Here is a 115,343-nt window from a genome sequence, read left to right as displayed (position 1 = left end):
AAATCAGCGGTAATCAGGGAACCGGACCTCTCGGCTGCTTCGATGACCAAAGTTCCATGGGACAAGCCGCTGATGATTCGATTCCGCTGCGGAAAAACCCAGGGGAAAGGCTGTGTGCCAGGAGGCATTTCGGATATGACTGCGCCTTCTCTTACGATTTTTTCATAGAGGCAGCGGTGATGTTTTGGATAAATCACGTCAACCCCCGTTCCCAGTACGGCAATTGTTTGACCTTTGGCCTCCAGTGCCGAGCGATGTGCTTCCCCGTCAATGCCGCTTGCCATGCCGCTTATGATTGTCCAGTCAAATTCAACCAATCCTGCAGCCAATTCCCTGGCAACCCGCAATCCATACGGGGTCGGTCTTCTCGTGCCAACCACTGCAAGTGACTTTGCAGACAATAAAGAAGCATCCCCTCGAATATATAATACCCATGGTGGTTGAGCAATCTCTTTTAACAATACAGGATACTCTTCGTTGAAAAATGTTATCGTCTGGATTTGCCGTTTTTTCAAGTCACGATCCACTTCAGCTATAAAGGAAGTGGTCAATTCCTGCCTGATCTTTTGTATTTCAGTGCTTTTCACACCATACAGCAACAATTGGTCAAGCAGTTTGTCCGAAACGGGTTCCTGGGGTTCCCATCCCAATTCAATCAAATATTTGATGGTAAGCCATCGAACGGAAGAAATCTGATTCAACGCGACCAGAACCGGATATCGATTCAACGAAAACACCTCATTTTTTACCTGGAATATCTAAACCTTACCAAATATCATTTCCATTTTTTACATGACACCCGGCTTACTTTTCGCCAAAAAATCCCGATATCCTCTAACAATCGTTTTGCCTCTTCAAGTCTGCAAGCCTTTATAAAGATCTGTCCCTTTCCACTTGTATTTGTTAAAATACCAAATATTTCATATAATATTGGCTATCACAAACATATTAATACCCTTCCTTTCGTTCAAAATACAAATAACCCTGCCTAAACAAATACAGACAGGGTTATTGCATCTTTTCGCAAAATATTTTTTTGAGACCAATTTTTAACCGCTCAATAACGTTTGGCATACAACCAGTCGACATAGCTGTAATCATCCGAATTTCTATTTTTCAGCAGTTCATTTCTTAAAAGAATACTGATATTGTCATTGGCATGGATAATTTCCCCCCACAACCTGGCGGTAAGCTGTACCCTTGATGATCTTGGAAAACGTTCCTGTTTGTAGGACAAAAATGCCTGTTCAATGTTATTGCCGTGCTTGTGAAGCATATTTGTCAGATAAGCTGCGTCTTCGATAGCTTGACAACCACCCTGGGCCAAATATTGCAGCATGGGGTGAGCGGCATCGCCAAGCAGGGTAACTCTGCCGGAAGACCAGTTTTCCATTGGATTGCGGTCATACATGGGCCAGCGGCGTTGACCTGAAATATAGCTGAAAACGGCATGGCGTACAGCTTCACAGCATTCGCCAAAATGTTCTTCAATCTCATCCGGTGTTCCCCAATCGTCAGATCCTTCTTTATAGCGAAAACTCTTGAAAACGATCACCTGGTTATACAGTTTCCCGCTACGAACCGGATACTGTACCAAATGAAGATAAGGACCAATCCACATGAGGACGTCATCCACGTCAGTCCCGCCCCTTTCAACTATTTCATCCATCGGAACCGTCCCGCGGTAAGCCACATACCGGGAACAAACAGGTTGGTCATTGCTAAACATTTCTCGTGTCTTTGACCACAATCCGTCTGCTCCAATCACCGCCTCAGCCAGATACCCTGTCCCGTCCTCCAGGGTAACACGGGCTTTTTCGCCCAAATCCTCAACCTTTTTAACTTTCTGATTGCTGAGCAATGTAATATTTGGATTAACCTCACAGGCATCAAACAACACTTTGTGCAAATCAGCACGATGCATAACGATATATGGATGTTTGTATTTTTCCAGGAAAGCGCTGCCCAGATCAAGATCACTAAGCTCTTCGCCAGTTATGGCATCCTTCAGAACCAGTCGTTTGGGAAAAACAGCATATTTTGATATTTCGTCCATCAACCCGAACCGGTCCAATATTGCAGTGGTGTTGGGTCCCAACTGGAGACCTGCGCCCACTTCCCCAAATTGCCGTGCTTTTTCCAACACATGAACAGATCTGCCCGTTTCCGCAATCCCCAAAGCAGCTGTAAGCCCTCCAATCCCCCCACCAACTACCAGAAATGACACCTCTTTTTGTTTTGCCATCTTCTGTCGACCTCCCCGGTTGTTTGTTATTTTTTTATGACCTGTCAGGTAAAAGCGGTTTAAATTCACTGATGATCTTCTGGTAACCTTCATAGCTTTCTTCATGTTGAAGCCCCAGTTTTTCCATAATAGGATAGTCACTCACTGAAAACAGATAAGTATCTTCTGAAGCAGCATGCTCATGCCAGGCCCAATTTGGCACGATAAAGAAATCCCCCTCTTCCCAAGCAAATCGAACACCGCCTATGACAGAATATCCGGAGCCTTTGAATACATGAAAAATGGTAGAACTGGTATGGCGATGTGCTTTGGAATGATAGCCTGCGGGAAGCTTATGCATCCAGGCTGCAATGTTTGGATTGGCTGTTTTTCCTGTGGAAGGATTAATATACTCTACAGCATAGCCATCATAAGGATCCGGTTCAAAGTTGCTCAATCCTTCAAGCGCAGCCTGTGTCCGGGACCATCGGAACGAACTGAGCGGAGCAATTTGCGGAGTGCGATCAGAAACCGGACGTACCATTCCGCCCGGATAACGCCGGGATTTGTAATTGTCCGGTATCTCAGGCTTTTGAATCGTCTCCGGATAAGACTCAAAAAACGTTCCGCCGATAGCGTAGACGAACGGAATATCAAGCACATCCATCCAAATAATCGGTTTATCGCCCGGGTGGGCATGTCCATGCCAAAGCCCTTGCGGAGTAATCAGGAAATCTCCCTCTTGCATAAAAATCCGTTCACCCTCGACAATCGTATATGAGCCTTGCCCCTTGGAAATGAAACGGAGCGCATTTTGTGAGTGACGGTGTGAAGGAGCCGTTTCTCCGGGCAATATCAATTGAACAGCCGCATAAAGGGTCTGGGTAGCGGAAGCCCAACCCCAGGGTTTCCGTTCTTTTAAGCCGGGATTCTGCAAGTAAATTGCTCTTCGTTCCCCGCCGCGCTCTGGAGTAAAGATTTCGCGTGCTTTCATCAATTTCGTATAGAGGGTTTCCCATTTCCAAAGATATGGGACGGCTTGCGGCTCAGGTTCTTTATTCATCAAATCAGGAAGGGCGTTCCATAGCGGCCCCAAATGGAATTTTTCAATCTCGTCATTAAATTTCTTTACCATTTGGCTCTTGATAAACTCATTTTTTTCTGCCACCCGATTCACCCCTTGAATTGGATTTAATTGGACACTTCCAACTTATTTTTAAGCCTTTGGATTTGCTTCAAATGTGTATCCAGATGTTCCACCAAAAAATGCTCAATCAAAAAATGGAGAGGCTTTGTACCAAACTTGGGATTACGGCTTGGAGCCGTTTTTTTCAGGTCTTCTTCCGTGAGCGAGGCGAGAAGACTGCTGGCTTTTTCTCTGGAACTTTCGATTTCCTGCAAAACTTCAACAATGTTTTTTCTGTCAGCCTGGGTTACAGCCTCCAGACGTTCCGGATCCTGCATGGTACGCCCCCACTCCGTCCCCGGGGAATGGTTCAGCCTTTCAATTTCATTCAACCAATAGAAATTTGCCTCTGCGATATGGCAAAGAACCTCCATAACAGACCACTCATCAGCTGAATATTTAAAATAAATTGATTCTTCAGTCAATTCTTTTGAAATGTGGATTATGCTATCTATGCTTTTTCTTATTTTATTAACGGCTTCTTCGATCACTTGCCATTCCTCCAGTCCTGTTTTTTTACCCGGTTCTCCAACACACCAATGCCCTCAATCTCGATTCTGACCACATCACCATCTTTCAGAAAAGCTTGCGGATTGCGGGCTACACCTACTCCGCCCGGTGTTCCGGTTAAAATCACATCGCCTGGTTCAAGGGTCATCAAACCGGAAAGAAATTCAACCAGAAAAGGAACGGTAAACACAAGGTTGCGGGTATTGGAACGCTGACGCTCTTTGCCATTTACGGTTAAAACCAATTCCAAACTGCCCGGGTCTCCCAGTTCGTCACCAGTCACAATCCAGGGGCCCATCGGCGCACTCCCGTCAACCGATTTCCCCTGCAGCCACTGGAGCGTCCTTTTTTGCAGATCGCGATAACTTACATCATTGGCAATCGTATATCCGGCAACATAATCCAACGCCTGCTCCTTTGCAACATTTCTGGCCTGCTTTCCGATCACAAATGCCAATTCGGCTTCATAATCCAATTGCTCGGAAATCGGGTATAACGGGATATCTTCTTCCGGGCCGATGATCGTGTTTGCAAATTTGGCAAACAGCACCGGATAATCGGGAAGTTCCCTTCCCATTTCCAGAATGTGCTCCCGGTAATTATGTCCGACGCAAATTATTTTTCCCTGATGCTGAATCGGAGCCTGAAGTTTCACTTCAGAAAGAAGATGGATTGTTTTATATGGGGAATTTCCCGATTTTAACAAAACAAACTTCATGGCTTTTTTGGCCATACTGAGACTCTCTTCTCCACCTTGTAAAAATTCACGCATATTTGCCGGAACATAAGCCTCCGCAATTTGCCTTGCTCGCAATTTGCCTTCTGCTTCAAGCATGGACTGGCAAGCAAGATTCAAATCAATGACCTGGTTTTCGACCACACAGCCGATACGATGATGTCCTTCATAAGTAAAACTGACTAGTTTCATTCTTTACCCCTTTCTTGTTTTGTTGTGATGGTTAAATCCGCTTGAGAAAGAATCAATCCAATTCATATTGACATCTTTCTTTTTTCAGTTCATAATGTGAATTGACAGAATTATATAGTGAATTATGAATTTATTATAATATTGAATTAATTTTTTGTCAACAAAAATGGAGGAACATCAATGCGAAGAATTAATATCGAACCAAATAAATCATTGCTAAAAGCGATTCAAATTCTTGAATGTTTTTCAGAAAACAAGCAGTTTCTTACAGCAGAAACCATTTCCAGGCTTACGGGCTTTCCCAAAACAACTGTTTATCGAACCTTATACACTTTGGAAATGGCCGGACTCATTCATTTTCGCGAGGAAAACAATACTTACTGTTTAGGTGTAAAATTATTGGAGTTTGGCGGAATTGTTCTGTCACGTTTTCATATCCGTTACTATGCCAGTCCTTACCTGACTCCCTTGCACCACCAGACCGGATTTACCGTTTTGCTTGGCATTCTGGAAGGGGATCGCCTGATGTATATTGACAAACGCGAAAGCTATGAACATCACAAATATACATCTCCTATCGGAAAGGCAAGAAGCCCTCATTACGGGATACTGGGGAAAACCCTGATGGCATCATTGGACGATGAGAAGATCCAGGAAATCCTGGACAATATTCCGCTAAAAAGTTACACCGATCAGTCCATCACAGATCCGGCCAGTTTTCGGATGGAGTTAAAGAAAATCCGGGAGAAAGGCTATGCCATTGATCAGGAAGAAGTTGTTCCCCATGTTTTTGGAGTAGGTGCTCCCATCAAAAACAAGTGGGGGAAAACGGTAGCTGCCATCGCTGTTGTCGGCCCCAAAAAAGCTTTTCTGGAGTTCCCTCTTACCGAAATCGTGCTCAAGGTTCAACACTGTGTCAAACAAATCGCCAGCGAAATAAACACCTGAACCGGAACAAAGTCAGGGAACCATAATTGGCCAGTGTTTCTATTTTTATAAGCGGAACATTCCGGTTCAGTAACCCTATTTATTGAACAAAGGCCGTCATATTATCTTGGTAAAAAAGCAGCAGAAATGTGTATATTACTTCGGGTAAATGTTACGGGGCAGATCAGGTTCCGTACAGGGCCTGGCTTTGCAGCATGTTAACAATTTCAAAGAGCATTTTAGAAGCCGTCAATTTTTTCTTTACCAGGTACAAACAGAATGAATCCCGAATCTTTCTTTCACAGATAAAAAAAGGGAACCCTGGTGGTTCCCTTAATTGAAAAATCTCCTTTATTTGCTGGTGCAGGCTTCCAGTAAACCTTTTTCCTTTAATGTCTCCACGAGGGTTTCGCCAATCACAGCCGGGGTTGGAGCCACTTTCACACCGCAGCCTTCCAGGGTTGCGATTTTTTCAGCAGCTGTACCTTTTCCTCCGGAAATAATGGCACCGGCATGTCCCATCCGTTTTCCGAGAGGTGCCGTTTGACCGCCGATGAAGCCAACAACCGGCTTTGTCATATTGGCCCTGATCCACTCTGCGGCTTCCTCTTCCGCAGTACCGCCAATTTCCCCAATCATGATCACTGCCTTTGTGTCCGGATCTTCTTCGAAAGCTTTCAAACAATCAATAAAATTGGTTCCGTTGACAGGGTCTCCCCCGATTCCAACTGCTGTCGTTTGGCCGATCCCGCGTGTGGTCAACTGATGAACCGCTTCATAGGTAAGGGTTCCGCTCCGTGATACGATCCCCACATGTCCAGGGGTATGGATATATCCGGGCATGATTCCGATTTTGCATTTGCCAGGGCTGATGACTCCCGGACAGTTTGGGCCGATCAGGCGAGTCTTTTTCCCTTCCATATAACGTTTCACTTTTACCATGTCAAGAACCGGAATTCCTTCAGTAATGCAGACAACCAATTCCAGTTCCGCTTCAACGGCTTCCATAATGGCATCGGCGGCAAATGCCGGCGGCACATATATTACAGATGCATTGGCTCCTGTTGCTTCAACTGCTTCGGCAACCGTATTGAAAATCGGCACGCCTTCGATTTCCGTTCCCCCTTTACCCGGGGTCACTCCTCCCACTACCTTTGTGCCGTATTCCAAAGCCTGTTTGGTATGAAACAATCCTGTTGCTCCTGTAATGCCTTGTGTAATCACTTTCGTATTTTCATTTACAAAAATACTCACATAAACCCCACCTTTCCCGGGCGATTAATCATTCGTATAATTACTTGACAAGTTGAACAATTTTTTTCGCGCCATCTTCCATGGAATCGGCGGCAACAATTTCCAGACCGGATTCTCTCAATATTTTCTTACCCAGATCAACATTGGTTCCTTCAAGGCGGACCACTAACGGACGATCCAGGCTGATCTGTTTTGCCGCTTCCACAACTCCGCTGGCAATAATGTCACATTTCATAATTCCACCGAAAATATTGATAAAAATGCCCTTCACATTCTTATCAGATAAAATAATTTTAAATGCTTCACGAACTTTATCTGCCGTAGCACCGCCGCCAACGTCAAGGAAGTTGGCAGGTTCGCCATCGAAATGTTTAATGATGTCCATGGTAGCCATGGCCAGTCCTGCTCCGTTAACCATACATCCGATATTTCCATCAAGCGCAATATAGTTCAGGTCATATTTGGAAGCTTCAATTTCTTTTTCATCCTCTTCATCCAAGTCGCGCATTTCTAAAATATCCGGATGGCGGAACAGTGCATTTGAATCAAAGTTCAATTTGGAATCCAATGCCACAACACGGCCATCCCTGGTTGTAATGAGCGGATTGATTTCCGCCAGGGAACAGTCATTGTCCACAAATGCCTGATACAGTCCCAGCATAAATTTAACCGCTTTATTTACCTTATCTTTGGGAATATGGATATTGTAAGCCAGACGGCGTGCCTGGAATGGCAGCATCCCCACTGCCGGATCAATCACTTCCTTGAAAATTTTCTCCGGAGTTTTGGCAGCCACTTCCTCAATCTCCGTGCCTCCTTCTTCAGAAGCCATCATAACAACGCGGCTGCTGGAACGATCGATTACAACTCCCACATAGTATTCTTTTTCAATCGGAAGGCCTTCTTCAATTAACAACCGTTTAACTTCCTTGCCTTCCGGCCCGGTCTGATGGGTTACCAATGTTTTGCCAAGCAGTTCATCAGCGTATTGGCGAACCTCGTCCAGACTTTTCGCCAGTTTTACGCCACCGGCTTTTCCCCGGCCTCCGGCATGAATCTGGGCTTTTACTACCCAGAGATCTCCTTCCAGTTTTTTGGCCGCTTCTACGGCTTCATCCGGCGAAAACGCGACAAATCCGTTTGGAACGACTACACCATATTTTTTCAGGATTTGTTTTCCTTGATACTCATGAACGTTCATTCCGCGATCCCCCAATCCTTGGTCATAACCATAAAAAACAACCAGACTTTACCAATCCGGTTATGTATCCTTCCTTTTCCCGTACCCCTCATATATAACAGGCTACAGGTCAAGTGGAACACAACTTGACATTTTGTTCACATATTGAAGTATAGCTTACGCTCAATCATTTGCCAACCGGGCACTCAAACCGCCAGCCCATACAAAAACGAGAGGATTTATCACCGATCCTCCCGTTTTAACGATTTATTGCATAAAATCGATAACGGTGGCAACAACAAAAATCACTAAAAAAATACTTCCGGATACGAGTGTTCCTTTGACAACGTCGATAAAATCGTTTTCCTGATTGTTGTATTTTTCATTTTTTAATGTGTCTGCTTTCACAACTCTCCCTCCTCGTCACCTGCTTTCCTCATTTATTATAATGTTGGTTTCATATTTCTTTCAATAAAAAATCAAAATTTCGCCAATTGACACAAGATTAAAAGTGTAAAAAACTTATAATAAAAGGTTATTCAAGGGGAATTCAGACTGTTCTACCAGCAGTCAATCGATCGTAACATAACATTATGGTAAACCCGGATCAATTGACAGCTATGACTGCTAAAAAACCAATATTAAACCAGGGGAGGAAAATATGAATATTCGTTTTCAGACACCCTATCAGTATGTTTTTATTCACGAAGACATTAAGCACCTGTTGTTGTTATGGAGAAAGAAACATAAATGGGATCTGTACATTATCGAAGAAGAAAAGGACGGGGAAATGACACTCAGATTTCCCGGGGAAACCTATATTGAAATGGTCCTGAAAGATATTGAACCGATTTTTTTTCAACGGTTGGAAACCCCGGAAAAAACGTTTCTCGCCATATTGGGCGCCACTTTTACTTATGAGGACCGCACCATGCTGATGTATTATGATCCGGAGTATCCTGAAGAAGCCATTTATTTTTTTGAACGTTCTGATGAAGGAATTGCTGAAATCGATGAAGCTGAATATGAACAGGTGGTCCAGACGTTTATCAATGAATTTCCCGAGTACTTTAAGGATTATGCCAATGTATAATTTTTTCCGGCGAACACCACGGTGAATACGGCCGGAAGACCAGGTGTCTGATCAACAGGCATTATTCGGAAACAAAAAATGCAACCGGATGCTGATCCGGCTGCCAGATGAGAATCGTTTCCCTTATTCCAGTGTTAACACGATTCGCCCGTTGATTTGCCCTTTTTTCATCCTTTCAAAAACTTCATTGATATTTTCAAGAGGCTGTGTTTCAATAATTGTCTTCACTTTGCCACGGGCTGCAAAATCCAAAGCTTCCTGCAAATCTTTTCTCGTACCGACAATGGACCCTTTCACCGCAACACCATTTAACACTGTGTCAAAAATGGGAATCGGCAACTCCCCGGCCGGAAGACCGACGATCACCACTGTGCCGCCGCGCCTTACTGATTGATAGGCCTGTTCAAATGCCTTGGGGTTTACTGCCACACTCAATGCAGCATGTGCACCGCCAACTTTCTCTTCAATCTCTTTGACCGGATCAACCGTCTTGCTGTTGACCGTCAGATCTGCTCCCAGTCTTTTGGCGAGTTCCAGTTTGTCATCCTGGATATCTACCGCAATCACGTTAAATCCCATTGCTTTTGCGTATTGCAGGGCAACATGCCCCAAACCGCCGATCCCGTAGACGGCAACCCACTCACCCGGTTTGGCATCGATCACTCTCAAGGCTTTGTATGTTGTAACACCGGCACAAAAGATAGGAGCAGCTTCCTCAAAACTGAGATTGTCCGGAATCCTGGCAACGTAGGCAGCCGGTGCCTTGCAATATTCTGCATAGCTGCCATCCACCGAATAACCGGTATTCAACTGCTTTTTGCACAATGTTTCCCAGCCGGACAAACAATATTCGCATTCACCGCAGGCAGAATAAAGCCAGGGAATTCCGACTCGATCTCCCACTTTGACAGAAGTTACGCCCTCGCCTGCCTTTACAACCACACCTACCCCTTCATGTCCGGGAATCAAGGGGAGTTTCGGTTTTACCGGCCAATCACCGTGTGCGGCATGCAAGTCAGTGTGACAAACACCACAAGCCTTGATTTTTACCAAAATCTCACCATAACCAGGCTGCGGAACCGGAACTTCCTTTATTTCCAGTTTTCCGTAAAACTGATTCACTACTGCCGCTTTCATGTCCAATTCCTCCTCTTGATATCATTTGATCAAACCACTGATTAAATTCGCAAAATTCATGCCAATAGTAAATGCAACAATATTCAGTAATCAGCTTGATTTGTGGTAAAAATTCGTCTCTTCGGGACGAAAAAATGGCTGACATTTACTTTTTTTCGTCCCTTTTATTTTTTTAATCAATTCATTAGAGTTGAAACAGAGGGGGGTATTTGCAAAATGGGAATAACCAAATTTATGACACCGGAAATCATTTTTGGCTTCCATTCCCTGGGACAGGTCGGGGAAAGTATGCTCCGGCTGGGAGCAAAAAAAATTTTTGTGGTTTCTGATCCCGGAGTTGTCGATGCTGCCTGGGTAGAAAAAGCAATCGGTTATCTGAAGCAGTCCAACCTTGATTATCACTTGTGGACAAACATCACCCCAAACCCAAAAGATGTTGAAATAGACGCCGGTGTCCGGGAATATGCCGAAAACGGCTGTGACGCAGTTCTTGGTATCGGCGGAGGAAGTGCAATGGATGCGGCAAAAGCAATTGCCCTGCTTGGAACCAACGAAGGAACCATTCATCAGTATGAAGGAATCGATCGAGTGATTCATCCCCTTCCGCCTATGGTCATGGTTCCCACCACGGCTGGATCGGGCGCAGAAGTTTCTCAGTTTTCGATCATTGTGGATTCAAAGAGAAAGGTCAAAATGGCAATCACATCAAAGTCGCTGATTCCCGATATCGCCATCATCGACCCCCACACCCTGATGACCAAAGACACCCGTTTAACTGCAAATACCGGTATGGATGCCCTTACACACGCTATTGAATCGTGTATTTCCCTGGCAGCCACTTCTCTGACCGAAGTCCATTCACTGGAGGCGATTCGCCTGATTGCAAAATATTTGCGGCCATCCGCAGCCAGCCGGTACAATCGGAAAGCCAAAGAAGCGATGGCCATGGCAAGCCTCCATGCCGGTATCGCCTTTTCCAATGCGATTTTGGGTGCCGTTCACGCGATTTCCCATCAATTGGGCGGATATCTGGATCTTCCGCACGGGGAAGTAAATGCCATCCTGTTGCCTCATGTACTGGAATTCAATATGATCGCCGCCCCTGAAAAATACAGAAAGATTGCCGCCACTTTTGGCGAAAACACAAGCGGGCTCAGCCTTACTGATGCCGCTTTCCTTGCTGTCAAAGCAGTAAAAGACCTTGTCCGCGACCTGGATATTCCCGACTCTTTTCCGGATCTCGTTCTACAGAAGAAACAGATTGATTTTTTAAGCAACAATGCCGTTCAGGATGCCTGCATGGTTACCAATCCGCGGGACATGTCCGCCAAGGATGTGAACATGCTGTTGCAAAAAGTACTCAGGTGTGAGCACTGATGGACAGAAAGCAGGAGTTGATCGATAAATTAACAGGAATCCGATCTTCGCGAAAAAGCTATTACAGAAAACTGAACTCCACTATTGAGGAATTGAAAAACAAGAATAAACAGCTGGAAGTGATCAACCAGTTGACCCAGCTTCATGTGAATAATTCATGGGAAGAAGTAAGCAGTTATATCGCCTCCCGGGTCTCCCGTGTACTTGATTTTGACAGGTTTGTACTGACCCTGATTGACCGTTCCGAATTCTGTTTTTATATTTCCGAACAGACCGACGCAAACTGGCATTGCCATTTGATCAAACGGCAGTATCAGACAGACGCGGCACTGTCGATCACAGAATTTAAAAAATTGCTGCAAAAAGACATATCCAGTCATTACGGGGAAACTGTCTGCCTGGAAAATCAGACCGGAAAAATCTACGGTTTTCTTACCCTGCTGAACGACAAAAAAACGGAATATTCTGCAGAAAACCTGGAATTCTTTAAAAGATTCGGCGAACATACGCGGGTTTTCATCGAAAACAATATCCTGTTCAAGGATGTCAGTGAAAAAGTGAACATCGAAGCCCAGCTGATCCAGTCTGCAAAACTGGCCTCGCTGGGAGAAATGGCTGCCGGGATCGCCCATGAACTGAACAGCCCGTTAACGGCAATCCTGGGAAATTCCCAGCTTCTGATGCGGAGAATCACAGACGAACAGTCGAACAAGATGCTGACAGATATTTATCAATGCGGATTTCGCAGTAAAAAAATCATCCAAAACTTGTTGGTTTTCTCCAGGCAGGAAGAATATCAATTTGCAGATGTCAATCCCAATGATGCGGTGGAAGATGCTTTGGGCCTGATCGGTTATCAATTGTCCGTTTCTGAAATTTCCATCAAAAAAAAGTTGGACCGGACCGTTCCTCATGTCAGGGGCAGCCGACAACAAATTGAGCAGGTAATCATCAACCTTCTGCTAAATGCCAAAGATGCTGTCCAGGAAAGAAAAGAGCCACTCATTATTATCGGAACTACATTAAAGCACATTGAAAAACGGCCATATGTTTCGATTTATGTTTGGGATAACGGAATCGGCATCGAACAGGAGAATATTTCTAAAATCTTCAATCCTTTTTTTACCACAAAAGCGAAAAAGAAAGGAACCGGGCTCGGGCTCTCCATAAGTCTTGGCATTGCTGAATCCCATGGCGGAAAGCTTATGGCAGACAGCAAAGTAAATGAATACTGCCAGTTTTCTCTGCTGCTGCCGGTTCAAAACGGAGAAGGAGGAGAGGAAAATGAAGAGGGCGCTCGTAGTTGATGACGAAGTGGAAGTCAGCTCATTTTTCAAATATTTTCTGGAAAGCAAAAATTGTGATGTCGTGGTTGCCAATTCCGGCCGGGAAGTGGAAAAGCTTCTGTTCCAGCAGGTGCCCGCTTTTCACCTGGCATTGATCGATCTGAAGATGCCCGATGCGGACGGGTTGGATCTGTTGGCTAAAATCAAGGCCAAATACCCTGTCTGTGAAGTTTTTATCATGACCGGTTACAGTACAGTCAAATCAGCGGTTTCAGCCATTCAACTGGGAGCCAGGGACTATCTGGAAAAACCGTTTGATGATTTGGACCACCTCGAAAAAATGATTGATTCGGTTCTGGTCAACACCTTTCTCAAGGAAGAAAAACTGAATAAGACCGCAAAAAAATACGGAATCATCTTTTCTCCCGAAAGCCCTATGCAAAAGTTGCTTGCCCTGGCGGACAAATTGGCCAGAAAAGCGATTAACATCCTGATTGAAGGGGAAACCGGAACCGGCAAGGAATTGATCGCCCGCTTTATTCACGGTTCCAGTCTTCGAAGCGAATATCCGTTTGTAGGGATCAATTGCGGCGCAATCCCGGAATCCTTGTTGGAAAGTGAGCTGTTTGGCCATGAAAAGGGAGCATTTTCCGGTGCTGTCAAAAACAGGAAGGGTTTTTTTGAACTGGCTGACAACGGAACCCTTTTCCTCGACGAAATCGGAGAGGCCTCCGCTTCCATCCAGGTAAAATTGTTACGTGTGTTGGAAACCGGAGAATTTATGCGAATTGGCAGCGAAGAAATACGGAAAAGTAATGTCCGGTTCATTTCAGCCACAAATCGAAATCTGGAAAGGGAAGTAAACAACAACCGGTTTCGGTCTGACCTTTTGTATCGGTTAGAAGGAGTTAAACTGTTCATTCCATCCCTGCGGGAAAGGCCCGAAGATATTCCCCTGATTGCACAACATTACCTCGACAAAAAATATGGCGGACATTGCCGGCTTGATCCGGATACAGCCCACATTCTGAAAACGTATCATTGGCCCGGCAACGTAAGGCAGCTTCACAACATCCTCAACCAAACCCATGCCATCCATGATTGCAAACGGTTAACACCAGACCATCTGCCAAAATATCTGCTAAAGGAATCACAATATCCGGTCAGAGAAACATCCTTTGAAATGAGAACAGCAGAGTTTATAGAAAAAGAAGCGCAGCAATTTGTACAACGGATCATAAGCGGCCTGGGCACAGTCGAAAATCTTGATTTGAAAAAAGTGTTGAAACGGATCCGGAAGATGGAAGGAGAAATTGGAAGAAAGATTATTGAAAAAGGGCTGTCTGAAACAAAAGGTAACCGAAAATTATTAAGTGAGAAATTGAATATTACATCCAGAACACTTCGATACATTCTGAATGAAAAATAGGAATATTCTTTCTGAAGACCAAGTTACATAGAAACAAGTCGGACAACTCGATTGTGCTGATCTGACAGAATCCTGAGATATATGTTTTCTCCAGTCTGCTTCCTCTCTGAATTAGAGGGGAAATTTTTTTACCGGAATGAAGTTTACCAATGATACAAAACTATTTATCAGATTATTAATCACCTTTTTATTCACAAAGAATATATTGTAGTAACTCAACAGAATGATAGAGGAGGTGTCATGATTTGAAGTTAAAAAGAGAACACCTCGATCAGCTCTCCAATCAAATGGAAAAGAAAATTAAATTACAAATCTATCATTTAATCATGAAAAGCCTGGATCATGAACATGCTCCAGGAAAACTTCAGAATTTAATAAATTTGGCGGAGATGTTTCAGCCAGGAACCAAAAACATGATAAAAAACATGTTGCATCGAGACCTCATGCAACAGAACAAATACACGACATCCCGAGGGAAAGGGAACTCCGGCAATGGGATACTGTAAACGGAAGAAACGGCAAAAAAGAAGAAGTCCAACACTGTGCAGGCATTGCCGCTTGCTTCTGAAAAAATACAGATCTCTCTCCTGCCCTTCCTCCAAACAAAAAAAACATTTTGCTCCGCGCCGTTCCTCTGCCAAAAGCTCCGTAAACAACTCAGCATCCATTGATGGTCCGATCAGCGGCCTCATTAATATTATTGTGCAAATCCCCATTAATGCAGGTGATGCAACATCCCTGAATGAAAGTAACCAAAACTCTGCTTCCAATACACTGTAATTTGCCATGGCCCCATTGAAAGGAGGTGAAACAGGATGAGCAAAAACTCCTTTACTCCTGAAGAATTGGAACAAATCCGGGCAATGTTGGAAGAAGCAATCCGGGAAAATGTTCCCAAATCCCAACAGGTGCAGGCTCAACAATTGATTCCCGATTTACTTGCCCTGATTACCCAATTGCCAGCTACTCTGATCACTGTTGCTGGCGGAATTGTTGGCGGAGCGACCGGGATTCTGTCCACTTTGATTAGTTCACTCATCAACATTTTAAGCCAGCTGTTGGGATTTCTCACCGGACCTGGTGGAGCAGGTGCTTCAATCATGCAATCCCTGGCACCAAGCCTGGTTAACGTGATCACGAAACATGTTCCCGTTTCAGAAGCGCAAAAACAACATATCCAACAGCAAATTGAACAACAACTGGCTCCTAAAAACCCGAACCTGGCACCACAAAACAACCAGTAACCCGCAAATTTCAACAATTTGAGAAAGGAGGTGCCTGACTATGGATTGCCGTTGCAAAAAGAAAATTGTTTGCGTTGTGGCCAGACGCCGCAGACGCCGTCGTTCCTGCAGCGCCCGTGCAAGAGTGGATAATGGACCAAAAACAGGAGCACAAAGTGCGGGGTTGCTCAACCTGAATGTCCAAGTGCCAATCAATTTGGGTGATGCAACAGCCATCTGCGGTGGCAGAGGTAACTCTGTAAGCAACCTCCTCTAATGTTTAACGGAATGGGGGACTTTCCCCCCTCTTCCGATCCAATCCCTGTTAACATAGCCTTCTTCCTGACTTCCAGTTAAAAGATCGGTGCAAATTTATGAAAGGGGGTGAAGCAACATGGATTGCTGCCCAAGAAGAAGAAAAAAAGTTGTTTGCGTTGTGGTCAAACGCCGCAGACGCCGCATTTGCTCGGCTCGGGTAGACAACGCACCCGAAACAGGGGCTCAAAGCGCAGGCTTGATCAACCTGAATCTCCAAATCCCAATCAATCTGGGTGATGCAACAACATTCTGCAACAGCTCCAAAAATTCCGTATCCAACTTGTTATAATCCCCGAACAAAAGAGGGCACCTACGCCCTCTTCTTTTGATTTTATAACCAAATTCGGACAAAATCACTGAATTTTTACAGAATGGTTTATTTCCCGGGCAATGCCTGATCAATCCAAAAAACGTTTCATTATTTTTATCCTTCCGGGTCTGCATCGCAAAATCGTACATACCATTCTCCATCGATCTTTTCCAATGCCTTTCCCCTGTATCCTGATTCAAGCAGATGCTGTTGTTTCGGTATGTCATCCATCTTTATGAAAATCTCGCTCCGGCAGGACTGACTACCGGTCAGACCAGACAAATCTTGTATAAATATGTATCTCCATTTTTTATCGTACTTTTTCTTCAATGCGCCAATTTCCATTCCCAACCGGAATTTGTCTTTCATACTGGCAATATTAAACGGTGCAACAGTAGCCAGAACATAACGAAACCGGTTTCGGTCCACTCCCTTCATCAAAATTCCCCCCATTATGTTTTGCAATCCGTTTCCACGGTAGGCCGATCAACAATGGAAATCTCTGAATATATGATTCCGGACCGTTCTCCACGGCCAATTCCTGCATCTTCTCCCAGATATTCTTCATTCTGTCCGGGAATAAGAAAGGCCCGGCATCCCACTAACCGGTTCCGGACGAATACCCCAATCATCCTGCCGTGTCCGGATAAAATCCAGGCATACTCTCCGGCAGATAAACATTGCAAAAGTTGTGGCGAAGGCAATTGGCTTGCTGCCTTCTTTTGCAATTGCAGAATCATGTCCAAATCAGACGGGTACAGATCAACGATTTGAAATTCTTCTCCATTTTTCAACTGTCCTCTTGCATATCTTTTTCCCATTGGACCATCCTTTCCGGTCAACTGTCCACAGATTTTCGAAAAATTTACCGAAATGTCCCTTTTATAAATTTATAGTAAATATATTTATTTTGAACGAATTTTATTATAAACTAATGCAAATTATAAGTTTATGTGCTTGCTGTTTTTTATTACATTTATAATAAAGGGAATCATTAAAATATAGTTTTTTTATTGCTATTTCCAGTCACATTGTTTTACCTCCATTCCCTTTTCCTGCAGGCTGTACCCGTGCAAAATACCATCCATGATCATGTTGCCTGACGGATTCAACCACTTACATACAAAAGAGGAAATCTGATGGAGGCTCACGAGAAAGCGATCCCGTTTTTTTGGGCACTTGTGCCACTGGTTGTTATGATCAGTACTATGGCAGTTACCATTATCAAATTTGATGGGAGTCCCCATGTTCCCCTGATTGTCGGCACTATTGCAGCCGGACTGATTTTGGCCCATGCATGGAAGGACATGGAAGAAGGAATATATAACGGGCTCTGCCGGCCGTATTGATCATTAATCTGGTCGGACTGATCATCGCTTCCTGGATTGGTGGAGGGATTATTGCCTCAGGGATTATTGCCACATTAATTTATTATGGTATGAAAATTATTACTCCTTCCCTGTTTTTGGTCAGTATCTGTCTGATTTGTTGTATTGTAGCCCTGGCAATCGGCAGTTCCTGATCCACCATGGAAACGATTGGCGTTAAAGACATGGGCGTTGGAATCGGCATGGGGGTCCCGGTCCCGATCGTTGCCGGAGCAATTATTTCCGGAGCCTATTTTGGCGACAAAATGTCACCATTGTCGGATACAACAAATATGGCTTCGGAAATTACGGGGACTAACTTGTTTGAACATATCAAATATATGGTTTATACAACCATTCCCGGACTGGTTATCGCACTGGCTGTTTATCTTTTTATCGGAAGGCAATTCAGCACAGCAAACCTCAATGCGGAAAGCATTCGAGAGATTATTTCCGTTTTAGAAAATCATTTTGTGATTTCACCATGGTTACCATGGTTAATGCTGGTACCTGCAATTGTTATTTTAATGGTTGCAAAAAAAATACCGGCACTGCCAGCATTGGCTGTCGGAATTTTTTTAGGCTGGCTGTGTCAAATTTTGTACAGGGCGGTTAATCAAATTCTTAAATTGGCCCCGGGGGATTCTTCGTATATCAAGGCTGGAAAACTTACCATCAAGAGCTTTAATGATCTGTATTCATCTGATAACACCCTCAAAGGCTGGTGGCAAGAAAATGGCTGGAATATTCAGTTTCGTAATTCCTGACCATTGATCCGGACGGAGAGCGAACCGCAGGAATTGACGGATTCTCGTTTCAGCTCATTTGACTTTGATGTCATTGTCAGAATTCGTTATGAAATCAATGTAACCCAGTTGAGAAGGTACAATTTGGAAAGAGGGATTCCGGAAAATCACCCAATCTGGAGGAGGTACCTTAATCTTTCAGTCCTCCCCTGATGCCTTAAAATATCTGAACCAAACTCCAATCATCAAAAACCGGGACCACCGCAGATCATTGACGGCTTCAATGGATCATAAAACCGGGCTGACGAGAATTGCAATTCTTCTTCATGCCATATGCACTCAATAGGCGGACCTATTTCCACATTGGTAAACCTCATTCAATCTCCTGATCTTTTCTTCAATATGATGTCGTAAAGTCTCATTATAAACCTTTGGTTCTTTCGGATTGGGAAAACGGAAAATTCTTCCGGTATGTGGAGATACCATTTTGCTTACTGCACCGCATCCCAGTCCAATGATGGTCTGTTTTTCTTCCATGATGAGGATATTGTACAAGCTTTCTTTTCCCGGAAATGCATAACCGACATTTTCCTGATTCCCTAAAATATTTTTCTGTCTGTACAGATAGTATGGCCTATACCCCAATTCCTTCGCCCAGTCCCGGGCCATCTTCACCATCTCTCTGACTTCGTCGCGCCCTGCAACCCGATACCTGTCCCTGTTTTGGGTCATGACCGATCCGCTTTTAAATGATAACGTGTGCACGGTAAGGGAATCCGGCTTTAATTCACGCATCGTATCCAGTGTTTTTGCAAAGATGGTCGCATCTTCATTTGGCAATCCGATAATCAGGTCCATATTGATGTTATCCAGTCCCATTTTTCGGGCCAGACGGAATTTGTCCAGGGTTTCTTTAACAGAATGATGCCGTCCGATCACCTTCAACGTTTCTTCCTGAAAACTTTGCGGATTAATGCTGATCCGGTCCACCGCCCATGCTTTCAACAATTCCAGCTTCTCTTCATTTAAAGTATCCGGGCGGCCCGCTTCGACGGTAAGCTCACGAATCATTTCATAATCTGGAATATGCTTCTTCAGCACCTGGAAAATCCCGTCCAGCTGCTCCATACTGACAGACGTTGGGGTACCGCCGCCAAAATAAATATTTGTCACCGGTACCTTATTCTCTCTCAGCCACTTTCCAACCGCTTCGATTTCTTCATGAAGTCCAGCCAGAAATGATTCTACCAAACCGTTTCGACCCCGGATTGCATAAGCGGGAAAAGTGCAGTACGCACATTTTGTCGGGCAAAACGGGATGCCGATGTACAGGCTTACTTCCTGATCCAATGTATATAAATCCGGCAAAACCTCTTTCTGGCGTTCCACGATCTCTGTCAGAATGTCTGTTTTTGCCGGATGCAGTAAATAGTCTTTCTGTAAACGTTGTACGGTTTCACTTGCAGAAAACCCTTTTAACAAAAAAGAGTGAAACAGCTTCACCGGACGGACTCCTGTCAAAATGCCCCAGGGCTGTTCGACTCCGGTCGCTTTTTGCAGCGCCTGCAAAAGAACATAGCTGATCGCCTGTTTCACTTGCTTGCGAATTTCCTTTTCGTTCAGACCCGCTTCCACTTCACGCCGGTGGGCAGTCTTAACCGTTTGATCACGCAAAATATCTTTCAATGTTAAATTGGCAAAAACAGGGCCTGTCCCCTGAACCGCAAAATGCAGATGAAAGTCGCCGTTTTGTTCCTGTTTTCCTCCGACCACGCGTACTTCTTCAAAAAACAATTTGCCAATCAGTTCAATCTCACGATAAAAAACAGGCTCCAGGCCAGACACAACAAATATTTTCATTCTTTTTCCGCATCACACTCCGATGCGTTCCTCCCTTTTCTATCCAACTGTCTCTTCACAGTCTAGCGAATGCCCTTCAGAAAATCAATCGGGGAATTTACAAAAAAATGGCATAAATTGACATTGAAAATGACTATTTACAAATGCCCGAATCGGGCAGGAAAAATTATATTTGTAAATTTTGCAACAAACAACCGCAAATTCCGTGAAATCATTTATAATTATTGTGACTGCACCAATAAGAAAGGAGAGGTCCAATGAAGAAAGTTTCCAGGAAAGTGACGGGTGTGGTAGGTGCACTTATTCTCGCTACTTCTCTTTCTTTGCCCGTCTATGCAAAAGATGAAGCAAAATCTATCCTTTTTAGCGGCGGTTTGGACAAACCAGGCATTTATGTATTTGATCCGGATACTCTCAAGACCAAACAAATCACCTCAGGGAGTTCTGTTGACCTGTCTCCGGACGGTGATTTGATTACTTATATAAACAATGACAGCGTCTATATGGCCAACAGCAACGGGAGTGAACCAGTCCGTCTCACCAATGGAAAGTTTCCCGAATTTGATTCTTCACCACGCTGGTCGCCGGATGGCAAAAAAATTGTATTTGCCCGCAGCGACGGCAACATTTACACAGTGGATGCAGCAAACAGGAAAGTGACCCGGTTGACCAACGCGGAAGATGGCGTCTATCATTCCAGCCCTGACTGGTCACCGGACGGGGAAAAAATCGTTTTCCATTCCAGTGACAAAAACGGATATGCCGATCTGTACATGATGAATTCGGATGGAAGCAACATCACACAGATCACGGGCAAAAATGAAAAAAATTCCTCTGAATATGCCCCGCACTTCTCATCAGACGGGAAATACCTCCTGTTTGAAAAAAGCAAGGAAGGCGAAACAGATATCTACGTGATGAATTTGGCTACCAAACAGGCGCAAAACATCACCAAAAATTTTGATCAGCCAGTTTCCGGATCCATCTGGTCAGAAGATGGCAACAAAGTCCTGTATACGGTCAATGAAGAAAAAGGAAAAGAAGAAGAGTCAAGCCGGTTCTATATCATGAACAAAGACGGTTCCAACAAAACCCTGCTCAAATTGCAAGTGGATTTCGCCACCCCTTCCGAATGGCAAAGTCTCAATCCGGAGAAAGAAGATAATTTCCTGAATAAGGTTAAAAATTTCCTGTTTGAATAGACCAAAAAAGAACTCTGTACGAAACAGGGTTCTTTTTCATTTTGTCTCCACCTTTTGATAACCTGATAAAAAGATACCCTTCTTTAAAATAAGATATTCTAAATTGACTAAAATAAAATTGCTCCAATTGATTTTGCCCCCCTTTCCGTCTTTTTCCTTCAAACCATCAATAAACCAATTCTGTTCCAAAAAAATATTTTTCTTTAATGGGGGGAAAATATTGGGGCAATGATCTTTTTACCAAATAATAAAGGTGATACTGATGATGCAACAATTAATGATCCGGCTGTGGAACGGATGGGACATGATCTATTACAAATGTACACGTTTAACTTATGTGGATAAAGGTAAGAACATATTCCGGGTGGCTGTAAAACCATACCGGGGCGAACCACTCAAGACAACAGATGGATATCAATTGCAACCCGGTGATTTGTATGCACAACTTCATCTGCACAATGTATTGCTTGCCAAACAGCTTCACCGGACAGCACGGCAGGAATTCGCGTGGGCAGTCACTTTGAAAAAGTGCATTCGTTCATCTCTGCCGCAACTGGCTCAATTTATCGAACAGCACCCACATTCCAAACAGATCAAAGTGATCCTGGGTACAACCTTTCTGCATCGCGGAGCAACCAGACTGGGCTTTGAAGTAACAGATATTCCCTATACCCGCTACAAGTTGTGGAAATCATTTGGAATCCGGATTATTTTTCTGTTATGTCACCCGCGAGGCTGGAAAGAAATTTTAAAACGGAAACAGGATTTCATCCCCAAGCGGGTATTTATATCCAAAGAAAAATTAAAACATTATTTGGGGAGTGAAAACTGACAAATGGATAAAATACTAATTCTGACTGAAACAGTAGCCGGTTATGGACACTACAGTGCTGCCTACTCCTTGAAAAAAGGACTGCAATTGACATATCCCAAAGGCAAAGTCCAAATTATCTGTGTGCTCCCTTTAATCAGCAAGCCCCTGGAATCATTCATCAATAAATGTTATATACAAACTTTGCGTTACGCTCCCAACCTCTGGGGTGCCGCTTATCAGCGCGATTCCCAGTTCAGCAAACTGTTCCGCGACCCGATGGGGAAATTTGTCGCCAATAAATTGCGGACCATCATTGAAGAAACAAATCCCGGTGTCATTGTGTGCACACATGCTTTTTGCCTGAGTGCCTGCGCTTACCTGAAAAGCCATTCTTCATCCAGCAACTTCCGCTTGGGAGCTGTTGTCACTGACTTTGATGTCCACAGTTTCTGGGTTCACCCTGCAGTAGACTTTTATATCACAGCCCATGATGAAATTGGCATGAAGATCAGCCAAAAAAGCAACCAGGCCGATATATATTCTACCGGCATTCCCATCAATCCTGATTTTTCCATCCGGCAGAAAGAGAAAAAAGAAGCCCGGAGATGGATCCGTATTGATCCGGAACGTTTTACCGTATTGCTTATGGGTGGCGGTAGCGGAATCGGTCCCTTGCAATCATGCATATCCTCCCTGAAACAGTCAATCGCCGATCACCATGCCCAATTGGTGATCATAACGGGAAAAAACAGGGCTTTATACGGTGAATTGTCCAGGCAAATCAGCAATCAGCGGCATGTCTATCTTTTTTCCTTTGTCCATAATATGGTTGACTTTATGTGCGCAGCTGATTTTATCATTACAAAACCAGGTGGCATGACCAGTTCAGAGGCTTTGGCAACCGGTCTGCCCATGGTCATATGCAAACCGATTCCCGGACAGGAAGAAAACAACAGCCGTTTCCTGTTAAACAAAAATGTGGCCATCCGGCAGGACGAACCGAAAAACCTCCCCAGGGAGTTCTCTTTTTTTATGGAACACCCTGAACCGCTCCATAAAATGCAGTCCAATGCATCACAGGTTGGAAAGCCGCAATCAGCGATTCATGCGGCCGAAATCGTCACAAATTACTTGTAAACCTGCTTAATAAAAAACTCCCACAAGCCAAGCGGGAGCCATGCTGAAAAAATTCTGGAGGCGATTTTAGAGGACTCCGAACCGCCTCCGCCTTTCAAGAAAAAAGTGGCTCTCCAGCTTTCACTTCCAGGCTGGCTTTCCACTCGCTAAAGCTCAAACCGTTTCGCCCGTTTCTCCTGAAGTATCTGCTTTCGCTTTGCAGTCGTTAACATCACTTCACACCAGAAAACGCCCCTTTAACCTTGTCATTATGCACACTCTAGCAAGCAAGCGGGAGCTTTATGATTTTGGACGGTATAAACCGCAGGCATCCCAACTGGGATAATGCCGTCCATCATGGTGAACACAGCGATAACTTTTTCGATAAGGAACTAAATATTTACAGGTTTCACAATGATACATGGTCCAGGTAACACCGTATTTCTTAACCATGGGATTTTTGCTCTTCTCTTCCACCTTGTCCAGATTGATCTGTTCACCTTTCTGTCTAATTTTACTCACACTTTCTAATTTCAAGTATCTATGAAAATAAAGCATCCCTTATAAAATACTAACACATTTTTGCGGAAGGCACCGAATCCCGGACAAAAATCACCCTTTCCTCAATCTCCAATCCTCTGACTGGATCATGAGATATGTACCCAATGTTTTCCGTCCTGCCAGACCAATAATGCCAAACGTTGTTTTGGAGACAGGGTGATCCCGTTTTCCCCGTCACGATACAAAATGTTTTTAGAATAGATCGTAAACGTTGACATTGATTTTGAAATGAACAGCAAGCGCTGACCATCAACAATACCATCCGGAATTCCCGAGGCACAGGAATTTTTCATATTACCCGTAAACCAGACCGTCTCTCCGTCTCCCCTTAACATGCAGTCATCCCATGTAAGAGACCAGCCTGCTTCGAGCGAATCCAGGGGCCCGCATTGATCGGATTCAATCCGGCAAATCCTGCCCTGAAGCAAGGAACGGTTTGCCGCCTGCGGACATTTTTGCATAAATCCTGCCTGATTGCAATGAGTTACTGTTAACCCGTCCAATACAAACCTTTCATAAGTTCCGTGTCGATTTCCTCCAAATAACCATTCCGAAATCCCGTCCATTTGAATGTCGTATAAAAACAGCCGTTTTCGTTCTCCGTCATTGACAAAAAAACCGGTTCGGCATTTTCGCAAATAAATGTGCCGAAACTCCAGCTTGTTCCGGGGTTCCGTCTCCATGCGGGCAGCAGGATGGACAATGGCCACCCCCCGTCTTAATCCTTCTCCAACGACATGTTCGATCAAAAGATGATTACAGGTGGGCAACAGGCGAATTGCTCCATTATCCTGAAACATGGATGGCTTCTCACCATTTCCGTATTTGGCCGTAAAATGCGCGATTTTCCCGGAAACCGGCGCTTTCAGCAAGACACCAAACCCATATCCGACGGGGTCGTCGGGGTGGATTGCCCGGTGCCATACGCAATGATTAATGTGAATATTGTGATGTTTCAAATCATATGGATCTTTAACACCTTGTGCCTCTGCCACAAATCCCGACGAATGCGACTGGAGTGACTTGCAGCGGGAAAAAGTAATGTCTGAACACCATCCGTTATGTGAAATCATGAAAGAAGCACCTTTTCCTTTTTCATCAACGACATTTTCCACCAGCGCATCAAAAGTCCCTTCAAAATCCACGCTATGCCGCATCCGCCTGGTGTAACCGTTTCTGACCACAACGCCCTGATTGCCTCCATAAAACTGGATCCCGTATCCTTGTCCTGATCCGACAACTTGTGGATTTTTTATATCAAAATCTTCCACTATCACATCTTTGCTCCGCTGAATCTGAATGGCAGATTCTGCCCCTCGCTCCCCCCTGAATCCGGACACCCGAAATCTGCGCATATTAAAGGCCAGGATGCCAAATCCTTTTCTTGATCCTTCTTTTAAACGGTAATGGAAATTTTCTATTGACACATCCTGCAACGGCTTTACTTTATACACATTCTGTCTGGAAGAAACCCGTTTTGGAAGGCGCACTTCATCCTTCAATACAATTTTGGTCACAGCACTTTTCAATGACACTTCCCTGATCCTGAGGCAACCGCCGTATCCTGGCTCACCGGCATGAATGGCAACGGCAACCCGGGCACTGGCTGCTCCGGCGGGGGCAAGCAAATTCCCGTTTGTAATCCGTTTCCAACAGGAATGGTCAAACTCCATGATGTTCGAGTAGGCCAGCAATCGACCGTATTCATCAAGCCAGGAAACATAACAGCTGCCCACTACCGATCCCCTGGTTTCCAGGCGGCCGTAAACCTGCAGATTATACCGCATCCCCCCCCTGATCCCGAACGCCTGCCGCTCAATCAGCGCAAATCCCGGCTTCGATAAATGGTCCAGTTCCATCTTGAAAGCAGATTCATGTGGATCCCATGAAAAAGAAACACACTCACCCAAATTGCTTTGCCGGTTCCACTCATGTTGGCTGCTGCTAAAGCCGGAATCGGGCAGCAATTCACGGGCTGATGAATAAATACTATCAATTTCGTGTACTTCTGCATTAACGTTAGCTTGCCCGTCAGAATATCTTTTGGAATCATCTGTAAGTACAATCATGTCTCCCGCTTCCAGATCCCATGGTGTCTGCAGGATCCTGAAACTGCGATCCCCCCGTTTCAAATCCTTCGCCAGACAGTATGAATGGTAACCCAGGCCTCCTTCCCACTTGAAGATGTAAGACGCATTTATATGAATGGCCTCGACAACTGTCTCTTTTGCAAACCGGATCGAGATGGGTTTGCGAATGCAAATTTCATCTGCGTAATAATGACCTTCCGGCACGATCAACAGCGAACCTGGCGGCATGGCGGCAATCACCCGGCGAAACCTTCCCGAATCGTCGGTCTCTTCAGGCAAGCGGGGATAATCCTCCAAATAGTAACGGTTGGATACCACCGGTTTCAAGGCCGAAAACCGATTTTCTTTTTTATCATGATTTGGAAAAATTCCTGTCATTTTCTCACCCCTGATTTTCACTCTCTTTCCTTTTATTTCTTTCTGCATGGTTCCTTTCGTTTCCTATAAGCCACTTGAAAAAGGAATCCGTCCCCTGCTGTCATTAAAATCCATGAAACCTTCACATATGATAAATTTAACAAATTTTAAATCTTATATAATTAACTATGAAACAATCTTAACAATTAACCGTTTTCACCAAATAATTTTCATCACAAACATAAAACAACTCTCAAAAAAATAATAAAGATGCTATGATATTCAGCAAATAATTGAAATACTTGCTAAAACAATTGTTATTTAAAAGAAATTTCAAATTTATATATTGTAATTTTCGAAACAGACATTAAGATATAATTAGAAACTATTTTTCTTAAACAGAATGCAGCGTTTTGCACAGACCAGGACGGGAGAAAGAACGGAACACAGATCGGAAGAGTTACAAATAGTCTGCCTGTATTGAAAACATAAACTTTCGATACAGAATAATCAAAATTAAAGAGGGTTTTTTATAACACTTCAGAAACAGGCGGATCTGCCATACAAACTGTTAAAAAAACTCTCCGCCCAAATTATTTTTTTGATGTCCTGCTGGAGTTGCATTACAATGTTCATGTTTGGTTCTCCGGATTTTGATCCCGTCAAAGAGGTGGTGTCATATAACAAGCCATCAACAGGTTTTGATGTCCAGAAGGGAGAGACATCAAAGAGAACGTTTGCATCCGTTGGTCAAATTTCTTCTTTTCGGAACTGTTTTTACCAGGACCGCCGCTTTTATGAGCCTGCCATTTCTGGTTTTTTACTTGACCCATTTTATCCATTTAACTCCCATGCAAGTGGGAACGGTAATGGCAATGATGGGCCTGGGTGCAGCATTGGGGGGATTTTTCGGAGGATACCTGTCCGACCTGTTCGGGCGCGGGTTTATCATGACTATTTCATTATTTGCCTGGACATTCTGTTTTTTCGGTTTTCTGATTGCACAGGATTATATGTTTTTTCTTATATTAAGCCTGGCACACGGTTTATGCCGTGCATTTTTTGAACCGACATCCCAGGCATTGATGGCTGATCTGACCATTCCCAAAAAGCGTCTGAAAGTGTTCAGTTATCGTTATACCGCCATCAATATCGGTATGGTGATCGGCCCCTTTTTGGGAACATACCTGTTCCAAACCATCGGAGCCTATACTTTTGTGATTACCGGCTTGTTATTTATTGTTTTCTCCTTTATGCTGATCGGATATCTGGCAAAATACAAGAGAGACATCAAACACACCAGACCTGCAGCAAACGTCCAGTTATCCAAATGTATCCATGTCATAAGAAAAGACCACACGTTGGGATACTACATTTTAGGCGGCATGATCTTTTACGGTGTTTACTCCCAATTGGAATCCAGCCTGCCCATGTTTTTGACGAATGAAATCGAACAGGGAGAAGAAACCTATTCCCTGTTACTGATGATGAATGCGTTAATGGTAATTTTATTTCAACCTTTGATCACCAATTGGGCTGAGAAAAAAAATTCGTTAAGCAACATTATCCTCGGCTGCCTGCTGTTTTCCGTCGGCTATGCTATATTTTCACTAGGGAATCAAAATCTGATCTTTATCAGTGGAACCATTCTGTTCACCCTGGGGGAAATTCTCATATTCCCGGTGAGCAACCAGCTTGTTGACCAACTGGCAAAAGACCAGTACCGCGGCGCCTATTACGGTGCAGCCAACTTTGCCCAAATCGGATTAAGCTGGGGACCATTGGCAGGGTCCTGGTTATATAACCAAATTGGCGCCCCCATGATGTGGGTAGTCATTTCTTTGATTGCCTTACATATTATCTGGTTCTATGCCTATGGATACCAGCTGTACATGAAAAAACAGGGAATCGGAGCCTTGTCGATCTTGTATCAGATATTCAATGATTTGAAACTGATCCCGATCTTCAAGTTCACATTTAAGATGATTCCGCTGATTTCCATCCTGATTGGCCTTTTGTTTTGGGCAAACCAGCAGTTTGGAGAAAAAATCAGCTTTCTCCATCATTGGATGCTTTCCAGTATGTAAAAAACAAATTGGATGACAGAAAGATTCCTGTCATCCAATTTTTCTGTTTATAACACTGCGCAGGTTTCTGCTGCTTCCATCCTGCCAGGAAGCAGCCAAGACGTTCCGGCACAAAAAACACATCAAGGGTTGGAAAACCTCCTCCCCTGAATCCCGTTTTTCTCCGGTCAGTCTTTTATTACTCCCGCACCTGGCCATTTCCCCGGATCACATATTTATAGCTTGTCAATTCCCTGAGTCCCATCGGACCGCGTGCATGCATTTTCTGGGTAGAAATTCCCATCTCGGCCCCAAACCCAAACTCGGCGCCATCTGTGAAGCGGGTTGATGCATTGTGATAAACAGCAGCTGCATCTACCCGGTTCAAGAAGGCATCAGCGGCGGAGGCATCTTCAGCAATGATCGCTTCCGAATGCAGCGTACCATACTTCCTGATGTGATTCACCGCTTCTTCCAATCCCTTAACTACTTTTACCGCCAGGATCAAATCCAGAAACTCGGTCGCATAATCTTCTTCGCTTGCCGGTTCGATCTCAAGGCTGCCTTGATCCTGAAGAATCCGGCAAGTCTGCTCACAGCCTCTTACCTGTACGCCTTTAGCCACCAAATCTTTCCCCAACCGGGGCAGATACTCGTCTGCAATCTCCTGATCGACCAGAAGCGTCTCTATCGCATTGCAGACGGAAGGCCGCTGTGTCTTCGCATTGACGACCACAGACCGGGCCATGTCCAGATCAGCTGAAGCATGTACATAGATATGACAATTTCCCACTCCGGTCTCAATGACGGGAACATGGGCCTGCTTCACAACCCGACGGATCAGCCCGGCTCCTCCGCGCGGAATGACCAAATCGACGGTATTTTTTTCCCGAATCAGAATATCTATGGAATCCCGTTCTGTCCGTTCGATAAATTGAATGGCTTCAACCGGAATGGCAGTTTTGGCCAATCCGTCAGTCATTGCCCGGACCAGGGCCTGATTGGAATGAATCGCCTCTTTTCCTCCGCGTAGTACAACCGCATTCCCCGCCTTGATCGCCAGTCCGGCGGCATCTGCCGTTACATTGGGCCGTGATTCGTAAATAATTGCAATCACTCCAAAGGGAACTCGCACTTTTTCAATTTTCAGGCCATTGGGCCTCTGGAATGAAGAGATGACTTCTCCTACAGGATCATTATATTCGGCCAATGAATTTAAACCCTGAATCATATCTTCCAGCCGCCTGTCCGTAATCAGCAGCCGATCCTGTTTGGCTGACGACAAGCCATTGTTGAGGGCATTTTCCAAATCTGCTTTGTTCGCCTGAAAAATTTGCCGGCGCTGATCCCAAATGGCCTCGCCCATCCGCTTCAAGGCCTGTTTTTTTTCTTCAGCAGATAGAATCGAGCATTTTCGCGAAGCCTGTTTCGCCGCCCGCGTCTTGCTTGTTACATACTCTTTCAGATCATTATTCATCATAATACATTCTCCTCCTCTTCCATTATTACCATCATATCCCGATGGACCACTTCGTGGATTTTTTCATGTCCGGAGTCCCAGGCTCTCCTTTCCAGCAACAAGTGCAAATCGGAACTGGAGAAACTGGTCATTCCTTTCCCGATCATATAGCCGAACGGGTCGCTGATTTCAACGATGGCCCCTTCCAGAAAGGTGCCGCTCACATCGATGATCCCGCCCAGCAGCAGGCTTCCATGTCTTCGCACAAGTGCTTCTTTTGCACCCTGATCGATGATGATCTTGCCTTCCGCCCGCGTACTGAATGCCAGCCATGATTTTTTGCTTGGCAAACGGCTTTGCGGAAAAAAGTGGGTACCGGCTTTCTTACCCTGCAAAATCTTTCTCAAGATCTCCGGTTCGTTGCTGGAGGCAATCACAACCTCCATTCCGGAACGAACGGCAATTTTGGCAGCAATCAATTTCGTCCGCATGCCGCCTGTTCCAACGATACTTCCGCGATCTCCGGCGATTTTTTCCAATTCCGGCGTAATGGCATGCACTTCATCGATTTTTTTGGCCCGGGGGTCTTTTCGCGGATCTTCGGTGTACAAACCATCAATATCTGTCAGCATGATGAGCAGATTTGCTTCCGCCACGATAGCCACCAAACTGCTTAAGGTGTCATTGTCACCCACGCGAATTTCGTCTACAGCCACAGTGTCATTCTCATTTACGATTGGAATAACCTCTTTTTTGATCAATGTTTCCAAAGTGTTCCGAATATGAATAAACCGTTTTCGATCTTCCAGATCCAGCCGGGTGAGCAATAGCTGTCCAACCGACATTCCCTGTTGCTGAAAATATTTTTGATACGTGTCGATTAAAGCCCCCTGCCCCACCGCGGCCGCCGCCTGTTTCTCAGGAATGGTGACACAACCCGGCGTCAACCCCAATCGCTCCATCCCGGCCGCGACGGCTCCGGACGAAACCAGGATCACTTCAATTCCCAGCTGTCTCAGCTGTGAAATTTGCCTTACGATCGCTTCCGTCTTTTTCTCGGATAAAGTTCCATTTTGTTCGGTTAAACTGCTGGATCCAACTTTGACAACAATGCGTTTGTTTCTCATTCCTTCACCTCTTCAAACAAAAAAAGCCTTCATCCCAGAAGGACGAAAGGCCTTTTCGCGGTACCACCTTCATTGATACACCCCGCCAACAACCGACAGGATGTACCCACTCAATCTGAATAACGGTCAGTTGCCGTATCCGCTTTTCACGGAAAGCTCAAGAGGCGGGACAACCCGGTTACATGACGGGTTTTTCCAGCCGCGAAACCCGCTCTCTGAATCATTGCCCCGGATCAGTTCACTCTTTCATTGCTTTTTGATATGCAAGTTTTATAAATGGTTATACATGAAATAGTATAAATTGTCAATCATCCGGACAATAATATTTATTCCAATTCAATTAACAAATCGCCTGTTTCAATAGCATCTCCAGATTTTACATGAATTTCTTTAACAGTGGCATCAAAAGGAGCCTGAATAGTCGTTTCCATTTTCATGGCCTCTGTAACAAGGAGATGTTCGCCTTTCATCACTTTATCTCCTGTCTCAACCAATATTTTGAGCACATGCCCCGGCATGGTTGCCCCGATCTGTCCCGGTTCATCGGAATCTGCCTTGCGGCGTGTGTTCACTGCCGTTTCTGCCGACAGGTCACGAATTGTCACTTCCCGGGGCTGTCCGTTCAGTTCATAATATACTCTTCTTGTTCCCTCAGGTGTCAGCGGGCCGACCGTCATCAACTTGACAATCAACGTTTTTCCTTTTTCAATTTCGACGTTGATCTCTTCTCCAAACCGGAGTCCGTAGAAAAATGTGGGAGTATCCAAAACCGAGACATCGCCGAATTCTTCTGCTTTCTTTTCCTTGTCCAGGAATACTTTCGGATACATGATATAGCTGATGAGATCGCACTTGCTGATCTTTCGGCCTGTTTTTTTCTCCAGTTCTGCCCGTGCCTTATCAAAATCAACCGGCTCCAGCAGTTCCCCCGGACGGCAAGTAATATAATCACGGCCTTTTAAAATGATATCCCGCAATTTTTCAGGAAATCCGCCAGGAGGCTGTCCCAGAAAGCCCTGGAAGAACTGAACCACGGATTCCGGAAAATCAAGCCGCTCCCCTTTTTCATAAATATCCTGTTCGGTCAGGTTGTTTTGCACCATAAACAATGCCATGTCCCCAACTACTTTGGAGGACGGAGTGACTTTGACAATATCCCCAAACATGCGGTTTACGGTTGCGTAGGCCTTTTTCACTTCTTCCCACCGTTCGCCAAGACCCACGGCAATCGCCTGTTGCTGCAGATTGGAATACTGTCCGCCAGGCATTTCATGGATATATACTTCCGCCGTTGGTGACTTGATTCCACTTTCAAAATCTTTGTAATAAGAACGCACATCCTCCCAGTAATCAGAGAGCTTTTGCAAATGATCCAGATTGAGTCCCGTTTCCCGTTTCTGTCCTTTAATCGCCGCGGCAAGTCCGTTCAAACTGGGCTGGGAAGTAAAGCCGGACATCGAACTGAGCGCAGTGTCAACAATATCAACACCGGCTTCATAGGCCTTGATCAGTGTGGACATTTGGACACCGCTCATATCATGCGTATGCAAATGGATGGGCAAACCGATTTCTTCTTTCAGCGCTTTAATCAGTGTATACGCTGCGTACGGCTTCAGCAATCCGGCCATATCCTTGATCGCCAGGATTTGGGCCCCCGCTTTTTCCAGTTCTCTTGCCAGATCCACATAATATTTTAACGAGTATTTATCCCTTTTCGGATCCAGGATATCTCCCGTATAACAGATGGTGGCTTCGGCAATTTTTCCGGTTTCCCGTACTGCGTCAATGGCGGTCCTCATTCCTTCGATCCAGTTCAGGCTGTCAAAAATGCGGAAAATGTCAATCCCGCTTTTTGCAGCCAGATGCACAAACTTGCGAATGACGTTATCCGGATAATTGCTGTATCCAACGGCATTGGCACCCCGGAACAGCATTTGGAAAAGGATATTGGGAATCTGTTCACGAAGCAGACGCAACCTTTCCCATGGATCTTCGTTTAAAAAGCGCATGCTGGTATCAAAGGTGGCCCCTCCCCACATTTCCAGGGAAAAAAGATTGGGAACCAGTTTGGCCGTCGCTTCGGAAACTTTCAACAAATCATAGGTGCGAAGCCTGGTGGCAAACAGGGATTGATGCGCATCACGAAATGTCGTATCCGTTACGAGCAGGCTGTCGCTTGCCTTGATCCAGTCGATGAGGCCTTCTGCCCCCCGTTCATCCAGAATCTGCTTTGTTCCCGGCGGGATTTCCTGGTCATAGGCCACAGCCGGAATGCGCGGTTTTGGGAAAGCCGGTTTTCGGCAATCCGGCAATCCGGGATACCCGTTAACCACAATTTGTCCGATATAGTTCAAAAGCTTGGTGCCGCGATCTTTTCGTTTCGGGAACTCAAACAGTTCCGGGGTGTTGTCAATGAACGAGGTATCATAGCGTCCGCTTAAAAATACCGGATGTTGAACTACATTCTCCAGGAACTGAATGTTGGTTTTGACACCGCGGATCCGAAACTCTTTTAAAGTGCGCAGCATTTTTCTGGCTGCCTGTTCGTACGTCATCGCCCATGAAGAAACTTTGACCAGGAGTGAATCATAATGGGGGGTAATGACTGCCCCGGTATAAGCACTGCCGGAATCGAGCCGGATTCCAAACCCGCCGCCTGACCGGTAGGCAACCAGCTTCCCTGCTTCCGGCATGAAATTTCTGGCCGGATCTTCCGTGGTAACACGGCACTGAATTGCATAACCATGAGTAAACAGATCCTCCTGAGCGGGCACCCCCATTTCCGGATCGGTCAGCGCATACCCTTCGGAAATTCTTATCTGGGACTGGACAATATCAACTCCTGTAATCATTTCGGTGATAGTGTGTTCCAGCTGTACACGCGGATTAACTTCAATGAAATAAAACTTTTCATCAGGAGTTACAAGAAATTCGACTGTTCCCGCGTTAGAGTATTTTGCCTTTTTCATGAGATTCAAGGCTGCATCACACATTTTGGAGCGCAATGATTCCGTCAGGGAAAGACTTGGAGCCACTTCCACCACTTTTTGATGCCGGCGTTGAATGGAACAATCCCGTTCAAACAGATGAACCACATTCCCGTGATAATCGGCCAAAATTTGCACTTCGATATGTTTTGGATTTTCCAAATACTTTTCAATATAAACTTCCGGATTGCCAAACGCCGACTTGGCTTCTGACCGTGCGCGCTCAATCGCATCCTTCAGTTCACCTTGACTGGGGACAATGCGCATTCCGCGCCCGCCGCCGCCTGAAGCTGCCTTTATAATAATCGGATAACCGTATTTCTCCGCAAACTCTTCTGCCTCTTCCACGGACCGAATCGGATCAGGCGAACCAGGAACTACGGGAATTCCAGCTTTTAGAGCCATTTCTCGCGCATCCACTTTATTGCCAAACATCTGAATGTGTTCAGGGGAAGGTCCGATAAAAACGATCCCTTCTTGTTGGCATCGTTTGGCGAACTCGGCATTCTCCGCAAGAAAACCGTAACCAGGATGAATCGCATCAACCTCATGGCGCTTGGCCACTTCGATAATATCATCCATATCCAGATACGCTTCGATTGGGCCTTTTCCTTCACCGATCAGGTAAGCTTCATCCGCTTTGAACCGATGGAGGGACAAATTGTCCTGCTCAGTATAAACTGCAACCGTGCGAATACCTAATTCCGCGCAGGCACGAAAGATCCTGGTCGCAATTTCCCCACGGTTGGCAACCAATACTTTTGAAAAATGCATCATACCTTCCCGTACTCCTTTCGCAATTACAATCGATCATATCTTTTTATTTACAAATATTATAATCCAAGTTGTTCAATTCCTAAATATCACATAAATTTACAGCTTTTCCTGCTAAAAAATTTAAATCATATTTTAATCACCCCCACCAATCCAGGAATGTTAAAATAAATAAAATAAATGTATAATTAAGAAGAGAATTCTATTTCTAAAAATTATACTATATTTCTGTTACCCTGTTCACCTCTCTTTTTTTGAATGGCGAAGAAAAACTTTTGCGAAAAACAAACCGTGTTGTGACCAACGCGGAATGAAGGAGTGGTTATCATACGCAGGCAGTTTGTGGCAACGTGTGCGGACGGGCTGGACTTGCAATCCTTTCCCTACAAGCTCTTCCAAAAAGCCAAGCGAATGGGGTCATGGAATCCTGAAGATATTGACTATCGTCAGGATCAGAAAGACTGGCAGCAAATGACTTCCGCACAGCAAGCAGAACTTCGCGGCCGGCTGGCAGCGTTTGTGGCCGGAGAAGAAGCAGTTACGACCGATTTGCTTCCGCTGATCATGACGATTGCCAAACAGGGCCGTTTGGAAGAAGAACTTTATTTAACCACCTTTTTGTTGGACGAAGCCAAACATACCGAATTTTTCCGTCTACTCCTGAATGCATTGGGCGAAACCGAAGATGTATCCAGGTACCATCACCCTGCAATCCAAAAAATATTTCATGAAATGCTTCCTGAAACCATGAATCGACTCCTCTGCGATTCATCTCCGGCGGCACTGGCTGATGCCTCAACCCTTTATAACATGTTTGTCGAAGGTGTGTTGGCGGAAACAGGTTACTTTATTTTTTATGAAAGCCTGAAAAAATCAGGCCGGATGCCCGGCCTTACGGAAGGAATCGGGTATTTGAAAAGCGACGAATCACGCCATATCAGTTACGGGACATATCTGCTGCAACGATTGATCGCAGAAGATCCCTCTCTGTTTGATCGTATTGTAAAAAAAATGGACGACCTGATGCCGCTTGCCATGGAAATTTTCACGAACAACGGTTACGAGCGAAGCCCTTTGGGAATCAGCGCGGCAAAAATCAAGGCTTATGCCGTGAAACAGCACAAAGTACGAATCGATATCCTGGCCCGGGCCAAAACGGACCCGCTTGAGGAGATTGTCAAAAAGCTGATGGATGAAAAGTAGAAAAGAGTCGCCCAATAACGTCTGCCAAATAAAAAACGGGGGCATAATTCGTACCGATCTGCCGATCAGGTTCCCGGCTATATAAAAAACAAACTGAACAGATTTGCCACCCGCCAAAGTTTATATAAACATCATTATAACGTTTATTCTCAAAATAACGTAGACACTCACTGGTTCAAAGTGAGTGTGTTTTATTTTTGTTTTATTCGGCAATCTGCTGACCGGCTCAAACACTTTCCGTTTGGAAGCACCCGGGAAATCCCGTTCCGGATGGTATTCCTTCTCGCTTTTTGCGGCCACAGCCGTAGCAATTCCGTTTACGATCATGTTAACGATGGCACGGGCTTCAGACATAAACCGGTCTACACCAAGCAACAGTGCCGGCCCTTCCATTGGAAGGCACGATGTTCCACCAAATCCATCTTTTTGCCTTCACTGGCATATTTATTCACCTTTGTTTGATGCCTTGCGAGGCAATCATTTGAACCCCTTCGCCCGGCTCCACAAGATTGGCTACCACAAGTCCGATCAGCAGGAAAATGTCGTGATGATTTCAAAGTAGATCAGGATTTTCCACCACTCACCCTACCTTTTTCATATCCCTATCCTGGCAATGCCAGGAACAATGGTGAAAAAAATCAGAGGGGCGGTCACCCTTTTAAGCTTGTTGATAAAAACATCGCCGTGTTTTTTTGCGACATCCCGGTACAAACCGAATAAAAATTGCCGTTAAAACTTGAAGGCCATATTCATTAATAATTTTTCATTTCTGACTCCCCGATAAGTAATTTTAATAAATTATGCGAATTGAAAGAAATTGTTTCTTTCTTTTGTGTATACTTCAATATATTACAATATTATCAATAAGAATAATATATCTTAAAAATAAACTAATATTTTTGTACGATTCTTATTAATAAATCATTTACAAAAACGGAGCAACTCGATCCTTGTTCTTCTGATTGAGGGAATAACGGGAAAGAGGCCGGCCCACTGTACCGTAAGATAATTGTACGGAAACAAACCCGATTTCAGAGAGAAACTTCAGGTATTTGCTTACGGATACCCTGGTCAGTCCGATTTCCCTGGCCAATTCTTCTGCGGTAAACTCCATATTGCCCAAAGCAAGAATTCCATCCACCACCGACTGTAACGTCTTGACCGCCAATCCTTTGGGAAGTTCCGCCCGGGCTTTTATCTCTTTTTGCTGAAACAGGAAGCGATCCAGTTCATCCTGACTCAACACCCTGTGCCTCCCCAGCAATTCTTTTTCCTTTTTGTATTGGTTCAACGAAAATTTCAGGCGTTTGAATTCAAATGGTTTGATCAAATAATCCACAACTCCCAAACGCAGCGCTTTTTTAATATTTTCAATATCATTGGCCGCTGAGATCACAATGGCATCCACCTGTCTTTCCTGCTGGCGGATCTCCTTTAAAAAGGAAAAGCCATTTTCCCCAGGCATATGAATATCCAAAAGAACAAGGTCGATCTTCTCCTTTTCCAGAAGTGCCATCGCCTCTGCCCTGTTCCGGGCTATCCCGGTACAGGAAAATCCTGACATGGACATTAAATAACGGTGGTTGATTTCAGCAACCATTGGATCATCATCAACAATCAACACACGGATCATATTGCTCATTCCCCTTTTAACATTTCAGTCCGGTATTTGTTCTCCATTCTCCGTCTGTTGATAAACCCTTTAGCTCCCATGAAACCTTCGATAAAAATACGATTTTTTATTTGAAGTGAAGTACTGTCTTTATGAATTTTGCTCGGGAAGTGCCAATTATCATGCAAACCACTTTTCGGTAACCATTGGTTGATGTAATGCCATTTGATTCCTGCTTCTTCAAATATTCGCTTTGTTTCTCTGACTAATAAACAGGTTCTTTGCTTGATCATTCCATTTCGCTCCTGAATAAAACTGGCAACTTTAAAAGATGCCAATCCAGTTAAGATTTTTGTGTTAAAAGAAACCAGCCCGACTGTCCAACTGATATATCCATTCCAGTCTTGCAAGCAACAGGCTTTCCGGCCTGGAATTTCGGATATTTTCTGAAATATGAAATATCTTTCGCCCGCTTTATCACCCCGGCAAAATGTTTCCCAATTTTCCCTGAATTTGAATGACATAGGTTGAATCCCCTGCTCAATTTTTACCATTTATGTTATTTCGCACACCCAAAATGCAACTTTTTTTATAATAATACATTATCATGTTTTATTCATAAATAACAATATATTACTTTTATTCACATAAAGAAACCAGCAAAAGCAGAATATTAATCTGCCTTTACCGGTATAAAAAGGGATTATTTTATTTTCTTCAATGAAATTTCCCTGGCACCTTTGCGGACTGCCTCCAGTATCGCATCTGTGATCTTTGATTCATAGGCTGTATCGTAAACCGTTTTTCCGTCAACCGTAATCCGGTACATCGGTTTTGGCTGTTTTTTCTTTAACCCGAATATCTTTGCAACTCCCTCGACAACTGCTTCCGCCAGTCCATCCAGAAATTTTGGATCTCTCAACAATTGATTCTCTTTCTGATTGGTAATAAACAGATTTTCAATCAGCACCGCCGGCATCGTTGTCTCCCGCAGTACAGCAAAATTGGCCCGTTTTTTTCCACGATCCTTTATATTATACTGTTTCAGGTAATTCATAACGGCAGAGTGCAGAATATTTTGATATTGGGCGGTTCGGGAAGCTGCATTCGGATGGATAAAAGTTTCAAAACCGGAAGCCGATTCACTTGCTGCATTATTATGAATGGATAAAAACAGATCGCATTTCCGCGCATTTGCAAAGTCAGCTCTTTCGCTCAACTCCAAAAAGCGGTCATCCCAACGGGTCAAGGAAACGGAAACACCTTCATACTGACCAAAAAAATGATTGATCCTTTGGGAAATGGATAATACCACGTTTTTTTCTGCCAGTCCAAATCCGGAAGCTCCTTGATCTTTTCCGCCATGACCCGGGTCAATCACGACATAGGCGCCCATTCGTCGACACTCCTTTTCTTGTTTTTCATCCCGGCAGAAAAATATGAAATTAAAACCTCTTGTATTTAGTAATTTCTACATTTATTATATAAATCCCTTTTATTAAATATAATTTTTTCTATAATATGGTTTAACTCCCTTTAAAATCATCATATTCACAGCTTACTAATTTTTACAGGGTATGCGAAGGATAACCAAAAAAAACGAATAACCCTGACGGGTTATTCATCTCATCCTGATAGAATTATATATTTAAAGAAATGTATTTCTTGTCCCATAAAAGGATCAATCAATCATCTTCAAAAAAATCTTCCAATTCATCTTCGTCATCATCCTCAAACAATTCGTCAACCACTTCATCCACGACCATTGCCCCGATCACTCCGGCTGCAAATCCTCCGACAGCCCCGCTCAAACCGGAAGAACTGTGTCCATGATGATAGGAATGGCCATGTGCATCACGATAATAACCAGTCACTCCATATTCGGCCATTTCTTCCAAAATTCTTTTTAGCTCGCTGACCAGTTCATCTTCTGATTCAAGCACCTGTTGAGAAATAAATACTTCCCGCTTCAATTCTTTTTCATGGCCAAACGAGTAGAGATCCAGTTCCAGCAGCAAACGGACACCATCTGGCTGAACTGCCGCAATAAATTCCAATTCTTCGGCCCTGCCCTGCAAAAAATCGGTTGGAAATAATTCAAATTCCTGTACACGCCCGTTAAACTTGCGGGAGTCATGTTTTTCCCGGAAACCAAGTCGGCTTAAGGCATCAAGTACCTGTTGAAGGGGATTGGGACAAAGAATTTCTATGTAATCGCGGTCTTTCTGATCCACGCCGCCGGCAATATCCAGATTCGTACTGAAAAAGTAGGTAACATGATTCCCGGAAATCAACAGATCATACGGCAATAAATATTGAAAGGGAAATTCCTTTCTTTCCCCGGGATGGATGGTGAAGGATTCATACGTCGGGATCGTTGCCACGGTATGAAGATGTTCTGTATCATCATGGCGAATCGCCACCATCAGCAGAATATCAATCTTGTTGATCTCCTGTTCTACCTCTCCACCCTGGATCATCAGTCTTCCTGCAACAGTTTCCCCTAGTTGGAACTGATTTTTATCCAGCACCAGATCTACCTTTGCAGCTCCTTTGCCAAACCGGGCCATCAAGTTTTTGAACAACTCTTTTCACCTTCCCTTTTATTGATATGCTTCCCAGCACTCTTTCACCTGGCTGCGATGCCGGTTATCTTTGATTGCTTCCTGCTCCGAATAGTAGTAGATCAAGTTTTCAGGCTTGATGTCGTTGGCAACATGACATCCAATCGGATGGTAAACATCGCTGTTTTTGCTGGCGACGAAGATATTCCTTTCTTTTTTCAGCGACTCCGTTTTAAAGCCATCTCTCTTGCTGTAGTCATCCCATTGCCATATTCCGACTTTCTTTTGCTGCGCTTTCTGTTCCGCTTCTTTCATCTTATCGAGGTATTTGGCATCAGCATCTTCCACATAAGCAATCCGGGCAAACCCGCTTTTTACCAGCTCTTCCTGCAAGAGTTTTCCATCCACCACCACATAAGCCAGGAAGCGGCCATATTTGTCCCTTTTCGTCTCTTCTTTTTCCAACTCAATCTTTTTCGCTTCATGGATCAGTTTTTGTGTAAATTCTTTTGCTTCCTCTCCCAACGGCTGTTTCCCGATTTCCGGGTGATTGGTTTCCGGCGTATCCACCAGCAGCAACCGGACGGTCTCCTCTTTTCCCTTCAACCTCACCCTGATCGTATCCCCATCGACTACTGTGATCGCCTGTTTTGGAACCTCGGTTATTTCTTCATTGCCACAGCCGGCGACAGCCAAAAGCGCCAACAGCAAGCCCCATACTGCAAACTTTCTCACCTGTCCCCCTCTTTCTTATTTACTGCATGTCAATGCAAAAATGTTACCAATTTTCCTTCCTTTGCTAATTTATCACATTCACGCACAAAAATCAAATTCGGTAAAGAAAGTCAGACCCATCTTCTGATAACCGGATAATTAAACGGGCGTTCCAGCAGCGCCCGTGCAATTCCCAACACCGGCGTAACAAAAGCAATTACCCCAAAAACAATCACAAACGGAATCCCGATCAGTACCCAGGCAAAAACAGAAGAAATCCAAATCAGGGAGGCCATTACAATATGAAATATCATTGCTTGCAAAGAGAGCCGTTTCAATTCACGATCGCTGGCCAAGAGATACACTAGAACCGGAACCAGGATCGGAGCAAACCAGATGCTGGCATGGGTCAATATTTTGATCCATTTTGTATCCATTCCTTTCACCTCCTAATTCGTCGAATCCAGTTTTTGACCGGTTTTTTCTTCTGAACACCTTCCAATATATGAACCAGCCACCGAATATTATTAGCAGTGTTCCCATGTGATTTGGCCTGGTTTTTGCATTCCTTCCCCTGATGGAACGGATGACGCAACTTGATACTTTGTGAGCCAATCTGCAAATTTCGCAACGTATTAATCATACCATTATTTGGCATGACAATGTTGGTTTCCCGTTAAGAAATTTCCACCTTTCCATTAATATCAACCACGTTTCCCCTTGATTCATGAAATCGTCACCGTTTTCTGCCGTTGGGAATAAAATGGCTCACAAATAACATTATGGGAGGAATGAAAATGAACCGCCGCCATCTAGCCTGGCATGAAACACTGGATATGCATGAACTGGTGGCTTTTCAGGCCAACGGTCTGTTTATGCTCAAGAAAACAATCCGGCAAATCCGGGACCCAAAACTGAGAGAATTGTACGCCTTTTCCATCCGATCCCTCGAAGAAAACCTGAAGGAACTGCTCCGGTTTTATCCGAGTACCCCCAAGGTTAAGGAATACAACCGTCCCGACGAAACGGCGTTTTATGCCGGCAATTTGCTGGGGATGGCCAAAACAGCCGTCCGCAGTTATGCAATAGCCATTACCGAAACCGCAACTCCATCCTTGAGGGAAGTGCTGACAAAACAATTGGTAAAAGCCATCAAATGGCACGGGATGATTTATTATTACATGTATGAAAGAAGTTACTATCCATCCTATGACTTGACCCGGCTTCTTGCCAATGATTACAGAAACGCCACGAATGCCATCCAAATGCCTTACTAGAGGATAAAAAAAAGCTATGCTATTTTATAATAGCATAGCAATATGAGCTTGCTGGCATTAGTTGGTGGAAGCGATTATTAGAATCAAGATAAAGCGGGCAGAACCGCAAGGCAAACGTTGCCGATGCGCCCTGCCCGTTTATTATACACGGCAGAGCAAATAATCACTTTCCGTTATATGATTTTCTGCTGTAATTGATTTTACCTGGAGCGATCAGGAACAAGTTCGTCAATCTCAACAACAGGTTTCATCACATCATTGACTTTTTCAACAATGATTTCCTTGTCCACTGTAAAGTTGAGGGTATGTTTTATATCCTTGGAAGATGCTCCGATATAAACGGTATATTTACCCGGTTCCACAACCCATGCCGAACGGTTTTCATCAAAAGAAGCAAGGGATTTTGCGTCAAGAGTAAATGTTAACGTTTGTTTTTCATTCTTGCCAAGTTCCCTGGTTTTACCAAAGGCTCTCAATTCCTTGACCGGTTTGTGCATGGTTTTGCCAGGTGCCCCTACATAAACCTGAACAACTTCCTTACCCGCCACTTTACTGGTATTTTTAATATCTATGCTTACCTTTATGGAATCATCGAATTTTTTTGCGCTCAGTTTGGGATGGCTGTAATGGAAATCCGAATAGTTCATCCCATAACCAAATTCATAGGATACCGGGACGTTGAAGGTATCAAAATACCGATAACCTACATAGATACCTTCGTTATAAGTTACGCGGCTTTCTCCAAACGTTGTTGAGGGAACATAGGAATAACCATTTTTTGCAACACCTTTTACATCGATCGGGAACGTTGTCGATAACTTGCCTGATGGATTTTCTTTTCCGGTCAATACCGCTGCAATCGGTTTACCCAGAACCGTACCATTTTCCCAGGAAAGCAGAATGGCATCGGCTTTATCCTTCCAGCTTTCCATTTCAATGGGTCCCCCTGTGCTGAGTACTACGATAAAGGGTTTTTTTGCTTTGCGACACAACGCGGAAGCAGTCTCAATCAGGTATTGTTCGGCATCGCTAAGATAATAAGCACCCTTTTCGGCCGCAACATCAACACCTTCCGATGAGCCTCTGCGAATCGTCATGATGACGCTGTCTGATTTATTTACAATATCTTTGGCCAACTGTTCTTTTGTCGGCTTCATTTCCTTATATGCAGGATCGCCGCCAAATCCGCCGACTGGAAGGATGCTGTCTACCTGCGGATAATTGTTTTCTGTCGCATCAATAACCGTTGCCCCTGTATCCCGAAGAGCCCGGGCCAGATGTACCAGTTTTGAGGTATCTACATTTACATTGCCGCTGCCAGCACCACCACGTACCAGATTGTTGGTGGCATTGCCAATGGTTCCAATGGTTCCGCCGGTTAATGGAAGGACTTCTTTGCCCTTAACTTTTTCATTTTTGAGAAGCACCATTCCCTCAATGGCTGTATTAAAGGCAGCCTGTTCGCTTTCTTCAGCATATTTGTTGTGATCCGTGCTCGGTTTAACTCCATCAAAGGCGGGTGTCTTCAGGATGTATTGAAGAACTCTGGTCACTGCGGCATCAATTTCTTCCATGGTCAAAAAGCCTGCCTGATAACCGGCTATAATCTGATCCGCATTGCCAGCGGGCATACTGAGATCCATCCCGGCCTTTACCATGGAGGAATAGGTATTATTTCCAGGCTGTTCTTTCCAGTAAGAAGCATTTCCCTGACCGCCCCAGTCCGTCATAAAGATACCGTCAAACCCCCACTCTTCGCGGGCAATCTTTTGTAAAAGCTCGGGGTTTTGTGAAGGGCTTGTACCATTTATCTGATTGTAAGCTGTCATGATCGCCCAGGGACTGGCTTCTTTTACGGCAATCTCAAAACCTTTCAGATAAATTTCGCGAAGGGCTCTCTGGCTTACGTTGGTAGGCAAATTGTGACGCGATTTTTCCTGGTTATTGGCTGCAAAGTGCTTGATGGTTGTACCTACACCCTTGGATTGGATCCCTTTTATTTCAGCTGCAGATGATTTCCCCGACAGCAATGGATCTTCGGAATAGTATTCGAAGTTCCGTCCGTTAAGCGGATGTCTGTGAATATTCATGCCGGGTGCGAGTAAAAGATCAGCTCCAAAATAATACAACTCTTTTCCAAAAGCCTCACCCATTTTGCTTAACAAATCCAGATTCCAGGTTGATGCCCTGGCTGAAGCATTTGGAAACTGGGTCGCGTATCTGGTCAGCGGAGTCCCGTCTGGAGCTGTCCCTCCCGGAAGCGGATCAATCCGAACCCCAGCCGGTCCATCTGGGAGGGATGTCGCGGGTATGCCATATTTCTCATATAGATCACCCAATGTACTGCCAGCTGCACCCTTTAATTTTTGCGAATCCCGGTCCCCTGCAAGGAGAGCAGCCTTTTCCTCCAATGTCATCACTTCAAGCAGTTTGGGGATAGATGATTCATCTTCCAAATAGACATCTTTGTCATCGGCAAAACTGAAAGGAACACGAGGAAACAACATGATAACCATCGCCATCGTCATCATCAGGGACAAGACCCGTATGTGTTTGCGGAGCATGGCTTATCCTTCCTTTTCGTATTTTTTCTCACGCTGGATTCTCACTGGATTCTGGCAAATCATGCCGATAAACTGCGCCTTTTCCCAGGAGCGAAAATAGTTTCCTCATTTTAGACTCATTTATTGAACCATAAATTTCAAACTCATAGATTCTTGCAGGAATGTCACTGATATTGGTTGCCTTGTATTGAGCATGACATAGGGGCAGTAACCAATCCATGATTCTGAGGTGATATTGTCGGTATTGCCGGTGCAGTTGATTTTTATTTAAAGCCGGGAAAGCGCTTGCATTTATATTATAAATCTAATATATTAAAAATGCAATAAAATATACAAAAATAAAATGAAAAATCGTGTACGATTTCACTTTCAAAACCGGCCTGAAAGCTGTTATTATAATTATCTCCTTGTACTGTTTCTTTTCATATCTTATATATAATCTTATATAAAATAAAATAAAAAACTAACAATTTTTTGTTGTGCATGTCACGGATCAGTTTAAATGAAGTTAATCAAATCTGAATGTAAAATTAAACTTTCTTTCTAAAAACTATTTTTTGATTCTTTATACACTATAGCGTCTATCAATTTGACTTTTTGGCAATATGGCTGACCCGAATCCGATCTTTCCGGTGAGACTGGCAATGGTACAGGTCCCCTTCTTTTTAAGCAAACTGACGTTCGGCATCCGATTAAAAAAACGTTAAGCCACTTTCTGGTGAACAACAAGAAATGTTAGAAAGTATGCAGAAAAAATTGAGAAATGACTTGAATCCAAAGTGAACTCAAGTCATTTCCTGATTTACCGGACAAATGACACCAGAACCAGACGAACCTTTCATATCCCGATGCATGAAATGGTAAGCTAACTTTTCGAATCGGAGTCCCGCATAACTTCCTCAGCTATTTTAAAACTGTCCAACGCAGCCGGAATACCACAATAAACTGCCGTCTGCAATAATACTTCCCGTATTTCTTCTGCTTTTACTCCATTTCGTAAAGCCCCTTCCATATGGAGCCTGAGTTCGTTTGGCCGGTTGAGAGACGTCATGATTGCCAAATTGATCATGCTTCGCACTCGATGTTCCAAACCGGGTCTGCTCCAGATTTCCCCCCAGACAAAGCGGGTGATAAACTCTTGCAAAGGCCGGCTAAAATCATCGGTTGCTGTTTCAAAGGAAGAAGATACATACTGGTCTCCCAGAACTTTCCGACGGATGGAAAGTCCAGTTTCAAATGTACGGTCGCTCATTATAACCCTCCACGATCAGAAAATTTTCCAATTAGTTGATCAACTTGCTCAATTGTTTTTTTCATCAAATCCTCAGCAGATTCCAAACGGCTGAGAGAGGAAGCTTGCCCTCCCCACAAGGACATGTACTCTGGATTTCCTTGTATGGCAGCATATTTTCGCATATTTTTGGTTATTTCATTTTGGACGGGATACGGAGGGATCGAACCGGGATAATGTTCCATCTCCCGAATAAAGGTATTTTTAATCCCACGGGCCGGCCGTCCGGAAAAAGCAGCAGTGATCACCGTGCTCTCATCATTGCTCTCAATCAACGCCTTTTTGTGTTGTTCATGAGCATTACTTTCCAAGGTTGTCAGGAAAGCTGAACCCATTTGTACCCCTGCGGCTCCGAGTGACAAACTTGCCAGTATGCCTCTTCCGTCCATGATCCCTCCGGAAGCAATCACCGGAATGTTTATGTGATCTACCATTTGTGGCACGAGGGCAATCAATCCGATATATGGAAAATCGGAAGAGGATTGAAACGTTCCCCGATGGCCACCGGCTTCACATCCCTGGGCAACAACAGCATCTACTCCGCTTTTCTCCAGTTCGATGGCTTCTTTTACGGTGGTGGCTGTCCCAATTACAATTGTCTGATTGGAATGCATTTCCTCTATGACAGATGAATCAGGAATCCCGAAGGTAAAACTGAAAATGGGAACTTTTTCTTCCAAAACGACATTTACTTGATCGTCAAAGCTAAAGGAAGGATCAACCGAAGAGGAAATGGTGGGTGCTTTGACTACCTTTTCAAATTTTCTCAAGTATTCCTTCATCTGCTGTTTAGCCGAAAAATCATACTCGCAGGGCTGGGGAACCATTAAATTGACCGCAAATGGCCGATCGGTCAGTTTTCGAATATCACGGATCGCCTGACGCATGGCAACCGGAGAGAGGTAGCCAGCCCCCAGTGTTCCTAACCCACCACTATTCGAGACAGCCGCCACCAGCTCCGGGCTGGTTACTCCTCCCGCCATACCGGCTTGAATGACAGGATAAGATATTTTTAACATTTCAGTTAATTTTGTCCGATACCAAGTCATGAGAATACCTCCTTTTTCGTTCCATATACTGCAAGAGACCAATGATAAAAATAAAGGTGACTCCCAACAACAAAATCCCGGTAGCTCCTACCAACGACAAAGCATAACTATGCGTTTTTTCAGCCAAAATTCCTGCTCCGATGGGGCCCAGTATTTGTCCGATTCCGTACACCGCCGTTAAATAACCGATAACCTGGCTGCTTTGTTTGGGATACATATTTCGACCCATAGAGGTCACAAGCGTGGTAATCCCCATAAATGTACCTCCGAAAAGAAAAGCTCCTGCATAAATCCCCGCTTCATTCGTTTCAATTACGGGAAGCAAAACACCAACAGCTTGTAATATATAGGCAAGAATTAAGGTGATGGAATATCCCCAATACTTGACGATCCACGCCCAGATAATGCAAGATGGGATGGCTGCAAGGCCCGCCACAATCCAGCTTATTGTGGGATGATGCGCCAACGTCGGAATATCGGCAGCAATGGCCACAAGAAACGTTCCGGTTACGATATAACCCAACCCTTCGCACCCATAGGCTGCCATTAACCAACACAGTTGCTTTTTATCAGTATGAGTTATTTTTCGGGGAGAGGTCTCTGCTGTTGAGGACTGATTTGGCAAATCCGTTTCTCTCAGACCAAAAAACGAAGGCAGCCCGATCAACAGGCTGAAAATCATTAAACCGAACCAAGCCCCATCCCAATCCAGCCATTGAACCAGATAAGGGACAAACAATCCGCTAAAAAATATCCCCCATCCAACTCCACCATAGAAAAAACCTGCCCAGCTCATCCGCCGGTATTTAGCCAATTGATCCAGCACAATGCCGGAAGCGAGTACCAATACCATGGCGCTGGAGATTCCCGACAAAAAACGCCATAACCACCAAAGCCATTCATCAGCAGTGCTTCCCATCAATCCGGTGGTCAAAATATTGGCAAAAAGACCGATCTGGCAGAAAAGGGTTCGTTTATTTCCCCAACGTATGGCTCCGGTAAATACAGCTCCCAGCAAATATCCCAAATAGTTACTGGATGCCAGGTAACCCGCCATGGTTTCTGAGAATTGCTGACTCTGTTGCATATAGGGGAGAAGAGGAGTATAAGCAAAACGTCCGATCCCCATGGCGATTAACAGGGCAACCATTCCCGAAAACACAGTGAATATCAGTTTTTTTTTTGCACGTTTTAGCACCTCAACAGGAAAAATTACAATAAAAAATCTTCGCCCTATATCGAATTATGAGATATGTCTGTCAAAGGATATGCCTATCCGACAAGGCAGAGAAAGAAAACCAGAATCTATATCCGACTCAAGTCTTTGATTTGCTTGCTTCCCGTATCAGAAGTAATTCCGAGCACGGCCCTTGCGATTGCATCTGAATCAGTGAGCAAAACCGAATTGACACCTGGCCGGATGCCTATTCCGGTGACCCAATGGACTCCTTCGGTCGGAACACCAAACGCAAAGCGGCGGGGATGTACGGTACCGTTTCGGTTTATTAACCGGTTTGGTGGCGTGGTAACAGCTAAACCACCAGTTTCGTAGCCAGAACCGTCCGGATTGGTGATAACGTAAGGACGGCATTGTTCTGTTTGCATCAAGTGAGTCAGTAGCGGATTGGCAGAACGATTCAGATTGATGTCAGGCATACGTGCCTCAATAAGAACAGCAGCTTCAACCTCGCTGTCATTGATTCGCGGAGAATAGGCACGAAAACGGGCGGAACTGATGAGTGGTTCTACCTTCAGGTCTGGTCCGAGCACATCCAGAATTCCAGCCTCAATCAGGGCGATCATCTGCTCAATTCGAGAAGCTGGTGGACCAATGGAAAGGAAAGCGTTGAGGGGCGTGAACCAGTTTTGCAGGTCATCCCGGTACGATTCACCACTTAATCTCCCATGGTCTACAATAATACGCATCTCGTTACGCAAGTCTCGCAAGGCATCAAGTGCTGCTTTCAATGGACCCGAAATATTGCCTTTTTGAGCCTCGGACAGATCCCGGTACAGATATTCAATCAGCCAAACGCGGAATTCCTCCTGACTATTGAAGGACATATTCCCATATGGCAGGGTCAATCGTTCCCAACTCCATCGATCGGCACGACTTATTCCAAACTCGTCCAGCAGTTGCTTTTCTTTTTCGCTTCCCCAAGGCTCTTTGAGATAACGTTCCTGAAACAACAACGCCCGATACTTGCATGATGTTGTATGGATCAGTGTAGAGTAATATAATGTTTCGACCTCTTTTGCCAGCAACGGCCATACCTCTGAGCGAAAATGGATTTTCTCGCCACGAGTTGCCCGATCAAGAAATTTACTGATTACTTCAGGGGTCAGTATAAGTGGCTGATGTCGTCCAAATGGCCCTTTCTCGTTTTCAGCACGAGCATGATAGGGGATTCCGCGTCGGGAACCGGCAACCATTCTTGGCTCTTGCCCGGATGCCTCATACACCAGGCGCCCTTGTTGACGGACAAACCGACCTCCACGACCTATCGTTAATAATGCCATATAATCAAAAAAATTCAACCCTAACCCCCGCAGGATAACCGCTTCGTCTGCTTTTACCTGATTTAAGTCGGCATCTGCCGGATTGGCTGGTGGGACATAACACAGGCCGTTCTCATTCGCAAAATCGAACAGGCGCTTTTCCTCCCCGGAAAGAGTTGCAGAAGTGTGTCCCAACGCCAGCACGACAGCATCCACGAGCAAAGGTTCTGATTCATTCTCAAGTGAGATCACCTGTTGTCCATCGTTCCCGTCATCCAAAGCGACAGCCTGAGACTGATGGTATTGGACGTTGACATTGCCTGGAAGATTGCGGAGCACTTGCCGATATACCCATTCCAGATAATAACCATAAAGAACACGGGAGGGATAGGAATTCGGTTGTATTTTGCGCGCTTCTTCCAGTATTGCATCACTGTAATTTTCAAAATCAACAAGCGTAATAAACCGTGCCCATTCGTAAAGGCTTGGACCGGGAACATGAGGTCCCGCACAGTCGACACTGGCATCTGTAAACATGGTAATCTGTGACGCGATCGTATTTGCCAGCAGACACCGGGATTGGCCGGTTCTCCATACACTGCCTGAACCAGGCAGGTGAGGATCCACAAGATGAATTTCAATGTCCTGACCTTGAAACTCGGCAACGTTGGCACACAGACGTTCCAAAACCGAAAGTCCACGAGGGCCCATTCCAATGATGGCAATCCTTAAGCAATGGCCTGGCATCTGAATCGCTCCTTTTTGATTACAATCGGTATATTTTCATACCGTACTGACAAGTTACTTCCCTGGAGATTGTTGGTGACGTCGTCCAATTTTTCTCACAACAGGTAAAGCAGATTTGCAAGTATTCATACCAATTCAACTAACCGGAGCGGTTCGGAACCCCATACATCCTCCCCCTTCCTTTGCCAAATTTGTTTAGTATAATTATATTTTCAAATCGCTTTGTTCGCAATTATACTATAATAAATTATTATTTTTTTATTATAATTTTTTTGTAAATAATAATGCATTATTCAATCAATTATAAAACAACTTTATAATCAGCCTTCTAAAGGTTAGTAAAAAATCTTTGTAATAAAGCGTAAAACCGGTTCAGGTACCGATGCAAACCACGTTTTGATATTCATCATGGTCGAGCCTGGAAAAGAAGGTTTTTTTCACACATCCAGAAAAAAGGGTAACCCCTTCATCATTGAACCAAAAAAACCAGAGCAATCCCCTGGTTTTTTAACCATCTTTTATTGGTATTGGCCATTATATTTTTCATAACAAATTCCACCGAATATTAATAATCCCTTCGAGATCTAGAAAATTTTTGCTTAAAGTAATTTTCCCCTGTTATATGCCAGACATGATAAATTTTCTGATTTACCTGTCAAAATAAAGAGTCCAAACCCTGATCTGCAACAACAATCCACTCCTCTTTATTTCCCAACCATTAATTTGGAATGATGTAATAATTCAATGAAAAACACCGGGGTTTTCAATACGGATTGGAATTTCCTTTCATCGCATCTGCCTTCGTGTTATGAACAGTACCGAAAGGATGCTCAGGCGGTGCATAAATTGTATAAAGCTTTAACGGCTTATTGCCTGTATTGATTAAATTGTGCCATTTGCCGGCAGGTACCATGATCGCATAATTATCATAAACTTCAGCTTTAAAGTCCAATTGATCTTTCCTGTCACCCATTTGTACCAATCCTTGCCCTTCTTCAATACGCAGGAATTGATCAACGTCAGGATGAATTTCCAAACCGATATCATCTCCAACATCGATCTTCATCAACGTCACTTGCAAATGTTCTCCTGTCCATATAGCAGTACGAAATGTATGATTCTGTTTAGCAGCCTGTTTTATATTTACAACAAATGGTTTTTTACCATAATCTTTTAATGGAATCCTGCGACGTCTTCTTGTCATCTCGTCCGGGTAATGCATCGGGAAGTAATAAGGATATGGATACATATTGAACATATAGTACATTCGGCTCATTCCCTTCCTGGTAAAAAATTGCCCTAACCCCCGGGATCAGCTGAATTCCCCAAATCTCCAGGGCCCAATCGGCTGATTTATCATATGATAAGAGCTGAATAAATGTACCAATTAAATGAAACTTTGTTTTTCTCATTTAAAAAACTCCGTCCATATAGATACAGAGTTTCTTACAGATCTGTTAAACTGTAGCAAAAATATTAAGCATCCTTTCCCCAAAACTTCCGGTTCAGACTGCGGTACTGAATCGCTTCGGCGATATGACCGTCCACCCCGGGCACCTCGATATGGATGATTTGCTTCGGCAAGGGTGTGAGTTCCTTCCTGGAGCGGTATATTACACCTGATGCGGTGCAGGTACAGCTGCGGACTTCCTCATAACAATGTTTTCATACTCAGTATGGGGACCGAAAGCCGCCTGCACACGTATGCAGATGATGTTCCCTGTTGCTTTCCAATTTCCTGTATATCTGCCAAATCACTATAAAACCGGACAGAAGTCGCTTTCATAACGAGGCGACTTCTGTATTGTGTAAAGAAACACTGATTGACAGCGCATTAATCAGAATATCAGATGCAAGATTGGCATTGCAATAAGTATGGACAGTATCACACGTTCAATCCAAATGATGATATAGTCTTTTATCGTAAGAGGAATAGCCGTTCCCATTATACAAGGTATCGATGCGGAGAAGAACAAAATCTCCGAAACACTGACGATCCCCACCATGAAACGGGTGATAACCGGCGTGTCAACAACAAACGCTGCTGGAAGCATCATTTCAGCAATACTGGTCGACACGGCTTTCGCCGAAAGCAAAGCATCCGGTGTTTGTGTCAGCACTGTGAAAGGGTAGAAAATATATCCAATAACTGAGAATACTGGCGTATATTCTGCTATGATTAGTCCCAGCATGCCGATTGCCAGGATGGACGGTGCAATATTGAGCGACATCCTGAATCCATTAATAAAGTTGTCGAAAACCACCTTCCCGACACCCGGTGCAGCATGGAAAGCTTCCATTCCCTCAGACAGTGCACGGCTTAGTGTTATCGGTTTCTGCTTTTCTACGCATCTTGGAGTTCCATCAACATACTTGTCCGGCATCTTGCTGAGTGGATATATTCTTGCGGTGATTGCCGTAACAATGAATGTGATCACTGCTGTTAAAGTGAAATACAAAAGCCAATGATTCATTATTCCCAAAGCATTTGCAACAATCACCATAAAAGTTGCTGAAACTGTTGAAAAACCGGTAGCAATAATAGTTGCCTCTTTTGCAGTATATTTCTTCCCCAGATAAACACGGTTCGTGATCAGAAGTGCCAATGAATAGCTGCCGACAAACGATGCAACTGCATCTACAGCCGAACGTCCCGGCGTTTTCCAGATTGGACGCATTACCTTTTCCAACAACACTCCAAAAAACTCCATCAGACCAAAGTTTGTTATAAATGCAAGGAAAATAGAACCAACCGGTACAATCGTCGCAACAGGAACCATAATCTTATCCCATATAAATGGAAGCATGTCATCTTCCATGAAGCGATCAGGGCCATTTCCAGTAAGATACATCGTCATGAAGATGATGCCTGTTAATTTCAATATAAAAAATACTTTAGAAGACGTCGTTTTTTTCCATGTGCCTGAGAAAAAGGAGTATGCAATTCCCCCCAGGAAAATGGATACACCAAAAACTGTGAAGTAGTTTGGAATTTTCTTGATAACATTGACCATGTGATCCAGTGGTATACTATTCACCCCATTCATTGTAACGGGCACAAAAAACATGAAAATACCAAGCGCCGCAAACATGATAAACTTTACCAGGACCGCAGCGGTATAATTTTTTGTATTCATATGAAGTCCTTTCCTGTAATCGACGCTTGAAAATTCTCAAGGGCCAATTTTTCTGGTATATTCGAGATTTCCTTTGATAAACACACTCTCGACAAGATTCATGGCGAAATGATACGCCAGATGTTTATAGGACGGTGCATCAAGAATAATGACATCGGCGTCTTTTCCTGTATCCAGGCTTCCTGTCACATCCGCCAGGTCAAGAGCAGCAGCACCATTTAAAGTTAACGCCGTAATCGTCTCTTCAATCGTCATTTTCATCTCAATGGTGGCCAATGCGATGATCAGAGGAATGCTTTGGCTGTAACAGCTGCCCGGATTCATATCCGATGCCAAAGCCACAGGAAGTCCTGCGTCAATCATCCGACGTGCCGGTGCATATTTCTCCCTCAAGCTGAACGCTGTATTTGGTAAAAGTGTCGCTACCGTCCCTGACTCTTTCAGTTTTTGAATTCCATTATCCGATATATTTAACAAATGATCGACGCTGACAGTCTTTAATTCAGCAGCCAGTTCGGCTCCACCATAGGGCACCATTTCATCAGCATGCATCTTGAGCTGAAATCCCATTTCTACAGCTTTGTGCAACAAACGTCTGGTTTGCTTGTGGTCAAAGACCCCCACTTCTGTGAAAATATCGCAAAACTTCGCCTTTCCCCTGACCGATGGCAAACCCTCTTTAATTAAAAAGTCAATATATTGATCTGGAGATCCCGCAAATTCAGGAGCCAATTCGTGTGCACCCATATATGTTCTGACGATGTGAATCGGGTGTGTCTGGTTTAACTTCTCCATGACATCGAGTTGCTTTAATTCGGTTTCCAAATCCAGACCATAGCCGCTTTTTCCTTCGACCGTTGTGATGCCCATCATCAGCATTTGCTGAAGACGTTTGTAGCCTGAATCGTACAGTTCCTCGAAACTTGCTTTGCGGGTTGAAGATACAGTCCGCCGAATCCCGCCTTCCTCCATCAATTCCGAGTATTTCACGCCCTGAAGCCGTAACACATATTCATCATCCCGATAACCACCGAAGACAAAATGCGTGTGAGAATCGATGAATCCTGGCATCACAACCTTGTTGCCAGCATCGACAAGAAGATAGCACTCCGATGTAATTCCCTGATCCAGTAACCAGTTTTGAACTTCTTCAGTGGTACCTACGTCCATTATTTTTCCATCCGCAAGATAGAGGGCGCCATTTGAAATAACGCCAACATCCTGCATTTCTTCGCCACACTTTCCGGCAAAACCTGATACTGTGACGAGTTCCTTCGCGTTGACAATTAAATAGTTTGACATATGCTCCAGCTCCCAATGGTTAATTGTTTTTCTCTTTGCAAACTGCATCAATAAGGGAATCATCCACGACATATGGCAAAGTGATATGATCCTGTCCCTTCATTACATCGTTATATTCCGCGGCAGTCTTCATGGCTGGTTCATTGGTCGCCCAGGAACGGCGAGCCACACCACACATCACGTCCCAAGGCATTGCGCTCCTGATGATCTCATCCACACGTTCCGAGCCATCCAGCACCAAGCCGTAGCCGCCGTTAATCGACTTGCCGACGCCGACGCCGCCACCGTTGTGCAACGCTACATAACTCATGCCACGTGCTGCATTGCCGGCGTAGACTGCCGTCGCCATGTCGGCCGTGATATTCGAGCCATCGTAGATGTTCGATGTTTCGCGGAAGGGAGAATCCGTGCCGCCGCAATCATGATGATCTCTTCCCAGCATAACTGGTCCAATTTCACCATTTTTAACCATCTCATTGAACTTCAGTGCGATATTCATGCGACCGAAGGCATCCTGGTACAGAATACGCGCCTTCGTTCCGATAACCAGCCTGTTCTTTTCCGCATCGCGAATCCAGTTATAGTTGTCGCGATCCTGATAGCGGCGGTTCGGATCAATGCAGCTCATCGCCGCCTCATCCGTCTTTCGGAGGTCCTCGTCCTTGCCGCTCAGACAGACCCAACGGAACGGCCCGTAGCCATAGTCAAACAACAGTGGTCCCATGATGTCCTCGACGTAGGAAGGCCAAATGAATCCATCCTTGTCATCGACGCCATTGCGGCAGATTTCCTTGACGCCGGCATCGTAAACGGCCTTCATGAAGCTGTTTCCGTAATCAAAGAAGTAGGTGCCGCGCTCGACCAGCGTCTTGATCGCTTTGAAGTGAACTTTCAGCGACTCGTCCACGCGACGGCGGAACTCCTCCGGATTCTTTCCGAGCATCTCCGTACGCTCCTCGAAGCTCAACCCCTGCGGGCAGTATCCGCCGGTATAAGGTTCGTGGCAGGAGGTCTGATCGCTCAGAAGATCGATGTGGATATTGTTTTTGACGGCATACTGAAGCAGATCAACTACATTTCCATGGTATGCAATCGCAGATGCTCGTCCTTCTTCTTTATTTTCAGAGGCCAGATCAAATGCTTCGGCCGGACTCTTTACAACATCAGTAATCCATCCCTGTTCCCAACGTGTATTGATTCTTGACGCATCTACTTCGGCAATGATACTTGTACCGCCAGCTATCACACAAGCTTTCCCTTGTGCTCCGCTCATTCCACCGAGTCCGGAACTTACAAACAGATATCCCTTTAAATTGCCCTCATTTGGAATACCCAGTTTCAGACGACCGGCGTTCAACAATGTATTGTATGTCCCGTGCACGATGCCCTGTGGTCCAATGTACATCCAACCGCCAGCCGTCATCTGACCATAGCTTGTAACACCAATCGCGCGCGCACGGTTGAAATCTTCCATGCTGTCAAATTCGCCGATCATGAGACCATTGGTAATTATCACACGGGGTGCATCCGGCTTGCTGTGGAACAAGCCCAACGGGTGCCCTGACAGAACGACGAGCGTCTGATCCTGGGTAATCACTTCCAGGTACTTTTTAATAAGCCGATACTGCATCCAATTCTGACAGACCGAACCAGTCTCTCCATAGGTAACCAGCTCATATGGATACAGCGCAACATCAAAATTCAGATTATTATCAATCATAACCTGAATAGCTTTACCCTCAACACAGTTTCCCTTGTATTCTTCAATCGGTTTTCCGCAGATATTGCCTTCCGGACGGAAACGATAACCATAGATTTTTCCATACGTCATCAATTCTTCATAAAATTCTTTTGCCATTTCCTCATGGAATTGCTCAGGAATATACCGTAGTGCATTCCTGATCGCCAGGCGAATGTCCGATTGATTTAAATTCGCCTGGCGTTTTGGTGCTCTGCGAATTCCCTTGACAAATTCCGGATACTTTGGAAGCACGGGATCCAGTTTGACCGTCATGGCCTTTTCTGCAATTCGATTATTCATTGAATAAATACCTCCAATAATCTATTCAGAAGCTGTACACACTTCTGTACGCAATTCATCGCCATCCTTCGATGAGCTTTCAATACCTTTAAGCAGGTTACAAATCTATTTTGCAGCCTTCTATCAAGCCAGTCTCCCAAAAAACACGTATCCGCAAAAAAGACTTCTTTACTCTGTAGTACGGCCATATAAAACCGTCAAATCTTGTTGTAAATTTGTCAAAACGCAGACTAAAACCACTCTTTTCAAATGGTACAAAGTTGAGATGGGGCAGGATTCCACCAGGAGGTTTAGTACTGAAGTCCGTGATCGCTGTCTTCGCGGCATTTACTGCTCTTCAAGTCCTTCTGTCATGATCTTTGCAGATTCTTAAGAGATATCCATTATTAGTGCATAGCCTTATTGAATGACATGTGACCCCTGCTCATCTGTGAACTTCCACCTGATATGATGTAAGCGCTGACACAAAAACTCTTGTGATCGCAAGCCGGATGCTGGCCCCCCGGCCATTCGTTTACGACTGAATCCTTTGGAGTATAGAGCTTGTAAATCACTCCGTTTCAGTTTAGTTTTTCAGCAACCTGGTGGTTCAGTTCCGCTTCGATATCCAAGTATACTTTTGTTACTGTTCCGCTGACCTTTTCAAGTATCGAACTTCCCTTGTCATAGTACTCCTTCAACAACCGGCGATCCTTCAAACTGCCAAGGTTAATCAGAACATTAAGCCAGGCACCCTTGACAGCCGCATTCAACATAAGCGCTGCTACACCCAGATCGCTGGCACAGTTTGAATTTGTGTGCCCAACGGACTGCTCCACAAGAGAACAAACCTTGACACAGAGTTCCATCATCTCCATCGGTGTCTCAATACAAGTGACCAGACCTTCCTGAATCGCTGCACTGCGTGCCTTCTTTTCTTCGTCTGTCTCCTTCGGGAACGAAAACGCTGATGACAGCTTGTTGTAGGCTTTGGTATCGCGATCCATCACATCGACAAACTGTTCGCGAATTTCATTGGCCTCTTTGCAGAGTTTTTCCACAAGTTCCTGATCCTTGGCATACTTTTTTTTCCCCTTCGTCAGCTCATTGACCATCGCTGTCAAAGCAGAGGACAGTGCACCTGACAGGGCGGCGATTGAACCACCGCCTGGTGCTGGTTCTTTGGATGCTGTAATATCGACAAAGTCCGTTATGGTATGTTCCTTCAAAAGCATACAATCACCCCTTTTTTACGATGCACATTCTGAATTTTAAATAAGATGGTTTTCGAGAACTTGCTTGCTGTAGTCAAAATTCTCGATCCTGAGATAGTATTCTGCTGCATCTATGAGAGCCTTTGCCGGTGTCAGGCCAATGATTTCAGATCCGACAATGGGAACACCATAACGCTTTGCCTCGAAACGAATTGTTTCAAATGCGCGATACAGCGGAGTATCCTCGTAGTCTACCATGTTCATGGAAACCTGAACGACGCCTCTTTCCTCCATCTTGACACCAATTCCCTTACAAGAGCGAAATCCGCCGTTGGATGCACGTACAATCCGAGCAATCTTGTTGGCAATTTCAAGATTGTCCGTCCCCAGAATCACATTAAAAGCAACAAGTGGTTTCCGTGCGCCGATTGCGACGATCCCTGCGGTCGGATGGATCTTTCTCCCCCCGTAATCGGGTGCCCACTCATCCTGCAGGAGTTTCTCCGGCATTCCTTCAAACTGCCCCTTACGCACTTTGGCAAGATTTCGGCGTTTCGGGCTTGTAGCAGAGTCTCCATAAAGGAAGGAAGGAATCTTCAACTCATCCCATATTCGCCGCGCAACACGCTTCGACAGTTCGACACACTCGTCAATCGTCATATTTTTCACTGGAACAAATGGCATGACGTCTGTCGCTCCCATGCGCGGATGCGAACCCTGATGCTTGGTCATGTCAATGTTTTCCATCGCACACCTGCAAAGCTGAACCGCGGCTTCTTCTGCTCCTTCCGGAGAACCAACCATCGTAAAGACAGAGCGATTGTGATCTCGATCCCACTCGGCATCCAACAACTTAATTCCAGGAATATTCTTTGCTGTGTCAACAAGCTTCTGAATTACCTCCTGATCTCTTCCTTCACTGAAATTCGGAACAAATTCCACCAACTTGCTTTCCATTTTTCTACACCTCCTGAAAATTTCCAGCGCTGTCTGATGCACATCAAACAATGGTTACATTCCAGCAGAATCAATCGATTTCCCAGGATTTGACCTTTTACACTTCTTTTTTCTGCTAACTGTTGAAAATTCAAGAACAACTTTTCATTTTGTTTCCTCTTTGATAATTTTTGCTTGCTGATACTATGTCAAAAATCTGGAAAAAGAAATCGGGCTGCTGATGATCCGCTCAAATTGATCAGGAAGAAATCTCCTGATGCTGGATGAAACCGTTTTCTTAAATAGAACTGATTCGCCTGCTTTGCGTGTGGAAAAAGGGAAAAGACGGACCGGATTCTGCATGAGAATTCCGCGAAATGATTCAATGACTGACTAACTCCTGCCAACTGATTATTTAAACAAGGATGTAATAACTTCACTGATCTGAATTTACTTTTCACACCTGAAATCTTCATTTCAGATCAAATCACCTTTACCTTGATGTTGATAATGCAAAAATCGTTGTAGACGTCACACAACCATCTTATGGAAAACACATAAGCCTGAACGAAGCGGAAAATAGCAAAAGCAATCAGCACTATTAAAACAGGACCTGCAATCGCTTTCAGTATTATATATGGCTTATTCCCAGACCCATCACTTCGTGTTCGTGCCCCTTCTTCGGGGCACCGATGGTACCGTACAAGCCGACGGCGATCCAGTTTTCTTCGCTTACAGACCTTTCGTCCTTAAGACCTATCACTATGGAAAAGGTCAGGCCCACAGTCCGGTTGTAGTCTCCCAGTCCGATATCTCCGCGGCAGATCCCCCTGAGGGCTTCCAGAACAGCATGATAGAGAGCGTGTTCCTGCCTGTAGCTTCCATCCAGCATCCCTTCGCGAATGCCCGCGGTTTCAATGGACGATATTACCTTTTCAGCTTTCATGGAGCCAACCCGTCCCTTGCATAACAAATACCCGTTTTTCCTGGCTCTGGAAAAAAGCGCCTCTTCCTCTTCATCATTTGAAATAGCCAGCATTATCGCAGTCTTTCCTATTTTACACAAAAGCACCCCTCCCGGTGGTAAACTCGTTTCAGTAAAACTGAAACATCGGGTAATCAGCCAGAAGCTCTGCTTCACCTGATTGGCAAGTTCCACCTTCGCCAACGCTTTGAGGTGGAAGTTGGAATAAAATCCCTCCATACTCATTGTAATATAAAATATTATTCTTTATAAATTACCTATAACTTTTTCCACAGTTTCTGCCAGAGTTCCATCCTTAATCATGTCATATATATTTTTGATGTCTCTATACAAGATCCTGTCGTCATTCAGTGTTTTCACCCTGGAGCGGATCAAGTCGTAAGCAATACGCGTACCCTTGCCAAGTTTCTTTCCTTCTCTCATGTCAAGGCTCTGGGCAGCACACATCAGTTCAATAGCAAGTACGTTGCGTACGTTGTCTACTATTTCCATGGCCTGCCTGGATGCAATGGTACCCATACTTACATGGTCTTCCTGATTGGCGGAAGACGGGATGGAGTCCACACTGGCCGGGTGGCTGATACTCTTGTTTTCAGAAACCAGCGCAGCAGCAACATACTGCGTAATCATCATTCCCGAGTTAAGGCCGCCCTTTTTGATCAAAAAAGCGGGAAGACCGTTGCTAAGCTGGGGATTAACCATTCTTTCTATACGTCTTTCAGAAATGCTTGCCAACTCGGATACTGCAATTTTCAGGTAATCCAGATTAATTGCAATAGGCTGACCGTGGAAATTTCCACCGGAAATTATTTCTTCCTCTTCCGGGAAAATCAGCGGATTATCTGTTACGGAGTTAACCTCCGTTTTCACAATCGCCTTGACATGCTTTACCGCATCCCTGGAAGCACCGTGAACCTGAGGAACGCAGCGAAGTGAATAAGCATCCTGAACCCTTGCTTCACCCTGTCTGGTTAAATACTCACTTCCTTGTATGAGCCTCAGTATATTTTTGGCAACGGCAATTTGTCCCTTATGGGGTCTTGCCTCATGGATCTTGTGATTATAAGCAGAGGTAATCCCTTTTAAAGCTTCCAGAGTCAGCGCTGCGGAAATATCTCCCGTTTTGACAAGTATTTCGGCATCATGAACCGCAAGAGCGGCAATAGCGGTCATTACCGGGGTGCCGTTGATGAGTGCCAGACCTTCCTTTTCCTGAAGTTGTACGGGTTCTATTTTCGCTTTTTCAAGTGCCTTTTCGCCTGCCATCCTCGTTCCCTTATAGACTGCTTCCCCCTTTCCGATCAATACCAGGGCCATATGCGCAAGGGGAACCAGATCTCCGCTGGCCCCGAGGGATCCCTTGCAGGGGATTACAGGGTGAACTTCTTTGTTTAAAAGTTCCAGGAGCTTTTCGACTATTAAGACACGTACTCCCGAATAACCCCTGGAAAGGGTATTCGCCCTCAGGAGAATTACGGCCCTGACAATTTCTTCGGGCAAAGCTTCTCCGACTCCGGTGGAATGGCTCATGATCAGGTTTTCCTGGAGCACCCTGGTTTCCTCACTGGAAACAAGCACATTGCTGAATTTGCCAAACCCGGTGGTAACTCCGTAAACCACCTTACTCTCTTTTATGGCACGGTCAACAAGTTCCCGCGACTTCCTGATTCTTTCCACCACTCCGGGGGCGAGGCGCACTTTCTTGTGTCCCCTGGCTACCTTAATTATATCTTCAATTTCCAGAGAACCATTGATTATCACTTCAGACATTGACACCATCTCCCTTTCGAAAAAATAAAAGGGACATATATATTCCAAAGAAAGAATATATTGCCCCTGACACCTGGCATCTGATGGCAAAAATCTATATTATTTTTTGAAATTGATTATTCTTCATTCATTTTTGCTACTGCTATTCCAGCAAATCCAAAGAAAATAGAGATAATCGGCACCAAATAATTCAGGAATGCAAATTTGGCATATGCCAGCGTTGGAACACCAAGTGTTACTGCCATATATGCGCCACAGGCAGTCCAGGGGATCAACGCTGCGGTCAATGTTCCCGCATCCTCGAGGATCCTGGAACGGGTCTTGGGATGGATTCCCTTCTTCTCATATGCGCTTTTGTACATCCTGCCGGGAATGATTATTCCCAGAAACTGGTCCCCGAGAAGTGCGTTTGAAAGGATACACGCTACTACATTGCTTGCAATAAGGCTTCCCACTCTCTGCACAACGCTCAATACTTTTTGAATAATTACCTCAAGGGCATTGATCTTTTCCAGTATTCCTCCGTAGGAAAGTGCAATGATAATCAGGGAAATCGTCCACATCATACTGTCAAGCCCGCCCCGGGCAAGAAGGTTGTCAACTATTTCCAAACCCGTATCTGCTTTATATCCATAATGCATTGCATCCAGTATTTCCGCTATGGAAGCTCCCTGAAAGATCAGAGCAAAAAGTGCTCCCAGCAAAGCTCCACCAAATAACGTAGGCAGTGGAGGCTTTTTCATTGCTGCCATGATAATAATATAAAGTGCGGGGATCAGTAAGATAACATTAATTTCAAAGTTACTGTTCAATGCATTCAGAATTCCATTAATTTGAGTGGAATCGAGTGTACCTGAGCCGTACCTGAATCCCAGAAACAGGTACAACACCAGTGCTATAATAAAGCCCGGAATTGTGGTCCATAACATATGCCTTATATGGTCGAAAAGATCACTGCCGGTCATGGCAGGAGCCAGAGTTGTTGTATCGGATAAGGGAGACATCTTGTCTCCAAAATATGCTCCGGAAATAATCGCACCTGCTACCATGGGCAGGGGAAGTCCCAATCCATGCCCGATACCGATCAAGGCAATACCTATAGTACCTGCAGTGGTCCAGGAACTGCCGGTAGCCAGGGATACGATACTGCAAATAATACATGCCGTAAAGAGAAAATAAACAGGTGACAATATCTGCAGTCCATAATAGATCAGCGCGGGAACGGTTCCTGCCAGAATCCAGCTTCCTATGATAATACCTACGAGTGAAAGAATGAGAATCGGAACGATGGCATGGTTAATCCCTTTTACGATTCCATCCTGCATTTCCTTCCAGCTGTATCCACATTTCATGCCAACCACGGCAGCGATAACGGTTCCCAGAAGCAGTGGTATATGTGCGTCCAGATCTGCAAAAATAATTCCCCAGAACAACAGTAAAGCAGTACCCAAAACCGGAATCAATGCCAATCCAAAAGTCATTTTGCCTCGTTTTTCCCTCATTTTTTTCCTCCTTATCCCTGGCTACATTTATTCCGGTACTCTTCCCGACTGATTAACATCAAGAGCTTTGGTACTCCCTTTCCTTTTAGACAAAAAGACCTGCAATTGCTGCCTTGCCAGGGTACGGCTGCTTTACCGTACCGATCCGGTATTCTGAATCCGGACTACGGGCACCATATCCCTTTCTGACTCATGAAGAATATCACTTCCAGAGCAGGAACTGCCTGCTGAAATTCTCTGCAATTTTCTCTAATCATGAGAAAATATTCTTATCTTTCCAACGTCTCTCCATAACGGTTTCCTTTAGAAGAAACATGGGTACTTCCCTTGAAACAAAATGTTTTCTTTAACTTCCTAATATGGGCAGTCAGGAGTTTTCATTCGGCTGCCTCGTATGTCCCTTTTCTTCCTCTGTTATCCTATGACACTCATTTCGTACCTGTCATCGGGCTAAGGCGCAAAGAGCATTTCCACAGAATTCACCCCCTTTTATCTTTAGTCGAAAATGCATTCCGTTGAAATGGTGGTTGCACACAACCTGTTCTGCAGATGACTTTCGTTATGCGAAACAGCCCTTGGCTCCAAAGGCAAATCAAGCACAATAACTGCTTTAATTGCCCACAAAATCAGCTTGACAACCACTTCCTGTATTTTCAAAAAATAACCGGTTAAAAAATATAAAAGGGGTCCCTTCAATAAGGTAACCCCTTAACATCTAATACCTTTTTGGGTATCAATATGAAATTTATTAAAGTGGTAATGTAACAAGAATACGATTACAATCCTCTTACTATTTACTAATGACAGTATACTATATAGTTTTGAAAGGTACAATGTTTTTTCCAAAGCAGGCTTAGGAAAACTGATATGATCTCCAGCCAAAGTTGATGAAAATGACCTCTCCGCCCCCCCGGCGCAGCCAGAATCCATTATCACAAAGATGAAGCCTTTAATTTACACTTTAGAAAACGCTTTTTTCCAACCAAGCACTCTGGTCATTTCACCTGATTTCAAATTTGCCTTTTATTTCCGAACGCTGCAAACAGTCACTCCAAAACATTCGATCCGATCCAGACTACGGTACCGGGATAGGATCGCTTCCTCGATATGGCTGGCATAAATCCGGTCATCTGTGGTGATACATTTTTAAAGCATTACTGTAGCAAAAAATTAAAGTAGATAACAGCAACGAATAAAAAATTAGCAACCCTTTTCCTTCAAAATGATTTAGAATAAAATAAAAAACCAAAAAGGAGAAAGTTTATGCCCCCAATAAAGATCAAAATCATTCGAAAAATAAATTTTATCAAGGCTGTAGGTCACTACATTCGAATTTGGCGAAAAGAAAAGAAAATGCCCGACTGGCAGTTAGCCAAGGTAACTGATAAAAATTTTTATATTGAAAAAAAGCTGTACCTGGCTTTGAAGAATGCCGGATATAAGGTGAAAACCCATGTGATTTTTGGTTCATATGAGGTTGATTTGTATTTACCAAAGCATAAACTTGTAATTGAAGCCGATGGTTATACATTTCATAATTCACCAGAACAAAAAGAAAGAGATCGAATGAAAGAACAGATTCTTAAAAAAAAATATAAACTAAAGGTTAAACGATTTACCAGTAAACAAATCACTAAACGAACAGATTGGTGTGTTGAAAAAGTCGCAGAGTTGACAGGAAGACCTCGCCAAAGTATTTGGAAAAAGTTTGGTCAGCTTATAATAGATGTCGGAGATTTGGCTCTGACGGTTATAAAGGATCTTTTCCAAAAAGAAAGCCAGCACAAGAGATAATCTTCTTTCCTGGCTTTTTTCGATATATCTATCATAAAGGTGGAAAATAAAAAACCCCCAGCACTTTATAGATGTATATTGTTTATTTTAATCCCTGACCCAGGCATTGCTGGGGGCAATTAGTTGCCATTGTCGTCTCCGGTTACTGCCAGACTTATGCTGATCCGGCGGGCGGCACCTTTGATGTCCCGCAAATTAGTGAAGATTTTGCGAATTCCATCGTGTATGACCGGGAGGCAGCGATCGTGGAGGAGATTGTGCCAACTTTGTCTCCCAACAGCTTCACGCGGGCGGACTCAAAATGAATGACGACTGGTATTATGAAAAAGGCAAATTTATCCGCCATATCCCCTTCTCAACAGGCTCATCAAGTATTTCTCCCCAAAGTGGGCCGTTGCTAATGAAACAGTACCGCTACTTTTCTAATAAATGACTATCCTTTCATTAATCTTATTAATTGGTGCTTTTACTGTCTTTTATCAGTCTTCAATAAGCGGTGCTATGGAAGTTGAATTAACAAATGTTAAAGTACACCCTTTAAAAGAATTTGCCGAAACTAAAGACTCCCTTAATTTTTATACTCTAAGTGAAACAGAGAAAGAAGAGATTATGAATCATCTCGACAATTACAAAAGGGTTCGCTATACCTTTGAAATCAGGAATAATTCCCGACTTGCTTACAGTGTCCACCACCGGGTTCAACCGTAATACAAACGAATTATAATCTACATGTTTAAAAGCCTCACCAAGTCTGTTCACTTTACCCACTCCCTGCGACAACAAAATATAGCGAAATTTAAAACAAATTTTGCGATTTATTATCCATATTCGTAAAAGATTAGAGCTTTACTTTACTTAAACCGGATTCTCATCATTGAAAAGGTGTGCCCGATCATCTGACTTTGGATAGCCTTGCAATTATCCGATGTTAAGCTATATTCTTTCAGAAACTGAATCATTGTTTGCGGTAAGTAATTTCTGATCAACTATTTTTGATTCCAGTATACCAAGAAAGTCGTCGACCTCCAGTAGAGGAGTAAACCCGGGGGATCGACGACACTGAATATTCCGGCAAATGGTTTGAAAAGCCGCGTCATTACTGGATTTTTTATTTTTTAGTTCAAAAATTGGTTAGTCAAGAGGAAAATAGGATCATTTGTAGAATGGCTTAATAGCAATACTTTTTGGGGTTTTGATCGTACCTGTGAGGAATTGAAACATTTTTGACATACCGGCAGGCTACGAGCTACAAGTTAGAGTTTTGATCGTACCTGTGAGGAATTGAAACTATCGTCATCAATAACGACATATTCGTCTGCGATTTTTTCGAAGGTTTTGATCGTACCTGTGAGGAATTGAAACAAAGGATTGGTCAGCGAGCGTACACGATTGGCTCAACTGTTTTGATCGTACCTGTGAGGAATTGAAACTGGCCGGATCACGGACGCAATCAACGGGTGCAAAGAGTTTTGATCGTACCTGTGAGGAATTGAAACAATCCGGAGGAAATACCGCGAAATGCGCACCTTTGAATTTTGATCGTACCTGTGAGCATTCCTGTAATGAAATAAAAGAGGATTTGAAAAAGAAAAGTACCTCCTGCTAACATACAGGCGTCCCACTGGCCAGTGAACCCTTAAATAGCAAGGAGGTACTTTTTAAGATGAAGTACGGAGCAAAATCGTAAAATTGAGGCAAATTAATTGCAGGTGCAGATATTGCAAAATACAATCATATTGCAAGAGCAGTAGATTTACGGGCAATAAATTAGGGAAGGCAATTACATTTAGTCAATCTCAATCAGGATTTTTACATGAACAACAAAACTCCGCTCATAAAGACACGGAGCTTTTTACATACCTATTAAACTATGTAGAAAATATTGTGTGTCCCCCTATTCCCAAAACTTCCGGTCCAGACTGCGATACTGGATCGCTTCGGCGATATGGCCGGCCTGAATCCGGTCTTCCCCGGCGAGGTCGGCAATGGTGCGGGCCACCTTTAGAATGCGGTCATGGGCACGGGCGCTCAAGCCAAGCAGTTCGAAAGCCTGCTTCATCATCTGGCGCGATTCCTTGTCCAGGATGCAATATTTGCGAATATCGGCTGTGCTCATCATGCTGTTGGTCAGGTTTTCTTTCCCTTCGTAACGCTCGCGCTGCCTCTTTCGTGCCTGGTTGACGCGCTGGCGAATGGTTGCAGACGATTCACCGGTTTTTCCTTCACTCAAGGTCTTGAAATCTACTTTCGGCACCTCGATATGGATATCGATCCGATCCAGCAAGGGACCAGAGATCCTGGATCGGTACCGCTGCACCTGATGTGGTGTACAGGTACAACTGCGGTCCTCTTCATAACCAAAAAAACCGCACGGGCACGGATTCATTGAAGTGACCAGCATAAACTCGGCCGGATAGGTATAGACCGCCCTGGCCCGTCCCAATGTTACTTTTCCATCTTCCAACGGCTGCCGGAGCACCTCCAGCACGATCTTTGAAAATTCCGGCAGTTCATCCAGGAAAAGAACTCCCCGATGAGATAGGCTGATCTCACTTAGTATTATGAAACGACACAAAGAACAACAGCCGTCTAAAAAGCCGAACCACTTTTGCTGCAAGTCCGACTCTTTCCTATACCTTTTTCCAAAATCAATTCTCAATCCCACCTCGATGAAACGACTTATTTGATTAAGTAAAATACTTCTGGCTTTAAGTGAAACCGACTAGCAAGAATATGGACACTTTGAATCGATACTTGAACATATTAAAAAGCAGCCCAAAAACCTAATGGGCTGCTTTCTTTTTATGTGAATTGCACTAATTTGAATCCCTCGGAGAGATTCGCTGATTAATTCTCGGGGTGATTATGAAGCTCTAATTTAGATACGTGTCTGTGTACGGGGTTTCGATTCAATTCGAACAATCTGATTTTTATCAAATTCTATCTCATAATCACAATAGCGGGATTGTACTAAATGTGTACAATTTCCCGTTTCGTGATCTGTAATTGCTCCCCTATAACAATAAACTAGCTTTGGATTCCTCTCTAAAGTGATCTACAACAATATTTAGAATAGCTTCGGGATTAATAGTTCCTGCAAAATATTTTGTAGGATGATCTTCTTTTAACTTATCATATATTGTGTTACTCAATAAATTCAACGATATGTTGCTGATCGCTTCGGATGCTGGCTTAACTAAAAAGTTATGAATTCCATAAAGTTACCAGCACAATGTTCAAATGATACGCTTTCTTTATAGATTATATTCAACTCGTATCCATTAGCTTGTGCAATTTCTTGTATTTTCTCTACTAGAACTGGCCCATTGAATTCCAGTGAAAGATAAAAGCCCTCGATGTTTGAGTACGTTTGTTCTTCTTCATTGAAATATTGCAATCCCTGGTCACGTTCTTCAACCAATCAACAATATAGTTAAATGGCTCCTTATTTTCAGAGTTGGTATGTAGATATATATTCAAGTTCGATCGATTTCCGGAGTTACGAAACTCCAAAGTCATTCCATCTCCTTTCGTTTTTAAAATAAGTTCCTTTAACGAGGAAACGTCATCTTCCGATAGATCAAAAAATAATCACCAGAAAAAATATGCTTATCTTGGGTCATATCTTCTGGTAATTCTGCGAACCAATTAAAAATCGTATAGTAAACATCTAAATGGACGAATTTCATATTTTTCCTCCTTATGTTTCCCTCTTAATGAACCCCAAAAGTCCAGACATTTTAAGCCGCATTTGAGGTAAAACTTTGACGGAACTCCTTTGGAGACAGATACCCCAACGCAGAGTGTGGCCGTTCTGCATTGTAGAACCGGATGTAGCGGTCGATGTCTTTTTTGGCTTCTAGGAAGGTGGTGTATTCCTGGAGCCATACGGTTTCCTCTTTCAGAGTCCGGAACCAGCGCTCGATGTACGCATCGGCATCGGGGTTGTTGTAGCCTGTACGCTCTTGCTTGATTCCGGCGTCTTGTAAAGCTTTGACATAACGGCGGCTGGTCATTTGGCATCCATTGTCACTGCGGATCGTCAGGCCACAGCCTTTGACCCCATGAGGAAAACGGTTTTCCAACGCCTAGTTTAGCTCATTGGTTCTGCAGAACCGTGAGAAGGAATAGCCTACGATTTCTTTGTCATAAGCGTCGATGGCGGCAAACAGGTAACCCCAGCCATCACTCCCACACCAAATCTTCGTCATGTCGACTTGAAAATGCTGATTAGAGCCGGTGACCGGGATCCGACCCGATTGCTTTTTTCTACTCGCCGTTCCTCCTTTGGAACGGGTTAACAACCCCAACTCTTTCATGATGCGGTACACGCGCTTGTGGTTGACACGAAGCTGATGCCGCTTGTACCGCCAAACCCGGATTCGGCGGTACCCCATTGGTCGGAAACTCTCCGCAAAGCTCTTGGATCTTTTGACGATGCGCCGCTTCGTCCGAACGTTCACGCTTTTTAGGTTCATACTCTTTGAACAAAGCGTATCCATACGTCCGGTTGATACAAAGGTCAGTCGTAATTTATGGAACCGAATACCCTTCGCTGTGCAGGATCCGTACTAAATCCCTCATTTTTACCTTCGGCCCCAATTTGTCTTTTTCCGGAGAATCTCAATTTGAATCATATTGGCCCCCGGTACCATTCCAGCTAATACAATCTCCATTTTTTGTTCAGCAGTCCATTTTCTCCGTCCCATAAAAAACGACCCCTTTCTTGCTTCCTTCATTAAACTCTATTTTTCGTCTGGAAGCGTAAGGGGTCATTATAGTAGCAGCTTTTTCAACCATTACAGTTATGCCTTTACAATCTCAAGCAATTTGTCGTAGCTGTTTACAACATCATATTTCAACTTCCCGGTATTCAATTTAGCAAAATGTTTACGGGCACATTCGATTTTTGCCTTCTCTACTTCGCGCAATTCCAGCGATTCCATAGAACCTTTCGTTTCGGCGATAAAGTAGATATGTTTTACATCACCTTCCTTAAATACAATCGCCCAGTCGGGATTATAATTGCCGAGTGGAGTAGGAATAAAGAATCCTCGCGGCAGCTTTGCATAGACCCTTACTTCCTGACTGGTATCCAACTCTTCCGCAAAGGTGCGCTCGATTTTCGAGTCGGTCACGACATAATCGAAAATGTGCTTTTCCACCGGAACGGCGTTTTGTCCGAGTTGCCCTTTCAACGTATTTTGTGTGAATACTTCCGCTTCAAACTTTTCGTTGATTACATTGTAGGTGATGGACTCGATGATCGTCGTTGCCTTCTGCTCATTGATCAGCCGGGCTGCCCGGATAATGAACTCCTCCGGACTTTTTCTGAACAGCAGAAATGTGGATGGTTGGATTCCGGTTAAAATCTTTACAATCGTTTTCCGCGTCAGCCGCGTCTCGTCCATTAGCTTGCCAACCAGATCGTACTTGATCTTCGATGTTACAGTATGGTGAACAGATTCTGTATGCGTATCTCGGGTAACAAAAGCTTCACCCTGTTTCAACTGCTCCTTGGATTCGATTTTTTGCATTTCACCGTGTTTGATTGCGTATCGTACAGCCAGTACCTGCAAGTTATGATCCAGGGCATATATGCATTTCCGAACCAGCTCGTCTGAATCAAACTGAACTGTATACACGGTCTTTTTGTTGATCTGGTTCCACAGTTCCTGAAACTCTTTTTTGTAAAAGTTGTGATTCGGCTGCAATCGTTCGATGTTTTTGCTTCGTTCGTCCTCGGTCAAATCGGCCTTGCCGGCGACATAAATCGTCTTCACCAGCTCGATCAATGCTTCCTGATGATTTGCCAGTTCCTCGGGAACAACGACTTGTTGATTGTCAACAGCGGCAAAATAATCGTCCGTCAGCTCATCCTTGTCATCGACATATCCTTGTCGGATAAACGTTCGATGCAGCTTGTTGGCCAACGTCTCGTCAATGTGCAGCTTTTCGCCGCGAGCATTTGTAAGCAATTTGTCCAAAAAGAAACTGGTGTCAGCTTTCTTCGGTCGTTCGGACAACGTTTCGGCGATTTCGCTCTGCAGCTGCTTGGCAAACTGTTCGTATGATTCGCTGGCAATGACCGTAAGCACATTGATGTCATGGACATCAATACCAGGCACGCTCGAATCGATCCTGTCACCATTTTGTTTGACGCACAACCGCAGTCCCCGTCCGACTTCTTGCCGTTTCTTGATCGTCGAATCGCTGTGTTTCAATGTGCAAATCTGAAATACGTTCGGATTGTCCCAACCCTCTTTCAAGGCGGAGTGGGAGAAAATGAACCGCGTCGGTTCAGAAAAGCTGAGCAGCCGCTCCTTATCTCTCATGATAAGATCATACGCATCTACATCATCTGAATCGGTTTCTCTGCGGGACACTTTCGGATCAACAAGCCGGTTGCTTTTCTTGTCGATGGAGAAATACCCTTTATGCGTATCCTGCACCCGGATGCTGTTCAAGTACCGGACATACGGATCATCCGTAAACAGCGAAAGGTGTTCGTTCAACTGAGCGATGTATTCTTCCTCGAAAATGTCGGCATAGAAGCCGTTCTGCTCGTTACCATCTAAATCATATTGCCGGTACTTTGCTACTTCGTCGATGAAAAACAGCGACAGCACTTTGATGCCTTGATGGAACAGTGCCCTCTCTTTCTTGAAGTGGGACTTGATCGTTTCCCGAATTTGAATTCGCCGGAAATGCAGTTCGTTAACATCCCCCTGAACATCCCCGGCCTGCAGCGTCACCCCATTGGCGAATTCGATCCAGTTTTTCTGGCCGTTGATCTCGGATACCTTGTATCCTCTATACTGCTCCAGTTGGCCGGACAGTTGGTACAGATCGTCTCCTGTGCGGATCTTCTGTGTTTTCTTGGTCAATCCGGTTTTCGTCCGCACTTCAAACTCCAACCAGGCGACAGGAGCATGTTTGTTGCTTACATCGATGCCTTCCAGATACAAATAACTCTCCGTGCCGCTCGTCCCTTTGGCGGAAATGCCTTTCACGCTGATTTTTTTCACCAGCTTCATGTTATAGGCATCGAGCGCATCCAAACGATACACTTTATTGTAATCTTCCCGGTGGGTCGCCGAATACCGAAGGGTGAACAGCGGGTTGAACAGTTCCAAAGCTTTTTTCGTTTTCGGGCCTTCCACGGACTGCGGTTCATCAATGATTAAAATCGGATTCGTACTGGCGATCACATCAATCGGCTTGCGGGATTGAAAATCGTCCAGCTCCATATAGATTCGTCGGGCGTCTTTTCCCCTTGCAGCAAACGCCTGGGAGTTGATGATCATTACATTGATTCCGGCATCACTCGCAAACGTTTCGATCTGGTTCAGCTGTTTGGAGTTGTATACGAAATAACGGGCTTTTGTTCCGTATTCCGCCATGAAGTGATCCTCAGTCATCTGAAACGACTTGAAGACGCCTTCCCGGATGGCGATGGAAGGGACGACGACAATAAATTTACTCCAGCCATATGTATTGTACAGTTCAAACATTGTCCGGATGTACGTGTACGTCTTGCCTGTACCAGTTTCCATTTCCACTGTCAGATTGTATCTGCCTTCCAGTCGTTCGGATTGCTTTAACCCATTCCTTCGCTGTACGGCTTGGATGTTAGCCAAGATTTCATCATCAGTCAGTTTGATCGGGTTGTTCCTAAAGCTCACATCTGAAAACTTATTATATGATTCCAAATCCAATTGCTCATGCTTTAGTCTTCTTCCTTTATCAAAGGTAAATCGTGACTGTTCATTAGCTTGTCCTACAAAGCAGTTGACAATGCTTTTGACGGCATCCAACTGGAACTGCTGGTGCTTGAATTTAATCTTCATCTGTCCCACCTGCCTTACAATACCTGAATCTCCGTAGCCGGAGATAGCATTTTAAACAGTTCCTCGACATTGATCCGTGCGGAATCATCCTTAAAGGAGCTATCCCTGAACACCACGCGAAGCGGCTTGTCTTCCGCTATTTTTTTGATCACGGACTCGGGTATATCCTCGTCAAAACATGCGATCAGGGAATTGCCGGCAACATAATGGACGGTTTTCCCTTCGATTTGTTTCGTTTCCATGGGCAAGGAAACCAGCCCCAACTCAAGCATCACTTGGATGAGCAAATCTTCGTCGGTTCGGTCTTCTTTGATGTTGGAAGCGAGATCAAAAAGTTCTTCCTGGCCGAGCTTGTCTGGTGTATAGTAGACATCCTTCATGTTGGACGAATCGACACGGAATACGCGGAATCCGTAATCGATATCGGCACCGGTTTCCTCTTTAATTTTCTTCGCAGCACGGCGGATGCGTTCCTTACCAATCTCACAGATGTTTTTGTATCCTGCCTTGTATGCTTCCGATTTTTCATCCGTCGGTTCGGGAAGCTGGACCATGATGTATTGTCGATTTCCACCGTCTTCAGCATTGAGTTGCATGACTGCGTGAGCGGTCGTTGCGGAACCGGAAAAAAAGTCAAGGATAATATCGTCAGTTTTGGGTGACGAACTTAATACCAGAATTTTTTTCAGGAGCTTGGTTGATTTTGGGATATCAAAATATGATATTCCATCAAATAGTTTTTGTTGTTCCTTGGTTCCTTGTGTAGCTGTACCGCATTTTTCTCCATCGAACCATGTATTTTCAACTGACCCAAATCTACGTTTTTCATTATAAAATACTTTTAATTGAGGTCTACCTTCTCCAGTTTTTCCAAACACAATTCTATTATCTTTTAATAACTTCTTGAAATTCTCCTCATCAGTTCTCCAACACCTTCCTTTTGGCGGCCAGAATTCCTCGCCCGTATTCGGATTGACAATTTTATATGTTAAATTTGGTCTAACGTTCGGTGATTATCTGGATTATCAAATTTACTTTCATCTAATGGAAGTGGATAAAAAGCAAATGTTTTTTCTTTAAACCAAACATCAATGTTTGATTCTTTTAGTCTCCTATTTTCCTGCCTCCTCACTTTCGCATATACAACTATATACTCATGACTAATACTTAAATCAGTATCATTCTGAATTGATTGTCTTGATTGCCATGGAATCGCTGTAATAAAATTGCTCGATCCAAAAATTTCATCGCATATTTTTTTTATATTATCAAATTCATTATCATCAATACTAATAAAAATAACTCCATCATCCCTTAGCAAATTCCTCGCGATTTTGAGTCTAGAATACATCATCGTTAGCCAATCGCTGTGGAAACGACCGTTGGACTCGGTGTTTTGGAACAACCGATTGCCTTCTTCATCCGTTTGTCCCGATTCTTCAAGATATTCATCAGTAGGTGAACGGAAATCGTCCTTGTAAATAAAATCCTTCCCAGTATTATAAGGGGGATCGATATAAATACATTTGATTTTGTTCAAATACGATTCCTGCAAAAATTTTAGCACCTCGAGGTTGTCGCCTTCAATGTACAGGTTTTGCGTGGTGTCCCAATTCACACTATCTTCTTTGACCGGACGTAACGTCTTGTCGATGGGGGTATTGGCATTGAGAATGGCCTGTTTTTTCCCCGGCCACGTGAGCTGATACCGCTCTTTGTCACCCTCAACGAGAATATCGGACAATTCCTGTTTCAACAGGTCAAAATCGACAGCGCGTTTCAGTTTTCCGTTCTCATCTCTTGTTTCAGTGATTACATTCGAAAACAGTTCAGCAATTTTTTCGATGTTTTTTTTGGATTTGATCCACCGATTTCATCGTCAGTTTTTTCATGGTCTTCACTTAACCTCCAATCATTTTTCGAGCAATTGGTTCAGTTCTTTCTGCTTCCGCTGCAGTTCCATATTCATCTGGACTTTCCGGTTGAACTGCTTTTCGCTACGGATTTTCGATTCAAGGCGCTGACATTCTTTTGTCAGCTTGTCAATATGGGCTTTACGTTCGAGAGCTACCGCCAGTTCGGTATCGGGCTTTGCTTTTATCGCAAGTAAGTTTCGGATGATGTTTTCGTATACGGCTTTCAAATCGAGACCTTGGATACAATTGAACTGGATTTGATCCACCGGCTGCCACTCCGATTCATAATAGGAATGAACAACGAACCGGTTTTCATCGTTCTGGTTCCTCTCTTTATAGGCAATGGCGAATTTCGCCCAACCATTATGTATAAGAACATGCAAAATCGGTAAGGAATCGCTTTGTCCATGCTCCGCAAGATCTCTTGGTAATAGAACTTCTGCTTCAAATAAATCTCGAACATTTGGATTTCTTCGATATCGTCTTTCGGCTCCAACCGGATGGTCTCTTTGGACAACTTATGCTTCCAGACGATCGACTCAACTTGTTGCGTAAACAGTTCTTTCAGTCGATGATTGGTTTGTAGTTTCTCATAAAATTTACTTTTCGGGATCTTCCGGTTCACCAAAGTACAAAGTGCTGGATGGCAATTGCAACATTACGATTCCACCTTCCGAATCACAACAAAAGAGATGAGTTCAAAATCTTCCAGCCCCTTGATGGTATCGATTAAGGCAGTCGTTCCACCCGAAGAGAACAAGCTGTCGAGATCGCTTTCTTCCTTCACCTGCACAATAGAGCGGATCGTTTCTTCCAACAGCATCGAGTATTTGTCCATCTTTTTGCCGTCTTTCGTTTCCTCATTAAAGCTGCGGCATGCTTCCATGATCGGTTCGGAATGCCCGCAAACAGTCCAGCGTCTTCTTGACGACCAGATGGTTGGCGATGACTTCTCCGTCTTCCCCCATATATACGAGGTAGAACGGATGAAGCCGGTTTTGCTGATCCGGATTCAACTCGTCATTGACGTTACGGAGTACAAAAATGACGCCCGGGTGAATTCCTTTTTCTTCATCCGCTGGTACAACGGTATGCAGGCCGCTCGGCACCGTATCCAGTTCGCCGTTTTCTTTGACGTATTGAACCAGATCCATTCGGAAATCATTGAGACCGAGATCGGTAATGGAGACGCCGGTATTCAAATCGTCCAGATCGACGACTTCTTTTTGCAATCGTTGCAGTTGCAGCTTTCGGTATTCCAAGTCGCTTGATTCATTATACAATACGTTGTCATCGCCAGTAGCGGTCATATCCATGATCACCATTCGATTTTCTACCCGATCCTTCAGCCGAATATATTCGTCTAATGTCATGTTGGGCCAGAAGTTGACCATTTGTATTTGCGAGTTTTTCGATCCAATCCGATCAATTCGCCCAAACCGTTGAATCACCCGCACAGGATTCCAATGAATGTCATAATTGATTAAAAAATTGCAATCCTGCAAGTTTTGTCCCTCGGAGATGCAGTCGGAGGCGATGAGCAAATCGATTTCACCTTTTACATCAGGAATCGTCAGATGCTTTTCTTTGGATCGTGGTGAAAAACAAGTGAGTAAGGTATGAATGTCGTTCCGCATTCCTGTGGTGTTTTTGTTTTCGTCGCTTCCCACAATTTTGGCCGTGTCCATATTGTACTTTGATTTCACATACTCAGACAAATGCTTGTACAAATACTCCACGGTGTCCGTAAAGGCACTGAAGATGATGATTTTCCGGTTTCCAGGATTGATCGGATTTTGAATCTTTTGGTCGATCACTTGTGTTAACGTATTTAACTTCTTATCGTGCTCCGGCGTCACTTTTTGCATTTCTTCCAACAATCCATTTAGAATCATTTGATCATGCGTCAAATCTTCTTTCCACCGGATAACGTCCATGTCAGCAAGATTGATCTTGATTGTATCACCGATACTGAATTCGTCATCTAGATTGGCTTTTTCGATTTCGGTATAGCCCACTTTTTCCAGCTTTCCATTTTGGATGAATCGGTCAATCTGCTGAAGTGTCTGATCAGTCTTCAATAAAATCTTGGATAAGGTCAACCGGAACGATTCCACCGAGCTTTCCATCCGTTTTAACAGATTGATTCGCATGAGAATTTGCAAATTCCCTTCCCGATCGACCTGCTTGAAACTGCCGCCGCCAGTTCTGACAACCGTGTCGTACAGCTTTTCATAAAACGATAAACGGCTGGGAAGTATGTATTTGAATGGAGCGTAAATACCCAGGTTTAAACGAGATAATTCACGGAAAATCTCATTGTACCCAATCACATCGGTTCGATCCGTCAAATCACAAAATTTCGAGATCGGCGGCAAACGCTTCGGAAACTCACCGATTTCCTCCGCCTTGTAGTATTTCTGAATATGTTTGCGGGAACGGGCGATGGTTAGGCTGTCCAACAGCTCAAAGAAATCAAAGTCAAGCATGTTTAATAGTCTTTCAGTCGTCCGTTCGGCTGCGTCGAGCTTCGACCACTGATTGAAAGCGTATTGAGCGCGTTTGAAAATGTCGTTAATGCCCCGCTCTGTACCTAACTTCTTATTGATCTCGTCCGGATTGCCTTCATACGCCAGCGCCAGTTGGTTGCGAAGATCCAAAAATTTGTTGTTAACCGGTGTCGCCGATAGCATGAGTACTTTGGTTTTAACACCGCTTTTGACCACTTTCCTCATCAGCTTTTGATATCGATTTTCCTTATCTTTCTTCGGATCGTTATTCCGGAAGTTGTGGGATTCGTCAATCACTAATAGGTCGTAATTACCCCAGTTGAGCCGATCCAACGGAATCCCATTGGAAAGCCCTTTTTCTCGTGAAATATCCGTGTGGTACAGGACATCATATCGAAATCGGTCGGAATGTGTTCCGCCACTTCCTGAGTGACGTCTTCCAGCTTGCTCTTGTCGTTCCACACCTGATCGAACAAGTCAAAGTACATTTTCGTAATCGGAAATTCGGAAAACTTGTTGACCATATTCGACAAGGCGTTGCCTTTTTCGTAACCGAGATCGACCGTCGTAAAGCCGTCGACGGGCATGTAGGTGATAGTCTCGTCATCCGTTTGCAGGTTGATCATGCCCTGCATCGTTCCGGCAGTACGGTTGGACTTGAATGTGACTTTCCGTTTGATCCATTCACTGCATTCCTTGGCGATGGCTTTGAGAGTCAATTCGTTTTTCAGTCGGATTTCGAACTCGGTGCCGTACAAGCTTTTTTCTCGAGTTCGTTTCGGTATGTAAAATTCCCGTTTTTCTTTATTAAAGCTGTCCGCGATAAACGCCGGTGAAGTAAAGGTAAACCGAACTTCGTTCACCTGTTCCAATTCCTTTTTCAATGCCTCATAGGCATAGATGGAAAAACAGGATGCAGCGATCGACACTTTCGTTCCTTTGCGAAGAGTATGTTTTAAATCATCACCGAGAAATCGGTCGATGTTATTTATGACTTCCATGACAACACCTCTTATTGTTACTGATGTATACCGTACCCATACTTTTCAGTTTTTTCTACAACGCTTATAACTGTATGATGACACAACTACCTAAAATTTGCGTTTTCGTGTCATTACTTTGTCCATAAGATACAAAACCAAACGTGGAAATCCGTTTAGTATCGTGTCAATAAAAGAAATAATCAATAACACCCTTTATGCCGGAAAATTCATTTAAATAAGCAAGAAAATTAGGATGGCAGAAGAAGAGAAGAGACAAATCCCGCACCCATTGTTGTCAGCAGTCTATTTTCGCCGTTCCATAAAAAACGTCCCTTTCTTGCTTCTTCATTATACTCTATTTTTCGTTTGGAAGCGTATGGTGCCATTATAAACCAGTGTATTTTCTATTCGTTGAATAAATGATACCAAAATAGAGGGATGCTCTCACTCTGGGCCTAAAAGAAAAGCCGCCTGATTGTAGTGTCTTTTTTGCTTTCTATAAAGCCTCGTTCTTCTTTCGAATTAGCGTATAGCGCAATCTTCCATAAACTGCTCACTCTTCATCTTAATTACAAACCTATCCACAAAGAATAGTCTTTGTTTCTTTTTGTTTAGCTAATTTAATTTCCGCTCTCTCAATCATCTTCTGAACGGAACCCTTAGCTACTGATAATAATATTGCAATCTCACTATACAATAAACCTTGACCACGACTCATTACATAAACCTCACACTGAAAAAATAAGGATACCTTGAATAAATATTTGAAAATGCTAAAAAGCAGCCCAAAAACGTGATGGGCTGCTTCTATTTATGTGATGGTGCCTCAATACTTTATTTAGATTTCACGAGTTTAATTTTAAATGGGCACAAATTTTTTATAGCTAATTTATGCTATTATATTGAAATATAAAATTGAATTCGCCTATAATTCCAAAAGATGCTGCAGAAAAGAGTCGAGATGTTATGGGACAGTATTGGCTTCGGCCATTCCTGTCTTTTTTTCTTAAAATAACATAATAAGGAGGAAAATGAGCTTAGGGAGGCGAAACAAACATCGCATGTTCCCAAGCGTAACTTATGCGTCAATTCCAACGAATTTTCTTCATTGTGTTAATCGCTTGTGTGGGATTGGGCATTTTTGGACCTGGAACAGTTCATGCCACAGGTGGCTTTGACGTGCCGGATATAAATGACCAATTCAACCAGTTCGAGCAAAGCCCGCCTCCGAAGCAGGATCTGCCAGCCCCGCCACCGGTTGGGGAAGAGAAAGGATTCTTGGATCAGGTCACCCAGCTGTTCAAAGGCGCATGGGAGTGGACAACGGACAAGGTCTCCGGTGCATGGGAATGGACCAAAGAAAAAGCATCCGCCCTGTGGGATTGGTTTATTGGCGTATTGTCCAAAATCACCGAAATAGTCGTTGATGCCCTCGCCGCCGCTTGGGATTGGATCAAAGCGAATTACAAAAAAATCATTGTGCTGCTATTAATTATCGTATTGGCTGTTTTTGCCGTTTGGTTAATTACAACAGCAGCTGCCTTAATTGCAGCCGGATCAACACTCACCATTTTGTCTTCTACGATCTCCCCCCAAATTCTATCCTTCGTTGGTTATGGAATATTACTTGGTGGCGGTTTTGGCGGATTCATATCATTGCTTTCAGGCAATGAATTTATGAGCATGGAGATGCTGACCGATACATTGTTTGGAGGCATTGCCGGAGGAATCGGGGGACTTTTTGGAGAGCTGATCGGCGGTGCCCGTTTCATAACTTGGCTCGGCAGCAAAATCCGGTGGCTGCCTAATGCAGTTAAAGGAGCAGCAGGCGCGGGAGTTGAGCAAAGCGTATTTGATTTTTTTAAAACAGGGAAAATCAACGTCAAAAATACGTTAATCGCAATTGGTGTCGGCGGGCTGCTTTCATACGGAGGATGGCTCTTCACCAATAACCTTGATACGATTGTGACCAGCATTAACAAAATCAGTTTTCCGACCGTCAAGGTGTATGTCTTGGCATCCGCAGATAGTAATCTACGGATCCCTTCACTAGAAATTGGCCATACCAAAATAGAAGATACCCAGTTTGGCTCTTGGTTGCAGAAGTTTGCCTCAAATCATACGACAAACTCAACTGATACATTTCTTCAAAAAGTAGAAAAGCGTATTAATGAATTATCTGCTAAACTTAAACGAGGTAAAGATGTTAAAATTATAGAACTGGTTGATTGTGATATAGCTCCAAAGTGCCTAAAAACAAGTGATGGCCGTATAATAAAAATACAAAACTATAAATATGCTAATAGAACTGAAACTAGTATCAGCAAGTGGGGAAAAGAATATACGGTAAAATTTGACCAATATGCTCAACCTGATTTTAATCCATATATAATAAAAGGAAAAAACGGTGAACTAGCAGAAATTGAATTACCACAAGATACATGGGTGGCAGAAAACCAAACTGCATATCAGGCTCAACTAAAATTATCAACTTATTTGTTCATTAAAAAATACCCAGATTGGAAAACTCGCTTTGATTTTACTCCTGAACAAATTAAGAGTATTGAAAATGGCAATAGTAATATTGGGAATAAAAGAACAAAAACAGGATTAACGTGGCATCATGATACAAAATCCGGAAAAATGATTCTTGTACCGTGGGATCTACATGATCTTTTTAGGCATACTGGTGGAAACGCTATTTGGGCAAAACAAATAATTGAGTGAGGTTAAGGGAATGATTAATTGGAATTTCTATCGTGTAATAAAAAGTAATGAAATCTCTCAGTTAGAGAAGGACATACAATTTAAGTTACCCGAAGATTATAAGTCATTTGTTTCAACTCAAGGTCTTTGTGAACCGGAATCTGATATGGAAGATTATGAGATTGGCATAGAAGTTAACAATGATTTTTTCCAATTAAGCTATTTTTATGATCCAGACGATATAAAACAGCAATTGAAACTGATTTCAGAGGAAGAAGCGAAGTTAAAAGGAAAGCTTGTGCCTTTTGCGATAGATTCTGGAGACAATTGGTATGCATTTTTTAAAAAAGATATCCAAACGAAGATTATCTTCATTCCATATGGGACACATTTATCATACATTATAGAAGGGAAAAATTTCTATCCTATTGCATCTTCATTCACTGAGTTTATTAATAATCTAAAGGAGTTCAGAATATAATCTCAGATGTACCATTTTTTTTACTCAAAAGCAGATAACACCAATAATTACGGATTATTAGATCTCAAACAGAAATTTTATGATTGTAAGACCGGGGCTATGCTGATGGGACGAAGTATAAAAAAACAAGCAAGTTTCCACAGCCGGATGTTAGTAAGAAATTGTCGTCGACCTCCAGTAGAGGAGTAAACCCGGGGGATCGACGACACTGAATATTCCGGCAAATGGTTTGAAAAGCCGCGTCATTACTGGATTTTTTATTTTTTAGTTCAAAAATTGGTTAGTCAAGAGGAAAATAGGATCATTTGTAGAATGGCTTAATAGCAATACTTTTTGGGTTTTGATCGTACCTGTGAGGAATTGAAACAATTGATCGATCCTTTTTCAATCCGACAATAAGTAGTTTTGATCGTACCTGTGAGGAATTGAAACCCTTGATAGCTTCTCGACTGCTGCTGATGGTTCTCGTTTTGATCGTACCTGTGAGGAATTGAAACCAGTCAAAGCAGGTGTGAATTCGTTGGTTTCAGTCCGTTTTGATCGTACCTGTGAGGAATTGAAACAATCCGGAGGAAATACCGCGAAATGCGCACCTTTGAATTTTGATCGTACCTGTGAGCATTCCTGTAATGAAATAAAAGAGGATTTGAAAAAGAAAAGTACCTCCTGCTAACATACAGGCGTCCCACTGGCCAGTGAACCCTTAAATAGCAAGGAGGTACTTTTTAAGATGAAGTACGGAGCAAAATCGTAAAATTGAGGCAAATTAATTGCAGGTGCAGATATTGCAAAATACAATCATGTTGCAAGAGCAGTAGATTTACGGAGAATGGAATTAGGGAAGGCAATGTCATTTAGTCAATCTCAATCAGGATTTTTACATGAACAACAAAACTCCGCCCATAAAGACACGGAGCTTTTTACATACCTATTAAACTATGTAGAAAATATTGTGTGCCCCTTCACTCCCAAAACTTCCGGTCCAGACTGCGATACTGGATCGCTTCGGCGATATGGCTGGCCTGAATCCGGTCTTCTCCGGCGAGGTCGGCAATGGTGCGGGCCACTTTCAGGATGCGGTCATGCGCGCGGGCACTCAAGCCAAGCAGTTCGAAAGCCTGCTTCATCATCTGGCGCGATTCCTTGTCCAGGATGCAATATTTGCGAATATCGGCTGTGCTCATCGTGCTGTTGGTCAGGTTTTCTTTCCCTTCGTAACGCTCGCGCTGCCTCTTTCGTGCCTGGTTGACGCGCTGGCGAATTACCGCCGAGGATTCGCCGGCTTTCCCTTCGCTCAAGGTTTTGAAATCCACCTTCGGCACCTCGATATGGATATCAATCCGGTCCAGCAAGGGACCAGAGATCCTGGAGCGGTAACGCTGCACCTGGCGCGGCGTACAGGTACAACTTCGGTCTTCCTCATAACCGAAAAAACCGCACGGGCAAGGGTTCATTGAAGTGACCAGCATAAACTCGGCCGGATAGGTATAGACCGCCCTGGCCCGTCCCAATGTTACTTTTCCATCTTCCAACGGCTGCCGGAGCACCTCCAGCACGATCTTTGAAAATTCCGGCAGTTCATCCAGGAAAAGAACTCCCCGATGAGATAGGCTGATCTCTCCCGGCTTGGGAATGGAGCCTCCCCCGATCAGGCCAGCGGAGGAAATGGTATGATGGGGAGAACGGAAAGGACGCAGGCGGATCAGCCGTCCTTTTTCCTTGATCAGTCCCGCAATGCTGCAAATTTTGGTTACCTCCAGGGATTCTTTCATGGTCATGGTTGGCAGGATCGTAGGAATTCGTTTGGCCAGCATCGTTTTTCCCGAACCGGGCGGACCGATCAGCATCAGATTATGCCCTCCCGCCGCAGCCACTTCCATCGCTCTTTTTACATGCGCCTGGCCCTGCACATCGGAAAAGTCAATCGGGAATGTATCCGGTTCCGGTTCGGTTTCACCCGTAACCTCTTCCGGAATCCATTCTTTGCGAAAATAGGAAATGGTTTGTCTCAATGATTCCACAGGAACGATATGCATTCCATCCACCAGCGCCCCTTCGCCGGCATTTTCCCGGGGAAGAATCACTTCCGTAAAACCCGCCTCTCTGGCCGCCATCACCATCGGCAATACCCCTCTTAATGGCCGCAAACTTCCATCCAGCGACAATTCCCCGATGAATAAAATGCGATTGATTTCTTCGGACTCCAGCTGGCCACTTGCAACCAACAGTCCCATCGCAATCGCTAGGTCAAAGCCGGCCCCTTCCTTCTTCACATCCGCCGGAGCCAGGTTGGTAGTTATTCGCTGCAAAGGAAAGGAAACACCGCTGTTCTTGAGAGCCGCCCGCACCCGGTCTTTCGCTTCGCGGACCGAAGAATCCGGCAAGCCGACGATATCAAAAACGGGCAGCCCGTTGCTGATATCCACTTCCACTTCTACGATAAACCCGTCAATCCCCATGACACTGGCACTGTATAATTTGCTGTACATTCTTTTCTCCTCCGCCCATTCAACTTCTATATCTATCTATTTTTCCATATTTTGATGGATTTTGACAATATCATAATTCTTTTGGCCCCGTAACTTCCCACTTTCAACAAATCGTTTAAACTCATGACCGGCAGAATGAAAACTTACGTTTTACTCTTTTTAGGTTTTGAAACCAACTTTAGAATTTCAATATGAATATCAATCCGATCAAGTGAGAAACCCAGGATCTTAGCATAACGAAGATAAAATTTTTATTTTTACCCGTAACAATAGCGGATATTGTATCATAAATATATTTTGTCAAGGGATGATATCAGAGTATTCCGTGTATTTTATGAATTTACCCGTGCCAGTTGATTATCCTTGTTTTGTTCTTCATGCCCGTTCCTGAAAACGGAACTGACGCAACCGATTCATTTTATTAACGGAGGTCTTAAAAATGGATGATTTCAAAAAATATAAAAAAGAACTCCAAAAGCTGAGTGTTGATGAATTTACACAGGGCGAGGTGACGCCTTGGGAAAATCAAGGCCAGTACGATCCTGCTCTGGCTCAACAATGCGCTGGTCGACAATTCTTTAATTGTTTCCGGTGCTTCAATTGCTTCCAATGCTTCATTTGTTTCCAATGTTTTAATTGTTTCCAGTGCTTTAATTGTTTCCGGTGCGCTCGTTGTGGTAATTGCCGACGCGGTTAAATTCATGAATCGTTTGCTGGTGAAGACCATAGCTGTCTGAGAAAAAGGTCACCCTTGCACAGATATATTGATTGGCAAGGGTGCTTCTCTTTTATAAAAACAGCCATAAAGGACAAATCTCAATACATAAAATACCATCGTGATGGTGCAAATTTGAAAACAGCTCACGGTAAGGAGGAGCATAATGGCAAATTTGAATCCTTCGATGCGTCTGAAAGTGAAAAGAGACACGTTTTTTCTACCTGATCCCGACGGCGGTGTGTATTTTCGGAACAACTCCATCTCGTTCCGCATGGAAGGCAGAACGATCGATCAGTGGATTGAAAAACTGATACCTCTGTTCAACGGGGAATACACATTGGAGGATTTGACAGACGGATTACCAGATCAACACCGGAACCAGGTCTATCAGATTGCGGAAATATTGTACCAAAACGGATTTGTCCGCGACATAAGCCTGGACTGTCCGCATCAATTGCCGGATGAGATTCTCAAAAAGTATGCTTCCCAAATTGAATTCCTGGACAGTTTTGACGGCTCAGGCGCATACCGCTTTCAGTCCTATCGTCAGACCAGAGTGTTGGCGGTCGGCTCTGGTCCTTTTTTTGTCTCGTTGGTTGCAGCCTTGCTTGAATCCGGATTGCCCCGGTTCCACATGCTGATCACGGATTCGATGCAGACCAACCGGCAGCGACTGGCGGAACTGGCGTCCCATGCCCGCCGAACAGACCCCGAGGTGGCGCTGGAAGAAGTCACTCCGCACGAAGAGGGGGTGAATTTCTGGCGGGAGGCTGTACAGCCATTCGATGCGGTTTTGTATGTGTCCCAGGAGGGCAACGTCGAGGAACTGCGGGTACTTCATGCGGTTTGCAGGGAAGAAAAGAAGATATTGCTTCCCGCCATGTGCCTGCAACAAGTGGGGCTGGCGGGTCCACTGGTACATCCGGATTCTGAAGGATGTTGGGAGTCGGCGTGGCGCCGTATACACAAATCCGCGCTTTGCAAAGACCCGCAGTTGCACACCTTCTCTTCTCCAGCAGGAGCGATGTTGGCCAATGTGATCACATTTGAATTGTTTAAAACGGTTACAGGGATGACCGAATCAGAAGAAAAAAATAAATTCTTCCTGCTGGATCTGGAGACGTTGGAAGGAAACTGGCATTCGTTTCTGCCCCATCCGTTGGTGACCGGGCATGCAACAACCAAATGGGTTCAGGATCTTGATTCTCTGCTCGAACAGAATGCGGACAGGAAAGAGTCGAACGAATTGTTTCGTTACTTCAGTCTATTGACATCGCCAGTATCAGGGATTTTTCATTTTTGGGAGGAAGGGAATCTGAAGCAACTTCCGTTGGCTCAGTGCCGCGTTCAGGCGGCCAACCCGTTGTCGGAGGGACCGGCCAAGCTGTTGCCGGACATTGTCTGTACAGGTCTGACGCATATGGAAGTGCGGCGGGAAGCGGGACTGGCAGGGATTGAAGCATATGTATCGAGAACGGTCGGACTTCTCATCGAAGATGGAATGGCAGAACCGCAGGAATTTGTCGGTGTCGGAGCGGGACAAACGGTTGCAGAAGGCGTTTGCCGCGGATTGCAAAAATGTCTGGCAGAGGAACTGGGCAAGCGTCAGGATCGGAAGCCCCCTGTCTTTCGTGTACAGCTGAGTGCGGTAGAAGATGACCGCTGCCAGTATTATTTGCAGGTATTGACCACGATGCAAGGAGCATTAATGATCGGCCTGGGGGAAGAAGTATCCGGATTTCCGGTGGTGTGGGTTGGTACGAGCGGCCACTGGTATGGCAGTGTAGGCTTGAATGTGACACTCGCCTTGCGGAAAGCGTTGCAACAGGCGCTGACAAAGGCACAAAACCAGGCGACATTCCTCACAACACAAGCGTTAGAGACATCAACCGTGATTCTGGAAGAAAAGGTGCCGCAAAGCCTTGTGATCCCCGCATGTGAAGAAACAGCACAATGGGAAGTCTTGCAGTCCGCCTTGCAGGTCTTGAAACGGAACCACAAGCAGCTCCTGGTCTTGGATCTGGCACTGGAACCGTTTTTGCAGGAGGAACTGGCAGGAGTGTTTGGTGTGTTGTTACGAGAGGAGGAATCTCGGTGAGCTCTGTCGTGGTAGTAGTCGGAGAAGGGTTGTTGGCAGACTTCGTATCTGAAAAACTGTCCACCAAATGCCACGTCGTTCGTCAGACGGATTTACAGGCAGGCGTACCGGAAGTGGCGGATTTGGCTCTGGTGTTGCACGATGCCTGGCAACCCTCCGTTCATCATAAGGTGGAAGAAGTGTTTCAGCCGGTCAACATCCCTTGGCTGCGCGGCTTTGTTGCATTTGGCGAGGGCGTGATCGGACCGCTGGTTCGTTCAGGCACACCGGGGTGCTCCCTGTGCGCGGACAGGCGACGCCTGATGGCGGGAATTGACCGCAAGGAGATGTGGGAGCTGCAACAGAGGCTGGCGGCGAACGGGGGAATTTCGCATGACGCGTGGGCATCTCGTACAGGACTATTGCAGATGGCTCACCTGCTCACAGCGGAGGCACAGAGGGTGTTGCAAGGAAGACGAGCCCACCTGGAAGGGAGGGTGTTTTTGATCAACCTGAAAACGCTGAAAAGCTCACGTCATTTCTTTCTGCCCGATCCTGAGTGTCCGGTTTGCGGCCAATTGCCCGATGATTCACCGATAGCAGCCCGAATAACGCTTTCCCCAAGTCTGAAGATCAGCGCTGACAGTTACCGCTGCCGTTCGATGCATGACCTGAAAGAAGTTCTGGTTAAAGACTATCTGGATTGCCGGACTGGTCTTCTGAACGGGAAAATGCATGACCTCATGTCCCCGTTTGCCGATGCGAGTGTAAATCTTCCGTTGCTCACGGCGGATGAGGGAACAGCAGGCCGGACTCATTCCTATAGAGAGAGCGAGTTAACTGCCATTTTGGAGGGTCTGGAGCGGTATTGCGGTCTGACACCCCGTGACAAACGGACCGTGATCCGCGACAGTTACCGCAATCTCGCAGATCAAGCCCTTGACCCTGTCAAGGTCGGGGTGCACGCAAAGGAACAGTATGCCCGGCCTGGTTTTCCGTTCAAACCGTTTGATCCTGACCGCCCAATCGATTGGGTATGGGGATATTCGTTTCAAAAGGAGCGTCCGATCCTGGTTCCGAAGTTGCTCGCCTATTACTGCCTGGGCTGTGGTGAGGATGGCTTTGTGTATGAAACCTCCAACGGATGCGCGTTAGGCGGAAGTCTGGTGGAGGCCATTTTTTACGGCATTTTGGAAGTGGTGGAACGCGATTCATTCCTGATGACCTGGTACGCGCAACTGCCGATCCCCCGCCTTGACCCAAGTTCTGCCAACAACCAGGAATTGCACTTGATGATCAACCGTTTAAAAGCGGTGACGGGATATGATCTGTATTTGTTTAACGCGACAATGGAGAACGGGATTCCCAGCGTTTGGGCGGTTGCGAAAAACAGACGGTCAAAGGGAGCAAATATCATCTGTGCGGCCGGATCTCATCTGAACCCGGTACGGGCCGTGAAAAGTGCGATTCATGAGTTGGCTGGCATGATGCCAATGCTTGAAGAGAAATTTGAAGCAAACCGGGATAAATATGAGCAAATGCTTCACGATCCGTTCCTGGTGCAGCAGATGGAGGACCATTCCATGCTGTACAGTTTGCCGCAATCGGAGGAGCGCCTTCAATTTCTGCTTGATGAAAATCGTCCGTTGCGAACGTTTGACGAGGAATTTAAATGGATGGCAAGGCATGCGGACCTGACCAATGATTTAAAGGATATTCTCCAGGTGTTTCGCCGATTGAACCTTGATGTGATCGTGGTCGATCAAACGACGCCGGAAATCAGGCGAAACGGACTGCACTGCGTGAAAGTGCTGATTCCTGGAATGTTGCCAATGACGTTCGGATATCACTTTACCCGTGTGACAGGTCTGGAGAGGGTGCTCAGGGTACCCGTGGAACTCGGGTATGCGAAAGAGCCGCTGACGATTGAACAACTCAATCCACATCCGCATCCGTTTCCATAAGTGTGCCTGGGAGGGAAAAAGATGAACCTGGAGGCATTTCTTCACAATTTGCATTTTGAAATCGACAAGATCCAGCCGCCGGGCTGGGAGGTAGATTGGGAAGACGCACCACTTGCGTATAAGCTTTACCGTGGCTTGCCTGTGATTCCGCTTTCTCCGGAAGTACCGCTGACACTCGAAGGTCGGGAAACGCCCGTGAAACCTGACCTTCGCGGAATCGGTCATTTTCTCTGGTATGTATACGGAATCACTCAATTCTGCCAGTCAGTCTATACCTCGGATTCGGAACAAGCGATGGGCCTGACACAGTTGAAACGGCGGTATGCTCCCTCTGGCGGGTCGCTGTATCCAAACGAATTATATATGTTTCTGAAAATAGAGGATTTACCTGCCGGGGTGTACCATTATGATGTGGCACACCATCGCCTGGTGTTGTTGCGCGAAGGCAATTTTGATTCATATCTTGCCCGGGCTCTTGGCAATCGCTGTGACATGTCGGCTTGTTTTGGTACTGTTTTTGTGTCGACCATGTTTTGGAAAAACTTCTTTAAATACAATAACTTTGCCTACCGTCTGCAAGGGCTGGATGCCGGTGTGTTGATCGGGCAGTTGTTGGAAGTGGCGAAAAGGTTTGGCTTCGAATCGGGGGTGTACTTCCAGTTTCTTGATCAGGCTGTTAACCATCTGCTCGGGCTATCCGAAAAAGAAGAGAGCGTGTATGCAGTTATTCCGCTGTCGGTGGAGCCGGCAACCAATTGGTTTAATTACAGGAATGACGTTGACGGGGATGTCAATGCCGCCGAATTGTGCTGTGAGCTGACAGAAGTTCAGCATGATCACTATGTCCGGTCGCTCAGGGTCAAGGAGTATCCGATGCTGATCAAGATGAACGAAGCATCCATGCTGGAATCAGTTCAATCGTTCCGGCAGTTCGCGGGGAAGATGAACATTAACTGTGGGAGTCAGTCAATACCTCTGCCACACGTGGACCGGTTATCGTATGATCTGGCGTCGGTCTGCCGAAAACGGCATTCACCAGGGACGGATTTTGTTTTGGGCAAGGTAAGCCAGCAGCAACTGGCCACTCTGCTCAAAGAGGCTGCCACTTCCTTCCCGTATCGAAACGATTTGGGCGGAGTCCGGAAAAAGCCCGAGTCCCGTGTCTCACTGTATGGCTGTTTGTATGGCGTGGAAGGCATTCCGGATGGTGCTTACCATTATGACAGCGCCAATCATGCATTGCAGAGGATCCGTCCCGGAGATCATCGGCTCTGCCTGCAACAGGGAATGTTTTTGCACAATGTAAATCTGTTTCAAGTGCCGCTCTGCCTGCATGTGGCAGGGGACAAGGATCACCTGAAAACGGCACTGGGGTACAGAGGATATCGCATCCAACAGATGGAAGCGGGCATGCTCGTACAGCGTCTGCTGCTGGCGGCGTCCGCCATCGGGATAGGAGGGCATCCGCTCCTCGGATTTGATGTGAGCTCGTGTGATGAGATCTATAAGCTGAATGCGCTAGGAAAAACCAGCCTGATCCAAATCCCGGTCGGTCCCTGTCGCCCTCGCCCCCTGTTGGAAGGAAGTTTGCACGGCTAGAGGGGCAAGCATGAAAGCCCCCGGTTTATCGTGCAAAGTATTAACCCGGGTCACTGGAGGGAACTTCTTCAGAAGTTGCCAGATTGGAGAAATATAAGGGCGACCTCTCGATTCATATTGAGTAAATTCATGAAACACGATTCGGATAAAGAAGTTTTTTTGCAATAAAATCTTATAAGCGGGAAATTCCGATATTTAACATTTCTCAATTAAAATACAAAAAAATCAGCCACACTGAAATGATATGCATCCCCCAATCAGCAAGCCTTTATCGGCTTCTTCTTTTGCCGCCATTACCATCGGTGATACCTCTCTTAAGGACGTAAGCTTCTTTCTTCCGGATTCACTATTTGACAAAAAAAGCCAGGCAAAAGACATTTGCCTGGCTTTTTCAAGAAAATCCACTTTTAAGCGTTTTCGATCAAAAATCCAGGTCCAACCCTTCCAGCACATCTTTTTCCTTGGCTTTGGCCGCCGCTTCTTCCTGGTCTTTCTTCAGGACGGATTTTTCATAGATTTTGAAGAACGGATAATACATCAGGACGGCAAGGCCAAGAATAAGCGGAACAAGCAAGACTGCTTTCCAATCCAGGGTCACCAGATATTGGGCAGCAGGTGTCGGCATGCCGCCTACGCTGGCAATCGGTGCTCTGACCCAGCCCATATCAAATATGAAGTAAGTGAACAGGCCCAAAATGGGGGTACCAAATACAAACGGAATAAACAGATACGGATTGTACACAACCGGCAACCCGTAGACAACCGGTTCAGAAATATTGAAAAATGCGGGAATAATGGTTGCTTTTCCGGTCGCTTTCAAGGTTTTCGACTTGCTGAACAAGGCCAGGATCGCAATGGCGCCGGTCAATCCGGAGCCTGTGCAGGCCAGAAAGTAGCCCCACCAGTTTTCCGTAAAAATGAATTGCGGCACGCCGCCAGCCATAAATGTGGCTGCGTTTTCTGCCAGGTAATGGGTCATAAACGGCAGCGTGAAACCGACAATAATGGCATAACCGTTTAATCCCAGAAACCAGAACAGCATTTCAAACAGGGAAATCAGGAATACGCCCAGATAGCTGTCAATTCCGTCTACCGCGGGGGCAAACATGGTCGTAAACACTTCCGGCAAAATTTGCCCGCCTGATAAGGAAATGACCGTTTGGTTGACAGCCACGCTTGCAATGATAATGATCAACAACGGGAGGATGGCCTCAAACGTTTTCCCGATCATATCAGGCAATCCTTTAATCCGGATGGTTACTTTTTTTTCAACGAGCCATTTCATCGCTTCGACGGTCAACATGGAAGCAAAAATCGACACAAATAATCCTCTCGAATCAAGAAATGCAAAATCAAACTGTCCATCCACATATCTTCCACATAGAATGACAGTGGCCAAAACGCCGCCGATGATGGCATGAAGCGGAGGAATGTCCAATCTTCTTGCATGGGTGTATGAGATGGATATGGCGCTGTAAATGGCCAACAGGCCAAAGGTAAAATTGAACGGCAAATTAAACAGCGCAGAATGATCCATAAAAAAATTGCGAACGGTGCTGCCTGCGGGAAAAAAATTGCCCAATCCGGCGATAATCAATGAAATGGACCCAACCATCAGGATCGCCATCAGGCTGATCATGCCGTCTTTGATGGTGGCAATATGGCGCTGGTTTTCAATTTTTGTGGCGACCGGCATCAAATGTTTCTCCAGAAACTGAACAAATCCATCGGCTCTTTCACTCATCTGATCCTCCCCCATTCATAGCAGAATGAATTAGTCGAAGTTTGACAAACCCTTCAAAAGCATGAAATTCATTTAATTCCAGCGCATAAAAAAATTTACAGAAACGAAAACGGCTGTCCCGCAAGCTGAAAACCCAACCTGCAACGGCAATTTCATTTATCGGCGCATAAAATCCAAACTGATCAGGAACGATTGCCCAGTACCAGACGGAGAGCCTGTTTAAGGATATTTCCTCCATTAACCATCCCGTAATCCTCGGTGCTGATAATGGCGATGGGCTTTTCATACTGATCGCAAATCTTTTTCAGGTTATCATACAAATGTTTGATTTGCGGCCCAATCAATACCACATCATACTCCGTCACATAATCCCGCAATTCCCCGGCCGGCCTTGCATCAATTTTTACATCGGTATTTGCAAGGGCTTTGCTGTTTTGCGCAATTTCACGCATTTTTGCAACCATGATGCCGGTAGAAGCACCCAAATTGCAGACCAGTAACACATGCAGTCTTGGCAAATCCAATTTTTACTCCTCCTTTGAAAGCCCTGATTTATGTTGGCTGTTAACTTGCCCGTTTCAACCCTTCAATGCTTTATACATTTCAATCATCTCCACCGTAAATGTTTTGGCCAAAAGGGTGTTCATCATATTATCCTGGGCATGGGTCAACAGGACGGAATACCCGATTTTTTCCCCGCCCGCTTCTTTTGCCAGCAATTGGGTATGCGCATGATGGGCCTGGTTTAACAACTCCGAAGCTTTATCAATGCTTTTCTCTGCTCCCGCATAGTCATGGCCCCGGCATTTTTTCAACGCTTCCATCAACAGGGAAAGTGCCTCTCCGGAACAGGCGATGATCTGGAAACAGATTTCTTCAAGTTTCATCTCACTGCTGGTTACTCCCGTTTTTTCTGTGTTCATGATTATTCCTCCTGTAACGCTGAAGCGGCATGATGATCAATGAGCAATGTGCTGTCAGGGTGAATTTTTGCGATGGTGGCAGGAATGCGTTCCGAAACTTCTTCCTCCATAATTCTTCTGACAATTTCCGCCTTCTGCTTGCCTGACGCAATTAGGATTAACCGTTTCGCTTCCAAAAAGTGTTTGAGTCCCAGAGTAATCCCTTTTTCCAGTTCCACCGGTTCGGGGAAATATTTTTGGGCCACTTTTTTTGTTGTCTCCGATAAAGGGACAATATGAGAAGATTGACTGAAGCTTGTCCCCGGTTCATTCAGTCCCAAATGGCCATTCATGCCAATCCCCAGAACAGCCAGATCGATCGGGCCATTTTCAGCGATAAAACGGTCCATCTTCCTGCATTCCATTTCCAAATCAGTGCTTTGGGCATTGAATTCGATGATTTTATCCCTGCCGATAGCACATGGTTTATATAAATGTTCAAACATACAGGATTGGCAACTCCCTTTTGTATCCCGGCCCATCCCAACCCACTCATCCAATCCGACAAGTTTGAAATTCAGGCGATTTGATTTTCCGGAAAGTTTCGATGCAATGATTTTAAAAGCCCCCAATGGGGTGTCCCCGGATGGCAGGCAAATGAGATTTTCTCCGGAATCGAGCATACAGCTTAAAACCTCAGCGGCCAGACGTTCCGACAAAGCCCCGTAATCGGTAACCCTCTCGATATCCACCATGAATCAGCTCCAATGCCCGACATATTCGCTGTACATTTCCAGGAGTTCGTCAACCAGTTTTACGGCAATGGAATAGGAGTTGACGAGGGGATGAATCAGCAAGGCTTCAATGGCTTTCAACCGGTTTTTTTCATGAATCGCTTCCACGGTCAATCTTTCAAATCTCTTTATGGTCCTGATGATGTGCATTTGCAATTCAGGAATGTTTTCAATGCTTCTCGGCCGGCAGGCGCCTTTTTCAATTTCACATGTAATTTCAACGATATCGTCATCTCTTAATTCCGGAATTGCCCCGTTGTTGGGAACCATAAGCGGCATCACTGTTTTTTTTCCACTGTGATACGCCTTGATAAAGTCCAGGGCGATAGCGGAATATCCGCCTTCATCCGGTAACTGGATAAACTCCTGCAAAGTGGGCATCGGGAATCGTTCCGGTCTTGTTTTCCCGGATTCTATGGCAAAATAGCTCGTTTCCCGTTCCACCATATGCCTGATATAGATATCGAAAATTTTATCCGGGTCCTGATCAGACACCTGATTGATTTCCGCAATCATCCGCCTGTTGATATCCCTGATCAATTCCCCCCTGGCACCGCCATGTGCCTTGATAGAGCGAACAATCTTGTCCCGGTAGAAATAGAAATACAGATATTCATTTGGCAATTCATCGTGCAGGATGGATATCAACTCTTTATCAAACAACCGCATATCGGTATTCACATATAATCCTGGATAGTTCAGCAGTTCATCCATGACCGGTTTGCCGTGCAGCCTGGCATCCCTGAAAAAGGACAAATGATTCAATCCATAACAGGTAACATCCAGTTCCCCATGGCACACATTGAAAAGTTGTTCAAGTGTCCGGATAAAATGGGTCGGACCATCGCAGATGCCATACACATTGTCATATCCGGCATTGCGCAATGCCTGGGTGACCAGGCCTGACGGATTGGTAAAATTGAAAATGATCACATTCGGGTCGGCCCATTGATTGATGAGCCGGCAGTAATCCAAAAGCACCGGGATAGAGCGGAGCGACATGGCAAATCCGCCAACCCCTGTCGTTTCCTGGCCAATCAGCCCATACTTTTGCGCCAATTTTTCATCCATATATCTGCCTTCGTCCTGCCCTACCCTTAGCGTGGTGATCACATAGTGGGCGTCCCTGAACGCTGCTTCCGCATGAGTCGTGGTCCAGAAATGAATACCGGGATCGATGGCACTTGCCACACAGTCGGAGATACCACCAAAAATCCTCAGTTTCTCCGGATCATGATCCATCAAAACAATTTCATTTATATTTAACTCTTTGGCACGCAAAGTCAATGATTTTGCCAATAGCGGAGACCGGACGCCTCCTCCTCCCAAAACAACCAGTTTCATAAGTTATTCCCCCCAGGAAGTTGCAGTGACTTCATCACCAGTTCATATACTTCGTTTCTGCTCAAGGAATGGATGATTCGATCAACGAGATTTTGATTGTTTGCCAGCTTGATTATTTCCTCAGCGGTATTCAAATGCCCATGGGTCTCCTTCAATGCCAATGTGATGATAACCGAAACCGGGACGGAAAAACGGTCATGAAAGTCGACCCCGTTTTCCAGGGTAACCAGGCTCATCGAATTTTCCACCACCCCGTCATCCGGCCCGGCATGGGCCAATACCACCCCGGGGGCGACAGACATATACGGGCCGTATTCTTCCAGGTTCCGGATAATTCTGTTTCTGTAGGTTTCCTTGATATATCCCTTTTGCAAAAGGAGATCCGCTCCATTGGAAACCGCCTCTTTCCAACCTGCTGCCTGTTCGCGAATTTTGATTTCATCCCTGGTAAATTTTAATCTGAGAATTGCCTCCGGTTGGCAAACTTCCTTTTCCTGCTCATTCAGCAACTCGAGCAAAAGGTCATATTGAAGTTTGTACAAATCCCGGATTTCACAGGATTCCCGAATTACGTTTACAAGCCTTTCCACTTTGGCCACATGGTTTCGCGTCTGTTTACCAAAGTTCAGATTGAGCCTGCTGGTTAATTTCTCCATATCCTTCCGGGTAAGGATGCTGTTGACCCGGATGACTTTCCTGCTGTCCAGATTGGGCAAGTCCACGGTGGTAATAACCAAATCATAGTTTTTAATGGTGGAATCGTTGATCTCTCTGATGGGCATGGTGTCCACCTGTTTGATATGGAACAGTTTCATGATGGATGCAGCTAAATATTTGGAAATGGCCACCCCTTCAATGCAAACGACCAATATTCCGGGCAACTCTTCATTTTTTGCTATTTTCTTCATCATGGTTGCGAAATAAATGGTTAAATAGGAGATCTCCTGATCATTGACCGTAATGCCATATTCTTTTCCGATGTCCTTGCAAACCGTTTTTACGTTGGCAAAAAGCTGCCCATGGTTCTGGACAATTTCGTCAAAAAGCGGATTTTCCAAGGTGATATGAAACCGAATCCGGTTCATCATGGGTGCAATATGTTGCACCAGCATTTTCTTCAATTCCCAGGTGTGTTCCAGAAAACAGATCCGGTAAATCCTTTCGATGCTGCCGATCAGCCTGTCGGCGAATTCCGCATTATTCTCCGGCCAATTTTGCAGGGTTTTCACCATCTTCATACTTGAAATGATGGACATCAGATAGGCAGTTTCCTTTTCATCCGCCGGAATTTGCGGATATCTTTCGCCCATTTTCTTTAACAAGGTTTCGGAAATCTGGCAGATCCGCCTGTCGGCCGGCTGATCCGGAATGTTTTTCTCAGTTACGTCCGTATTGTTTTTGGCCTGGCTGATCAAACGCATGAAATAGATGGACAGAATCAAAAACGACCTGTCATCGTAGGTACAGTTCAACTCCTTTTCCAGAAACAAAATCAGGTCCCTGATGTATTGCAAATCTTCTTTGCCAAAAATATGCCTGAACAATAAACCGTTAAAACCGGTAGGCATTTTCCCCAATTCGATATAATTGTAGAATTCATTCATACTCAGCCTCTTGCAAAAGAGAGTTGCAAATTCCAGTATGATCGCACTTTCATTGCCGGTCACAAAGACGCCTTTCCTTTTTGCCCAGTTCAGTTGCATGTCTTTTCCTGCCAGATCTGTCTTTAATTCTGACAGAATATTGATAACCGCCGTTCTGGACACATTCAACGTGGTCTCAAAAAAGGAGATGGGAAATTCCTTTTGATGAATCAACAGATTGAGTACCATAAACAGCCGGATCTCTTCTCTGGAATAAATTCTTTGATAAGGGCTTTCCTTCCTGAAATAATCGGCCAAAAACTGCACCGTTTTCTCGTCTTTATCCAGCCTGACCCCCTTTAAGTGATGCCTTTGCAACGGGGAAAGCCCGTTTTTCACCAGAAACTCATCGATCTTTTGCAAGTTGTATCGGACCGACCGGTTAGAGGATTTCGTAAACCCGGCCAGCTCATTGACAGAAGTGTAATCACTCTCCGCATACAGCCTGTTTAATATTTTGGAGGCCCTGGGATTCAGCATCTGCTTTCGCTCCCTCCGTAATTCCAATTTATCACTCCGTTAAAGCGCTTACAATCATATGGAACAACACAAATTGTCCAATTGATTCGGCAAAAAATGCATAAAAAAACAGGGGAGTTTCCCCTGCCAGGCAAGTTTGACTTGTTATGGAAATTTGACAACCTCTTTACACCATACCCCGTTATTTTTCATATGGATGATCTGAACATTAATCTGTCCCGTGCGGACGCTATTGCAGTAATGACTTTTTGTTGAATTGCTTACAGGTACGATCCAAACTCATTGTTGATGGGATGCCCGCACGTGAACAACCGTGTTTCAATTCCTCACAGGTACGATCTAAACACCAGAAAGCCCGGAAGAAAAACCGAGAGGCAAAATGTTTCAATTCCTCACAGGTACGATCTAAACTCCTTCGACAGATACGCTATTATCTTTTCATTCTCCTGTTTCAATTCCTCATAGGTACGATCTAAACATGCCGGAGTTGGATGAAACAGAATCATATCATCCGAGTTTCAATTCCTCATAGGTACGATCTAAACTTGTCGAAGTCACAGCGGTATTATTACGACGCGGACGCGAGTTTCAATTCCTCATAGGTACGATCTAAACGGCAGCTCGTTCTATTACTCGATCAACTTCTTCCATGTGTTTCAATTCCTCATAGGTACGATCTAAACGAAATATGGAATCAACGGCGTATGGGACGAAGCACGGCAGTTTCAATTCCTCATAGGTACGATCTAAACCGTCATCATCAAAATCTTTCTTAAAAGATGGATCTTGTTTCAATTCCTCATAGGTACGATCTAAACCCTGCGCTGTCCGTTGCGCTCGATTTATTGTCCGAGTTTCAATTCCTCATAGGTACGATCTAAACGAATAACATAAGAACATATGTTCATATTGTAGTAAAATTGTTTCAATTCCTCATAGGTACGATCTAAACGGAGTACGTATGTTTCAAAATAGGTGTTGGCATCATTGTTGTTTCAATTCCTCATAGGTACGATCTAAACAACAACAAGGGAGCCGACTTGTTCGTCAGCATCCAGTTTCAATTCCTCATAGGTACGATCTAAACAATACTTCCGCGAGTAAGCACATGTACATGTACATAAGTTTCAATTCCTCATAGGTACGATCTAAACAGCGTTTTTGTCCTCAATCCTGGCCCGTCTCACTTTGTTTCAATTCCTCATAGGTACGATCTAAACCCGTATTGCGGGGCGAAACGAACTGCAATTTCTGACAGGTTTCAATTCCTCATAGGTACGATCTAAACGATGAAAAAAAAGAAGTGGTTTATCGTTGGAAATGGTTTCAATTCCTCATAGGTACGATCTAAACGACATTGAAGAAAGAAAAACCGTTTCAGGTGATGAGTTTCAATTCCTCATAGGTACGATCTAAACAATGTTAGCCAAGCTTCACTCGCTGTTTCACGCACATGTTTCAATTCCTCATAGGTACGATCTAAACGACGGCACTACTCAATGGAATGCGCTCATCGACGATCGTTTCAATTCCTCATAGGTACGATCTAAACCCCAAAAAGTATCGCTATTAAGCCATTCTACAAATTGTCCAATTTTCCTCTTTACAGATTTATTTTTGCTCTAAAAAATGAAAAAGCCAGCTATTAAGCTGGTTTTCAGAGATTTTATCAGAATATTCAGTGTCGTCGATCCCCCGGGTTTACTCCTCTACTGGGGGTCGACGACAACTCATTTTCCAAACATCCTGCTACAATATATTTTCGTCTCCACCCTTTTTCAATCCGATCTCCTCCCGCCTGGAATATTTGTTTGAGCGAAAGGTGTATAAAATAACAGAGTCTTCCTCAGGATTCATCAACATCTCCAATTCGCTTTTCAACTTTATATAGTTAGCGTTGGAGATTTCACCTTCCAATACGGAATTCTGTACCCAGTGCAAATATTTACGGCTTATTTTCAGCGCCTTGTTTACCCGCTTTTGTGCAAAATCATACACAAGTATCACAAACAATCCATTTTCACCCGCCTTATTGTAAGCCGGATATCAACCGGTTTACCACATGGATTGATAGGGTTCATACTCTTTTTCTTCCAGGATGTGTTTCTGGATCTTGTAAATTTCAAGACGGATCATCCTCCGATAGGAAACAGACCTGCCCAGGTGACGATGGTTAACCGTGGTTTTCAAGCGTTTATCCATTTCGGATACAAATATTCTTCGTCCCGATTCAGACAAAAGAATCCCGTTTAAATGTTTGTCAAAGTCCTTTTTCTGGATCATTTTTTTATTTAATAATGAAAAGATCAACCGATCCACTACGATTGGCTTGAATATTTCCGCCACATCCAGATTTAAAGAAAAACGCCTGAAGTTGGTTGTATGCAGAAAGCCGATGCGGGGATCGAGATAAGTCTTGTAAATCTCGCTCAAAACGGTTGTATAGCAGATCATGTTTCCAAAGCTGATCAGTGCGTTCAGCCGATTTAACGGCGGGCGCCGGGAACGCTTTTCAAACAGAAAGTCGGGATTGTTAATGATTGCATCAAAAGCACTGTAATAGAGCTCCCGGACATGCCCTTCCACCGCCATGATTTCCTCCACCTTCCCATTTTCGGGAAGGCGTTTGGCCTCCGTTTCCAATTGCCGGACAATTTCATTGATTTTTTCTTTCCCATTATTCAACCTGGAATGATAATATTTCAATACCCTTATCATTTGGCTGATCGATCCCTGAACAAACTTGCAGGCCAGGGCCGATCTTTTCTCTTCATCGATGTAATGTTCGGTTTGCTTGACAATCACATGGCCGGCATTCAGATGTTCACGCGGATAAAATGTTCCGACATAGTAACCGTGATGATTAAAATAATGCAGGCAAATTTCCTTTTGTGACGCAAACTCCAGAAAGCGTTTGGACACATCAACTTCACCAAAAATATAAATGTCATTGGTGTCCTCCACCGGAATGAATTTGCGCTGTCCTTCGGAGGTTTCAAAGAACAGGCTGTTGTCTTTGCGACGCAACTGGCCAGACTTGAAAATATATAATGTTTTTTTCATATTACCCCTCCGCCCAGCAGTATTCCCGGTATGCACACTTACGGCAATATTTGATTTTTTCCGGTTTGGGAGGAACAGGCTGAAGCGCAATGCGGCGAATGTCTGCAATGGACCGGTCAAGCTTCTGTTTGGCTTCCGGAGTCCATTCGATGATTTCCCTGTGCTTTTCTTCAGGAAAAAGCAGTTCCCCCCTTGCTTCTATACCCATTTTTCGCAATACATCCAAATAATAGAGCAGTTGATAGCGGGAACTTTCCATGAATCGGGAAGATTTTTTCACCTCTCCAATTACAAGTGTCCCATCTTCTCTTCGAATCCGGTCAACCTTGATGTTTCCGATCAATAATTCCCGTTTGCTTTTCTTATAAGTGATTTCGTTAATAAAGCGCCCGAGATCAAGATATTCATCATCCTGGTCAGCGGCAATCTGGTGGGATATCAACCACAATTCCCGCCGGCAGATAAAATAATACCAGACATGCGTTCCGGTCACTTCTATCATGTTCTCCACCTTCCTGCTTGTGCCGCTACCAGATCCGCGCTTCTTCTGTCCCGCCATAACCTGTCTCGATATCATAAAAGTCACTTAACTGATCCAGCGGAACCCAGTAAAAAGAGCTTTCTACGCCTCCCCGTTCGGAGAAAGACAGAGGCCTTGTTTTCTGCAATCTCTGGTATCGTACCTGAACCATGTATTCACCCATCCTGCCCAAAATCAGGCGGATTAACGCCTTCCGCCGAAACGGGGACAAAGATTCAGGTGAAACCTTTTCGCCCGTAACTTCCTCCAACAATTCATGATTGATTCCAGCAGCACTTGAACGGATCATTTCGTAGGCGTCTGCAAGCTTTTCGGCATCGTCGTCCAATTCGACAAATACGTCCACTGCCTGCTGATCTTCAGGGATCAGTTGGAATTGTTGCACCTTGCTGAAATCCAGTTTCATGATTCCTTCTTCCCATATATCGATCGATTCCTGAGACAGACAGTTAGCCATCTGGCGATAATAGGTATCGATAATTTGCAAATAATCCGGTTCGGCAATTTCGCCATACTGTTGCAGCAGTCTTTTGGTGCAATCCATATGATGCAACTGGTAGATCCATTGATGATCCTTTTCCAGATGGACGATATACACGGGACACGCCTCGGTCTCTCCGTCTGCCCTTTTCAGATTGCCGTTGCGGTTCACCCGTCCTGCCGTCTGCACAATCGATTCCAGCGGGGCCAAATCCCTGTAACCTACCTCAAAATCCAGATCGACTCCCGCTTCGATTGTTTGTGTCGAAACCAGAATGACGGTTTCTCCGCTTTCCAGGGCTGCTTTCACTTCATTGATAACCCGCTTTCTCTCTTTAGGAACCAGATTTGTAGAAAGATGACAGACAAACGCCTCTCCACCCAACCTGTCTTTCATCATGGAATAGATATCGATGCAACGCTGAATCGTGTTGACCACAACCACCGCCGATCTTCCGGCCCAGGTCTGTTCGAAAAAATCGATAAAAGTATCCGTATCCAATACTTGCCGGAAGGATGGAACCAGTTTGGTCCGGGCCTGAAACCTGTAATAATCTGCATAATCAGGTAGCAGGGATAAAGATTTGACGTCAAGGCCGTTTACAGCACCGTTTGCGGATTCAGAAGCGCATTGTTCAAGCAACTTTTGCCCCATTTCCAACAGATAGGGCTGGGTTGCCGACATCAATATAAAGCGGGTTCCGAAATACTGTGACAGTTTCATCAACGCTGCCCCCACCAGAGGCATATATTTCTCGGGAATGGATTGGACCTCATCCAAAATAACAATACTTCCGGCCAATTTGTTTATCTTGATCAATCGGGCATTATTCCCCGTAAACAAGGACTGAAAGAACTGGACGAACGTGGTCAGAATGACATCGCCTTCCCACGATTCCACCTCCAGCATGGCCTTTTCAATCGGAATCTCCTGTTTCCCGCTCCTGTCTTTCCCCAGACGTTTATCTGCCAAACGGTGGTGGATATTTAAGAGACCCTCGTCTTTCAATACCTCGGCGTAATCTTTTTTGGTCTGCTCAATAATATTGATAAATGGAATCGCTGTAATAATTTTGGGGTTATAGGCATAGATGCTCTCCAACCGTTCACTGAGCCGGAAAGCCGCCTGCATGGAAGTCAGGGTTTTCCCGATCCCGGTCGGCGCTGTAAGGGTAAAGATGCGTATGTTCCTGATCTCCCGATCACTCAAGTTGTCAATCCGATGCAATACTGTCTGGCGCACCTGTTCTCTTTTTTGATTCATGTTTGAATGTTGGCCTTTGCTTTTCAAATCAATATAACCGGATACAAGCTCAGAGCGTAAAGCCGACCGGTTTCTTCGCCTCAAGTCTGCAGCACTCGATTTATCCTTGTCTACGAGCTGGGAAAAACAATAGATCATAAAAAAATACCAACGCTCATGAGCGTAATTCATCCGGATTCTTCTCATACTCCGGGTGAATTTTTTATTTTCAAGGAGGTTCGGCAAATCCAGCAAAAGCTGTTCTGTCTCCTTTTCTGAAAGGTGAACCGCGTCGGACAATACCTCCTTTCTTTCCAGCAGACTGTTCGCCTGGGCATTACATTCCCTTTTCATTCGCGGCAAGTCTTCCCGGCGGAACAGCCCCTCTGTCGTCAAGCTGCCGTGATGCCTGCGAACCATTACATAAAACAGAAAACAGAGAACCTCACTGGTTTTTCTGTCGATGCCAAGAGCAGCAGTCCTCTCTTTCAGGTAACCATAGAGTGCCAGCGCTGAAATGTGCGCGTGATTTTGAAAGCTGGAATACTGGCCTTCAAGCAGATATTTCTGGAAAAAATCAGTGTATTTCCCCAGGTCATGAAACCGGGCCTGCCATTGCAGCAATGTTTTTACCTGCCAGCAATCAATCCCGTCAAAATCCAGGGAAGGCGGCACACTGTCCCGTGCCGCCTCTGCCACTTCCCGCAAATGTTGTTCCAGCTTCTTCCCTTTTCCCGTGACTTGATCATAATGGGAATAATATGCTTTTGGGTCAGACATCCAATTAATCCTCCATCCACGTAATAAATCGTTCATCGGACAAACGGACAGCGGTTTTCACTTTTGCGTTGACCGGTGCTGCGGATGCGTTGATCAGAAAGTTGCCCTTGCCGGCGATGGTGCGGTCAGGGTGAAAATGGATCGGCATGTCTTCTTTTTGCAAGCGGAGCCGATGCCTGGATTCAGAAAGATGTAAACTTATCACGTTTGAAACGGGAAGAATGGAAAAAAAATCGGCTTGTGCCTCTGCCACCTCTTCCCCTTCCACGATCCTGGCGCTTTCTGCCCATCCCAGATGTTGCGCCGTCCCCAGCGCAGCAGACACACCTTGCGTCAGATAGCCGTATTTCTGCTCCAACCGGGTGTGCAAAGTATTGATCAAGTCATTGTTCTGATGGCAGATCCAGACTTCGTAATCCAGAAAACCGGTGCGAATATTGGCTGGTATGATTAATTCCGTGGGCGTTTGGCTATGGTGCTGCCGGGAACCGTTTAAATCATTGCTGCTTTTGATCATAAGCAAATTTAACGTTTGCACCAGTTTCTTCTGCGGACTGCAAACTCCCACTGCAACCCGGCACCCTTCAGGGTCAAAATCTCCATAATAACTGTCTCTCTCAAACCCCAAGAGCCCGGCGATCAAGCCGATCAGAGTCGTTCGCGGCGGAACGGAATAGGACAGGGCGGAAGAGTTGGAATAATACCTCCTAAAATGTGCCATTTTTCCCCGGATGTGAAAATTTAGTATCTTCATCGGTCAATCCTGGCAGGTTCCACCGGTGCCCACAAATCGACCACTTGATCGATATCGATATGAAGGATGTCATGCATTTTCAAGACGGGATGAAACCATGCGATGATCCGGTCAATATAACCGGCTTCTTTCATATATTTGACCGCTTCCACCAGGTCATCGTCGTGAAGTGTCAAATCAGCCAGAGAGCGGATTGGTTTCTTATCATCAAATTCCACTTTCACAAAACGGCGCAAATCTCCCAGGAAACCGTCAAAAGAAGGAGCATATTGAATTTCCAGGTAAAACAAGGGAGTTTGTCCCTGCTTGCTGTCAGTCTGGTTCATCAACATACCTTGTACCAAAGCTGCACGGAATAATTCCTGATCCCGTTCCGTCATTCTTGTCAATTTCGCACTAAGTTTATTGATCGTTCCTGAATGCATGAACAATCCATAATGGAGTTTGTATTTTTTCCCGAAAGTAGAGTTGTCATCATTCATAATCGAAGTAATTGTATTGGATTTCACCAGATCGACCGGGTGCATACTGTATCCCCATGTAATCTGGACCGGACCGGTAAATGTACGGGATACACCATCTACCGCCATGGCGCTTCCAAACAAACGGATATCAATCAGCTCTTTCTGGATCAATGCGGTCGTAAACAAATTGTTGAAATGACCAAATTGTTTCTTGTCCTTTCTGAAAACCTTGTCATTGTAGATTTCCGGATAGGAGCTTTTTTTGCTCTGCCTGGATAACAGGTCCCAGCCTTCTTTCAGTTCGGGATATTCATCAAACAGCTCCTGCATCCTGTTATCGTCCTCCAGCCATTGATCGCGGTAATATTCGAGCATTTTTTCCATCGGCACTTTCTGTTCATTTAATGTATCTACAAAGATCGGCATCCCTTTTGCTTTGAAAAATTCACGGCAATCCCTTTTGCGCCGGGCATCACTGACCAAAGCCGTTTTGGTCTCGTAATCCATGCGCGGTTTGTTTTCCTGATCAGGATCACCGTTCGGATTTGTCATGGATGCTTCAAAAGCGAACAGAAAATCGCAGTTTCTTTGGATTGTCATGAAATTCGCTCCTTTATGATGTACTTATGTCTTATAACTGGTATGCCCAAATACTGTGATAACCGTTTCTACAAACCCTTTAGGCCAGGTCACCCGTTTCTGTAGCTTTCCTGTCTTTCGCCTTTGCCGGGAAAAAGGCATAACCGGCCATGATATAAAACACATGTTCCTGATCGGTCAATGCTTCCGCTTCCTTCAGCATGCCATAGTAACGATGAAAGAGACTGATATACTGCTCATTTTCCATTGTCATTCTGTCATATTGATTCAATTTTTCCAGAATCTCCTGGTAAAGCCGGATCACTTCCCGCTGGTTCATCCCCTGAAACGATATTTTGTTCAGGATCGGTTTGCTCCTGTGATTTTTTTCATATTGTGCGCGGGCAACACTTCTCAGCAACATTCCGACATAAAACAGGGCACGTTCCATACTTCCAAAGGATTGCTCTTCCAGAAATGCTTCCGCTTCCTGAACCTTGCCTGTCATTCCCGATACATCCACTGACACCACTCCCCGTTTATCAAAAATGTTCCGGTCCAGAAGTCCAAGCTCCTGACATGTTTGAAGCAGACAGAGATATCTCATGATCAGTTGTCTGAAATAAAAATCTTCCTGATCGGGAGCAAAAGATTCCCAACCGAGATTGGCAAATTGTCTTCCCTGTTTCTTTCGTATTTCCCTGAAGCCTTTCTCCAGCGCTTCGGACGCATATCCGAACAGCACATCGGCTTCAATGGCTGTTTTGGTAAACAAGGCATGGTAGATGGAAAGCACCCGCTGAATATCCAGTTGATCACCGGTTTTACTGGTTCGGACAGGAATCATGCGGTAGATCGATCCCAGCGACATCGACAGCAGATACGGATACAGCCGGTTTGCCTGTTTTCCCAGCATATCCACAACCTGGACGATCTGCATTGTCGGAACGTCTTCAATTGTCCTCAACACCGTAACCGAATTTCCATCTGTCCGGTAAATCAGGAAATGGACGACATAGCTTTCGGCATTCCTGAAGTCTTCCATTGCCGTTTCCAGCTCTTCATCAAAGTCCTGCGCCAATCCTTTCTCAAAGAACAGATCTGTTCCATGCTTCAGTACTGCCAAACGGTTATAATGGAAATCATCCAGAATTCCTTCCGGCAAAATAAAAGCCCTTTCCCCGGCAATCCGGGAAAAAAAGCTTTCTTTCACCTTTTTTTCTCCAAACAGCAGATCCTGAAAACATGAACTGCAAATGGCATAACTGTCGTCATAGTATTTTTTGTCAATATTTTTGGCATAGTTGAATGTTGTGGTTACAAAAATTTTATTGATTCCTGAACCGCTGAAACGGGTGGTCAACCCGCTGGAAACGTCCGTTCTCTTTTCATGGCACACATAGCAATATTTCTCGGAATTTTTTCTGCCCGTTCCCTCAAGGTTCTGTTCCTTTTTGACAACTGTCAGGTAATCCGGGTGCTGTGACAGAATCATCATTTCCTGATGATGAACCACCCTGGGAACCACCAGGGCAAATCTGGTATCTCTGTTTTCCCACTCCAATACATGGCGAAGAAAGTCTTCCGCTTTTTTAGCCATCCCGTCGATGACAATATGGTTCTTATCGTCCAGTACGGCTTTGGGAATTCCTTTGATCAAATCCAGGTTGACAGTTCCTGCCCCTTTTTTGCTGCCCAGCTGAATGAACCGGAGTTCTTTCATTTCTACAAGCAATCTGCCCAGTTCCTCGTCATGCAACCCGTGCTTTTTCAGAACCAGATACAAATCGCTGAACGCCGATTTCAGCAAATAATGCGAGGAGGAACCTTCACGGGTGACATAGTACTGCATGCCTGCCCTGGAGTTATTGCCGAAATAGTTGTATTGGTATGGCGCCTTATCTGAATATGGCACTGGATCTTCAAAACGTATTTCCTGCTGGTCGAGATCCAGAGTCATAAACAGGATCATCTTTTGATCCGCCTCGATATTAACCGGCTTTACCAGCATCGCCAGTTCACTGGAATCACCGATCTCTTTTCTGGCCGTCTTACCGATTTGTGCCGTCAACTGTGGTAAATTCACAAACATCACCTCCTGAGTTCCGGCATTCCAAATCCGCTCGAATTTCTTCCTCCCAGGCCCGCGGCACAGGCAAATGTGAGGGCTTTCGGATCTCCCTCCAGCTGGTACAATCCGTTCCATGCTTCGATAATGAAGCCTTTAAAGCGGGTGACAACCTTGTCCCGTTGGCTTACGCGAACCGGCGTGATCCGGATATTTCCCCTGATGGGTTCCCCGTAATAAGCAAAATATTTTTTGGCAAGGTTTTCATTGATCAGGTGGGCAAAGGCCGGATCATGCGGCGAGAAATACTGCGTGGTTTTATGGCCGTCGCCGGATACAAACGTGCTATGTACCGTAATGGGCGACAGCATCCGGATCGTACACACGGGCTGATCCACGGTAACCGTGTCGTAGTGAAGCTCATCAATCATGAAAGGCTGTCCGTTCAGATGGAAAGAATCCTTCATGAGCAGACTCTGACCAAATTCTTGGATGAATTTCGGCAAACAGGAACTGACCTGCCAGTTCAATTCCTCTTCAAAGCGGATCACTCTCCGCCTGGGATTCACCTTTGCCTGCCCCATCAACCGGCTGAACGTAAACAGTTTAAACTTCCGTTTCCCATACAGATAACCATGGTCATGAAGAAAATGAGAATACGTCTTGTCCGGAATCTGGTTATAAATAAAACCTTGCAGCACTTCCTGGTAATTGAGCGGCAAAACCAATGGAGATTCAAGCCGAATATGAATATTTAAGCGCATCGCAAAATCCTTTCTGTGATTTCAGACTGGATTTATTTTCCTGTTCAGTATAGTTGATCAACTTTAAGGAGTCAATCAATTTATTGAATGTAATGTTACAATTTTTCAAATTAAACTTTCATTTTTTATTCAGGTTTACAAAGAACATCCAATTCATATAAATATTACACTGACCTGCGTATGCACAAATTCCTGAATTGATGGGGTCATTCCAACCCTTCACAGATACATTCCAAACGAAAGCATCTGCATGACAACGAAAACTCACAGGATGATTTCAATTCCTCATAGGTACGATCCAAACCTTCCGCCAATTTCGAATGGTACGCGGTATCGTAAAGTTTCAATTCCTCATAGGTACGATCCAAACTTAAGGATACCGCCTAACCGTTTAATTTGTTCTTTGTTTCAATTCCTCATAGGTACGATCCAAACAACACAAGAAGGGAAAGCATTTCAAATAGAAGTGAAGCGGTTTCAATTCCTCATAGGTACGATCCAAACTCATCCCGACCCGTGTCATACTCCACAAAGAAGGTGGTTTCAATTCCTCATAGGTACGATCCAAACTCAGTTTGTTGATATTTTTTGATTACAGTGCTATAAGTTTCAATTCCTCATAGGTACGATCCAAACCCCAAAAAGTGCCGCTATTAAGCCATTCTATAAATTATCCAAAATTCCTCTTTACTTGCCTGTTTTTTGCCTCAAAAACAAAGAATCCAATAACTATGCCAACTTCCAAAATAACTATCAGAATATTCCGTGTCGTCGATCCCCGGGGTTTACTCCTCTACTCCTGGTCGACGACAATTTGCGGTTCCAGGATCAATCCTTATGGTAAAAAGAGCCTGCCAATCATTTGCTTTGCCGGCAGGCTCATGGAACCCAGCTTTCCCCGCTGCATTTCGTTCCGGTTTATGTATTCGCGTCCCTTTCACAAAGTTATATTGCCAAAATTGACTCAGGAACGCTTGGAAGCTTCCGTTTACGCTAACCAGACTGGGCAATACTTCGCTTTTCTGTTTTCATCACTCTTGTGGAGAATCGCTAACGAAGAGTTTGGTCACTGCCAATTCCTCCTGCAATGTTTGATTTCACACCAATTGCAGTATTCAAACAGATCCGGTTTCCACCACTGTAATTTATACCTGATTTCCATTGTTTTTGTTCATCCATTATTCTTGTGGAGGGTCGCTAATAAAATATTTAACCATTACCTAAACCTCCTATAATATCCGATCTTGGAGCAATTGTAACTCGACCTCGAACAGGCTTTCAAGACTGCTTACAAACTCAGCTTCATCCAGCTGTTTCCAGCATTTGCTCAATTCCAGCAATGCCATTTTACGCTGTTTGGTAAACCCATGTTTGATGGCCAGTTCATTGGCTTTCTGGTAGGTGCGTACCGCTTCCGGATACTTCTGTCTCAGTTGGTACCAGTCACCGAGCACAATCAGCGCATTCGTATATTTTTGCGCATCATTGGTCTTTTCGCCCAGTCGGACCGCTTCCTGCAGGGCGGCATAAGCTTCTTCCCATTTTTCTTTTTTGATATTCAACAATCCCAGTTGCGTATAGCTATTGACAAACAGATACTCATTGCCGATTTTCTTCTTTAAACTGAGGGCCGTTTTTACGCAGTTCTCCGCTTCTTCCAGTTCATTCAGCTGCAAATAAATGCTGCCCAGCGTTGTCCACAGTTCAAACGACCGTTCATACACCAGATTGACTCTGGCCCATTCAATTCCCTCCAGAGCGATTCCAATCGCTTCCTTAAATCTTTTTTGCTTTTTTAGAATATTTGATTTTATGTCATAAATATTAAGCAAAACATAAATGCTTTTGATGGCATCATAATCTGCCCACATCTCATCCAGCGTTTGCAAAGACTCATCCAACCGATCCAGCTTTTCCAGATAAATAGCTTTGCCGAGCCTCAGGGAATGGATGATATGCTTTTTGCCGCCGCCCGGAACAAACGAATTGATTCCCTGTTCAGTATAACTGAGGGCATTTTGAAATTGATTTTTGTAATAAAAAACCCGGCTCAAGTCATAATAACAGACGGCTTTCAGATTGGTTTTGGCCAGACTGGGATAACGGTCAACCAGGCGGAGGGTATCGGAGAAATATGCTTGTGACTTCTGCAGTCTTTTTTTAATCAAATAATATCGGCCCAGCAGATACAGCTTGTGGACATGATAGACCGATGATTCAGGAATCGACAGTGATTGCAGCCTTTCCAGCCCTTCTTCCATATCACCCAGATCAATCGAATTCTGGATGGAGGTCAGGATCAGGTCAAATCGCTCGTTCTTTTGGGAAGTCTGCTTCAGCACTTTTGCATATTCATCCAGATCAACTCCCAGCTTATGGGCATAATAATAAATCTTGTCGGCATTGACAATGGGAAGGCCTCTTTCAATATTACTCAGTGTGGACGTTGACACCTTTTCATCCGCCAAATCTTCCAGAATTTTATGCTGCTCTCTTCTCTTCTTCTTTAATACCTCACCAATTACTACCAGGTCAAGCTGATGGATTCCTTTTCCCATATAAACCTCCTATCTGTGTCCAAAAACAATATTGGATATATGTAAAATACTCAATTATTGATTAATAAATAACGCAAAATCCCGGAAAAAGCAAGACAAAAATAAAAATTAGAAATACTTTTAAAATTATTTTAAAAAGGTTAAAATATACACACAACCAATTATTTACTCCAGGCATTGTTTTTTCAAAAATTGATGGGAGGTAAGATGTGTATGTTCAAAATATATGCATCGGGAGATTCTGATCAGTTGAATATTTTTTTGGATGAATTAAAATCCAATCCAAGATACAACGTCGCTTTGGAAACAAAACAGTATTATGACGCGGAACACAAAAGAGGAAAAGTGGTGTTAAGCGTGAAGATCCAACCCATCAAACCCGTCACTGTCTCTCTGCGCGCCAAAAACGGAGAGAAAATCAATATTGACTTTTTAAACAGCACAGTCATCGAATTGGACAAAGGGGTGTATGTGATCAGCGGCAAAACGGTTGATATTTTCTCCTGATATTCTGATTATTTAATAAAATTTATTTTAAATTTGCCAACGTTGTTTGGATACGGGAATTTGAAAGATTAATGTTCGTCGGTTTCAGTTCCGCTGTAACAACTTCTTCTTGTTATTTGGGGATATTTTCAGATTTGCGGGCAGATTTTTTTGAGGTTTTACATACACGGGTGCATCCTCCTTTTTGCATAAAAAAGGAGGATTTTTGTTTAATAAACCAAGTCCTGCCGATCTTTTCATGAACAATGCCGGAAAGTTTGTATCCGGGAAAGCAAAAGCAAACAGGAGGAACGGCCGTGGATGAGTTTTTGGTAATTGATTTTTGGGAAATGAAGCTAAGGACATTCATCACTTTTCTTGTATTGCTGGTTTTGGCAAGAATCCTGGAAAAAAAGCAACTGAGTCACCTGACTTTCTTTAACTATATTGCAGGAATCACCATCGGTTCGATTGCCGCAGATATTGCGGGGGAGAGCAAAACGCCGTTTTTCAACGGACTTGTCAGTTTGATCTGGTGGGTGATTCTCACCATATTTGTGGGGTATATTGGGCTTAAATCAAACAAAGCCCGGATTCTGCCGGATGGTCAACCGACAATTGTCATAAAAAAGACAAAATTTCGAAAGAAACTCTTAAAGCCGTCCGCCTGAATATTGACGATTTAAGCATGATGCTCAGGGAGCAGCAAGTATTCAGTGTTCAGGATGTGCATTATGCCATCCTGGAACCAAATGGAAAATTGAGGGTGCTCAAAAAAGAGCCCCAACAAACCGTTACAAAGCAAGACCTGAATGTTCCTGTCCCGCCTTTTATTTATTTTCCTTCGGAAATCATTTCAGACGGGAAAATCGTAAAGAAGAATTTAAAGGAACTGAATTTGTATGAAGCGTGGGTTCGTGAGGAGTTAAGAAAAAATGGAATTCAGTCTATAGAAGAAGTATTTTATGCGGAAATTCAAAAGGACGGCTCTCTTTTTATTAATAAGCACGATCTAAACTCTCCTGGGATGCAAGAGCAACGCGTGGGTAACGGTGTTTTCAATTCCTTATAGGTACGATCTAAACTATAGAACAGTTCCCGTCCCGGTTCCTCTACAATTGCGTGTTTCAATTCCTCATAGGTACGATCCAAACTAGGAGGTGTAGCGAGTGCCTGACGAAACAGGGATTGGTTTCAATTCCTCATAGGTACGATCCAAACGTGCCAGCTTCTATGTCTGTTTTGCTTGGAACTCGGTTTCAATTCCTCATAGGTACGATCCAAACGCACTGAGCATATCGAATGGCGCGGTTGGCATCTTGCGTTTCAATTCCTCATAGGTACGATCCAAACTGAATTGCAGGACATGATCATCATGTCAATTCAGGGGTTTCAATTCCTCATAGGTACGATCCAAACTTTCGCTACAGCTCCCATCCTGTATCCCTCCGTGGTAGTTTCAATTCCTCATAGGTACGATCCAAACTCAAAGCGATCCAAGCGGCTTCCCAGTGGTTTCAAGAATGTTTCAATTCCTCATAGGTACGATCCAAACTTCGAACCGCCGTAAACAACGTGATCAGTTGTTTAGGTTTCAATTCCTCATAGGTACGATCCAAACCATCGACGGAAACTTTCAAAGAAAAGACGGAACGAGTTTCAATTCCTCATAGGTACGATCCAAACCCCAAAAAGTGCCGCTATTAAGCCATTCGACAATTTGCCCAAAATTCCTCTTTACTTGGCTGTTTTTTGCTTCCTAAACAAAGAATCCGGTAAATATGCCAACTTTCAAAATAACTATCAGAATATTCCGTGTCGTCGATCCCCGGGGTTTACTCCTCTACTCCTGGTCGACGACAATTTACTTCCACCATTCATCCTTGATCTTTCAGATTTGGTGTTTCTGTTTGCGATTGGGGTGCCTGTTCAAATTGGTCAAAGTCTTTTTGTACGTCCGGAACTTCAAAACTGCCGCCGTCCGGGTTGGCATAACCTGTTCCACTGCCGAAAAGGCCGCATCCCCCCACGGCGATCAGGAGGACAACGATCCATCGAATTGGGGTTTTCATCCAAACGAAACCTCCAGCCAAACTTTCCGGTTTGGGTCTCTATTTTCTCTTCTCAGAGAAAAAAGTGTCAATACGCTATGTGGGCACCTGTACTTCTCCTTTAAAATTCCTAACGGTTTTTTCGCCAAGATTCCTCATAGGTACGATCCAAACAGTTTGAACCCTATACGATCAAAGACTTTACCAAATGTTTCAATTCCTTACAGGTACGATCCAAACGATGAGCTGGGGTATGATGCGGAATGGCAAGTGCTGTTTCAATTCCTTACAGGTACGATCCAAACAATATCAAGGTTGAGCCTCACCCGATCACCACTTTCCGAGTTTCAATTCCTTACAGGTACGATCCAAACGTTTTGGACGTGCTCCGGCAATGCAAGACTTTCATCGTTTCAATTCCTTACAGGTACGATCCAAACCCGAGAGATGGGCACAAATATTGTGCTAAATGTCTGTTTCAATTCCTTACAGGTACGATCCAAACCGATGGCGCCACGTTTGGCGGACCTGGAGGATACCAGTTTCAATTCCTTACAGGTACGATCCAAACCGGAATTCATCGCGGAATTTGCGGGAGGAGATAAAGTTTCAATTCCTTACAGGTACGATCCAAACTATCCGGCCAGAGAATATTTCTTCCGGCCGATGGATAGTTTCAATTCCTTACAGGTACGATCCAAACGGTCTAAAAATGGACGTGATGCTCATTACCGAGTTGTGTTTCAATTCCTTACAGGTACGATCCAAACCCCAAAAAGTGTTGCTATTAAGCCATTCTATAAACGATTCCATTTTCCTCTTAACTAACTTATTTTTGAACTAAAAAATAAAAAATCCAATAATGATGCGCTTTTTCAAAGCATTTGTAAGAATATTCAGTGTCGTCGATCCCCGGGGTTTACTTCTCTACTGGAGGTCGACGACAGTTTGTTTTCAACACCCGGCTATAAAGTATGTTGGTTCCCACCTTTTCCAGTTCGCTCTCCTATTTTAATACTTGCCTCAATTGTACAACAATGGGGTCTTCCTGGAGTAACTTCTCTCTTCAATTCTCTTTTCAGCATGAGATGGCTGAGGCCGATATCTGAAAGGTGTCTTCCATTATGCAAGTTTAAAACGGGTACAAATTTTCGCGGCATGCGCTTTGTCCCGGCAGAAACTGTTATCCTCTGCGGCAAGCCGAACCCGCTGGAATTTCTCCTGCCCAGGCCCACTGCACAGGCAAATGTGAGCGCTTTCGGATCTCCCTCAAGTAAATACAGCCCATTCCACGCTTCGATCATCAAACCTTTAAAGCGGATAAACACTCTGTCCCGGCAACTTACATGAAGCGGTGTGATCCGGATTTTTCCGGGGATGGGTTTTCCGTAACAGGCGAAATATTTTCGGGAGAGGTTTTGATTGATCAGGTGGACAAATGCCGGGTCGCAGGGTGAGAAATAGTGCGTGGTTTTATGGCCGGTATCGGATACAAACGTGTTATGTACGGTAATGGGTGATAACATCTGGACGACACACGCCGGTTGGTTTACCGTAACCGTTTCATAGTGAATCCTGTTGATTTTGAATGGTTGCCCGTTGAGATAGTAAAAATCTTTCATTAGCAGGCTTTGACCAAATTCCTTTACAAATCCCGGCAAACAGGAGCTGATTTGCCACCTCAGCTGTCTTTCAAAACGGATTTTTTCTGTCTGAGGCTTATCTTCCCCCTCCCCAGCAATCGGCTGAATGTAAACAGTTTAAACTTTTGTCTTCTGTACTGGTAGCCGGATTCATGAAAACAGTAGGTAAACAGCTTGTCAGGAATGGTCATAAATAAAACTTTGCAGCACTTCCTGATAATTAAGCGGCAAAACCAATGGCGAACCAGGCTGAATATAAATCGTTAAGCGCATTGCAAATCCTTTCTGTATCCCCAAAATGATTTTATTCACAAATTCAGTATAGTGAACCAAATCTAACGAATCAATAAACTTACTCTGAATGATATTACAATTTTCCAAAAAAATAATTTTATATCTTTGAATTGGCAAAAGGTATGCCCCAGGCACCGTCCAGGGCACTTGACATTTTTATAATGAAATTTCGGGAACTGTCCTTGCAGGTACCAACGATTGTCAAGGGAATGAGTACGATAGCCCAGGTTACAATTTCTCCCAGGTACGATACAATCCCCAGACAAGTGCAGCTATTAAGCCATTCT

At 44.4% G+C, this 115,343-nt stretch carries 93 protein-coding genes, 5 pseudogenes and 5 CRISPR repeat arrays (1 of these 103 only partly in view); of the genes and pseudogenes, 26 read left to right on the top strand and 72 right to left on the bottom strand.

The annotated features are described in order from the left end of the window. The 5 genes from dprA to H2C83_RS09600 form a co-directional block, all read right to left on the bottom strand. Positions 1 to 728: the 5' portion of a DNA-processing protein DprA gene (dprA, locus tag H2C83_RS09620; RefSeq protein WP_181740130.1), read on the bottom strand. 373 nt of this gene lie to the left of the window's left edge; the window shows 728 of its 1,101 coding nt (coding positions 1-728); it begins with the start codon at positions 726 to 728; the stop codon falls past the left edge of the window. Positions 729 to 1,057: 329 nt separating this feature from the next. Further along, positions 1,058 to 2,245, bottom strand: coding sequence for an FAD-dependent monooxygenase (locus H2C83_RS09615; protein ID WP_181740128.1), 1,188 nt, complete (start codon positions 2,243 to 2,245; stop codon positions 1,058 to 1,060). Positions 2,246 to 2,279: 34 nt separating this feature from the next. After that, the gene (locus H2C83_RS09610; RefSeq protein ID WP_181740127.1) at positions 2,280 to 3,392 is read right to left on the bottom strand and encodes a cupin domain-containing protein; all 1,113 of its coding nucleotides are present in this window, start codon (positions 3,390 to 3,392) and stop codon (positions 2,280 to 2,282) included. A 23-nt stretch (positions 3,393 to 3,415) separates the two neighbouring features. Then, positions 3,416 to 3,901, bottom strand: a complete 486-nt coding sequence (locus tag H2C83_RS09605) for a DinB family protein (protein WP_181740125.1) — start codon at positions 3,899 to 3,901, stop codon at positions 3,416 to 3,418. Then, positions 3,898 to 4,848 carry a fumarylacetoacetate hydrolase family protein gene (locus H2C83_RS09600; protein WP_181740123.1) on the bottom strand — a complete coding sequence of 317 codons (951 nt, stop codon included), beginning with the start codon at positions 4,846 to 4,848 and terminating at the stop codon, positions 3,898 to 3,900. The genes H2C83_RS09605 and H2C83_RS09600 overlap by 4 nt, the downstream gene beginning before the upstream one ends. A gap of 180 nt (positions 4,849 to 5,028) precedes the next feature. Between H2C83_RS09600 and H2C83_RS09595 the strand changes: the two genes are divergently transcribed. Further along, positions 5,029 to 5,796 carry an IclR family transcriptional regulator gene (locus H2C83_RS09595; RefSeq protein WP_181740121.1) on the top strand — a complete coding sequence of 256 codons (768 nt, stop codon included), beginning with the start codon at positions 5,029 to 5,031 and terminating at the stop codon, positions 5,794 to 5,796. A gap of 330 nt (positions 5,797 to 6,126) precedes the next feature. Here the strand turns inward: H2C83_RS09595 and sucD are convergent, their stop codons facing one another. The 3 genes from sucD to H2C83_RS18360 form a co-directional block, all read right to left on the bottom strand. Then, the gene (sucD, locus tag H2C83_RS09590; protein ID WP_181740119.1) at positions 6,127 to 7,029 is read right to left on the bottom strand and encodes a succinate--CoA ligase subunit alpha; all 903 of its coding nucleotides are present in this window, start codon (positions 7,027 to 7,029) and stop codon (positions 6,127 to 6,129) included. Positions 7,030 to 7,069: 40 nt separating this feature from the next. After that, the gene (sucC, locus tag H2C83_RS09585) at positions 7,070 to 8,230 is read right to left on the bottom strand and encodes an ADP-forming succinate--CoA ligase subunit beta (RefSeq protein ID WP_181740117.1); all 1,161 of its coding nucleotides are present in this window, start codon (positions 8,228 to 8,230) and stop codon (positions 7,070 to 7,072) included. Positions 8,231 to 8,476: 246 nt separating this feature from the next. Further along, complete coding sequence (locus tag H2C83_RS18360; RefSeq protein ID WP_181740115.1) at positions 8,477 to 8,617, bottom strand: YqzM family protein; 141 nt, start codon at positions 8,615 to 8,617, stop codon at positions 8,477 to 8,479. Between the two features lie 253 nt (positions 8,618 to 8,870). Here H2C83_RS18360 and H2C83_RS09575 point away from each other — a divergent pair, with 253 nt between their 5' ends. Further along, a complete protein-coding gene (locus tag H2C83_RS09575) occupies positions 8,871 to 9,302 on the top strand; it encodes a hypothetical protein (RefSeq protein ID WP_181740113.1) in 432 nt (143 codons plus the stop codon). A 123-nt stretch (positions 9,303 to 9,425) separates the two neighbouring features. Here H2C83_RS09575 and adhP read toward each other — a convergent pair whose 3' ends face one another. Next, complete coding sequence (gene adhP, locus H2C83_RS09570; protein ID WP_181740111.1) at positions 9,426 to 10,439, bottom strand: alcohol dehydrogenase AdhP; 1,014 nt, start codon at positions 10,437 to 10,439, stop codon at positions 9,426 to 9,428. Positions 10,440 to 10,655: 216 nt separating this feature from the next. On the opposite strand from adhP, the gene H2C83_RS09565 reads away from it, so the two are divergent. From H2C83_RS09565 to H2C83_RS09555, 3 genes are read left to right on the top strand one after another with little or no spacing between them, the layout of a single operon-like run. Beyond that, a complete protein-coding gene (locus H2C83_RS09565) occupies positions 10,656 to 11,816 on the top strand; it encodes an iron-containing alcohol dehydrogenase (protein ID WP_181740109.1) in 1,161 nt (386 codons plus the stop codon). Next, entirely contained in the window at positions 11,816 to 13,123 is a 1,308-nt protein-coding gene (locus H2C83_RS09560) for an ATP-binding protein (protein WP_181740107.1), read from the top strand. The genes H2C83_RS09565 and H2C83_RS09560 overlap by 1 nt, the downstream gene beginning before the upstream one ends. After that, complete coding sequence (locus H2C83_RS09555) at positions 13,101 to 14,531, top strand: sigma-54-dependent transcriptional regulator (protein ID WP_181740105.1); 1,431 nt, start codon at positions 13,101 to 13,103, stop codon at positions 14,529 to 14,531. Before H2C83_RS09560 ends, H2C83_RS09555 begins: the two co-directional genes overlap by 23 nt. A 371-nt stretch (positions 14,532 to 14,902) precedes the next feature. Here H2C83_RS09555 and H2C83_RS09550 read toward each other — a convergent pair whose 3' ends face one another. After that, entirely contained in the window at positions 14,903 to 15,319 is a 417-nt protein-coding gene (locus tag H2C83_RS09550) for a hypothetical protein (RefSeq protein WP_181740103.1), read from the bottom strand. Between the two features lie 27 nt (positions 15,320 to 15,346). Between H2C83_RS09550 and H2C83_RS09545 the strand changes: the two genes are divergently transcribed. The 3 genes from H2C83_RS09545 (at position 15,347) to H2C83_RS09535 (ending at position 16,361) form a co-directional block, all read left to right on the top strand. After that, on the top strand, positions 15,347 to 15,775 hold the full coding sequence (locus H2C83_RS09545) for a hypothetical protein (protein WP_181740101.1): 429 nt from the start codon (positions 15,347 to 15,349) through the stop codon (positions 15,773 to 15,775). Positions 15,776 to 15,815: 40 nt separating this feature from the next. Continuing rightward, entirely contained in the window at positions 15,816 to 16,031 is a 216-nt protein-coding gene (locus H2C83_RS09540; protein ID WP_181740099.1) for a hypothetical protein, read from the top strand. Between the two features lie 117 nt (positions 16,032 to 16,148). Beyond that, positions 16,149 to 16,361: a hypothetical protein gene (locus H2C83_RS09535; RefSeq protein ID WP_181740097.1), complete on the top strand. Its 213-nt coding sequence runs from the start codon at positions 16,149 to 16,151 to the stop codon at positions 16,359 to 16,361. A gap of 135 nt (positions 16,362 to 16,496) precedes the next feature. On the opposite strand, the gene H2C83_RS09530 is transcribed toward H2C83_RS09535, so the two are convergent. Both H2C83_RS09530 and H2C83_RS09525 read right to left on the bottom strand, forming a co-directional pair. Further along, entirely contained in the window at positions 16,497 to 16,820 is a 324-nt protein-coding gene (locus H2C83_RS09530; RefSeq protein WP_181740095.1) for a hypothetical protein, read from the bottom strand. Between the two features lie 14 nt (positions 16,821 to 16,834). Then, entirely contained in the window at positions 16,835 to 17,203 is a 369-nt protein-coding gene (locus tag H2C83_RS09525) for a hypothetical protein (RefSeq protein WP_181740093.1), read from the bottom strand. 318 nt (positions 17,204 to 17,521) lie between these two features. Between H2C83_RS09525 and H2C83_RS18685 the strand changes: the two are divergent. Continuing rightward, a pseudogene (locus H2C83_RS18685) lies at positions 17,522 to 18,345 on the top strand (Na+/H+ antiporter NhaC family protein); the annotation flags it as partial. Positions 18,346 to 18,834: 489 nt separating this feature from the next. Here the strand turns inward: H2C83_RS18685 and H2C83_RS09515 are convergent. Next, positions 18,835 to 20,340 carry a coproporphyrinogen III oxidase gene (locus H2C83_RS09515; RefSeq protein ID WP_312853889.1) on the bottom strand — a complete coding sequence of 502 codons (1,506 nt, stop codon included), beginning with the start codon at positions 20,338 to 20,340 and terminating at the stop codon, positions 18,835 to 18,837. Positions 20,341 to 20,612: 272 nt separating this feature from the next. Here H2C83_RS09515 and H2C83_RS09510 point away from each other — a divergent pair, with 272 nt between their 5' ends. The 3 genes from H2C83_RS09510 (at position 20,613) to H2C83_RS09500 (ending at position 23,508) form a co-directional block, all read left to right on the top strand. Beyond that, positions 20,613 to 21,557, top strand: coding sequence for a DPP IV N-terminal domain-containing protein (locus tag H2C83_RS09510; RefSeq protein ID WP_181740089.1), 945 nt, complete (start codon positions 20,613 to 20,615; stop codon positions 21,555 to 21,557). A gap of 262 nt (positions 21,558 to 21,819) precedes the next feature. Continuing rightward, positions 21,820 to 22,389: a YkoP family protein gene (locus tag H2C83_RS09505; protein WP_181740087.1), complete on the top strand. Its 570-nt coding sequence runs from the start codon at positions 21,820 to 21,822 to the stop codon at positions 22,387 to 22,389. A gap of 3 nt (positions 22,390 to 22,392) precedes the next feature. Further along, positions 22,393 to 23,508, top strand: a complete 1,116-nt coding sequence (locus H2C83_RS09500) for an MGDG synthase family glycosyltransferase (protein ID WP_181740085.1) — start codon at positions 22,393 to 22,395, stop codon at positions 23,506 to 23,508. Between the two features lie 279 nt (positions 23,509 to 23,787). Here H2C83_RS09500 and H2C83_RS09495 read toward each other — a convergent pair whose 3' ends face one another. Together H2C83_RS09495 and H2C83_RS09490 are read right to left on the bottom strand one after the other, a co-directional pair. Further along, positions 23,788 to 24,009, bottom strand: coding sequence for a hypothetical protein (locus H2C83_RS09495; RefSeq protein WP_181740083.1), 222 nt, complete (start codon positions 24,007 to 24,009; stop codon positions 23,788 to 23,790). Between the two features lie 125 nt (positions 24,010 to 24,134). After that, positions 24,135 to 26,564 (bottom strand): right-handed parallel beta-helix repeat-containing protein, encoded by a 2,430-nt coding sequence (locus tag H2C83_RS09490; RefSeq protein WP_181740081.1) that lies wholly within the window; start codon positions 26,562 to 26,564, stop codon positions 24,135 to 24,137. 677 nt (positions 26,565 to 27,241) lie between these two features. Between H2C83_RS09490 and H2C83_RS09485 the strand changes: the two genes are divergently transcribed. After that, entirely contained in the window at positions 27,242 to 28,582 is a 1,341-nt protein-coding gene (locus tag H2C83_RS09485) for an MDR family MFS transporter (protein ID WP_181740079.1), read from the top strand. A 178-nt stretch (positions 28,583 to 28,760) separates the two neighbouring features. On the opposite strand, the gene H2C83_RS09480 is transcribed toward H2C83_RS09485, so the two are convergent. The 3 genes from H2C83_RS09480 to pyc all read right to left on the bottom strand — a co-directional run bounded on the left by H2C83_RS09480 (position 28,761) and on the right by pyc (position 34,911). After that, the gene (locus H2C83_RS09480; protein WP_246333834.1) at positions 28,761 to 30,041 is read right to left on the bottom strand and encodes a glutamate-5-semialdehyde dehydrogenase; all 1,281 of its coding nucleotides are present in this window, start codon (positions 30,039 to 30,041) and stop codon (positions 28,761 to 28,763) included. Beyond that, positions 30,038 to 31,147 carry a glutamate 5-kinase gene (gene proB, locus H2C83_RS09475; protein ID WP_181740077.1) on the bottom strand — a complete coding sequence of 370 codons (1,110 nt, stop codon included), beginning with the start codon at positions 31,145 to 31,147 and terminating at the stop codon, positions 30,038 to 30,040. The genes H2C83_RS09480 and proB overlap by 4 nt, the downstream gene beginning before the upstream one ends. A 326-nt stretch (positions 31,148 to 31,473) precedes the next feature. Then, on the bottom strand, positions 31,474 to 34,911 hold the full coding sequence (pyc, locus tag H2C83_RS09470) for a pyruvate carboxylase (protein ID WP_181740075.1): 3,438 nt from the start codon (positions 34,909 to 34,911) through the stop codon (positions 31,474 to 31,476). Between the two features lie 315 nt (positions 34,912 to 35,226). Between pyc and H2C83_RS09465 the strand changes: the two genes are divergently transcribed. After that, positions 35,227 to 36,111, top strand: coding sequence for a R2-like ligand-binding oxidase (locus H2C83_RS09465; RefSeq protein WP_312853888.1), 885 nt, complete (start codon positions 35,227 to 35,229; stop codon positions 36,109 to 36,111). Between the two features lie 120 nt (positions 36,112 to 36,231). On the opposite strand, the pseudogene H2C83_RS17755 reads toward H2C83_RS09465, so the two are convergent. The 8 genes and pseudogenes from H2C83_RS17755 to H2C83_RS09425 all read right to left on the bottom strand — a co-directional run. After that, a pseudogene (locus H2C83_RS17755) lies at positions 36,232 to 36,510 on the bottom strand (hypothetical protein); the annotation flags it as partial. A gap of 526 nt (positions 36,511 to 37,036) precedes the next feature. After that, complete coding sequence (locus H2C83_RS09455) at positions 37,037 to 37,744, bottom strand: response regulator (RefSeq protein ID WP_181740183.1); 708 nt, start codon at positions 37,742 to 37,744, stop codon at positions 37,037 to 37,039. Positions 37,745 to 37,749: 5 nt separating this feature from the next. Further along, positions 37,750 to 38,016 (bottom strand): hypothetical protein, encoded by a 267-nt coding sequence (locus H2C83_RS09450; protein ID WP_181740073.1) that lies wholly within the window; start codon positions 38,014 to 38,016, stop codon positions 37,750 to 37,752. Positions 38,017 to 38,426: 410 nt separating this feature from the next. Further along, positions 38,427 to 39,119 carry an N-acetylmuramoyl-L-alanine amidase family protein gene (locus H2C83_RS09445; RefSeq protein ID WP_181740071.1) on the bottom strand — a complete coding sequence of 231 codons (693 nt, stop codon included), beginning with the start codon at positions 39,117 to 39,119 and terminating at the stop codon, positions 38,427 to 38,429. A 289-nt stretch (positions 39,120 to 39,408) separates the two neighbouring features. Next, positions 39,409 to 40,308 carry a sporulation protein gene (locus H2C83_RS09440; protein WP_220184096.1) on the bottom strand — a complete coding sequence of 300 codons (900 nt, stop codon included), beginning with the start codon at positions 40,306 to 40,308 and terminating at the stop codon, positions 39,409 to 39,411. 18 nt (positions 40,309 to 40,326) lie between these two features. Beyond that, a complete protein-coding gene (locus H2C83_RS09435; RefSeq protein ID WP_181740068.1) occupies positions 40,327 to 41,022 on the bottom strand; it encodes a thermonuclease family protein in 696 nt (231 codons plus the stop codon). 110 nt (positions 41,023 to 41,132) lie between these two features. Further along, positions 41,133 to 41,438, bottom strand: coding sequence for a DUF4870 domain-containing protein (locus H2C83_RS09430; protein ID WP_181740066.1), 306 nt, complete (start codon positions 41,436 to 41,438; stop codon positions 41,133 to 41,135). Positions 41,439 to 41,443: 5 nt separating this feature from the next. Next, positions 41,444 to 41,659 (bottom strand): hypothetical protein, encoded by a 216-nt coding sequence (locus H2C83_RS09425; RefSeq protein ID WP_181740064.1) that lies wholly within the window; start codon positions 41,657 to 41,659, stop codon positions 41,444 to 41,446. Positions 41,660 to 41,798: 139 nt separating this feature from the next. Between H2C83_RS09425 and H2C83_RS09420 the strand changes: the two genes are divergently transcribed. After that, a complete protein-coding gene (locus H2C83_RS09420; RefSeq protein WP_246333833.1) occupies positions 41,799 to 42,278 on the top strand; it encodes a spore coat protein in 480 nt (159 codons plus the stop codon). 200 nt (positions 42,279 to 42,478) lie between these two features. Here H2C83_RS09420 and H2C83_RS09415 read toward each other — a convergent pair whose 3' ends face one another. From H2C83_RS09415 to nhaC, 15 genes are all read right to left on the bottom strand, one after another. Further along, positions 42,479 to 44,842, bottom strand: coding sequence for a glycoside hydrolase family 3 N-terminal domain-containing protein (locus H2C83_RS09415; protein WP_181740060.1), 2,364 nt, complete (start codon positions 44,840 to 44,842; stop codon positions 42,479 to 42,481). A gap of 28 nt (positions 44,843 to 44,870) precedes the next feature. Then, positions 44,871 to 45,062 carry a hypothetical protein gene (locus tag H2C83_RS17380; RefSeq protein WP_220184095.1) on the bottom strand — a complete coding sequence of 64 codons (192 nt, stop codon included), beginning with the start codon at positions 45,060 to 45,062 and terminating at the stop codon, positions 44,871 to 44,873. Positions 45,063 to 45,707: 645 nt separating this feature from the next. After that, positions 45,708 to 46,094 carry a carboxymuconolactone decarboxylase family protein gene (locus H2C83_RS09410; protein ID WP_181740058.1) on the bottom strand — a complete coding sequence of 129 codons (387 nt, stop codon included), beginning with the start codon at positions 46,092 to 46,094 and terminating at the stop codon, positions 45,708 to 45,710. Beyond that, positions 46,094 to 47,182 (bottom strand): NAD(P)H-dependent flavin oxidoreductase, encoded by a 1,089-nt coding sequence (locus tag H2C83_RS09405; RefSeq protein WP_181740056.1) that lies wholly within the window; start codon positions 47,180 to 47,182, stop codon positions 46,094 to 46,096. The genes H2C83_RS09410 and H2C83_RS09405 overlap by 1 nt, the downstream gene beginning before the upstream one ends. Beyond that, the gene (locus H2C83_RS09400; RefSeq protein ID WP_181740054.1) at positions 47,154 to 48,344 is read right to left on the bottom strand and encodes a YbfB/YjiJ family MFS transporter; all 1,191 of its coding nucleotides are present in this window, start codon (positions 48,342 to 48,344) and stop codon (positions 47,154 to 47,156) included. Before H2C83_RS09400 ends, H2C83_RS09405 begins: the two co-directional genes overlap by 29 nt. A gap of 143 nt (positions 48,345 to 48,487) precedes the next feature. Beyond that, positions 48,488 to 50,428 (bottom strand): FAD/NAD(P)-binding protein, encoded by a 1,941-nt coding sequence (locus tag H2C83_RS09395; RefSeq protein WP_181740052.1) that lies wholly within the window; start codon positions 50,426 to 50,428, stop codon positions 48,488 to 48,490. A gap of 763 nt (positions 50,429 to 51,191) precedes the next feature. Beyond that, positions 51,192 to 51,650, bottom strand: coding sequence for a cupin domain-containing protein (locus tag H2C83_RS09390; protein ID WP_246333839.1), 459 nt, complete (start codon positions 51,648 to 51,650; stop codon positions 51,192 to 51,194). 616 nt (positions 51,651 to 52,266) lie between these two features. Further along, positions 52,267 to 53,565 carry a YjiH family protein gene (locus H2C83_RS09385; RefSeq protein WP_181740048.1) on the bottom strand — a complete coding sequence of 433 codons (1,299 nt, stop codon included), beginning with the start codon at positions 53,563 to 53,565 and terminating at the stop codon, positions 52,267 to 52,269. 36 nt (positions 53,566 to 53,601) lie between these two features. Next, complete coding sequence (gene hutI / locus H2C83_RS09380) at positions 53,602 to 54,867, bottom strand: imidazolonepropionase (RefSeq protein WP_220184094.1); 1,266 nt, start codon at positions 54,865 to 54,867, stop codon at positions 53,602 to 53,604. A 19-nt stretch (positions 54,868 to 54,886) separates the two neighbouring features. Further along, positions 54,887 to 56,908, bottom strand: a complete 2,022-nt coding sequence (gene hutU / locus H2C83_RS09375) for a urocanate hydratase (RefSeq protein ID WP_181740046.1) — start codon at positions 56,906 to 56,908, stop codon at positions 54,887 to 54,889. A 560-nt stretch (positions 56,909 to 57,468) separates the two neighbouring features. Beyond that, a complete protein-coding gene (locus H2C83_RS09370) occupies positions 57,469 to 58,122 on the bottom strand; it encodes a cyclodeaminase/cyclohydrolase family protein (RefSeq protein WP_181740044.1) in 654 nt (217 codons plus the stop codon). A gap of 36 nt (positions 58,123 to 58,158) precedes the next feature. Then, positions 58,159 to 59,058: a glutamate formimidoyltransferase gene (gene ftcD / locus H2C83_RS09365; RefSeq protein WP_181740041.1), complete on the bottom strand. Its 900-nt coding sequence runs from the start codon at positions 59,056 to 59,058 to the stop codon at positions 58,159 to 58,161. A 610-nt stretch (positions 59,059 to 59,668) separates the two neighbouring features. After that, positions 59,669 to 60,103: a histidine utilization transcription antiterminator HutP gene (hutP, locus tag H2C83_RS09360; protein WP_281364133.1), complete on the bottom strand. Its 435-nt coding sequence runs from the start codon at positions 60,101 to 60,103 to the stop codon at positions 59,669 to 59,671. A 165-nt stretch (positions 60,104 to 60,268) separates the two neighbouring features. Beyond that, positions 60,269 to 61,801 carry a histidine ammonia-lyase gene (gene hutH / locus H2C83_RS09355; protein ID WP_220184093.1) on the bottom strand — a complete coding sequence of 511 codons (1,533 nt, stop codon included), beginning with the start codon at positions 61,799 to 61,801 and terminating at the stop codon, positions 60,269 to 60,271. A 107-nt stretch (positions 61,802 to 61,908) separates the two neighbouring features. Beyond that, entirely contained in the window at positions 61,909 to 63,294 is a 1,386-nt protein-coding gene (nhaC, locus tag H2C83_RS09350) for a Na+/H+ antiporter NhaC (RefSeq protein ID WP_181740035.1), read from the bottom strand. A gap of 1,263 nt (positions 63,295 to 64,557) precedes the next feature. Here nhaC and H2C83_RS09340 point away from each other — a divergent pair. The 3 genes and pseudogenes from H2C83_RS09340 to H2C83_RS09330 all read left to right on the top strand — a co-directional run bounded on the left by H2C83_RS09340 (position 64,558) and on the right by H2C83_RS09330 (position 65,796). After that, entirely contained in the window at positions 64,558 to 65,088 is a 531-nt protein-coding gene (locus H2C83_RS09340; protein ID WP_181740031.1) for an endonuclease domain-containing protein, read from the top strand. A 253-nt stretch (positions 65,089 to 65,341) separates the two neighbouring features. Next, positions 65,342 to 65,521 (top strand): annotated as a pseudogene (locus tag H2C83_RS18575) (amidase domain-containing protein); the annotation flags it as partial. After that, a complete protein-coding gene (locus H2C83_RS09330; protein ID WP_181740029.1) occupies positions 65,518 to 65,796 on the top strand; it encodes a hypothetical protein in 279 nt (92 codons plus the stop codon). The pseudogene H2C83_RS18575 and the gene H2C83_RS09330, both read left to right, overlap by 4 nt. Positions 65,797 to 66,277: 481 nt before the next feature. Next, positions 66,278 to 66,584: direct repeats of the CRISPR family, unit length 30 nt; unit sequence GTTTTGATCGTACCTGTGAGGAATTGAAAC. A gap of 398 nt (positions 66,585 to 66,982) precedes the next feature. Here H2C83_RS09330 and H2C83_RS09325 read toward each other — a convergent pair. The 12 genes and pseudogenes from H2C83_RS09325 to H2C83_RS09285 form a co-directional block, all read right to left on the bottom strand. Beyond that, the gene (locus H2C83_RS09325) at positions 66,983 to 67,663 is read right to left on the bottom strand and encodes an ATP-binding protein (RefSeq protein WP_246333832.1); all 681 of its coding nucleotides are present in this window, start codon (positions 67,661 to 67,663) and stop codon (positions 66,983 to 66,985) included. Positions 67,664 to 68,284: 621 nt separating this feature from the next. After that, positions 68,285 to 68,509, bottom strand: a complete 225-nt coding sequence (locus tag H2C83_RS09320) for a hypothetical protein (protein ID WP_181740027.1) — start codon at positions 68,507 to 68,509, stop codon at positions 68,285 to 68,287. A 319-nt stretch (positions 68,510 to 68,828) separates the two neighbouring features. Continuing rightward, a complete protein-coding gene (locus H2C83_RS09315; protein WP_181740025.1) occupies positions 68,829 to 69,173 on the bottom strand; it encodes an integrase core domain-containing protein in 345 nt (114 codons plus the stop codon). A gap of 3 nt (positions 69,174 to 69,176) precedes the next feature. Further along, positions 69,177 to 69,566, bottom strand: coding sequence for an IS3 family transposase (locus H2C83_RS09310; protein ID WP_281364132.1), 390 nt, complete (start codon positions 69,564 to 69,566; stop codon positions 69,177 to 69,179). Positions 69,567 to 69,893: 327 nt separating this feature from the next. Next, positions 69,894 to 72,938 carry a type III restriction-modification system endonuclease gene (locus H2C83_RS09305; protein ID WP_181740021.1) on the bottom strand — a complete coding sequence of 1,015 codons (3,045 nt, stop codon included), beginning with the start codon at positions 72,936 to 72,938 and terminating at the stop codon, positions 69,894 to 69,896. A 14-nt stretch (positions 72,939 to 72,952) separates the two neighbouring features. Then, complete coding sequence (locus tag H2C83_RS18570) at positions 72,953 to 73,816, bottom strand: DNA methyltransferase (protein WP_376766357.1); 864 nt, start codon at positions 73,814 to 73,816, stop codon at positions 72,953 to 72,955. A gap of 110 nt (positions 73,817 to 73,926) precedes the next feature. Next, positions 73,927 to 74,694 carry a site-specific DNA-methyltransferase gene (locus tag H2C83_RS18565; protein WP_376766356.1) on the bottom strand — a complete coding sequence of 256 codons (768 nt, stop codon included), beginning with the start codon at positions 74,692 to 74,694 and terminating at the stop codon, positions 73,927 to 73,929. A 156-nt stretch (positions 74,695 to 74,850) separates the two neighbouring features. After that, positions 74,851 to 75,479: pseudogene (locus tag H2C83_RS09295) on the bottom strand (DUF4391 domain-containing protein). Between the two features lie 33 nt (positions 75,480 to 75,512). Beyond that, positions 75,513 to 75,740 carry a hypothetical protein gene (locus H2C83_RS17745; protein ID WP_246333831.1) on the bottom strand — a complete coding sequence of 76 codons (228 nt, stop codon included), beginning with the start codon at positions 75,738 to 75,740 and terminating at the stop codon, positions 75,513 to 75,515. Next, complete coding sequence (locus H2C83_RS09290) at positions 75,718 to 77,589, bottom strand: DEAD/DEAH box helicase (RefSeq protein WP_246333830.1); 1,872 nt, start codon at positions 77,587 to 77,589, stop codon at positions 75,718 to 75,720. The genes H2C83_RS17745 and H2C83_RS09290 overlap by 23 nt, the downstream gene beginning before the upstream one ends. Before the next feature lie 71 nt (positions 77,590 to 77,660). Beyond that, on the bottom strand, positions 77,661 to 78,365 hold the full coding sequence (locus H2C83_RS17740; RefSeq protein ID WP_246333829.1) for a phospholipase D-like domain-containing protein: 705 nt from the start codon (positions 78,363 to 78,365) through the stop codon (positions 77,661 to 77,663). A 559-nt stretch (positions 78,366 to 78,924) separates the two neighbouring features. Then, entirely contained in the window at positions 78,925 to 79,065 is a 141-nt protein-coding gene (locus tag H2C83_RS09285) for a hypothetical protein (protein WP_181740019.1), read from the bottom strand. Between the two features lie 362 nt (positions 79,066 to 79,427). Here H2C83_RS09285 and H2C83_RS09280 point away from each other — a divergent pair, with 362 nt between their 5' ends. After that, positions 79,428 to 81,074, top strand: coding sequence for an HNH endonuclease (locus H2C83_RS09280; protein ID WP_181740017.1), 1,647 nt, complete (start codon positions 79,428 to 79,430; stop codon positions 81,072 to 81,074). Beyond that, positions 81,067 to 81,534 (top strand): SMI1/KNR4 family protein, encoded by a 468-nt coding sequence (locus H2C83_RS09275; RefSeq protein WP_181740015.1) that lies wholly within the window; start codon positions 81,067 to 81,069, stop codon positions 81,532 to 81,534. Before H2C83_RS09280 ends, H2C83_RS09275 begins: the two co-directional genes overlap by 8 nt. Before the next feature lie 962 nt (positions 81,535 to 82,496). On the opposite strand, the gene H2C83_RS09270 is transcribed toward H2C83_RS09275, so the two are convergent. Beyond that, complete coding sequence (locus tag H2C83_RS09270; protein WP_181740013.1) at positions 82,497 to 84,023, bottom strand: YifB family Mg chelatase-like AAA ATPase; 1,527 nt, start codon at positions 84,021 to 84,023, stop codon at positions 82,497 to 82,499. Positions 84,024 to 84,462: 439 nt separating this feature from the next. On the opposite strand from H2C83_RS09270, the gene H2C83_RS18560 reads away from it, so the two are divergent. From H2C83_RS18560 to H2C83_RS09250, 4 genes are all read left to right on the top strand, one after another. After that, positions 84,463 to 84,720: a heterocycloanthracin/sonorensin family bacteriocin gene (locus H2C83_RS18560; RefSeq protein WP_181740011.1), complete on the top strand. Its 258-nt coding sequence runs from the start codon at positions 84,463 to 84,465 to the stop codon at positions 84,718 to 84,720. A 184-nt stretch (positions 84,721 to 84,904) separates the two neighbouring features. Continuing rightward, on the top strand, positions 84,905 to 86,839 hold the full coding sequence (locus H2C83_RS09260) for a putative thiazole-containing bacteriocin maturation protein (protein WP_181740009.1): 1,935 nt from the start codon (positions 84,905 to 84,907) through the stop codon (positions 86,837 to 86,839). Then, positions 86,836 to 88,782, top strand: a complete 1,947-nt coding sequence (locus H2C83_RS09255) for a TOMM precursor leader peptide-binding protein (RefSeq protein WP_181740007.1) — start codon at positions 86,836 to 86,838, stop codon at positions 88,780 to 88,782. Before H2C83_RS09260 ends, H2C83_RS09255 begins: the two co-directional genes overlap by 4 nt. Positions 88,783 to 88,803: 21 nt before the next feature. Further along, on the top strand, positions 88,804 to 90,381 hold the full coding sequence (locus H2C83_RS09250; protein ID WP_181740005.1) for a SagB family peptide dehydrogenase: 1,578 nt from the start codon (positions 88,804 to 88,806) through the stop codon (positions 90,379 to 90,381). A gap of 421 nt (positions 90,382 to 90,802) precedes the next feature. On the opposite strand, the gene H2C83_RS09245 is transcribed toward H2C83_RS09250, so the two are convergent. The 15 genes from H2C83_RS09245 to H2C83_RS09175 all read right to left on the bottom strand — a co-directional run bounded on the left by H2C83_RS09245 (position 90,803) and on the right by H2C83_RS09175 (position 110,582). Next, positions 90,803 to 92,125, bottom strand: a complete 1,323-nt coding sequence (locus H2C83_RS09245; RefSeq protein WP_181740003.1) for a PTS sugar transporter subunit IIC — start codon at positions 92,123 to 92,125, stop codon at positions 90,803 to 90,805. A gap of 182 nt (positions 92,126 to 92,307) precedes the next feature. Then, positions 92,308 to 92,649, bottom strand: a complete 342-nt coding sequence (locus H2C83_RS09240) for a PTS sugar transporter subunit IIB (RefSeq protein WP_181740001.1) — start codon at positions 92,647 to 92,649, stop codon at positions 92,308 to 92,310. Between the two features lie 54 nt (positions 92,650 to 92,703). Then, the gene (locus tag H2C83_RS09235; RefSeq protein ID WP_181739999.1) at positions 92,704 to 93,048 is read right to left on the bottom strand and encodes a PTS sugar transporter subunit IIA; all 345 of its coding nucleotides are present in this window, start codon (positions 93,046 to 93,048) and stop codon (positions 92,704 to 92,706) included. A 2-nt stretch (positions 93,049 to 93,050) separates the two neighbouring features. Then, on the bottom strand, positions 93,051 to 93,782 hold the full coding sequence (locus tag H2C83_RS09230) for a glucosamine-6-phosphate deaminase (RefSeq protein ID WP_220184091.1): 732 nt from the start codon (positions 93,780 to 93,782) through the stop codon (positions 93,051 to 93,053). A 3-nt stretch (positions 93,783 to 93,785) separates the two neighbouring features. Further along, a complete protein-coding gene (locus tag H2C83_RS09225; RefSeq protein ID WP_181739997.1) occupies positions 93,786 to 95,165 on the bottom strand; it encodes a family 4 glycosyl hydrolase in 1,380 nt (459 codons plus the stop codon). Further along, entirely contained in the window at positions 95,162 to 97,288 is a 2,127-nt protein-coding gene (locus H2C83_RS09220; protein ID WP_181739995.1) for a BglG family transcription antiterminator, read from the bottom strand. The genes H2C83_RS09225 and H2C83_RS09220 overlap by 4 nt, the downstream gene beginning before the upstream one ends. A gap of 315 nt (positions 97,289 to 97,603) precedes the next feature. Then, positions 97,604 to 98,840: direct repeats of the CRISPR family, unit length 30 nt; unit sequence GTTTCAATTCCTCATAGGTACGATCTAAAC. 197 nt (positions 98,841 to 99,037) lie between these two features. After that, positions 99,038 to 99,301, bottom strand: coding sequence for a CRISPR-associated endonuclease Cas2 (cas2, locus tag H2C83_RS09215; RefSeq protein WP_181739993.1), 264 nt, complete (start codon positions 99,299 to 99,301; stop codon positions 99,038 to 99,040). 42 nt (positions 99,302 to 99,343) lie between these two features. Beyond that, positions 99,344 to 100,351 (bottom strand): type I-B CRISPR-associated endonuclease Cas1b, encoded by a 1,008-nt coding sequence (gene cas1b, locus H2C83_RS09210; protein ID WP_181739991.1) that lies wholly within the window; start codon positions 100,349 to 100,351, stop codon positions 99,344 to 99,346. A 1-nt stretch (position 100,352) separates the two neighbouring features. Then, complete coding sequence (gene cas4, locus H2C83_RS09205) at positions 100,353 to 100,853, bottom strand: CRISPR-associated protein Cas4 (RefSeq protein WP_181739989.1); 501 nt, start codon at positions 100,851 to 100,853, stop codon at positions 100,353 to 100,355. A 25-nt stretch (positions 100,854 to 100,878) separates the two neighbouring features. Next, positions 100,879 to 103,395 carry a CRISPR-associated helicase Cas3' gene (gene cas3 / locus H2C83_RS09200; protein ID WP_181739987.1) on the bottom strand — a complete coding sequence of 839 codons (2,517 nt, stop codon included), beginning with the start codon at positions 103,393 to 103,395 and terminating at the stop codon, positions 100,879 to 100,881. A 4-nt stretch (positions 103,396 to 103,399) separates the two neighbouring features. After that, complete coding sequence (cas5, locus tag H2C83_RS09195) at positions 103,400 to 104,149, bottom strand: CRISPR-associated protein Cas5 (protein ID WP_181739985.1); 750 nt, start codon at positions 104,147 to 104,149, stop codon at positions 103,400 to 103,402. Beyond that, positions 104,146 to 105,213, bottom strand: a complete 1,068-nt coding sequence (locus tag H2C83_RS09190; RefSeq protein ID WP_181739983.1) for a CRISPR-associated protein — start codon at positions 105,211 to 105,213, stop codon at positions 104,146 to 104,148. The genes cas5 and H2C83_RS09190 overlap by 4 nt, the downstream gene beginning before the upstream one ends. A 79-nt stretch (positions 105,214 to 105,292) precedes the next feature. Continuing rightward, positions 105,293 to 107,278, bottom strand: a complete 1,986-nt coding sequence (locus H2C83_RS09185) for a TM1802 family CRISPR-associated protein (protein ID WP_181739981.1) — start codon at positions 107,276 to 107,278, stop codon at positions 105,293 to 105,295. Positions 107,279 to 107,283: 5 nt separating this feature from the next. After that, on the bottom strand, positions 107,284 to 108,024 hold the full coding sequence (gene cas6, locus H2C83_RS09180; RefSeq protein WP_181739979.1) for a CRISPR-associated endoribonuclease Cas6: 741 nt from the start codon (positions 108,022 to 108,024) through the stop codon (positions 107,284 to 107,286). Positions 108,025 to 108,298: 274 nt separating this feature from the next. After that, a CRISPR array of direct repeats spans positions 108,299 to 108,660; the repeat unit is 30 nt; unit sequence GTTTCAATTCCTCATAGGTACGATCCAAAC. A 593-nt stretch (positions 108,661 to 109,253) separates the two neighbouring features. Beyond that, entirely contained in the window at positions 109,254 to 110,582 is a 1,329-nt protein-coding gene (locus H2C83_RS09175; protein WP_181739977.1) for a helix-turn-helix domain-containing protein, read from the bottom strand. A 213-nt stretch (positions 110,583 to 110,795) separates the two neighbouring features. Here H2C83_RS09175 and H2C83_RS09170 point away from each other — a divergent pair, with 213 nt between their 5' ends. Beyond that, positions 110,796 to 111,089 carry a hypothetical protein gene (locus H2C83_RS09170; protein ID WP_181739974.1) on the top strand — a complete coding sequence of 98 codons (294 nt, stop codon included), beginning with the start codon at positions 110,796 to 110,798 and terminating at the stop codon, positions 111,087 to 111,089. Between the two features lie 329 nt (positions 111,090 to 111,418). Then, positions 111,419 to 112,074: pseudogene (locus H2C83_RS18680) on the top strand (YetF domain-containing protein); the annotation flags it as partial. A 49-nt stretch (positions 112,075 to 112,123) separates the two neighbouring features. Next, positions 112,124 to 112,754: direct repeats of the CRISPR family, unit length 30 nt; unit sequence GTTTCAATTCCTCATAGGTACGATCCAAAC. A gap of 191 nt (positions 112,755 to 112,945) precedes the next feature. Here the strand turns inward: H2C83_RS18680 and H2C83_RS09155 are convergent. The 3 genes from H2C83_RS09155 to H2C83_RS09145 all read right to left on the bottom strand — a co-directional run bounded on the left by H2C83_RS09155 (position 112,946) and on the right by H2C83_RS09145 (position 115,143). Then, complete coding sequence (locus tag H2C83_RS09155; protein WP_181739970.1) at positions 112,946 to 113,140, bottom strand: hypothetical protein; 195 nt, start codon at positions 113,138 to 113,140, stop codon at positions 112,946 to 112,948. Between the two features lie 122 nt (positions 113,141 to 113,262). Beyond that, positions 113,263 to 113,889: a CRISPR direct-repeat array (repeat unit 30 nt; unit sequence GTTTCAATTCCTTACAGGTACGATCCAAAC). A 195-nt stretch (positions 113,890 to 114,084) separates the two neighbouring features. Continuing rightward, positions 114,085 to 114,861: a CRISPR-associated endoribonuclease Cas6 gene (gene cas6, locus H2C83_RS09150; RefSeq protein ID WP_312853893.1), complete on the bottom strand. Its 777-nt coding sequence runs from the start codon at positions 114,859 to 114,861 to the stop codon at positions 114,085 to 114,087. Between the two features lie 78 nt (positions 114,862 to 114,939). Continuing rightward, positions 114,940 to 115,143, bottom strand: a complete 204-nt coding sequence (locus H2C83_RS09145) for a hypothetical protein (protein ID WP_181739968.1) — start codon at positions 115,141 to 115,143, stop codon at positions 114,940 to 114,942. Positions 115,144 to 115,343: the final 200 nt, after the last annotated feature.

This window comes from Thermoactinomyces mirandus (genome assembly GCF_013868055.1).
Classification (GTDB): Bacteria; Bacillota; Bacilli; order Thermoactinomycetales; family Thermoactinomycetaceae; genus Thermoactinomyces; species Thermoactinomyces mirandus.
This window is presented reverse-complemented; position numbering and strand designations above follow the sequence as displayed.

What these genes read in the sequence shown, in the direction of transcription:
- H2C83_RS09340 (WP_181740031.1), top strand. Translation starts at nt 64,558, where the DNA reads ATGCCCCCAATAAAGATCAAAATCATTCGAAAAATAAATTTTATCAAG.
- H2C83_RS09290 (WP_246333830.1), bottom strand. Translation starts at nt 77,589, where the DNA reads ATGAGGAAAGTGGTCAAAAGCGGTGTTAAAACCAAAGTACTCATGCTA.
- ftcD (WP_181740041.1), bottom strand. Translation starts at nt 59,058, where the DNA reads ATGGAAAGCAAGTTGGTGGAATTTGTTCCGAATTTCAGTGAAGGAAGA.
- nhaC (WP_181740035.1), bottom strand. Translation starts at nt 63,294, where the DNA reads ATGAGGGAAAAACGAGGCAAAATGACTTTTGGATTGGCATTGATTCCG.
- sucC (WP_181740117.1), bottom strand. Translation starts at nt 8,230, where the DNA reads ATGAACGTTCATGAGTATCAAGGAAAACAAATCCTGAAAAAATATGGT.
- H2C83_RS09455 (WP_181740183.1), bottom strand. Translation starts at nt 37,744, where the DNA reads ATGATCCGTGTGTTGATTGTTGATGATGATCCAATGGTTGCTGAAATC.
- cas5 (WP_181739985.1), bottom strand. Translation starts at nt 104,149, where the DNA reads ATGAAGATACTAAATTTTCACATCCGGGGAAAAATGGCACATTTTAGG.
- cas4 (WP_181739989.1), bottom strand. Translation starts at nt 100,853, where the DNA reads ATGATAGAAGTGACCGGAACGCATGTCTGGTATTATTTTATCTGCCGG.
- H2C83_RS09560 (WP_181740107.1), top strand. Translation starts at nt 11,816, where the DNA reads ATGGACAGAAAGCAGGAGTTGATCGATAAATTAACAGGAATCCGATCT.
- H2C83_RS09600 (WP_181740123.1), bottom strand. Translation starts at nt 4,848, where the DNA reads ATGAAACTAGTCAGTTTTACTTATGAAGGACATCATCGTATCGGCTGT.
- cas3 (WP_181739987.1), bottom strand. Translation starts at nt 103,395, where the DNA reads ATGTCTGACCCAAAAGCATATTATTCCCATTATGATCAAGTCACGGGA.
- proB (WP_181740077.1), bottom strand. Translation starts at nt 31,147, where the DNA reads ATGAGAAACAAACGCATTGTTGTCAAAGTTGGATCCAGCAGTTTAACC.
- H2C83_RS09310 (WP_281364132.1), bottom strand. Translation starts at nt 69,566, where the DNA reads ATGAACCTAAAAAGCGTGAACGTTCGGACGAAGCGGCGCATCGTCAAA.
- H2C83_RS09245 (WP_181740003.1), bottom strand. Translation starts at nt 92,125, where the DNA reads ATGAGTGAAAGAGCCGATGGATTTGTTCAGTTTCTGGAGAAACATTTG.
- H2C83_RS09595 (WP_181740121.1), top strand. Translation starts at nt 5,029, where the DNA reads ATGCGAAGAATTAATATCGAACCAAATAAATCATTGCTAAAAGCGATT.
- hutU (WP_181740046.1), bottom strand. Translation starts at nt 56,908, where the DNA reads ATGAATAATCGAATTGCAGAAAAGGCCATGACGGTCAAACTGGATCCC.
- H2C83_RS09155 (WP_181739970.1), bottom strand. Translation starts at nt 113,140, where the DNA reads ATGAAAACCCCAATTCGATGGATCGTTGTCCTCCTGATCGCCGTGGGG.
- H2C83_RS09405 (WP_181740056.1), bottom strand. Translation starts at nt 47,182, where the DNA reads ATGACTTGGTATCGGACAAAATTAACTGAAATGTTAAAAATATCTTAT.
- H2C83_RS09540 (WP_181740099.1), top strand. Translation starts at nt 15,816, where the DNA reads ATGGATTGCCGTTGCAAAAAGAAAATTGTTTGCGTTGTGGCCAGACGC.
- H2C83_RS09410 (WP_181740058.1), bottom strand. Translation starts at nt 46,094, where the DNA reads ATGAGCGACCGTACATTTGAAACTGGACTTTCCATCCGTCGGAAAGTT.
- H2C83_RS09420 (WP_246333833.1), top strand. Translation starts at nt 41,799, where the DNA reads ATGAACCGCCGCCATCTAGCCTGGCATGAAACACTGGATATGCATGAA.
- H2C83_RS09170 (WP_181739974.1), top strand. Translation starts at nt 110,796, where the DNA reads ATGTTCAAAATATATGCATCGGGAGATTCTGATCAGTTGAATATTTTT.
- H2C83_RS09445 (WP_181740071.1), bottom strand. Translation starts at nt 39,119, where the DNA reads ATGGGCGCCTATGTCGTGATTGACCCGGGTCATGGCGGAAAAGATCAA.
- H2C83_RS09330 (WP_181740029.1), top strand. Translation starts at nt 65,518, where the DNA reads ATGACTATCCTTTCATTAATCTTATTAATTGGTGCTTTTACTGTCTTT.
- H2C83_RS09430 (WP_181740066.1), bottom strand. Translation starts at nt 41,438, where the DNA reads ATGGATACAAAATGGATCAAAATATTGACCCATGCCAGCATCTGGTTT.
- H2C83_RS17745 (WP_246333831.1), bottom strand. Translation starts at nt 75,740, where the DNA reads ATGGAAGCATGCCGCAGCTTTAATGAGGAAACGAAAGACGGCAAAAAG.
- H2C83_RS09575 (WP_181740113.1), top strand. Translation starts at nt 8,871, where the DNA reads ATGAATATTCGTTTTCAGACACCCTATCAGTATGTTTTTATTCACGAA.
- H2C83_RS09390 (WP_246333839.1), bottom strand. Translation starts at nt 51,650, where the DNA reads ATGCATTACCCGGACGAGATGACAAGAAGACGTCGCAGGATTCCATTA.
- H2C83_RS09235 (WP_181739999.1), bottom strand. Translation starts at nt 93,048, where the DNA reads ATGAACACAGAAAAAACGGGAGTAACCAGCAGTGAGATGAAACTTGAA.
- H2C83_RS09425 (WP_181740064.1), bottom strand. Translation starts at nt 41,659, where the DNA reads ATGCCAAATAATGGTATGATTAATACGTTGCGAAATTTGCAGATTGGC.
- H2C83_RS09230 (WP_220184091.1), bottom strand. Translation starts at nt 93,782, where the DNA reads ATGGTGGATATCGAGAGGGTTACCGATTACGGGGCTTTGTCGGAACGT.
- H2C83_RS09500 (WP_181740085.1), top strand. Translation starts at nt 22,393, where the DNA reads ATGGATAAAATACTAATTCTGACTGAAACAGTAGCCGGTTATGGACAC.
- hutI (WP_220184094.1), bottom strand. Translation starts at nt 54,867, where the DNA reads ATGTCAAACTATTTAATTGTCAACGCGAAGGAACTCGTCACAGTATCA.
- H2C83_RS09530 (WP_181740095.1), bottom strand. Translation starts at nt 16,820, where the DNA reads ATGAAGGGAGTGGACCGAAACCGGTTTCGTTATGTTCTGGCTACTGTT.
- H2C83_RS09370 (WP_181740044.1), bottom strand. Translation starts at nt 58,122, where the DNA reads ATGCTTTTGAAGGAACATACCATAACGGACTTTGTCGATATTACAGCA.
- cas1b (WP_181739991.1), bottom strand. Translation starts at nt 100,351, where the DNA reads ATGAAAAAAACATTATATATTTTCAAGTCTGGCCAGTTGCGTCGCAAA.
- H2C83_RS09555 (WP_181740105.1), top strand. Translation starts at nt 13,101, where the DNA reads ATGAAGAGGGCGCTCGTAGTTGATGACGAAGTGGAAGTCAGCTCATTT.
- H2C83_RS09525 (WP_181740093.1), bottom strand. Translation starts at nt 17,203, where the DNA reads ATGGGAAAAAGATATGCAAGAGGACAGTTGAAAAATGGAGAAGAATTT.
- H2C83_RS09505 (WP_181740087.1), top strand. Translation starts at nt 21,820, where the DNA reads ATGATGCAACAATTAATGATCCGGCTGTGGAACGGATGGGACATGATC.
- H2C83_RS09395 (WP_181740052.1), bottom strand. Translation starts at nt 50,428, where the DNA reads ATGCCAGGCCATTGCTTAAGGATTGCCATCATTGGAATGGGCCCTCGT.
- H2C83_RS09545 (WP_181740101.1), top strand. Translation starts at nt 15,347, where the DNA reads ATGAGCAAAAACTCCTTTACTCCTGAAGAATTGGAACAAATCCGGGCA.
- H2C83_RS09280 (WP_181740017.1), top strand. Translation starts at nt 79,428, where the DNA reads ATGCGTCAATTCCAACGAATTTTCTTCATTGTGTTAATCGCTTGTGTG.
- H2C83_RS09550 (WP_181740103.1), bottom strand. Translation starts at nt 15,319, where the DNA reads ATGGCAAATTACAGTGTATTGGAAGCAGAGTTTTGGTTACTTTCATTC.
- H2C83_RS09270 (WP_181740013.1), bottom strand. Translation starts at nt 84,023, where the DNA reads ATGTACAGCAAATTATACAGTGCCAGTGTCATGGGGATTGACGGGTTT.
- H2C83_RS09225 (WP_181739997.1), bottom strand. Translation starts at nt 95,165, where the DNA reads ATGAAACTGGTTGTTTTGGGAGGAGGAGGCGTCCGGTCTCCGCTATTG.
- cas6 (WP_181739979.1), bottom strand. Translation starts at nt 108,024, where the DNA reads ATGCGCTTAAATATTCATATTCGGCTTGAATCTCCATTGGTTTTGCCG.
- H2C83_RS09305 (WP_181740021.1), bottom strand. Translation starts at nt 72,938, where the DNA reads ATGAAGATTAAATTCAAGCACCAGCAGTTCCAGTTGGATGCCGTCAAA.
- H2C83_RS09565 (WP_181740109.1), top strand. Translation starts at nt 10,656, where the DNA reads ATGGGAATAACCAAATTTATGACACCGGAAATCATTTTTGGCTTCCAT.
- H2C83_RS09190 (WP_181739983.1), bottom strand. Translation starts at nt 105,213, where the DNA reads ATGACAATCCAAAGAAACTGCGATTTTCTGTTCGCTTTTGAAGCATCC.
- H2C83_RS09220 (WP_181739995.1), bottom strand. Translation starts at nt 97,288, where the DNA reads ATGCTGAATCCCAGGGCCTCCAAAATATTAAACAGGCTGTATGCGGAG.
- H2C83_RS09450 (WP_181740073.1), bottom strand. Translation starts at nt 38,016, where the DNA reads ATGATCAAGCAAAGAACCTGTTTATTAGTCAGAGAAACAAAGCGAATA.
- pyc (WP_181740075.1), bottom strand. Translation starts at nt 34,911, where the DNA reads ATGATGCATTTTTCAAAAGTATTGGTTGCCAACCGTGGGGAAATTGCG.
- H2C83_RS09510 (WP_181740089.1), top strand. Translation starts at nt 20,613, where the DNA reads ATGAAGAAAGTTTCCAGGAAAGTGACGGGTGTGGTAGGTGCACTTATT.
- adhP (WP_181740111.1), bottom strand. Translation starts at nt 10,439, where the DNA reads ATGAAAGCGGCAGTAGTGAATCAGTTTTACGGAAAACTGGAAATAAAG.
- H2C83_RS09260 (WP_181740009.1), top strand. Translation starts at nt 84,905, where the DNA reads ATGGCAAATTTGAATCCTTCGATGCGTCTGAAAGTGAAAAGAGACACG.
- H2C83_RS09415 (WP_181740060.1), bottom strand. Translation starts at nt 44,842, where the DNA reads ATGCTCCGCAAACACATACGGGTCTTGTCCCTGATGATGACGATGGCG.
- H2C83_RS09490 (WP_181740081.1), bottom strand. Translation starts at nt 26,564, where the DNA reads ATGCAGAAAGAAATAAAAGGAAAGAGAGTGAAAATCAGGGGTGAGAAA.
- H2C83_RS09285 (WP_181740019.1), bottom strand. Translation starts at nt 79,065, where the DNA reads ATGAGTCGTGGTCAAGGTTTATTGTATAGTGAGATTGCAATATTATTA.
- H2C83_RS17380 (WP_220184095.1), bottom strand. Translation starts at nt 45,062, where the DNA reads ATGGATTGGTTACTGCCCCTATGTCATGCTCAATACAAGGCAACCAAT.
- H2C83_RS09535 (WP_181740097.1), top strand. Translation starts at nt 16,149, where the DNA reads ATGGATTGCTGCCCAAGAAGAAGAAAAAAAGTTGTTTGCGTTGTGGTC.
- H2C83_RS09615 (WP_181740128.1), bottom strand. Translation starts at nt 2,245, where the DNA reads ATGGCAAAACAAAAAGAGGTGTCATTTCTGGTAGTTGGTGGGGGGATT.
- H2C83_RS09480 (WP_246333834.1), bottom strand. Translation starts at nt 30,041, where the DNA reads ATGATGAATAATGATCTGAAAGAGTATGTAACAAGCAAGACGCGGGCG.
- H2C83_RS09250 (WP_181740005.1), top strand. Translation starts at nt 88,804, where the DNA reads ATGAACCTGGAGGCATTTCTTCACAATTTGCATTTTGAAATCGACAAG.
- hutH (WP_220184093.1), bottom strand. Translation starts at nt 61,801, where the DNA reads ATGGTGTCAATGTCTGAAGTGATAATCAATGGTTCTCTGGAAATTGAA.
- H2C83_RS18560 (WP_181740011.1), top strand. Translation starts at nt 84,463, where the DNA reads ATGGATGATTTCAAAAAATATAAAAAAGAACTCCAAAAGCTGAGTGTT.
- H2C83_RS09385 (WP_181740048.1), bottom strand. Translation starts at nt 53,565, where the DNA reads ATGAATACAAAAAATTATACCGCTGCGGTCCTGGTAAAGTTTATCATG.
- H2C83_RS17740 (WP_246333829.1), bottom strand. Translation starts at nt 78,365, where the DNA reads ATGGAAGTCATAAATAACATCGACCGATTTCTCGGTGATGATTTAAAA.
- H2C83_RS09175 (WP_181739977.1), bottom strand. Translation starts at nt 110,582, where the DNA reads ATGGGAAAAGGAATCCATCAGCTTGACCTGGTAGTAATTGGTGAGGTA.